At 71.2% G+C, this 114400-nt stretch carries 104 protein-coding genes, 1 tRNA gene, 3 pseudogenes and 1 riboswitch (1 of these 109 cut by a window edge); of the genes and pseudogenes, 61 read left to right on the forward strand and 47 right to left on the reverse strand.

Annotated elements, in window-relative coordinates; all coding sequences use genetic code 11:
• A protein-coding gene (locus tag P3T35_RS20135; protein WP_101382761.1) for an SDR family oxidoreductase crosses the window boundary here: on the forward strand, positions 1–323 show its end. It extends 385 nt beyond the left edge of the window; only the last 323 of its 708 coding nucleotides appear in the window; its start codon lies beyond the left edge, outside the window; it ends in the stop codon at positions 321–323.
• A gap of 188 nt (positions 324–511) precedes the next feature.
• Here P3T35_RS20135 and P3T35_RS20140 read toward each other — a convergent pair whose 3' ends face one another.
• Positions 512–1486: an AraC family transcriptional regulator gene (locus P3T35_RS20140; protein ID WP_101382762.1), complete on the reverse strand. Its 975-nt coding sequence runs from the start codon at positions 1484–1486 to the stop codon at positions 512–514.
• Between the two features lie 210 nt (positions 1487–1696).
• Between P3T35_RS20140 and P3T35_RS20145 the strand changes: the two genes are divergently transcribed.
• Positions 1697–2314: a hypothetical protein gene (locus P3T35_RS20145; protein WP_101382763.1), complete on the forward strand. Its 618-nt coding sequence runs from the start codon at positions 1697–1699 to the stop codon at positions 2312–2314.
• Between the two features lie 15 nt (positions 2315–2329).
• Here P3T35_RS20145 and P3T35_RS20150 read toward each other — a convergent pair whose 3' ends face one another.
• From P3T35_RS20150 to P3T35_RS20190, 9 genes are all read right to left on the reverse strand, one after another.
• Positions 2330–2806 (reverse strand): YcxB family protein, encoded by a 477-nt coding sequence (locus P3T35_RS20150; RefSeq protein ID WP_101382764.1) that lies wholly within the window; start codon positions 2804–2806, stop codon positions 2330–2332.
• A gap of 214 nt (positions 2807–3020) precedes the next feature.
• Positions 3021–5240, reverse strand: coding sequence for an NADP-dependent isocitrate dehydrogenase (locus tag P3T35_RS20155; RefSeq protein WP_101382765.1), 2220 nt, complete (start codon positions 5238–5240; stop codon positions 3021–3023).
• Between the two features lie 152 nt (positions 5241–5392).
• On the reverse strand, positions 5393–6775 hold the full coding sequence (locus P3T35_RS20160; RefSeq protein WP_101382766.1) for a S53 family peptidase: 1383 nt from the start codon (positions 6773–6775) through the stop codon (positions 5393–5395).
• A gap of 148 nt (positions 6776–6923) precedes the next feature.
• Positions 6924–7244, reverse strand: a complete 321-nt coding sequence (locus tag P3T35_RS20165) for a multidrug efflux SMR transporter (RefSeq protein WP_101382767.1) — start codon at positions 7242–7244, stop codon at positions 6924–6926.
• Between the two features lie 4 nt (positions 7245–7248).
• Entirely contained in the window at positions 7249–7941 is a 693-nt protein-coding gene (locus tag P3T35_RS20170) for an HAD family phosphatase (RefSeq protein WP_348533423.1), read from the reverse strand.
• Positions 7938–9032, reverse strand: a complete 1095-nt coding sequence (locus P3T35_RS20175) for an ABC transporter ATP-binding protein (protein WP_101382769.1) — start codon at positions 9030–9032, stop codon at positions 7938–7940. Before P3T35_RS20175 ends, P3T35_RS20170 begins: the two co-directional genes overlap by 4 nt.
• A 60-nt stretch (positions 9033–9092) precedes the next feature.
• Positions 9093–9905, reverse strand: a complete 813-nt coding sequence (locus P3T35_RS20180) for an ABC transporter permease subunit (RefSeq protein WP_101385343.1) — start codon at positions 9903–9905, stop codon at positions 9093–9095.
• Positions 9902–10846 (reverse strand): ABC transporter permease subunit, encoded by a 945-nt coding sequence (locus tag P3T35_RS20185; RefSeq protein WP_280707098.1) that lies wholly within the window; start codon positions 10844–10846, stop codon positions 9902–9904. Before P3T35_RS20185 ends, P3T35_RS20180 begins: the two co-directional genes overlap by 4 nt.
• A 29-nt stretch (positions 10847–10875) precedes the next feature.
• Positions 10876–12033, reverse strand: coding sequence for an ABC transporter substrate-binding protein (locus P3T35_RS20190; protein ID WP_101382771.1), 1158 nt, complete (start codon positions 12031–12033; stop codon positions 10876–10878).
• A gap of 326 nt (positions 12034–12359) precedes the next feature.
• Between P3T35_RS20190 and P3T35_RS20195 the strand changes: the two genes are divergently transcribed.
• On the forward strand, positions 12360–13157 hold the full coding sequence (locus P3T35_RS20195) for a GntR family transcriptional regulator (RefSeq protein WP_101385344.1): 798 nt from the start codon (positions 12360–12362) through the stop codon (positions 13155–13157).
• Positions 13158–13200: 43 nt separating this feature from the next.
• Here the strand turns inward: P3T35_RS20195 and P3T35_RS20200 are convergent, their stop codons facing one another.
• Positions 13201–14865, reverse strand: coding sequence for a phosphonate degradation HD-domain oxygenase (locus tag P3T35_RS20200; protein WP_101382772.1), 1665 nt, complete (start codon positions 14863–14865; stop codon positions 13201–13203).
• 401 nt (positions 14866–15266) lie between these two features.
• On the opposite strand from P3T35_RS20200, the gene P3T35_RS20205 reads away from it, so the two are divergent.
• From P3T35_RS20205 to P3T35_RS20250, 10 genes and pseudogenes are all read left to right on the forward strand, one after another.
• Positions 15267–16358, forward strand: a complete 1092-nt coding sequence (locus P3T35_RS20205; RefSeq protein WP_101382773.1) for an amidohydrolase family protein — start codon at positions 15267–15269, stop codon at positions 16356–16358.
• 32 nt (positions 16359–16390) lie between these two features.
• Positions 16391–16618 (forward strand): annotated as a pseudogene (locus tag P3T35_RS20210) (uracil-DNA glycosylase); the annotation flags it as partial.
• Positions 16619–16815: 197 nt separating this feature from the next.
• On the forward strand, positions 16816–17493 hold the full coding sequence (locus tag P3T35_RS20215; protein WP_101382774.1) for a uracil-DNA glycosylase: 678 nt from the start codon (positions 16816–16818) through the stop codon (positions 17491–17493).
• A 23-nt stretch (positions 17494–17516) separates the two neighbouring features.
• Positions 17517–17620 (forward strand) — tRNA-Ser (locus P3T35_RS20220).
• Between the two features lie 129 nt (positions 17621–17749).
• Entirely contained in the window at positions 17750–18211 is a 462-nt protein-coding gene (locus P3T35_RS20225) for a prevent-host-death family protein (RefSeq protein WP_101382775.1), read from the forward strand.
• The gene (locus tag P3T35_RS20230) at positions 18208–18564 is read left to right on the forward strand and encodes a hypothetical protein (RefSeq protein WP_101382776.1); all 357 of its coding nucleotides are present in this window, start codon (positions 18208–18210) and stop codon (positions 18562–18564) included. The genes P3T35_RS20225 and P3T35_RS20230 overlap by 4 nt, the downstream gene beginning before the upstream one ends.
• Before the next feature lie 557 nt (positions 18565–19121).
• Positions 19122–20006 (forward strand): DUF4231 domain-containing protein, encoded by an 885-nt coding sequence (locus P3T35_RS20235; RefSeq protein ID WP_143676927.1) that lies wholly within the window; start codon positions 19122–19124, stop codon positions 20004–20006.
• Positions 20007–20982: 976 nt separating this feature from the next.
• Complete coding sequence (locus P3T35_RS20240; RefSeq protein WP_180356636.1) at positions 20983–21261, forward strand: type II toxin-antitoxin system prevent-host-death family antitoxin; 279 nt, start codon at positions 20983–20985, stop codon at positions 21259–21261.
• Positions 21258–21524 carry a Txe/YoeB family addiction module toxin gene (locus P3T35_RS20245; RefSeq protein WP_101382778.1) on the forward strand — a complete coding sequence of 89 codons (267 nt, stop codon included), beginning with the start codon at positions 21258–21260 and terminating at the stop codon, positions 21522–21524. The genes P3T35_RS20240 and P3T35_RS20245 overlap by 4 nt, the downstream gene beginning before the upstream one ends.
• A gap of 414 nt (positions 21525–21938) precedes the next feature.
• The gene (locus P3T35_RS20250; protein WP_101382779.1) at positions 21939–22616 is read left to right on the forward strand and encodes a uracil-DNA glycosylase; all 678 of its coding nucleotides are present in this window, start codon (positions 21939–21941) and stop codon (positions 22614–22616) included.
• A 363-nt stretch (positions 22617–22979) separates the two neighbouring features.
• Here P3T35_RS20250 and P3T35_RS20255 read toward each other — a convergent pair.
• Positions 22980–23204: pseudogene (locus P3T35_RS20255) on the reverse strand (IS4 family transposase); the annotation flags it as partial.
• Positions 23205–23403: 199 nt separating this feature from the next.
• Between P3T35_RS20255 and P3T35_RS20260 the strand changes: the two are divergent.
• Entirely contained in the window at positions 23404–23901 is a 498-nt protein-coding gene (locus tag P3T35_RS20260; protein ID WP_143676929.1) for a hypothetical protein, read from the forward strand.
• 38 nt (positions 23902–23939) lie between these two features.
• On the forward strand, positions 23940–26525 hold the full coding sequence (locus tag P3T35_RS20265; protein ID WP_180356637.1) for a M48 family metalloprotease: 2586 nt from the start codon (positions 23940–23942) through the stop codon (positions 26523–26525).
• A 293-nt stretch (positions 26526–26818) separates the two neighbouring features.
• Here the strand turns inward: P3T35_RS20265 and P3T35_RS20270 are convergent, their stop codons facing one another.
• Positions 26819–27316, reverse strand: a complete 498-nt coding sequence (locus P3T35_RS20270) for a GIY-YIG nuclease family protein (RefSeq protein WP_143676930.1) — start codon at positions 27314–27316, stop codon at positions 26819–26821.
• 107 nt (positions 27317–27423) lie between these two features.
• Between P3T35_RS20270 and P3T35_RS20275 the strand changes: the two genes are divergently transcribed.
• A complete protein-coding gene (locus P3T35_RS20275) occupies positions 27424–28203 on the forward strand; it encodes a hypothetical protein (protein ID WP_101382784.1) in 780 nt (259 codons plus the stop codon).
• Positions 28204–28340: 137 nt separating this feature from the next.
• On the opposite strand, the gene P3T35_RS20280 is transcribed toward P3T35_RS20275, so the two are convergent.
• Positions 28341–29375: an SMI1/KNR4 family protein gene (locus P3T35_RS20280; RefSeq protein WP_218976711.1), complete on the reverse strand. Its 1035-nt coding sequence runs from the start codon at positions 29373–29375 to the stop codon at positions 28341–28343.
• An 89-nt stretch (positions 29376–29464) separates the two neighbouring features.
• Between P3T35_RS20280 and P3T35_RS20285 the strand changes: the two are divergent.
• The 5 genes and pseudogenes from P3T35_RS20285 to glnII form a co-directional block, all read left to right on the forward strand.
• A pseudogene (locus P3T35_RS20285) lies at positions 29465–29928 on the forward strand (uracil-DNA glycosylase); the annotation flags it as partial.
• A gap of 191 nt (positions 29929–30119) precedes the next feature.
• Positions 30120–30983, forward strand: a complete 864-nt coding sequence (locus P3T35_RS20290; RefSeq protein ID WP_101382785.1) for an MIP/aquaporin family protein — start codon at positions 30120–30122, stop codon at positions 30981–30983.
• 85 nt (positions 30984–31068) lie between these two features.
• Positions 31069–32586 carry a glycerol kinase GlpK gene (glpK, locus tag P3T35_RS20295; RefSeq protein WP_101382786.1) on the forward strand — a complete coding sequence of 506 codons (1518 nt, stop codon included), beginning with the start codon at positions 31069–31071 and terminating at the stop codon, positions 32584–32586.
• Positions 32587–32628: 42 nt separating this feature from the next.
• Positions 32629–34341, forward strand: coding sequence for a glycerol-3-phosphate dehydrogenase/oxidase (locus tag P3T35_RS20300; RefSeq protein ID WP_101382787.1), 1713 nt, complete (start codon positions 32629–32631; stop codon positions 34339–34341).
• Positions 34342–34527: 186 nt separating this feature from the next.
• Positions 34528–35550: a glutamine synthetase gene (gene glnII, locus P3T35_RS20305; RefSeq protein WP_101382788.1), complete on the forward strand. Its 1023-nt coding sequence runs from the start codon at positions 34528–34530 to the stop codon at positions 35548–35550.
• Positions 35551–35618: 68 nt separating this feature from the next.
• On the opposite strand, the gene P3T35_RS20310 is transcribed toward glnII, so the two are convergent.
• The gene (locus tag P3T35_RS20310; protein WP_218976712.1) at positions 35619–36953 is read right to left on the reverse strand and encodes an MFS transporter; all 1335 of its coding nucleotides are present in this window, start codon (positions 36951–36953) and stop codon (positions 35619–35621) included.
• 69 nt (positions 36954–37022) lie between these two features.
• On the opposite strand from P3T35_RS20310, the gene P3T35_RS20315 reads away from it, so the two are divergent.
• Together P3T35_RS20315 and P3T35_RS20320 are read left to right on the forward strand one after the other, a co-directional pair.
• Complete coding sequence (locus tag P3T35_RS20315; RefSeq protein ID WP_280707116.1) at positions 37023–38015, forward strand: helix-turn-helix domain-containing protein; 993 nt, start codon at positions 37023–37025, stop codon at positions 38013–38015.
• A gap of 63 nt (positions 38016–38078) precedes the next feature.
• Entirely contained in the window at positions 38079–38843 is a 765-nt protein-coding gene (locus P3T35_RS20320) for an MOSC N-terminal beta barrel domain-containing protein (protein WP_101382789.1), read from the forward strand.
• Here the strand turns inward: P3T35_RS20320 and cobC are convergent.
• Complete coding sequence (gene cobC, locus P3T35_RS20325; protein ID WP_280707119.1) at positions 38836–40263, reverse strand: Rv2231c family pyridoxal phosphate-dependent protein CobC; 1428 nt, start codon at positions 40261–40263, stop codon at positions 38836–38838. The two genes, P3T35_RS20320 and cobC, sit on opposite strands and share 8 nt — an antisense overlap.
• Positions 40264–40449: 186 nt before the next feature.
• On the opposite strand from cobC, the gene P3T35_RS20330 reads away from it, so the two are divergent.
• Positions 40450–41334, forward strand: coding sequence for an alkaline phosphatase family protein (locus P3T35_RS20330; protein WP_101382791.1), 885 nt, complete (start codon positions 40450–40452; stop codon positions 41332–41334).
• A 7-nt stretch (positions 41335–41341) separates the two neighbouring features.
• Here P3T35_RS20330 and P3T35_RS20335 read toward each other — a convergent pair whose 3' ends face one another.
• Positions 41342–41845 carry a MarR family transcriptional regulator gene (locus P3T35_RS20335; RefSeq protein ID WP_101382792.1) on the reverse strand — a complete coding sequence of 168 codons (504 nt, stop codon included), beginning with the start codon at positions 41843–41845 and terminating at the stop codon, positions 41342–41344.
• A gap of 51 nt (positions 41846–41896) precedes the next feature.
• Here P3T35_RS20335 and P3T35_RS20340 point away from each other — a divergent pair, with 51 nt between their 5' ends.
• Complete coding sequence (locus P3T35_RS20340; protein ID WP_101382793.1) at positions 41897–42634, forward strand: SDR family oxidoreductase; 738 nt, start codon at positions 41897–41899, stop codon at positions 42632–42634.
• A 48-nt stretch (positions 42635–42682) separates the two neighbouring features.
• On the opposite strand, the gene P3T35_RS20345 is transcribed toward P3T35_RS20340, so the two are convergent.
• The 6 genes from P3T35_RS20345 to P3T35_RS20370 all read right to left on the reverse strand — a co-directional run bounded on the left by P3T35_RS20345 (position 42683) and on the right by P3T35_RS20370 (position 50170).
• A complete protein-coding gene (locus P3T35_RS20345; RefSeq protein ID WP_143676931.1) occupies positions 42683–43534 on the reverse strand; it encodes a hypothetical protein in 852 nt (283 codons plus the stop codon).
• Positions 43535–43630: 96 nt separating this feature from the next.
• Positions 43631–45031: a cobyrinate a,c-diamide synthase gene (locus P3T35_RS20350; protein WP_101382795.1), complete on the reverse strand. Its 1401-nt coding sequence runs from the start codon at positions 45029–45031 to the stop codon at positions 43631–43633.
• A 27-nt stretch (positions 45032–45058) separates the two neighbouring features.
• Positions 45059–45655, reverse strand: a complete 597-nt coding sequence (cobO, locus tag P3T35_RS20355) for a cob(I)yrinic acid a,c-diamide adenosyltransferase (protein WP_101385349.1) — start codon at positions 45653–45655, stop codon at positions 45059–45061.
• A 5-nt stretch (positions 45656–45660) separates the two neighbouring features.
• Positions 45661–47676, reverse strand: coding sequence for a putative cobaltochelatase (locus P3T35_RS20360; protein WP_280707203.1), 2016 nt, complete (start codon positions 47674–47676; stop codon positions 45661–45663).
• Between the two features lie 35 nt (positions 47677–47711).
• Complete coding sequence (locus P3T35_RS20365) at positions 47712–49238, reverse strand: cobyric acid synthase (RefSeq protein ID WP_101382797.1); 1527 nt, start codon at positions 49236–49238, stop codon at positions 47712–47714.
• Positions 49235–50170 (reverse strand): cobalamin biosynthesis protein, encoded by a 936-nt coding sequence (locus P3T35_RS20370; protein ID WP_101382798.1) that lies wholly within the window; start codon positions 50168–50170, stop codon positions 49235–49237. The genes P3T35_RS20365 and P3T35_RS20370 overlap by 4 nt, the downstream gene beginning before the upstream one ends.
• 30 nt (positions 50171–50200) lie before the next feature.
• Positions 50201–50333: riboswitch (cobalamin riboswitch) on the reverse strand.
• Positions 50334–50787: 454 nt separating this feature from the next.
• Between P3T35_RS20370 and P3T35_RS20375 the strand changes: the two genes are divergently transcribed.
• Together P3T35_RS20375 and P3T35_RS20380 are read left to right on the forward strand one after the other, a co-directional pair.
• Positions 50788–51912, forward strand: coding sequence for an alpha/beta hydrolase (locus P3T35_RS20375; RefSeq protein ID WP_101382799.1), 1125 nt, complete (start codon positions 50788–50790; stop codon positions 51910–51912).
• Positions 51913–52238: 326 nt separating this feature from the next.
• Complete coding sequence (locus P3T35_RS20380) at positions 52239–53738, forward strand: hypothetical protein (protein ID WP_280707125.1); 1500 nt, start codon at positions 52239–52241, stop codon at positions 53736–53738.
• A gap of 222 nt (positions 53739–53960) precedes the next feature.
• On the opposite strand, the gene P3T35_RS20385 is transcribed toward P3T35_RS20380, so the two are convergent.
• The 9 genes from P3T35_RS20385 to P3T35_RS20425 all read right to left on the reverse strand — a co-directional run bounded on the left by P3T35_RS20385 (position 53961) and on the right by P3T35_RS20425 (position 65171).
• Complete coding sequence (locus tag P3T35_RS20385) at positions 53961–54791, reverse strand: CDP-alcohol phosphatidyltransferase family protein (RefSeq protein WP_280707205.1); 831 nt, start codon at positions 54789–54791, stop codon at positions 53961–53963.
• A gap of 43 nt (positions 54792–54834) precedes the next feature.
• Complete coding sequence (locus tag P3T35_RS20390; protein WP_180356639.1) at positions 54835–55527, reverse strand: phosphatidylserine decarboxylase; 693 nt, start codon at positions 55525–55527, stop codon at positions 54835–54837.
• 320 nt (positions 55528–55847) lie between these two features.
• A complete protein-coding gene (locus P3T35_RS20395) occupies positions 55848–57050 on the reverse strand; it encodes an acyl-CoA dehydrogenase family protein (RefSeq protein WP_101382802.1) in 1203 nt (400 codons plus the stop codon).
• 130 nt (positions 57051–57180) lie between these two features.
• Positions 57181–57684: a MaoC family dehydratase gene (locus tag P3T35_RS20400; RefSeq protein ID WP_101382803.1), complete on the reverse strand. Its 504-nt coding sequence runs from the start codon at positions 57682–57684 to the stop codon at positions 57181–57183.
• Between the two features lie 2 nt (positions 57685–57686).
• A complete protein-coding gene (locus tag P3T35_RS20405; protein WP_101382804.1) occupies positions 57687–58649 on the reverse strand; it encodes a CoA ester lyase in 963 nt (320 codons plus the stop codon).
• Positions 58646–60670 (reverse strand): protein meaA, encoded by a 2025-nt coding sequence (locus P3T35_RS20410; RefSeq protein WP_101382805.1) that lies wholly within the window; start codon positions 60668–60670, stop codon positions 58646–58648. The genes P3T35_RS20405 and P3T35_RS20410 overlap by 4 nt, the downstream gene beginning before the upstream one ends.
• Positions 60670–62007: a crotonyl-CoA carboxylase/reductase gene (ccrA, locus tag P3T35_RS20415; protein WP_101382806.1), complete on the reverse strand. Its 1338-nt coding sequence runs from the start codon at positions 62005–62007 to the stop codon at positions 60670–60672. The genes P3T35_RS20410 and ccrA overlap by 1 nt, the downstream gene beginning before the upstream one ends.
• 324 nt (positions 62008–62331) lie before the next feature.
• Complete coding sequence (locus P3T35_RS20420) at positions 62332–63204, reverse strand: TetR family transcriptional regulator (RefSeq protein WP_101382807.1); 873 nt, start codon at positions 63202–63204, stop codon at positions 62332–62334.
• 134 nt (positions 63205–63338) lie between these two features.
• Positions 63339–65171 (reverse strand): 3-hydroxybutyryl-CoA dehydrogenase, encoded by a 1833-nt coding sequence (locus P3T35_RS20425; RefSeq protein ID WP_101382808.1) that lies wholly within the window; start codon positions 65169–65171, stop codon positions 63339–63341.
• Positions 65172–65842: 671 nt separating this feature from the next.
• Between P3T35_RS20425 and P3T35_RS20430 the strand changes: the two genes are divergently transcribed.
• The 5 genes from P3T35_RS20430 (at position 65843) to P3T35_RS20450 (ending at position 71693) form a co-directional block, all read left to right on the forward strand.
• Complete coding sequence (locus P3T35_RS20430) at positions 65843–67321, forward strand: glutamine synthetase family protein (protein ID WP_101382809.1); 1479 nt, start codon at positions 65843–65845, stop codon at positions 67319–67321.
• A 42-nt stretch (positions 67322–67363) separates the two neighbouring features.
• Positions 67364–68482 (forward strand): amidohydrolase, encoded by a 1119-nt coding sequence (locus tag P3T35_RS20435; protein WP_280707132.1) that lies wholly within the window; start codon positions 67364–67366, stop codon positions 68480–68482.
• Positions 68483–68735: 253 nt separating this feature from the next.
• Positions 68736–69344, forward strand: coding sequence for an amidase domain-containing protein (locus tag P3T35_RS20440; protein WP_180356640.1), 609 nt, complete (start codon positions 68736–68738; stop codon positions 69342–69344).
• A gap of 164 nt (positions 69345–69508) precedes the next feature.
• Entirely contained in the window at positions 69509–70993 is a 1485-nt protein-coding gene (locus tag P3T35_RS20445) for a S8 family serine peptidase (RefSeq protein ID WP_101382811.1), read from the forward strand.
• A gap of 193 nt (positions 70994–71186) precedes the next feature.
• The gene (locus tag P3T35_RS20450; protein ID WP_348533424.1) at positions 71187–71693 is read left to right on the forward strand and encodes a DUF6624 domain-containing protein; all 507 of its coding nucleotides are present in this window, start codon (positions 71187–71189) and stop codon (positions 71691–71693) included.
• 113 nt (positions 71694–71806) lie between these two features.
• Here the strand turns inward: P3T35_RS20450 and P3T35_RS20455 are convergent, their stop codons facing one another.
• A complete protein-coding gene (locus P3T35_RS20455) occupies positions 71807–72706 on the reverse strand; it encodes an alpha/beta fold hydrolase (protein ID WP_280707134.1) in 900 nt (299 codons plus the stop codon).
• Positions 72707–72779: 73 nt separating this feature from the next.
• Here P3T35_RS20455 and P3T35_RS20460 point away from each other — a divergent pair, with 73 nt between their 5' ends.
• A complete protein-coding gene (locus tag P3T35_RS20460; protein WP_101382812.1) occupies positions 72780–73403 on the forward strand; it encodes a TetR/AcrR family transcriptional regulator in 624 nt (207 codons plus the stop codon).
• 312 nt (positions 73404–73715) lie between these two features.
• On the opposite strand, the gene P3T35_RS20465 is transcribed toward P3T35_RS20460, so the two are convergent.
• A complete protein-coding gene (locus P3T35_RS20465; RefSeq protein ID WP_280707137.1) occupies positions 73716–73844 on the reverse strand; it encodes a hypothetical protein in 129 nt (42 codons plus the stop codon).
• 126 nt (positions 73845–73970) lie between these two features.
• On the opposite strand from P3T35_RS20465, the gene P3T35_RS20470 reads away from it, so the two are divergent.
• Positions 73971–74726: an HAD family hydrolase gene (locus tag P3T35_RS20470; RefSeq protein WP_180356641.1), complete on the forward strand. Its 756-nt coding sequence runs from the start codon at positions 73971–73973 to the stop codon at positions 74724–74726.
• Between the two features lie 92 nt (positions 74727–74818).
• Here the strand turns inward: P3T35_RS20470 and P3T35_RS20475 are convergent, their stop codons facing one another.
• Positions 74819–75682: a DUF4097 family beta strand repeat-containing protein gene (locus tag P3T35_RS20475; protein ID WP_280707139.1), complete on the reverse strand. Its 864-nt coding sequence runs from the start codon at positions 75680–75682 to the stop codon at positions 74819–74821.
• A gap of 104 nt (positions 75683–75786) precedes the next feature.
• Between P3T35_RS20475 and P3T35_RS20480 the strand changes: the two genes are divergently transcribed.
• Positions 75787–76554, forward strand: coding sequence for a methyltransferase domain-containing protein (locus P3T35_RS20480; protein ID WP_180356642.1), 768 nt, complete (start codon positions 75787–75789; stop codon positions 76552–76554).
• Here the strand turns inward: P3T35_RS20480 and lanL are convergent.
• Both lanL and P3T35_RS20490 read right to left on the reverse strand, forming a co-directional pair.
• The gene (lanL, locus tag P3T35_RS20485) at positions 76537–79050 is read right to left on the reverse strand and encodes a class IV lanthionine synthetase LanL (protein WP_280707143.1); all 2514 of its coding nucleotides are present in this window, start codon (positions 79048–79050) and stop codon (positions 76537–76539) included. The two genes, P3T35_RS20480 and lanL, sit on opposite strands and share 18 nt — an antisense overlap.
• Positions 79051–79218: 168 nt before the next feature.
• Complete coding sequence (locus tag P3T35_RS20490; protein WP_180356643.1) at positions 79219–79386, reverse strand: SflA family class IV lanthipeptide; 168 nt, start codon at positions 79384–79386, stop codon at positions 79219–79221.
• Between the two features lie 370 nt (positions 79387–79756).
• Between P3T35_RS20490 and P3T35_RS20495 the strand changes: the two genes are divergently transcribed.
• Positions 79757–80263, forward strand: a complete 507-nt coding sequence (locus P3T35_RS20495; protein ID WP_101382817.1) for an SRPBCC family protein — start codon at positions 79757–79759, stop codon at positions 80261–80263.
• A gap of 52 nt (positions 80264–80315) precedes the next feature.
• On the opposite strand, the gene P3T35_RS20500 is transcribed toward P3T35_RS20495, so the two are convergent.
• Positions 80316–81221, reverse strand: a complete 906-nt coding sequence (locus tag P3T35_RS20500; protein WP_143676932.1) for a hypothetical protein — start codon at positions 81219–81221, stop codon at positions 80316–80318.
• Positions 81222–81736: 515 nt separating this feature from the next.
• On the opposite strand from P3T35_RS20500, the gene P3T35_RS20505 reads away from it, so the two are divergent.
• The 5 genes from P3T35_RS20505 (at position 81737) to P3T35_RS20525 (ending at position 84922) form a co-directional block, all read left to right on the forward strand.
• Entirely contained in the window at positions 81737–82120 is a 384-nt protein-coding gene (locus tag P3T35_RS20505; protein WP_101382819.1) for a GntR family transcriptional regulator, read from the forward strand.
• 15 nt (positions 82121–82135) lie between these two features.
• Positions 82136–83035 (forward strand): ABC transporter ATP-binding protein, encoded by a 900-nt coding sequence (locus tag P3T35_RS20510; protein ID WP_101382820.1) that lies wholly within the window; start codon positions 82136–82138, stop codon positions 83033–83035.
• Positions 83032–84030 carry an ABC transporter permease subunit gene (locus tag P3T35_RS20515; RefSeq protein WP_101382821.1) on the forward strand — a complete coding sequence of 333 codons (999 nt, stop codon included), beginning with the start codon at positions 83032–83034 and terminating at the stop codon, positions 84028–84030. Before P3T35_RS20510 ends, P3T35_RS20515 begins: the two co-directional genes overlap by 4 nt.
• 142 nt (positions 84031–84172) lie before the next feature.
• Complete coding sequence (locus P3T35_RS20520) at positions 84173–84592, forward strand: hypothetical protein (protein WP_101382822.1); 420 nt, start codon at positions 84173–84175, stop codon at positions 84590–84592.
• A 42-nt stretch (positions 84593–84634) separates the two neighbouring features.
• Positions 84635–84922: a hypothetical protein gene (locus P3T35_RS20525; protein ID WP_180356644.1), complete on the forward strand. Its 288-nt coding sequence runs from the start codon at positions 84635–84637 to the stop codon at positions 84920–84922.
• Here P3T35_RS20525 and P3T35_RS20530 read toward each other — a convergent pair.
• Positions 84919–85776: a HipA family kinase gene (locus P3T35_RS20530; protein ID WP_101382823.1), complete on the reverse strand. Its 858-nt coding sequence runs from the start codon at positions 85774–85776 to the stop codon at positions 84919–84921. The genes P3T35_RS20525 and P3T35_RS20530 overlap by 4 nt on opposite strands.
• Before the next feature lie 73 nt (positions 85777–85849).
• On the opposite strand from P3T35_RS20530, the gene P3T35_RS20535 reads away from it, so the two are divergent.
• The 9 genes from P3T35_RS20535 to P3T35_RS20575 all read left to right on the forward strand — a co-directional run bounded on the left by P3T35_RS20535 (position 85850) and on the right by P3T35_RS20575 (position 96920).
• A complete protein-coding gene (locus P3T35_RS20535; RefSeq protein ID WP_101382824.1) occupies positions 85850–86290 on the forward strand; it encodes an SRPBCC family protein in 441 nt (146 codons plus the stop codon).
• 290 nt (positions 86291–86580) lie between these two features.
• Positions 86581–87741: a glycosyltransferase gene (locus P3T35_RS20540; protein ID WP_101385353.1), complete on the forward strand. Its 1161-nt coding sequence runs from the start codon at positions 86581–86583 to the stop codon at positions 87739–87741.
• 402 nt (positions 87742–88143) lie between these two features.
• A complete protein-coding gene (locus P3T35_RS20545) occupies positions 88144–89691 on the forward strand; it encodes a sugar transferase (protein WP_101382825.1) in 1548 nt (515 codons plus the stop codon).
• Between the two features lie 6 nt (positions 89692–89697).
• Positions 89698–91092 (forward strand): O-antigen ligase family protein, encoded by a 1395-nt coding sequence (locus P3T35_RS20550; protein WP_101382826.1) that lies wholly within the window; start codon positions 89698–89700, stop codon positions 91090–91092.
• Positions 91089–92792 (forward strand): lipid II flippase MurJ, encoded by a 1704-nt coding sequence (locus P3T35_RS20555; RefSeq protein WP_180356645.1) that lies wholly within the window; start codon positions 91089–91091, stop codon positions 92790–92792. Before P3T35_RS20550 ends, P3T35_RS20555 begins: the two co-directional genes overlap by 4 nt.
• The gene (locus tag P3T35_RS20560; protein WP_218976713.1) at positions 92782–93579 is read left to right on the forward strand and encodes a polysaccharide deacetylase family protein; all 798 of its coding nucleotides are present in this window, start codon (positions 92782–92784) and stop codon (positions 93577–93579) included. Before P3T35_RS20555 ends, P3T35_RS20560 begins: the two co-directional genes overlap by 11 nt.
• The gene (locus tag P3T35_RS20565) at positions 93576–94700 is read left to right on the forward strand and encodes a glycosyltransferase (RefSeq protein WP_101382829.1); all 1125 of its coding nucleotides are present in this window, start codon (positions 93576–93578) and stop codon (positions 94698–94700) included. The genes P3T35_RS20560 and P3T35_RS20565 overlap by 4 nt, the downstream gene beginning before the upstream one ends.
• A gap of 1 nt (position 94701) precedes the next feature.
• Positions 94702–95757: a hypothetical protein gene (locus P3T35_RS20570; protein WP_107503365.1), complete on the forward strand. Its 1056-nt coding sequence runs from the start codon at positions 94702–94704 to the stop codon at positions 95755–95757.
• The gene (locus P3T35_RS20575; protein ID WP_280707177.1) at positions 95754–96920 is read left to right on the forward strand and encodes a GNAT family N-acetyltransferase; all 1167 of its coding nucleotides are present in this window, start codon (positions 95754–95756) and stop codon (positions 96918–96920) included. The genes P3T35_RS20570 and P3T35_RS20575 overlap by 4 nt, the downstream gene beginning before the upstream one ends.
• 35 nt (positions 96921–96955) lie before the next feature.
• On the opposite strand, the gene P3T35_RS20580 is transcribed toward P3T35_RS20575, so the two are convergent.
• Positions 96956–98329 carry a glycosyl hydrolase gene (locus P3T35_RS20580; protein WP_107503366.1) on the reverse strand — a complete coding sequence of 458 codons (1374 nt, stop codon included), beginning with the start codon at positions 98327–98329 and terminating at the stop codon, positions 96956–96958.
• A gap of 317 nt (positions 98330–98646) precedes the next feature.
• On the opposite strand from P3T35_RS20580, the gene P3T35_RS20585 reads away from it, so the two are divergent.
• The 4 genes from P3T35_RS20585 (at position 98647) to P3T35_RS20600 (ending at position 103216) form a co-directional block, all read left to right on the forward strand.
• Positions 98647–99600: a hypothetical protein gene (locus P3T35_RS20585; protein WP_101382830.1), complete on the forward strand. Its 954-nt coding sequence runs from the start codon at positions 98647–98649 to the stop codon at positions 99598–99600.
• A 215-nt stretch (positions 99601–99815) separates the two neighbouring features.
• Positions 99816–101414, forward strand: coding sequence for an ABC-F family ATP-binding cassette domain-containing protein (locus P3T35_RS20590; RefSeq protein ID WP_101382831.1), 1599 nt, complete (start codon positions 99816–99818; stop codon positions 101412–101414).
• A 448-nt stretch (positions 101415–101862) separates the two neighbouring features.
• Positions 101863–102096, forward strand: a complete 234-nt coding sequence (locus tag P3T35_RS20595; RefSeq protein ID WP_180356646.1) for a helix-turn-helix domain-containing protein — start codon at positions 101863–101865, stop codon at positions 102094–102096.
• A gap of 310 nt (positions 102097–102406) precedes the next feature.
• Positions 102407–103216 carry an enoyl-CoA hydratase/isomerase family protein gene (locus P3T35_RS20600; protein ID WP_101382833.1) on the forward strand — a complete coding sequence of 270 codons (810 nt, stop codon included), beginning with the start codon at positions 102407–102409 and terminating at the stop codon, positions 103214–103216.
• A 60-nt stretch (positions 103217–103276) separates the two neighbouring features.
• Here P3T35_RS20600 and P3T35_RS20605 read toward each other — a convergent pair whose 3' ends face one another.
• Entirely contained in the window at positions 103277–104488 is a 1212-nt protein-coding gene (locus P3T35_RS20605; RefSeq protein ID WP_101382834.1) for a DUF6596 domain-containing protein, read from the reverse strand.
• Positions 104485–104856 (reverse strand): YciI family protein, encoded by a 372-nt coding sequence (locus tag P3T35_RS20610; RefSeq protein ID WP_101382835.1) that lies wholly within the window; start codon positions 104854–104856, stop codon positions 104485–104487. Before P3T35_RS20610 ends, P3T35_RS20605 begins: the two co-directional genes overlap by 4 nt.
• A gap of 232 nt (positions 104857–105088) precedes the next feature.
• On the opposite strand from P3T35_RS20610, the gene P3T35_RS20615 reads away from it, so the two are divergent.
• From P3T35_RS20615 to P3T35_RS20645, 7 genes are all read left to right on the forward strand, one after another.
• Positions 105089–106579 (forward strand): MFS transporter, encoded by a 1491-nt coding sequence (locus P3T35_RS20615; RefSeq protein ID WP_101382836.1) that lies wholly within the window; start codon positions 105089–105091, stop codon positions 106577–106579.
• A gap of 143 nt (positions 106580–106722) precedes the next feature.
• Positions 106723–107169 carry an Asp23/Gls24 family envelope stress response protein gene (locus P3T35_RS20620; protein ID WP_280707209.1) on the forward strand — a complete coding sequence of 149 codons (447 nt, stop codon included), beginning with the start codon at positions 106723–106725 and terminating at the stop codon, positions 107167–107169.
• A 33-nt stretch (positions 107170–107202) separates the two neighbouring features.
• Complete coding sequence (locus tag P3T35_RS20625; protein WP_101382838.1) at positions 107203–107394, forward strand: hypothetical protein; 192 nt, start codon at positions 107203–107205, stop codon at positions 107392–107394.
• Positions 107394–107765: a hypothetical protein gene (locus P3T35_RS20630; protein ID WP_280707182.1), complete on the forward strand. Its 372-nt coding sequence runs from the start codon at positions 107394–107396 to the stop codon at positions 107763–107765. Before P3T35_RS20625 ends, P3T35_RS20630 begins: the two co-directional genes overlap by 1 nt.
• Positions 107755–108291 (forward strand): DUF6286 domain-containing protein, encoded by a 537-nt coding sequence (locus tag P3T35_RS20635; protein ID WP_280707184.1) that lies wholly within the window; start codon positions 107755–107757, stop codon positions 108289–108291. The genes P3T35_RS20630 and P3T35_RS20635 overlap by 11 nt, the downstream gene beginning before the upstream one ends.
• Positions 108292–108312: 21 nt before the next feature.
• Positions 108313–108990 (forward strand): alkaline shock response membrane anchor protein AmaP, encoded by a 678-nt coding sequence (locus P3T35_RS20640; protein ID WP_101382839.1) that lies wholly within the window; start codon positions 108313–108315, stop codon positions 108988–108990.
• A gap of 139 nt (positions 108991–109129) precedes the next feature.
• On the forward strand, positions 109130–109603 hold the full coding sequence (locus P3T35_RS20645) for a glyoxalase (protein ID WP_101382840.1): 474 nt from the start codon (positions 109130–109132) through the stop codon (positions 109601–109603).
• Between the two features lie 101 nt (positions 109604–109704).
• On the opposite strand, the gene P3T35_RS20650 is transcribed toward P3T35_RS20645, so the two are convergent.
• The 5 genes from P3T35_RS20650 to P3T35_RS20670 form a co-directional block, all read right to left on the reverse strand.
• Positions 109705–109965, reverse strand: coding sequence for a hypothetical protein (locus tag P3T35_RS20650; protein ID WP_101382841.1), 261 nt, complete (start codon positions 109963–109965; stop codon positions 109705–109707).
• Between the two features lie 95 nt (positions 109966–110060).
• Positions 110061–111812, reverse strand: a complete 1752-nt coding sequence (locus P3T35_RS20655; protein WP_101382842.1) for a multicopper oxidase domain-containing protein — start codon at positions 111810–111812, stop codon at positions 110061–110063.
• A gap of 140 nt (positions 111813–111952) precedes the next feature.
• The gene (locus tag P3T35_RS20660; RefSeq protein ID WP_101382843.1) at positions 111953–112279 is read right to left on the reverse strand and encodes a hypothetical protein; all 327 of its coding nucleotides are present in this window, start codon (positions 112277–112279) and stop codon (positions 111953–111955) included.
• A 73-nt stretch (positions 112280–112352) separates the two neighbouring features.
• Positions 112353–113120 carry an alpha/beta hydrolase gene (locus P3T35_RS20665; RefSeq protein ID WP_101382844.1) on the reverse strand — a complete coding sequence of 256 codons (768 nt, stop codon included), beginning with the start codon at positions 113118–113120 and terminating at the stop codon, positions 112353–112355.
• 269 nt (positions 113121–113389) lie between these two features.
• Entirely contained in the window at positions 113390–114385 is a 996-nt protein-coding gene (locus P3T35_RS20670) for an asparaginase (protein WP_280707192.1), read from the reverse strand.
• Between the last annotated feature and the right edge of the window lie 15 nt (positions 114386–114400).

Genomic DNA, 114400 nt, shown 5'->3' on the forward strand with positions numbered 1-114400 from the left:
CCCCCGTGGTGGTCAACGTCAGCAGCGGCCTGGCCTCGCTGGCCCGGATGTCCGACCCGGCCGACCTCGCCAGCGGGTACCCGGGCGTCGCGTACCCTGCGTCGAAGACCACGGTGAACATGCTCACCGTGCAGTACGCGAAGGCGTTCCCGGGCATGCGGATCAACGCCGTCGAGCCGGGCTACACCGCGACGGACCTCAATGACCACTCGGGCCACCAGACGGTGGAGGAGGGGGCGGAGATCATCGTGCGGATGGCGCTGGTGGGCCCGGACGGGCCGACGGGCGGGTACTTCGACGCCTCGGGGACGCTGCCTTGGTAGGCGCTCAACTCAGTGGTGCGGGGCCGTCGGCCATGGGGGTGCCGACGGCCCCGCGCACCCTGCAGGCGCTGCCGGCGGGCCGGGAGTGCGGGGAGTTCCCGGCCCGTCGTGGCGGTGTGCGCCTGGAGGCACAGGCAGCTCATCGGGGAGTGGCTACGCCATGACAGCCAAGGTATGCGGGTGTCCCGTCAGCGACGATGGACCGGACTCGGGGAACGTGGTGATTCTTTGCGGTCACCTTCGTCCGGGCAGGGCGGGTATCCCGGGATGGGCTGCTGGTCACGAGCCTCCCGCATGGTCCGGCGGAACGCGCCCGGGCTCACCCCGCTCTCCCGTCGGAAGAATCGGCAGAAGTACGACGGATCACCGAACCCGACTCGCTCCGCCACCTGGCTGACCGTCAAGTCGCTTGCCAGGAGCAGCCGTTTGGCCTCCAATGTCTGCTTCTCGCGGACCAGTCGGCCGGGCGTGCGCCCGGTGGCCTGCTTCACCGCCTCATGCAGATGCCCGGTCGAGACGCCCAACTCCCGTGCCAGCGTGCCCACCGAGCGGTCCCGGGCACCGGGCGAGGCGATCAGCCGGGCGAACCGGGCCGCCAACTCCCCGGCCCGGTCCGCGGTTCCGGCCGAAGCCCTGGTCGGCTCGGCCCCGGGCAGCCGCAGCGCCCGGAGCACCAGGATGTGCAGGTAGGAGGCCAGGACGCTGACGAAACCGGGCTCGACACCGTGGTACTCCTCCAGCATCGCGGTCAACAGCGCCTCGAACCGCTCGCAGTCCTCCCGGTGCAGGGGCAGCCGGCTGCGGGTGGCCAAAGTGCGCAGTGCCTCGGCGTCCTCGGGATGCGGGAGTAGGAAGTCCTCGTTGAAGAGCATCAGCCAGCCGGCGAGTCCGGCGGCCTCCCAGTGGTGCACTTGGCCCGGCGCGATCACGAACAGCTGCGGTGGCGACAGTGGCAACCGCTCCAGGTCCACGACATGCGCGCCGCTGCCGCCGGTGACCAGGACGATCTCGTAGAAGCCGTGCCGATGCGGGAAGGACGCCCGGGCCAGCGGCCCGAAGCTGTCGAACGACCCGATGGCGAACGGCAGTACCCCGTGGTCGGCCACCTTCAGCTCGTGCAGCTCCAGGGGGTGGTGGGGGTGGTGTGGGGGACGGATGGTCATGGCACGCTGCTGCCCAGGCGCCGGGCCGATTACTCCAGGGTGGACACGCTCCGAGCTCCGATCAGGCTGTGCCGATCGGCACACCCCCGGTGCGCGTGCACGGGCAGGACCTGCCGATCGGCACATGGTCCGGGAGGCGTGGTGGCGGCGAAGCTGGTGGGGCATCAGGACGGCGGCCATCGGGGCGGCCGTCGAGGAAGGGAGCCCGTCATGGTCCGCACTGGTACGTCCCGTCTCGCCGTCACCCTCGCCGCCGCCGCCGTCGCGCTCACGACGCTGACCGCCGCCGCTCCGGCGGCGGATGCCGGGGCGACGGGCGCCGACCACCCAGCGCGTCTCGCGAGTGTCAGCGGGTCGGCGCGGATCTTCTACGCGTTCCGTCCCAATGACGAGATCCGGTTCACCGTCGATGCCCAGGCGGCGCCGTACACTCGGGGCTTCCCGGGCACCAAGATCAAGGATGGCCTGCCCACCGATGCGCGCGGCACCGTCCGCTTCTCGCACAAGGTCGTCGAGACCGGTGAGGTCGGCACCGCCGAGGCCGCCGTGGACTGCCTGGTCACCGGGGACCGGGTCGCCACCGTGACCGCGGTCATCACCAAGTCGGACGTCATGCCGGTCGGCCAGCGGGTCGGCCTGAGCATCTACCACGGCCCGGGCCACGGCAACGACCGCCTTGGCTTCTCCTGGGGTGTCGCCAACCTCGATGTGGACGCCGCTGGGAAGCCCGTGCAGCCGGTGGTCGGCACCTGCATGGCGCCGGCGCCGTTCGCGCCGGTCGTCGACGGAGGTTTCAACGTGCACCCGGCCGACCTGGAGGTCCGCTGACGGGTGCCAATCGCCTCAGGACGCGCTGTAGTTGGGCAACTGCTGCAGGAACGCGGTCAGTTCGGCACCCTGCTGCGGAGTGAAGGCGGCCTTCGGGACCGGTATCACCAGGACCTTGCTCGGCTGGAGCAGCAGGAACTCCTGGCTCTGGGTGATCTTCTGGAACCGCGCCCAGCTGAACTCCGAGCGGCTCTGCGCCTTGGTGAAGGAGCAGCCGTCGACGGTGAAGGCGGCCTGGACCGGGCTCGGGTCGCGTTCCAGGGCGCGGGTCAGGCTGCGCTTGGCGGCGATGGGCTGCCAGATCGCCAGGAACACCGCTCCGACCAGCAGCCCGACCCCGAACGGCGTCCCGCTTGCGACGATCGACAGCACCCCGCAGAGGGCAAGCAGCCCCAGGATGATCCGCACTCTCATGAAACGCCCCGGCAGCCCGTCCTTCAGGCCCCGGTACATCTGCTCAGACGTCAGCTGGTAGGTCCCTGTGATGTTCACGCCTCACGCCCTTGTCGCTCGTTGCTCGTCGCCTGTCGACCATGTGTCAGACGCCGCATCCTAGGGCCCGGGTCGGTCAGAGCCGATGGTGCCCCGGGCCCACCCGGGCGGACGGGCGGGCCGGGGTTGGCGTAGCCGGAAACACCGAAGGGCCCCGCCCCCGCGAACCGGAATCCGGTCAGCGGGGGCGGGGCCCCGACGGGCACCCGTGGCGTCAGCTCAGCGAAGCCAGCGCCTCGTTGAGGGTCTTCGACGGACGCATCACGGCGGACGCCTTCTCCACGACGGGCTGGTAGTAGCCGCCGAGGTCCACCGGGGAGCCCTGGACGGCGATCAGCTCGTCGACGATGGTCTGCTCCTGCTCGGAGAGGGTCTTCGCGAGCGGGGCGAAGGCCTCGGCGAGCTTGGCGTCGGCGGTCTGCTTGGCCAGCTCCTGGGCCCAGTACAGGGCCAGGTAGAAGTGGCTGCCGCGGTTGTCGATCTGGCCGACGCGGCGGGCCGGCGACTTGTCGTTCTCCAGGAAGGTGCCGGTGGCCCGGTCCAGGGTGTCGGCCAGGACCTGGGCGCGGGCGTTGTCCGTGGTCTGCGCCAGGTGCTCGAAGCTGGCGGCCAGGGCGAAGAACTCGCCCAGGCTGTCCCAGCGCAGGTAGTTCTCCTTGACCAGCTGCTGGACGTGCTTCGGGGCGGAGCCGCCGGCGCCGGTCTCGAACAGGCCGCCGCCGTTGATCAGCGGGACGACCGACAGCATCTTGGCGCTGGTGCCCAGCTCCAGGATCGGGAACAGGTCGGTCAGGTAGTCGCGCAGCACGTTGCCGGTGACCGAGATGGTGTTCTCGCCGCGGCGGATCCGCTCCAGCGAGAAGGCGGTGGCCTTCTCGGGGGCCATGATCTCGATCTGCAGGCCGTTGGTGTCATGCTCCGGCAGGTACTGCTTGACCTTGGCGATCAGGTTGGCGTCGTGCGCGCGGTCCTCGTCCAGCCAGAAGACGGCCGGGTCGCCGGTGGCGCGGGCGCGGTTGACGGCCAGCTTCACCCAGTCGCGGATCGGGATGTCCTTGGTCTGGCACATCCGGAAGACGTCACCGGCGGCGACCGGCTGCTCCAGCACCACGGCGCCGGCGGCGTCGACCACGCGGACGGTGCCGTCGGCCGGGATCTCGAAGGTCTTGTCGTGGCTGCCGTACTCCTCGGCGGCCTGGGCCATCAGGCCGACGTTCGGCACCGAGCCCATGGTGGCCGGGTCGAAGGCGCCGTGGGCGCGGCAGTCGTCGAGGACGGTCTGGTAGACGCCCGCGTAGCTGCTGTCCGGGATGACGGCGAGGGTGTCGGCCTCCTGGCCGTCCGGGCCCCACATGTGGCCGGAGGTGCGGATCATGGCCGGCATCGAGGCGTCGACGATGACGTCGGACGGCACGTGCAGGTTGGTGATGCCGCGGTCGGAGTCGACCATGGCCAGAGCCGGGCCCTCGGCCAGCTCGGCGTCGAACGAGGCCTTGATCTCCGCGCCCTGCGGGAGCGCGTCCAGGCCGGCCAGGATGCCGCCGAGGCCGTTGTTCGGGTTGAGGCCGGCCGCCGCCAGCACCGCGCCGTACTGGGCGAAGGTCTTCGGGAAGAAGGCGCGGACCACGTGGCCGAAGAAGATCGGGTCGGACACCTTCATCATGGTGGCCTTGAGGTGCACCGAGAACAGCACGTCCTCGGCCTTGGCCCGGGCCACCTGGGCGGCCAGGAAGGTGCGCAGCGCGGCGACCCGCATCACGGCGGCGTCGACGACCTCGCCGGCCAGCACCGGGACCGACTCGCGCAGCACGGTGGTGCTGCCGTCGGCGGCGACCAGCTCGATCTTCAGCGAGCCGGCCTCGGTGATCACCGCGGACTTCTCGGTCGAGCGGTAGTCGTCGGCACCCATGGTGGCGACGTTGGTCTTGGAGTCGGCCGTCCAGGCGCCCATCCGGTGCGGGTGGGTCTGGGCGTACTTCTTGACCGACAGCGGGGCGCGGCGGTCCGAGTTGCCCTCGCGCAGCACCGGGTTGACGGCGCTGCCCTTGACCTTGTCGTAGCGGGCGCGGACGTCGCGCTCCTCGTCGGTCTTCGGGTCGTCCGGGTAGTCCGGCAGCGCGTAGCCCTGGGCCTGCAGCTCGGCGATCGCGGCCTTCAGCTGCGGCACCGAGGCCGAGATGTTCGGCAGCTTGATGATGTTGGCGCCGGGGGTCTTGGCCAGCTCACCCAGCTCGGCGAGGGCGTCGGAGATCCGCTGGCCCTCCTCCAGACGCTCGGGGAAGTGCGCGATGATGCGCCCCGCCAGCGAGATGTCGCGGGTCTCCACCTTGACGCCCGCCGTCGAGGCGTAGGCCTGGATCACCGGCAGGAACGAGTACGTCGCCAGGGCCGGGGCCTCGTCAGTGTGCGTGTAAATGATGGTTGAGTCAGTCACCGGTACTCCGCCTTCACGTCTACCGTGTCTACAACGTCTTGACATCAAGATATCGCACGGCGAAGGGGCGCCCGCTGTGACGGGCGCCCCTTTGAAGCGGTGTTGCAGGTGTGGCACGTGTTGCAGGTGCCGACAGGTGCCGGCAGGTGTCGCTAGCCGAGCATGGCCAGCTTCGGGACGAACTTGGCCACGTCGACCGTGCCGACGCCGGTGGCCAGGTCGTAGCCGGGGGTGACCGGCCAGCCGGGGACGCCGGCGTAGGTGTTGCTGCCGCCGACGATGTCGGTCAGGCCGGTGTCGGGCGCGCCGGCCCGCTGCAGGGCGCTCAGGCCGTAGAGGCCGTAGTTGATGTTGCCGAGGCGGTGGCCGGCCGCCTGGTCGGCGAGGGCCACCACGCCGGAGAAGATCGGGGCCGCGACGCTGGTGCCGCCCCACAGCTCCCAGCCGTTGTCCTGCGGGCCGAAGCTGTTGTAGGTCCACACGCCGGTCAGCGGGTCGCCCAGCATGCTGACGTCCGGCACGCCGCGGCTGCTGCCCACGGTGTTCTGCACGCCGAACTGGAACAGCGGCCGCGGGAAGACCTTGGACTTGCCGCCGCCGCTGGCGCCGTGGTCGTTGGGCGCCGGGTCGTCCCAGACGGTGTCGGGCGAGAGCCGGTTGCCCTGGGTGTCCAGGTGCACCGAGGTGCCGCCGACGCCGGTGATCAGCGGGTCGGAGGCCGGCCACTCGGTGGTCGGGTAGGTGTAGGTGGAGCCGTCGGGCGCCGAGTCGGTGACGCCGCTGTCGCCGGAGGACGCCAGCACGGTGACGCCGCGCGACTGGGCGTCCTTGTAGGCGCCGCGCAGGTTCAGCAGGCTGGAGTAGTCGCCCTGGTCGAAGCCGGGGAAGGTGTTCTCGGCGGTGCCGAAGCTCTGCGAGATCACATCGCCGACACCCTGCTTGATCAGCGAGTCCTCGCCGCCCATCATCTCCGGGAACCCGGTGGTGCCGGTGGTCTCCGAGACGCCGGTCTCCATCAGCACGATCTTGGCGCCGGGGGCCATCGCGTGCGCCATGTCGACGTCGATGGTGGTTTCCTCGGCCCAGCCGGTCATGTCCGAGTTGTTCGGGTCGAAGGCGGGCACGTTGCCCCACTGGACGACCTTCACACTGGTGCTGGGAATGCCGTAGTGAGCGCTGTACACGTCCAGGTCGTGCTGGATGGTGGGGGAGCCGAACGAGTCCACGATCACGATGGTGCGGCCGGCCCCGGTGATGCCGCGGTCGAAGAGCGGCTTCTCGTCATACGCCTGCTGGAGCTGGTTGGCGCCGTAGCAGGAGCGCTGGAACTGGGCCTGGCAGTCGGCGATCGTGTACGGCGTCGGGAACGGGCCGAGCAGCCGGTGGTGCGCGGTGGCCGGCACCGGAGCGGGGAGCCGGTGCGCGGGCGCGGCCAGCGCCCCTGCCGCCGGCGCCGCCCCGGTGAGGGCGGTGCCGACGACCAGTGCGGTGGCCGCGAGGGTCGACACGGTGAGGTGACGGGTGGAACGTCGCATGGGTGTCCCTGAAGGGGTGGTAGGTCCCGTCGACGACGGCTGCCGCCCATGACACCGCGTTAGGTTCCCATGAATCGCTAGTTTGTTGGATCCATGGGGAAACCTTTACCCGCGACTGTGGCGCCCCGGTGCCTGTGTGTGACGCACCTCAGTGGCCGGCCCGCAGATTGAGCAGGATCACACCCACGATGATCAGCGCGATCCCCGCCAACTGCGCCTTGCCCAGCTGCTCGCCGAAGGCGGCGACGCCGATGGCGGCCACCGCGGCCGTGCCGGCGCCGGACCAGACGGCGTAGGCGACCGAGACGGGGATCTTCTTCAGGGCCTGGCCGAGCAGGGCGAAGGAGAGCACGTAGCCGATACCGACACCGACGCTGGGCCACAACTTGCTGAAGCCGTCGGTGAGTTTGAGGCAGCTGGTGGCGCAGACCTCGCTGGCTATGGCGAGGACGAGGAGGACGTAGGGCATCTGGCTATTCTGCGTTGCGGCTGGTCAGCGCGGCCAGCAGGGGCAGATCGGCCTCGGTGAGGCTGCTGAGCAGGGTGATCCCGGGAGCGCTCGGCATCGCCACGTCGGAGGACGGCACGGCGAGCACCGCGCAGCCCGCCGCGTGCGCCGAGGTGACGCCGGTCGGGGTGTCCTCGACCGCCACACAGGCGGCCGGGTCCAGGCCCAGCCGGGCGGCCGCGGCGAGGTAGGGCGCGGGGTCGGGCTTGGTCACCTCGGTGTCCTCGGCGGCCAGCGTCACGGCGAACCAGTCCCGGCCCAGGTGGGTCAGCACCAGGTCGACCACCTTCCGCGGCGAGGCGGAGACCAGCGCGGTCGGCACCGCGGCGGCCCGCAACTGCTCCAACAGGGCCAGTGCGCCGGGGCGGGGCACCACCCGGGCGGCGACCCGGACGGTGAACGCGGCGTTCAGCCGCTCCCCGATGACCGCGGCCCCCGGCGAGGAGTCGCCGAGCACGGCCGCCAGATGGGCCGCGGTGTGCTCCACGGCCCGGCCGAGCACCTCCGGTACGTCCGACTCGCCCAGCTGGTATCCGAGTTCGGCGGCGATCTCGCTGGTCGCCTCCCACCACAGGTGCTCGGTGTCGACCAGGGTGCCGTCCATGTCGAAGAGGACGGCGGCGGGCTTCTGCAGCGGTGAGGTCATCGGCGTGTTCACTGCCCGACCGTAACGCGGCGGTCCACCAGGACCGGACGGTCGGGCAGCGAGACCGTGGCACCGCCGCCGACCGGCAGCTTGGCCGCCTGGTCGGTGGGCAGGTCGGCCTTGAGGTCGGTGCCGTCGGCCAGCTTGACGGTCAGCCGGGTGACCGCCCCCAGGAAGCTGGCGCCGGTGACGATCGCGTCGCCGCCGGCGGTGACCGCCACGTTCTCCGGGCGGACCAGCACCTCCACCTCGCCGTCGGCGGGCACCGTGCCGTCCACCTCGTGCCGGCGGCCCAGCACCTCGACGCCGTCGCCGGAGCGCTGCGCCGGGATCCGGCTCATGGTGCCGACGAACTCCGCGACGAAGGCGGTGGTCGGGCGGGCGTAGAGCTCGCTCGGGGTGGCGCACTGCTCCAGCCGGCCGGCCCGCAGCACCGCGACCCGGTCGGCCATCGACAGCGCCTCCTCCTGGTCGTGGGTGACGAACAAGGTGGTGATGCCGAGCTCCTGCTGGAGGCGGCGGATCTCCTCGCGCAGGTTGAGCCGGACCTTGGCGTCCAGCGCGGAGAGCGGCTCGTCCAGCAGCAGCACCCGCGGCTGCAGGGCGAGCGCCCGGGCCAGCGCGATCCGCTGCTGCTGGCCGCCGGACATCTGGTGCGGGTAGTGCCCGGCGCGCTGCGGCAGGCCGACCAGCTCCAGCAACTCCTGTGCCCGGGAGCGGCGTTCGACCTTGCCGACACCGCGCATCTTCAGTCCGAAGGAGACGTTGTCGAGCGCGGTCAGGTGGGGGAAGAGGCTGTAGGACTGGAACACCATGCCGGCGTCCCGCTTGTGCGCGGGGATCCTGGTGACGTCCTGCCCGTCGACCAGCACCTCGCCCGAGTCATGGGTCTCGAAGCCGGCCAGGATCCGCAGCGCGGTGGTCTTGCCGCAGCCCGACGGGCCGAGCAGCGCCAGCAGTTCGCCCGGGTGGACCGTCAGGTCGAGGCCGTCGAGCGCCACGGTGGCGCCGAACGCCCGGCGCAGCGAGCGGAATTCGACGGTGGCGCTGCCGGGGTGCAGTGGCACGCCGGTGGGTGGTGCGGGGGTGGCGGAGGTGGTCATGGCGGTGAACTCCTGGGAATCACTTGGTGGATCGGCAACGCGCGGTCATCTGACGGATCGTCAGGATCGCGCGGCCTTGCGGGTGCGGCCGCCGAGCACGGAGAGCAGCAGCAGGACGACCCAGACGATCAGCAGGCTGAGGATCGAGACCGCGACGGACATCTGCCCGTCGGTCTTGCCGTAGGCGTTGATCCACACCGAGAAGGGCTGGAAGCCGAGGATCGAGGCGGTGGTGAACTCGCCGAGCACCAGCGCCACGGTGAGCACCGAGGCGCTGAGCAGCGCGCTGCGCAGATTGGGCAGCACGACCGAGAACACGGCCCGCGGCCAGCTCGCCCCGCAGCTGCGGGCGGCCTCGACCAGCGTGACCACGTCCACGCCGCGCAGCCCGCCGTCCAGCGCGCGGTAGGCGAACGGCAGCGCCATCAGCACGTACGCGATCAGCAGCACCACCGGGAAGTTCGGGTTCTGGATCGCCACCAGGGTCTGGAAGATCGGCGTGTTGGCCAGGTAGTCCGGCCCCCAGCGCAGCACCCCGACGATGCCGGTGGTGAGCGCGACCACCGGAACCACCAGCGGCATCGAGCAGACCACCTCGATCACCGGACGCAGCTTGGGCGCGCCCAACCGGGCCGCCAGCAGCGCCGGTACCAGCAGCACCAGCAGCAGCACCACGGTCGCGGCCGCCAGCTCCAGGCTCAGGTAGAGCGCGTCGAGGAACCCGGGCGCCGAGAGCAGGCTGGTGTAGGCGTCGAAGGTGACGCTGCCGTGGTGGTCGTCGATGCTGAAGTAGAGCGACGCACCGAGCGGCACGAAGAAGTAGACGCCGCAGAGCAGCAGGACGAGGCCGCGGCCGAGCCGCAGCCGGTTCAGGAACTGAGCCACTTGGCACTCCGGCGCTGGAGGGGCAGGTAGATCGCCATCACCAGGCAGGCGACCACGATCATGTCGAGACCGAGCGCGAGGGCCAGGTTGCCCTGGCCGACCAGCACGTTGCCGGAGAGCGCGTCGCCGATCTGCATCGAGATCAGCGGGATCGAACTGCCGACCATGGCCTCGGCGGTGGCGTACGCGGCGAACGAGGCGCCGAACAGCAGCACGTAGCCGCCGAGCAGGGAGGGCAGCAGCACCGGCAGCGCGACATGCCGCCAGTACTGGAAGACCGTCGCCCCGTTGTTGTACGCGGCCTCACGCCACTGCACCCGCAGTCCCTCCAGGGCCGGGGTGATGGTGAGGATCATCAGCGGGATGAGGAAGTAGAGGTAGACGACCGCCAGCCCGTTGAAGGTGTACAGGCTCCAGCCGTAGTCCTTCAGGCCCAGCGAGGTGGTGACCTCACCGGCGTTGCCGAGGGTGGCGACGAACATGAACGCCAGCGGCACACCGCCGAAGTTGGCGAGCACGCCGGAGCCGGCCAGCACGGTCTCGCGGACGAACTTGAACCGGGAGGTGGCCACCGCCTGCGCCAGCGGCAGCCCGATCGCGGTGCCGATCAGCGCGGTCAGCGCGGAGAGCTTCACACTGCCGAGCAGCGCGGTCAGGTAGGCGCCCTGCAGCGAGTCGCTGAGGTTGGCCATGGTGAAGTGGCCGCCGCCGCCCGGGGCGTCGGATGAGGTGGTGAAGGCGCCGATGGCGATCGCGACGGCGGGCAGCCCGAAGCCGATGGCGAAGAACACCAGCAGGGGCAGCGCGCCGAGCCAGGCGCGGCCGCCGCGACGGCGGCGGGTGGCCGTGGGGGCGGCCGGAGTTGCGGGAGTTGCGGTGCCGGGGGTACCCCCGCCGCCGTTGGTGTCAACGGCGGCGGGAGTCGGCACCGGGGTGGGAACCGTAGTCATTGCTTGGTTCAGCCCCCGATGGCCTTGGCCCAGTTGGCGGTCACCGCGGCCTTGGCGGTGTCCTGCTGCGCCTGGGTCGGGAAGGTGGTGAACGGCTTGGCCGGGGCCGGCACCTTGGCGGCCAGGCCGGCGTCCAGCGTGTTGGCCGACTTCATGGCGTCGAACTCCGCCGGGGTGGCGAAGCCGCTCAGGAAGCCGTTCTGGCCCTCGGCGCTGTAGAGGTACTCCTCCCACAGGCGGGCGGCGGCCGGGTGCGGCGCGTACTTGCTGATGGCCTGGTTGTAGAAGTTCGCCCAGATGCCGTCCGACGGGATGGCGACCTTCCAGTCGATGCCCTTCGGGGCCAGCTTGTCGGTGTAGCCGGTGTTCAGGTACGACCAGTCGATGGTGATCGGCGTCTCGCCGCTCTCCACGGTGGCGGAGGTGGCCTCGACCGGGTTGAAGTTGCCGGCCGCCTTCAGCTTGCCGAAGAAGTCGATGCCGGGCTGGATGTTGTCCAGCCCGCCACCGTTCGCCACGGAGGCGGCCCAGACGGCGTTGAGCGCGGCGTTGGCCTTGGTCGGGTTGCCGTTCAGCGCGACCATGCCCTTGTAGTCGGGCTTCATCAGGTCGGCGAAGGTCTGCGGGCAGACGGCGACCTTCTTGGCGTTGCAGCCGATCGAGACGTAGCCGCCGTAGTCGTTGTACGAGGTGGCGTCGGCGGCCTTCATGGTCGCCGGGATGCTGTCGTAGCCGGCCACCTTGTACGGGGCGAACAGGCCCTGCTGGGCGCCGGAGATGGCGAACGCGGTGCCCACGTCGACCACGTCGGGGCCGCGGTCCTGGCCCTTGCGGGAGGTGATCGCGTTGATCTCGTCCTGGCTGGAGCCGTCCGGGTTCTCGTCCTCGATCTTGATGCCGTACTTCTTGGTGAAGTTGTCCATCAGCGTGCCGTAGTTGGCCCAGTCGCGCGGCAGCGTGATGACGTGGAGGTTGCCCTCCTTCTTCGCGGCCGCGACCAGCGCGTCCATCCCGCCGAGGTCGGCGGCCGAGGTGGCGGTCGTGATGTTCTTGCCGCCGGCCGTGGTGGCCGACGACGAGCCCGCGGAGCCGCAGGCGGTGAGGGAGAGCGCGGCGGCGGTCAGTACGGCCGCAGCTGCGGCGGCACGGGCGCGGTGCACGGTCACGGGAGGATCTCCTGGATCGAGGTGCGGCAGGGTCGCACGTCAGGTGCGCTGGCTGCGTCAGGGAGGAGTGCCGGGGAGCCAAGTTGGTCAGCCAACTTCGCCCGACGCCGCCAAGTACGCCGGATGTCGGTGACCAGAAGGTGAACGGGCGCCCCAGAACAGGGGTCGGCTGCGGGAACGGTCGCGCTCGGTCGGGCGATAACCGCCCAAGCGGAGCACGAACGGTCCGCCGGGAGCCGATAAGGTCGGATCGTCCTCGGCCGCACCCAGCACGCAGGACAATGAGTTGGGGGGACCCGGTGACAGACAGCTTCACGGAGAACGCGATGCAACAGGACGAGCCCGGCAACCCGGAGGAGCACGCCGCGGTGTCCGAGGCCAGTGGCGCGCTCTACCGCCGGGTCGCCGCCGACCTGCGGGAGGCGATCAGCACCGGCGCGTACGGCGAGGCCGGCCGGCTGCCCGCCGAGGGGGCCCTGGCCGAGCGGTACGGCGTCTCCCGGGGGACCGTCCGTCAGGCACTCGCGGTGCTGCGGGCCGACGGGCTGGTCACCTCGCGGCGCGGCACCCGGCGGGTGGTGCTCGGCAACGCCCGGGTGCAGAGCTTCTCCGAACTGCTCAGCTTCACCCACTGGGCGCGCTCGATGGGCGAGGAGCCGGGCGGCCGCCTGGAGTCGCTGCTGCGCCGGCCGGCCGACGCCGCCGAGCGCGAGCAACTGCGCCTGGAGCCGGGCGCCGAGGTCTATGTGACGCTGCGGCTGCGCACCCTCTCCGGTACCCCGGTGATGGTGGAGCGCACCATCTACCCGCCGCATGTCGGCGTGCTGGTGGCCCAGTTGCCGGCCGACGTGGTCTCGCACACCGAACACCTGCGGGAGCACGGCATCCTGTTCACCGACGCCGACCACACCATCGACGTGGTCACCGCCAACGGCGACGACGCCCGGCTGCTCGGCTGCCGGCGCGGCGCCCCGCTGCTGCGCGAGCGCCGCCGCACCACCGACCCCACCGGGCGCCCGGTCGAGTGGTCCCAAGACCGCTACCTGCCCGGCATGGTGGCCTTCAGCGTGCACAACTCCCTTGCCACCTCCGCCCTTTCGCGGCACGCCCGAGCGGACGACTGAGTGCTCGGGCGGGCCGGCGACCGGGCGGGTGCGCCGGCAGGGCTCACCGCTCGGCCATCCGCCGGGCCAGCAGCGGCCGGTAGTCGTCGAAGCACGGCGTGCCGGCGCCCGAGGTCTTGGCCGCGTCGTCCCAGCGGCGCACCGCGACGGCGTCGGCCGCGCCGGGCAGCGCGGCGAAGGCGGCCGCCTGCTCCTCGGTCAGCGGGCCGCCCTGCACCTGGAGGGTGTACTCGGACGCCTCGGAAAGCCGCGCCCGGTAGGCCGGTTCGACCGTGCAGAGGTAGCGCTTGGCCGCCACGTGCAGTCGGATCGGCTCGGTGACGGACGACGGGAACCACTGCGCCAGCCAGTCGGCGCCGGTCTCGCTGTGGCGGTTGTCCTGGCCCGCCATCAGCTGACGGCCCGTCACCACACCTGTGCTGTGCTTGTCAAAGAAGTGCCCGACATCATGCAGCAGCGCCGCCGCCACCAAGGCCTCCGGCGCTCCCTCCCGCTGCGCCAGCGCGGCTGCCTGCAGCATGTGCTCGGCCTGGGTGACCGCCTCGCCGAGGTACTCCCCGGCGCCCTCGCCCTCGAACAGCTCCGCGAGTTCGTCGAGCGCGGCGGTGCGCCGGTCCAGCACGGCCAGGGTGGACGCCAGTGCGTCCAAGTCGGCGTAGCAGCCCTGGAGATGGCGCCGGCCCCCGGCCCCCTCGGGGGGCTGGGAGGTGCCCCCAGGCTCGAAGGCGGTGCGGGCGTGCAGCAGTCGGGTGTTGTCGAAGACCAGGCAGTCGCCGGGCGCCAGCCGGAAGGACAGCTGCAGCTCGGGTCGCAGAGTGATCTCGGCGAACCGCCGGTAGGCGGCGTAGAACTGCTCCAACTCATGGTCAGGCAAGTCGAGTCGGCCGATCGAGCGGTTGTTGAGCCGGACCTCGCGGATCCGCCCCGTCCCATCGGTGGTGATCAGCGGCCGGTCGGCCCGCAGTTCGGTGTGCCGGTCGCGGTAGACGAACGGCACCGGGGTGCGGGTGAGCACCGCGAAGTCCTCCGGCGCCTCGGCGCGCAGCAGCGCGGCCGCCTGGAAGCCGTCCACCAGCGCGGAGTCACCGCCTTCGGCCTCGTTGGCCAGGCAGTGCAGCAGCTGCACGGTGGGCACCGGGTCGCGGTACGGGTTGTCGGTGTGCGGGGCGATCGCGGCGGCGGTGAAGGCCAGGTTGGTGGGGTCCGGCTCGACCCGGACGTCGAACAGCTCGCCGTAGTTGGTGCGGCGCACGAAGCCGAAGCTCTCCGCGACCGCCAGTACCTGCCGCTCCTCGGTCGGCACCCCGCGCAGCACCGCGAAGCCCAGCCGCTGCACGGCGCGCAGCACCGCCGCCTGCTCGGCGGGGTCGGCGAGGTAGGCCGACCAGTCGGCCTCCGGGCTGCGATACCGGGCATTTGGGGCCCCAGCGAAGTCGGCGGCCCGCCAGAGCCGTTTGCCGGCCTCGGTGCGGCGGTCGCCGCCGTCATCCGCCGTGCCTCGGCCCGCCGGGTAGGTTGAGCGGTGGCCGTCCGACCAGAGCACCTCCAGCCCGCCGTCGGCCGCCTCGGTGGCGGCCGCGACCGCCAGATCGGCGGGCAGGTCGGTGATCTGGAACAGCTTCTGGCCGCTGCGCGGATCGCGGCAGTCGGCGCACGGGCAGTTGTCGCGCAGCCAGTAGGCGGGGCCGGCGGTGGTGGGGTCAGGCATGGCGAGCCCTTCGACGGAGGATCCGTGGGGCCAAAGTTGTATAGCCAACTTCGGTCGATTGCCAGGACCCTGCCGAAGGCGGGTGAGCGGAATCGGGCCGGTGGCTGACCGGACCGTGAACTCCGCACCACGGCATGGGTGCGCCCGGGCTCGGCGGGAACGGGGGGTGCCGCGCCGAGCCCGGGCGCCGGGCTCACCGGTTGGCGACGGCAACAGGCTCGTCGGCGGGCGGTGAGCCGGGGAGCGGCCGGGAGGCGGACCGGGCGGACGGTCGACCTCGGGCGGCTCCAACGGGGTGGGCCTGCCATGTAGTCAATCAGCCTTGTCATGTCGAGTCAATGGTCCAGTCAAGATCGAATCGCGGGACCTATCAAGGCCGTTCGCGTCGTAGAGTGCCGGACATGACGGAAGGCGCGGTGCTGCACATCAAGGGACGGATCCTGGTCGGTCCGGACGAGGTCCGGGACGAACTCTGGGTGCTGGACGGGCGGGTGAGCTTCTCGCCGCCGGCCGGCACGCGCGATGTGCGCACCGTCACCGGCTGGGTGCTGCCCGGCCTGGTCGACGCGCACTGCCACGTCGGCCTGGACGCGCACGGCGCGGTCGACGAGGCCACCAGCGAGAAGCAGGCGCTCACCGACCGGGATGCCGGCACCCTGCTGATCCGCGACGCCGGCTCGGCGGCCGACACCCGCTGGGTCGACGACCGCGAGGACCTGCCGAAGATCATCCGGGCCGGCCGGCACATCGCCCGGACCAAGCGCTACATCCGCAACTACGCCCATGAGATCGAGCCCGGCGACCTCACCGCCTACGTGGTGCAGGAGGCCCGGCGCGGTGACGGCTGGGTCAAGCTGGTCGGCGACTGGATCGACCGGGAGCGCGGCGACCTGACCGCCTGCTGGCCGGGCGACGCGCTGCGGGAGGCGATCGCGGCGGCGCACGCCGAGGGCGCGCGGGTCACCGCGCACTGCTTCGCCGCCGAGTCGCTGCCCGACCTGCTGGCCGCCGGGATCGACTGCGTGGAGCACGCCACCGGCCTGACCGAGGAGTTGATCCCGGTCTTCGCCGAACGCGGCGTGGCGATCGTGCCGACCCTGGTCAACATCGCCACCTTCCCCAAGCTGGCCGATGGCGGCGAGGCCAAGTTCCCGGCCTGGTCGGCCCACATGCGCCGATTGCACGAGCGCCGCTACCAGACCGTCGGTGCCGCGCACGAGGCCGGCATCCCGATCTACGTCGGCACCGACGCGGGCGGCTCGCTCGCCCACGGCCTGGTCGCCGCCGAGGCCGCCGAACTGGTCAAGGCCGGCCTCACCGCCACCGAGGCGCTCAGCGCCGCGAGTTGGGGAGCCCGGGCCTGGCTCGGCCGGGACGGGCTGACCGAGGGTGCTCCTGCCGACCTGGTGGTCTACGCCGCCGACCCGCGCGCCGACATCGGGGTCCTGGCCGATCCGCAGCTGGTGGTGCTGCGCGGGCGGCCGGTGGGGTGAGGACTGTCGGTTTGGGCCGATAGGGTGAGTTCATGGCACCGCGTCCGTTGCATGAGATCGTCGAACCCGGCTGGGCCGAGGCCCTGGCACCGGTGGCCGGGCGGATCGCCGCCATGGGTGACTTCCTGCGCGCGGAGATCGCCGCAGGGCGGACGTACCTGCCGGCCGGGCCGAACGTGCTGCGGGCGTTCCAGCAGCCGTTCGCCGACGTCCGGGTGCTGATCGTCGGTCAGGACCCGTACCCGACACCCGGGCACGCGCGAGTTCCGAGAACACTGGTTTCGGAACGACGGGATGGCTCGCATGATGACGGTTGCGGAGTGGGTGGAGCACTGGGTCGAGAGCGCGCCCGTCGTGCCCACGACTGTACTGCGGGAGCTCCTCGATCGCCTAGGCGAGGAGGAGGACGAGGAGTAGCGGGCACGGCTGCTGCCCTGACGCACGTGGGGGGTTCGCGATGAGCGCGCGGCCGTTGAGCGAGCTCGTCGAGCCGGGTTGGGCGAAGGCCCTGGAGCCGGTGGCGGGGCGGGTTGCCGCGATGGGTGACTTCCTGCGTGCGGAGGTCGCCGCGGGGCGGACGTACCTTCCCGCCGGCCCGAACATTCTCCGGGCGTTCCAGCAGCCCTTCGACGAGGTGCGGGTCCTGCTCGTTGGCCAGGATCCGTACCCCACCCCGGGCATGGCCATCGGTTTGAGCTTCGCGGTCGACCCGCAGGTGCGGAACCTTCCCGGCAGCTTGGTCAACATTTACCGCGAGATGGGCCAGGACCTCGGCTGCCCGCCACCGAGCAACGGTGACCTCACCCCGTGGACCCGGCAGGGCGTGCTGCTCCTCAACCGAGCACTCACCACCGCGCCCGGCAAGCCGGCGGCGCACCGCGGCAAGGGCTGGGAGGAGGTCACCGAGCAGGCCATCCGCGCCCTGGTGGCCCGCGGCGGCCCGCTGGTGGCGATCCTCTGGGGCCGCGACGCCCGCAACCTGCGGCCGCTGCTCGGCCAGGTCCCGGCGATCGAGTCGGCGCACCCGAGCCCGATGTCCGCCGACCGCGGCTTCTTCGGGTCCCGACCCTTCAGCCGCGCCAACGAACTGCTGGTCAAGCAGGGCGCGCAGCCGGTGGACTGGCGTCTCCCGTAGTGCTGCAGGGGCTCTCCGCATTCGGAAGATTCGACTGAGACCCTGACGTGGTGTCGGTACTCTCCGCCACACGCTTGGAAAGCGTGTTGGGGGCAACCCCTCACGAGTTCGAATCTCGTATCCTCCGCCGGCAGATGGCCCGGACCGCTCAGCGGTCCGGGCCATCGTCGTTTCTGCCTCCAGGGCATCGCCGATCCGGACTACTCGACACCCATCATCCTTGACTTCGGAACGTGTTCCGAAGTAGCGTGGCGGCATGTCCACTCTCACCGTCTCGTTCTCTGACTTGTCGAAGAACTCCAAACGGGTCGCCGACACCGTGGAGCAGGCCCAGCGCATCCACGTCTCGCGCCGCGACGGCGAGGATCTCTACCTCACTACCGAGCGGCATGATCGGCAACGCGAGGAGACCGCCGACGTCACCGCGCGTCTGTTTGCGGCCCTGATCAGCAGCGATGAGGGCGCACGGGCCGTGCTCCTCGCTCTCCCCACAGTCTTTCCCTGGACCCGGCACCTGTCAGCCGAGGAGGTGCGGGAGTTCGTCGTTGACCTCGTGGACAGCACTCGCGATGTCGTGGAGCTGGACGTACACGCCAACCTGCACCGCGTGATCGTCGAGTGGCGTGCCACCGCCAGGATCCTGGCCGATCCCGAACTGACCGCACAGCTCTCCGCCCCTCTCGCCGGCGAGGATCACGGCGAGGTCTCCGCGCCATGAGTCCAAAACGCGGCGACGACGTCGCACCACCGCCGGTCGGCGACGAGTGGCGGCTCCGCTTCGCTACGAGCGAGGCAGCCAAGGGCTGGAGCGATCTCTGCACTGAGGCAGCTGGGAACAGTCGCCGCTGCTTCGAGGCCCTGCGCACCAACCCGCTGTCGATGAGCGATCCGGATCGTCAGCATCGGCTGCGCGGTCGCCTCGCCACCCGCGACCTCGGGGGCGACGAACTTCCCCAGTGGGAGTACGAGGTGACTGCCGGCGGACGGGTGCGCTACCTCGTCGACGAGGCCAAGCGAACCGTCCACCTCGTGTACGCCTCCACTCGGCATCCGAAGGACACTGACAGTTAGACCTCGGGAGACAGAGGGCGAAACGGTCCAGCCAGACTCAGCGATCCTCGCCGTGACCGAGGTCGGCCTGGTTGCAGTTTTGGTTGCAGTCACCCACGTCCAGCGCCGTTCAGCGCCTGGCTACTGAGCCGCTCCGCCACAGGTCAGGACCTCTCCGGCCGCCATCGAACGGCCGGACGGACAGTTGGAAAGCGTGTTGGGGGCAACCCCTCACGAGTTCGAATCTCGTATCCTCCGCCTCTGCCTAGCCGGGCAGACGTCAGCCCGGACCGCTCAGCGGTCCGGGCCTTCGTCTGTTCCCCGCCCCACCGACCGGATCCGTCCAGGTCTCCCGCTCACCAGCCGACTCCCTCCCATACTCTCGACAATATGCCTAAATCCAAAGTAAGCCTTGGTCCATCTGGACCTCAATGACCTCATGGCGGATCGAATGTTTCAGCGGCTCTAGCAATATTTTTCGAAGATTCTTCACGTGGGCTTACCTCGCGCCTGACCCCCTTGCTCGCCAATGATCGGCGCCTTATTCTCCGATATGTTCAGCGAGGCAAGGGGAGTCCGTGACGGCGGATGCAGGTTTTTCTAGTGGCGAGCCTAGTCGGTCTGATTATCGGCCGAGTTTGACGTCAGAGCAGGAACGGCGTCTTCAGGAGGATTACCGGGGGAAGGTCAAGGAGTTTGACCAGCTAGAGGTCGATCTCCGCGGAGCCCGCACCCTCCAACGCATCTTCTTGCTAAGCATGCTCGGCGCGACTGCTCTGGCCTTCCTGCTGGGCTATACCGTGATCATCGGCCTCTGGATCACGCAGCCGTCGTTCACAAGGTATGCGGGGCTGGTGATCGTCACCGCCCTGTGGGCTGCGATGGGCCGACTCTTCTGGATCAAACGCCAGGAAATCACCACCAAGTCCGGCGAGCTTCGCAATGCCCTGCAGGACCGCCAGACCGCCGCAGCCCGGCTCCCGCTCGACTCCCCCTCGGGTCTGCGGATCTACCGCGAAGCTTCACTGGAGATCATCGACCAGTACCGGAGGGGCGCCAACAGGAACCGCCGAGTCCACAACTTCTTTCAGGTGATCATCATCACCGGATCGATCGTGACGTCGTCGCTCACCGCCATGAACAATGGAAACAGCATCGCACTGAGGCTCGGGGCCGCCTCCCTCAGTGGATTTGTGGGAATTTCTGCAGGCGTAACCGGATACTTCAAGTTTCGGGAACGCGGCTACAACCTTCAATCGACCGCCGATGAAATCGAGAAGCATTACAACGCTTCTCAGTTCATGCTCGACGAATACGCCGGAAGCGATTCGAATAGTCACCTCTCCGAGGACGACCGGCTGCGGATGTTCGCTCGCTACGTCGAACGTCTGAAGGAGGAGCAGCGGAAGCGGGAACTGCAGCTCGAGCAATCCAGTTCGGCGAGCGAGGAGCATGCCAGCTGATGGCTGCAGGGTTCATGTAATGAAGTGGCAGCAGCTACGATTCTTACTCGCGCCGATCCAGCATTGGCGAACTCGCCGCCTGATGGCAGCCCACGGCTCGATTCCGTACGCAACTGCCTGGTGCCTAGTAGCCCTGGCGCGGTCCCCGTCCGAGCTCCCATACGTCCACAACGTCGCGGCCCGAATGAAGGCCTTAGGCATGCCAGCGCCGGGAGTCACGCTAGATTCCTGGGCCGCCCTGGGCGTTGTCGAGCAGCGTCGGCGCCTCACATGGATCGAGCGCCATGGTGCAACCCCACTGGCCAGCATGGGCGTGACACGCGAAGCCGTTGAACGGGCGGAGCTTCATGTCGTGGAGTGGGAGTTGCCGGCCGAGCACCGGGCCATCGCGGTCGCAGCCAGCCGAGGTACCCACCCTGGGTGACCCAAGCTGGGGAGCACTCAGCAAGCCAGACCCTGCCCTGGTTTCAGTTTTGGTTGCGTTCACCCCCGTCCAACCTCGTTCAAGGCCTGTCCGGCGCCCGCTCCAGCGCAGGTCAGTACCACGGCCGGCCGTCCCCGGACAGCCGGACGGACAGTTGGAAAGCATGTTGGGGGCAACCCCTCACGAGTTCGAATCTCGCATCCTCCGCCTCTGCCCAGCCGGGCAAACGAAGGCCCCGACCGCACTGGGCGGTTTCTAGCGGTCGGGGCCTTCGACATGAGGGCGGCCCGGTCGGGTTCTGGGCCACTTGTTCCTCGGCCTGCCGCCTTCACGTCGCTGCACATCGCGAGGTCGACGATGCTCCATATCGACTGGCACCGCTCACAGCGTGATCACCGCAACTACTGCCATCCCGGCAACCGCCGAGGCCCAACGGAAGACCACCTTGGCAACCCGCGCCTCGGTTGAGTCGGTGGATGTGCCCCGGCTGTGGCCGGGGTCCTCGTCATTACCCCTTGGCCCGCTCGATGAACGTACGTTATTCTGTACGGCATGAAGACGATGAGTGCCACCGAGCTCCGCGGCAATCTCGCCGCCGCGCTCGATGCCGTTGAGAGCGACGCCGAAGAGCTCGTCATCACCCGCGCCGGCCACGAGCCGCTGGTTGTCGTCTCCCTGGCCGAGTACGCCTCGCTCCGCGAGACCGACTACCTGCTGCGCTCCCCGGCCAACGCCGACCACCTTCGCCGCTCCCTGCGGGAGTACCGGGAGGGCCGTGCGGTGGCCCGCGAACTGATCGACCCCGAGGACCTCACCGAGCAGAGCGCGTGAAGGTCCAGTTCACCGAGCGCGGCTGGAGCGACTACCTGTCTTGGCAGGCGGACGATCGCCGCCTCCTCAAGCGCATCAATCTGCTGATCGACGACATCCGCCGGAACGGCAACGAGGGCATCGGCAAACCTGAACCCTTGCGGCACGAGCTCGCCGGGGCCTGGTCCCGCCGGATCGATCACGAACACCGCCTGGTCTACATCCTTGACGAGCAGGTCGACACCATATGCGTCATCGCGTGTCGTTACCACTACGGCAAGTAGAGCCTGAGACCAGCAGAGAGACGCGGGTGGTCTCAATTCTGGTCTCCGCTCGACAACGCCAGCTACCCCAACACCGACAAGGTCGGTGCCAAGCCCGGAGCCCCCGCCGGCACCAGCGCCCCCTTCGCCGTCAACGGCGCGGTGAACGGCGGAGTCGGCGCTGCGCCTGGACGCGAACGTGTTGGTGCGGTGATCGGATCTGGGCTCCGCCCATGCGGGAGTTCCGAGAACACTGGTTTCGGAACGACGGGATGGCTCGCATGATGACGGTTGCGGAGTGGGTGGAGCACTGGGTCGAGAGCGCGCCCGTCGTGCCCACGACTGTACTGCGGGAGCTCCTCGATCGCCTAGGCGAGGAGGAGGACGAGGAGTAGCGGGCACGGCTGCTGCCCTGACGCACGTGGGGGGTTCGCGATGAGCGCGCGGCCGTTGAGCGAGCTCGTCGAGCCGGGTTGGGCGAAGGCCCTGGAGCCGGTGGCGGGGCGGGTTGCCGCGATGGGTGACTTCCTGCGTGCGGAGGTCGCCGCGGGGCGGACGTACCTTCCCGCCGGCCCGAACATTCTCCGGGCGTTCCAGCAGCCCTTCGACGAGGTGCGGGTCCTGCTCGTTGGCCAGGATCCGTACCCCACCCCGGGCATGGCCATCGGTTTGAGCTTCGCGGTCGACCCGCAGGTGCGGAACCTTCCCGGCAGCTTGGTCAACATTTACCGCGAGATGGGCCAGGACCTCGGCTGCCCGCCGCCGAGCAACGGTGACCTCACCCCGTGGACCCAGCAGGGCGTTCTGCTGCTCAACCGAGCACTCACCACGGCCCCCGGTAAGCCGGCGGCGCACCGGGGCAAGGGCTGGGAGGAGGTCACCGAACAGGCCATCCGCGCCCTGGTGGCCCGCGGCGGCCCGCTGGTGGCGATCCTCTGGGGGCGCGACGCCCGCAACCTGCGCCCGCTCCTCAGCCAGGTGCCGGCGATCGAGTCGGCGCACCCGAGCCCGATGTCGGCGAGCTACGGCTTCTTCGGCTCCAGCCCGTTCAGCCGCGCCAACGACCTGCTGGTCAAGCAGGGCAGCCAACCCGTGGACTGGCGAATTCCGTAGGGTCCCAAACTCCCACAAAGGCATGTTTCTGGCCCCATAGCGGGTGCAACCTGACTAGCGGTGGCCGGAGGGGATCCAGCAGGTGCGCGCTGCGATCAAGGTCGGCTTGCACGTGATCGAGTGTGGCTCCAGCTGGCTTAGGTCCAATGCCGGTGATTTAAGTCGTGCCTGGTCCGGTGATCGTGACGATTGCCGGAGCGGGTGGCGGCCAGTCGCGATGTTTCGGGCCGTTTCAGGGGCCAGTTGGACGTTTTGCGTTTGATGACTCGCGGGCAGGATCGCTGACGCCGTTCGGGTAGGAGTCGCTCTCCGATCAGCCAGGGTGCGGATCAGTGCGCGGGCGAGTCTGCCGGGGGAAAGCGCCGCCTGGGCAGGGACCTGGCGGCGTACGACCCGCAGACTGCGGGTGAAGGACAGCCGGTCGAGGTCCAGGCCCTCCAGCGTGGTCTCGATCTCCCATCGCTGGGTGTAGAGCGCGGCCAGTCCGGGAGCCAGCGCCTGCCCGGGATCGAGGATGGTGGTGACCAGCCGGTAGACGGTCGCGTCGCCAGTGCGGGGCAGGGTGTATTCGACGACCCGCACGACCACGGAGTCGCGGCGGCTCCTGCGATCCGCTTCGAGCAAGCTCAGCTCCGACGTTAATTCCTCGTTTGCTGCCGGGCCGCGCGGCAGTGCTCATATAGTGATGGCGCCTCATATGTGCTGTGATCAGGTGGAGTTGGTGGTCATGGAGTCAGTCCCGCAGTCAGGTTCGCCGGATGGGCTGGGATCAGTTCAGCATCGTGTCGTGAGCCCCTCCGGCGAGCAGACGGCAACTGCCGTTGAGCTGCTGACTCGAGAAGTAGTTACCGTCATGGCACCGGAGGAACTCGCTTTCCTCCCTGCGACGTGTGACGCGTACTTCGACCGGGTGCGGCTGAGGCGTCGGCGTCGAACCACGGACGACATGCTGGGATACGGCTTGGCCGAAGCCGCGAGTTTGGTCAGCCCGGTTGTGGTAGCGGTGGTCGCTAGCGTAGTGCAGCATCTCTCCGACCAAGCCGGGCAGGCGGTGGCACGCCGGAGCGTCACCGTGTGGGGTTCCCTGCGCCAGCGGTGGAGGCGGTCACCGGAGGCCGAGGCCGTGAACGCAGACCGATTGGCGCGACTGACCCCGGAGGACCTGGTCGAAGTGGCGAGGCTGGCCCAGCTTCGCAGTAGCGAACTAGGTCTCGACGACGATCGGACGAACGAACTGGTCGAGGCGCTGCTGGCCGCGTTGCGAAACGAGTCACAGCCCGAATGACACCTTCGGGAACGAGGCGATCCGATCACGCTCGCCTGGTGCTGCGCCTGCCGTCGGGCACCACCATGCGCTTTGCCGTCCTGGTCGTGCTGAGCCTGTCTTCCGCGGTCCTGACAATCCCGTTCACGCTGGGGCCCCAGATTGGATGGTTGAAGCAGGACAGGGGCTGTTCTGTCCTCAAGGGCGCGCCCGCGCGTTTGGCCCCGGGGCAGGAACCGACGCTGGCCGATGCACTCCATGGTCAAGAGCTGTACAACAAGTGCATGTCCGCCACAGTGTCGGTCGTTGGGTGGTATGTACTGTCCGGCACAGTGGCCCTGCTGTTGACGAGTGCGGCGATCTACTGGTTGCGACCGTACTGGACGATCCGGAGACGCGGCCTTAGGAGGCTGACGGTCACCGCGGCGAGCGATTCCCTGCATCAGGATTTGCTCCGGTTGTGCCACACAGCCGGCCTCGCCGTGCCCCCGCTGTTCCTGGTGGAGCCCCTGGATGGCGCTCGCAGTGGGTTCTCCTTCGGGCACGCCCGTCGCCCGCGGGTCTGTCTGCGCGGCGGCTTGATCGCCCTGAGGGGCTCCGATCGCGCCGCGTTTGAGACAGTCGTTCTGCATGAGCTGGCCCACGTGCGAAATCGGGACATCGGTATCACGGGACTGACGGTGGCTGTGTGGCGAGCGTTCCTCGCGGTGGCAGCCGCCCCGTTCATCCGCATCCTGGTGTACGGCACCGCCTCCCCTGAGTTCCGCTCGCAGGCAGTGAGTTCGTTGCTGGGTCTCGCGCTGCTGGCAGCACTGGTCTACCTCAGCCGCAACGCCGTGCTGCGCTCCCGTGAAGTCGAGGCCGACCTGCGCGCGAACACGTGGCTCCCGAGCGAGCGGGCGCTTCGGATCCTCAGAGTGCAGCAAGTGCCCTGGTGGCGGCGCTGGTCAGGACTGCACCCACCGGCGAGTATTCGTCAGCGCGTCCTCACCGACCCCACCTGGGCGGCCCGACCGGAGGCGGCAACGCTCTTCGCCACCGGTGCCGGAATCGGTCTGACGGCCCACCACTTGATGGTTCCGTCTTATTTTCTGTCCATGGTCGCCGGGTCTACTTCCACAGTACCGTCATGGGCCGGACCAGTGCTGATCGGTGCCGTGCTTGGTGTGACCGCCTGGCGTGCGGCGGGTTTTGCGGCACTTGCGGGCGCGCCGGTCCGCGCCTTTCTGCTTCCGGGGGTCGCATTGGGCGCCGGTGTGGTCACAGGAACGAATACGATGTCCCTGCTGGGCTTCTCAGGTGGCTTCGGCAGCCCGATAGTCCTGTTGGGCAGCGTCGTGTTCGCCTTCGTGGTGACCGCGATCGGCGGCTGGACCGTCGCATGCGCCTCCAGTTGGCTTGACGACGGTTTTCGGGTCCGGGCCTGGATGCTGCCGTTCACAGTGATTCCGGCGATCCTGGTCCTGCGCGCCTTCGCGTCGTGGTGGTTCCTGCCGGACTGGCCTCAGGGGCTGGCATTCGTTTACCACTACCATGCCGGGACTGCCGACGTGTCAGGCAAGTTGGGCGTTCTCATCACAGTGGGAAACGAGCTGGTGTCGAATCCGTTGGTGACCATGCTGGTCCATGACTGGCCGACACTGGTGGGAGTCAATCTGGTGTGCGCGATGCCCGTTCTGGGTATCGCAGTACGCAGCCATCGCGATCTGTCCACGGTACGTTGGGCCGTCCGCAATGGTCTGTGCTGCGGACTCGGCGGCGCGCTCGTGACCAGCGCCTGCGCCGTCACTCTCCGCTCGACCACAGTTTCGTCCGGGGAAGCGGCACTTCTTGCGTTGCTTCTTGCTCTGGTGGTACCGGGGTTCATCGCAATGCTCTTTGCCGCTATCCTCACCGCTCGTTCTCGCCCCGTCCTCGCGCTCGCGGCCGCCTGGGTGACCATGGTCCCGGTCGTGCCGGTAGCCCTTCTCGACTATGCGGTGGCTGGCTGCCTGCCGGGGCCGGGGCTGAGCGCGCTCACGTGCCCGAAGGCACCGACGCCCCTGCTGTTCGCCTATGCGTATGCAACGCTGACGGTCTATGCGGCCGTGCTTGGCACGCTGGGCATGATCCTCGGACTGTCGTTCCGCAGAGCCCCGAGCCTTGCCACCTCATCCGCGCACGGCCGAGCACGCAGAGCCACCTATGTGGCCCTCTCAACGGTGCTTGCCACGGCCCTGTGCCTCTTCAGCGTGTCAACCGTCACCGCGGGCTCGCATGGTGACACCAGTATCCCGTTTCCGACGCACGCCGACGCACCCGACTCCGCTCAGGAGGCGGCCTTCTTCGTGAGCAGGTGGCTGGATCTGGGCGGTAAAGGCCACATGATTGACTTGTATTTCACCTTGCTCACGTACAGCCCGGATCCCACCGTTGCGAAGTGCGCCCTCCTGAACGACGAGGTCAGCACGGCCGCCGAATACCCTCGTATCCCGGACGATGCGGCGCAACAGGCATGGCGCACGGTCCTGGCGCTCTCGGCTAAGGCCGTCATCGACTGCCGCGAGGGGGACGACAAGAACGCGGCAACCGCTGCCCAGCAGGCCAGTTCGTCGTTTTCCATTTTCGAGAGTGAGCTCATCCATTCCATGACGGCGCACCCATGACTGGCGCCCCTCGACTGGCCGCGGCGGCTCACTCTTCATCGCCGAACGTAGCCCGCATTTGCCGAAACCGGATTTCCGCTACGTCGGAGCGGCTGTCGGCAACATGGTGCTTACGGGCGGCCACCGAGGCCGCTGGAACACCTGCGCGCCATAGCTGACCTGCAATAGCGGCCCATGTAGCGGCAGCGGGGGGTGGCTGCCGTGAAGGTACCTAGTAAACGAGGCTATCGAGGACGGCTCCGACGCCGTGGCCACACCAGCCACGGCGAGATCATCTCACTTGCGGCCAGTATCTACGGGGCGTCAGGTTCCGCTTTCGGCGTGACGAAGCCCGGGGCAGGAGGCAACTGGAACGGTGTGCAGCTCACCAGACCCTGCAATGGTTGGTCAGGCCAGCGGAATCGCTCATGGAGCACGTTGAGCACCGGGTGGCCAGCACGGATCGCATCCACGATGCACGCCATCTCCGCTATCTCCAAGTGCAGCCAGTACACCCCTTCGCGGAGCACGACCATGTCGATGGTCTCGCCCGCCCAGTGATTCTGCACCAGGGTCTCGGTGACGACGGCACCCCGCCCGCGGGCGTGCTCCTGCAGTCTGATTACCGGGCGCACGGTCTGCCCGATGTACCGATAGGTGGTTCGCTCAGTGGGGTGCACCAGCGCATACACATACCCGACATCGTCCCGCTGACGGTACCTGTCGTGCGTGACTGCCAGCGGCGAGTCCATCACCGTACCGTCCGCCAGGTTGATGATTGCCCCCGCCCGTGCCCGGTAACGCACATTCACCCCTCAACTCTGAACCTGTAGGCGGTCGATGCTCTCACTCGACACTGACAACGCGGCCTTCTCTCGCTTGTGATCAGCAGTTACGGGACAGCCCTTAGGCTGCGGCCATGACGGAATTCCCCGGGTTCGGCTCGATGCTGGCGCGGTTGCTGGACCATGGAGAGCTCGGCGTGCAGGAGCTGGCTGACCGTGCTGGGTTGACCCCGGACGAGGTCCGAGCGGTACTCGCGGGGGAGACCCCCGGCGAGGGCTTGCTCCGACGGCTCGCGCCGGGGCTGGGTTTCCACGCCGTCGATCTGTTCATCCTCGCGGGGCTGGTCGTCCCGGAAGACCTGGCGCCCCTGGACGCGGCGGCCGAGCGGTGGGTGCCGTACGTGGTGATGGATGCGGTGCACCTCCCGGCGCCAGGACGGCATGAACTCCTGCAGCTCATGTGCTCACTGCCGCAGGAGGAACGTCTCTCCGGCTTCGCCCCGAAGAGGCTCGCACCCCTCGCTGACAGTCCCGGCGGTCAGGTCATCCGGATGCTCCAGTACCGCAACCTGAACTGGATGGGTATGGCGAAGACCCTGGCGGTCGTGACGCCCACGTACCTGTCGGCTGCCATGTACGGTGTGATCGCTTCCGGCCGCAAGGAGTTGACGCCCCGATTGGTGACCGACTTCGCCACCCTGCTGGGGATCGACATCCGCGAAGTGGCCGCGCTGGCGGGTGTTGTTCTGCGTGAGCTACCACCGCCCCCAGCCCCAGAGGCGGTGGACGCCGCGACGCTGCTGTGGGAGGCGCGCCGCCTGTCCGCTGCCCAGGCGCGACATGTCGCTGACCTGGCACGCTCCATGCGCGGGGACTCCCGCGACGGGTACCTCGTTAACCTGCCGGGAACCTGAGACCTGCCGTACTCGCCTGCGCCACCGGGCGCCGCCATCACGCCCGGTCGGACTCAACGAGCCTGAAGAACATCACCAGGGTGGCGGCTCGGGAGCCGGCATCCCCGCAGGGTATGCCGTCGTGCAGCGGAGTACGGCTACCCATTCTCTCCAGCCACGACGGCGAGTTCGTCGAGCAGCGTGGAGATGGCGGCGTCGGTCAACCGGTGGCCATCGGCGGTCTCGACGATGTGGCCCGAGGCGATACGGGAGTTCCACCAGTCGCCGAGGTAGCCGGGAGCGTATCCGCCGGTGCGGAAGCCGTACGGCTCGGAAGCGAGGTCGAAAGCGATCATGAGCTCGTAGTCCGGTCGCGCATAGGAACGCTCGTGCTGCGAAGGCGTCCTGACGTACCGTTCGAAGGAGTCGACCTGGTTGAAGCTGGTGAACAGCCAGAACAGGTAGTCGTACATCAGCTTGGAGCGCGCGTCGGCGTGCAGGGCGAAGAACCCCTTGTCACGCACGATGGCCTCGGCGAGCGCTCGCATTCGCCGGTCCGCGTCGGGCAGGACGTCCGCGACCTCGCGGAAGGCACGCAGTAGGACCGGGGAGAAGCTGCCGTCGCGCACCGCGGCCAGGGCGGCGAGCCGGTCCTGCTCCGAGGAGTCGTAGACGGACTCGTCGATCAGGCCCGTGATGAACGCCTCGAAGTTCTCCGCGACCAAGGTGATCGCGAAGTCGTTCTCCTGGTCGACGTGCACGACGGCCGGCTCGCCGTGCCTGCCGCACGCGCGGTAGTCGAGAGCGAGCATGTCGTGGCCGGCCGAGGGTGTGTCGGCGAAGTAGACACCGATGTCGGGATACTCCCACACGTCGATCCAGAACAGGCTGCCGAACTCGCCGCCGAGCGAGTACGACCGGGTCCGCCCGATGCCCCGGATACCGGTGATCTCGATGTAGTCGTCGGCCCAGGAGGTCGGCTCAGCCATGGTGAAGCAGACCCGGGTCGGAATGCCGCCATTGTGCGCGCTCATCAGCGCGATGTAGGAGTCGGGCAGCCGGTACCCGCCGAGTTCCTCCTCCAACGACTTGATCAACTCCCGTGAGGGCGGAGCCTCCTCCACGTACTCCTTCAGCGCGTACGCCGAGTCGTCCCAGAACCCGGCGACGTCGAAGCCCTCGAAATGTCCCACTGTGCCCTCCTGCACCAACTCCTGCGGCGATTGTATGTTCGCGCCCAGACGCGATCGTGGCGGTGCGGCTATCGGATCTGGGCTCCGCACACGCGGTGGGCCTGAGTTTCTCGGTGCGCCCGAGGTGCGGCCGCTGCCCGGCAGCCTGATCAACATCTACCGGGAGATGGGCGAGGACCTCGGCTGCCCGCCGCCCGGCAACGGCGATCTGACGCCGTGGACGCAGCAGGGGGTGTTGCTGCTGAACCGGGCGCTGACCACGGCGCCCGGCAAGCCGGCCGCGCACCGGGGCAAGGGCTGGGAGGAGGTCACCGAGCAGGCGATCCGCGCCCTGGTGGCCCGGGGCGGCCCGCTGGTGGCGATCCTGTGGGGGCGCGACGCCCGCAACCTGCGCCCGCTGCTCGGGCAGGTGCCGGCGGTCGAGTCGGCGCACCCGAGCCCGATGTCGGCGAGCTATGGCTTCTTCGGCTCCCGGCCGTTCAGCCGGGCCAACGAGCTGCTGGTCAAGCAGGGCGCGCAGCCGGTGGACTGGCGACTGCCTCAGGCCGGTTGAGGATTCACGAGCCCGCCGAGCACGCCGAGCCGGATGCGGCCGCCACCGTCTGACCGACGCCGAGCGACCCCCGCAAGCCCGAGCGTCTGTGGCTCGAACGGCCGTCTCCGCAGGCCACCGTACCGTTTCTCGCAGAGGCTGGGTCGCGTACAGCCTTCACGGGTGACCCCGGTCGACGGGAATCGGATTCCATGACGGAGAACACGGGAAAGACGCCGAGCGCGAGCAGGGCCACGCACAGTTCCACCCGAAGACTGCTCGGTGAACTCAGCGCGGAGTTCGCCGGCACGATGATCCTGATCCTCTTCGGCGCCGGCGTGGTGGCCCAGGTGGTCGCCGGCGGCATCGGCAACCACGACAGCATCTCCTGGGCCTGGGGCCTCGGTGTCACGTTCGGTATCTACACGGCCGCTCGGATCAGCGGAGCCCACCTCAATCCGGCGGTCACCGTCGCGCTCGCCGTCTTCAAGGGATTCGAGTGGCGCAAGGTGCTGCCGTACGTGCTGGCACAGACCGCCGGGGCGTTCGTCGCGGCGCTGCTGGTGCGCTGGAACTACACCGAGGTGCTGAACAAGGTCGATCCCGGCCACACCCTCAAGACCCAGGTCGTCTTCTCCACCCTCCCGGGCAACGGCACGGCTCCGGTCAGCGACTGGGGTGCGCTGCGCGACCAGGTCATCGGCACCGCCATCCTGGTCTTCCTGGTGCTCGCGGTGACCGACGTGCTCAACACGCCGCCCGAAGCCAACCTGGGCCCGTTCATCGTCGGCCTCATCGTGGTGGGAATCGGCATGGCCTGGGGCACCAACGCGGGCTACGCGATCAACCCGGCCCGCGACTTCGGACCGCGCCTGGCCAGTTACCTCACCGGATACTCGCATGCCTGGCGGGACCAGTACGGCCACCTGTACTTCTGGGTGCCGATCGTCGGCCCGCTGATCGGCTGTCTGGTCGGCGGTGTCGCGTACCGCTACCTGGTCACTCCCCATCTCGGGGCCGAGGGGCCCGCGGAGCCCGGCCGGGCCCCGATCGAGCCGATCAAGCCGATCGACTGAGTCGTATTCGTACCGGCCGGCAGTACCAGCCCCACCCGGCGGACGCGAGAGCGGAAGCGGAAGCACAGAAGCAGAGGCGGCAGCCATGCCAGAGTTCGTCGGAGCGGTGGACCAGGGGACCACGAGCTCGCGATTCATGATCTTCGACCACGCCGGCAACCAGGTGGCGATGCACCAGTTGGAGCACACCCAGATCCTGCCCCGCCCCGGTTGGGTGGAGCACGACCCGGTGGAGATCTGGGAGCGGACCAACTCGGTGATGCAGAACGCCTTCCGGCAGGGCAGCCTGTCGCAGGCCGACCTGGTGGCGATCGGGATCACCAACCAGCGTGAGACGACGGTCGTCTGGGACCGGCGCACCGGCCGACCGTACTGCAACGCGATCGTCTGGCAGGACACCCGCACCGACTCGATCGCGGCCGCGCTGGAGCGCGACGGGCACGGCGAGGTGATCCGCCGCAAGGCCGGGCTGCCGCCGGCCACGTACTTCTCCGGCGGCAAGATCAAGTGGATCCTGGACAACGTCGAGGGCGTCCGGGCGGACGCGGAGCAGGGCCACGCGATCTTCGGGACCACCGACTGCTGGGTGCTGTGGAACCTCACCGGCGGCCCGGAAGGCGGGATCCACGCGACCGACGTGACCAACGCCAGCCGCACCATGCTGATGAACCTGGAGACGCTGGACTGGGACGACGAACTGCTGGCGCTGTTCGGCGTTCCGCGCGCGATGCTGCCGGTGATCCGCCCGTCCTCGCACGCCGGGGCGTACGGCACCGCCCGCACCTCGGGGCCGCTGCGCACAGCCGTACCGATCACGGGGGTGCTCGGTGACCAGCACGCGGCGACCGTCGGGCAGGTCTGCTTCGCGCCCGGCGAGGCGAAGAACACCTACGGCACCGGCAACTTCTTGGTGCTCAACACCGGTACCACGTTGGTCCGTTCACGGCACGGCCTGCTCAGCACGGTGGCCTACCAGTTCGGCGACAGCCCGGCGGTGTACGCGCTGGAGGGCTCGATCGCGGTCACCGGCTCGGCCGTCCAGTGGCTGCGGGACCAGCTGAAGATCATCGACAGCGCCCCGGAGGTCGAGCGGCTCGCCCGCACGGTGGACGACAGCGAGGGCGTCTACTTCGTGCCCGCCTTCTCCGGGCTCTTCGCGCCCTACTGGCGCTCCGACGCCCGCGGCGCGATCGTCGGCCTGGCCCGGTATCACACGAACGGGCACCTGGCCCGGGCCACGCTGGAGGCGATCTGCTACCAGAGCAGGGACGTGGTCGAGGCGATGGAGCAGGACTCCGGCGTCCACCTCGACGTGCTCAAGGTGGACGGCGGGGTGACCGCCAACGACCTGTGCATGCAGACCCAGGCCGACGTGCTCGGCGTCCCGGTCAGCCGTCCGGTGGTCGCCGAGACCACCGCGCTCGGCGCCGCGTACGCGGCCGGCCTGGCTACCGGCTTCTGGCGGGACGAGGACGAACTGCGCTTGCACTGGCAGGAGTCGAAACGCTGGGAGCCCTCGTGGACCGAGGAGCGGCGGGCCGAGGGGTACGCGGGGTGGCAGAAGGCCGTGCAGCGCACCCTCGACTGGGTCGACGTCAAGTAGTACGCCAAGTAGCACCTCAACGAGAGAAAGAAGGGCTAGCCCATGGCGAGGTCAGTGCCGCTTTCCCCGCGGGCCCGGGCCGAGGCGCTCACCCGGATGGCGGAGCGCGAGCTCGACGTGCTGGTGGTCGGGGGTGGCGTGGTCGGCGCGGGCTCGGCCCTCGACGCGGTCACCCGGGGCCTGAGCGTCGGACTCGTGGAGGCCCGCGACTGGGCGTCCGGCACCTCCAGCCGCTCCAGCAAGCTGATCCACGGCGGCCTGCGCTACCTGGAGATGCTCGACTTCCGCCTGGTCGCCGAGGCTCTCAAGGAGCGCGGCCTGCTGATCCAGCGGCTCGCCCCGCACCTGGTCCGCCCAGTGCCGTTCCTCTACCCGCTGACCCACCGGATCTGGGAGCGACCGTACGTCGGGGCCGGCGTGCTGCTCTACGACACGATGGGGATCACCTCCGGCACCGCGCGCGGCCTGCCGCACCACCGGCACCTGCTCAAGCGGCAGGCGCTGCGCGAGGCGCCGGCGCTGCGCTCGGACGCCCTGGTCGGTGCCGTCCAGTACTGGGACGCGCAGGTGGACGACGCCCGGCACACCGTCAACATCGTGCGTACGGCGGCCTGTTACGGCGCGCTGGTGGCAAACCGCAGCCGGGTCGCCAGGTTCCTGCGGCAGGGCGAGCGGGTCGTCGGCGCGGTGGTCCGGGACCTGGAGAGCGGGCAGGAGTTCGAGGTCAGGGCGAAGCAGGTGATCAACTCCACCGGCGTGTGGACCGACGACACGCAGAGCATGGCCGGCACCCGCGGCCAGTTCCACGTCCGGGCCTCCAAGGGCGTCCACCTGCTGGTGCCGCGCGACCGGATCAACTCCCGCACCGGGCTGATCCTGCGCACCGAGAAGAGCGTGCTCTTCGTCATCCCGTGGGGCCGGCACTGGATCGTCGGCACCACCGACACCGCGTGGGATCTGGACAAGGCCCACCCGGCAGTCAGCTCCAGCGACATCGGCTACCTGCTGGAACACGTCAACAAGGTGTTGGTGACCCCGCTCACGCCGGAGGACGTCGAGGGCGTCTACGCGGGGCTGCGGCCGCTGCTGGCCGGCGAGGCCGCCGAGACCAGCAAGCTCTCCCGCGAGCACCTGGTCGCGCACCCCGTCCCAGGTCTGGTCGTGGTCGCGGGCGGCAAGTACACGACGTACCGGGTGATGGCCAAGGACGCGGTGGACGAGGCGGTGCGCAACCTGGACGAGAAGGTCCCGCCGAGCACCACGCAGGACGTCCCGCTGATCGGCGCCGATGGCTACCACGCGATCTGGAACGCCCGGCACACCCTCGCCGAGCAGTCCGCCCTGCACGTCGCCCGGATCGAGCACCTGCTGCGCCGGTACGGCTCGCTCGTGTACGAGCTGCTCGCGATGGTCGCCGAGGACCGCTCGCTCGGCGAGCCGCTGCCGAGCGCCGACGACTACCTGCGGGTCGAGGCCGTCTACGCGGCCACGCACGAGGGTGCCCGGCACCTGGACGACGTGCTGGCCCGGCGCACCCGGATCTCGATCGAGACCTGGGACCGCGGCGTGGACTCCGCGCGCATGGTCGCCGAGCTGATGGCCGGCCCGCTCGGCTGGGGCCCGGAGCAGATCGAGCGCGAGGTCGACCACTACCTCAAGCGGGTCGAGGCCGAGCGCGAGGCGCAGCACCAGCCGGACGACCTGACGGCGGACGCGGTACGGCTCGGCGCCCCGGAGATCGTGCCGCTGAGCTGAACGCCGGGCAGCTGTTGCCCTGCGGGGGCGCGACGCCCGCACTCTGCGCCCGCGGTTCCACTTGCGTAACGTGAGGAGGTGAACTCGGACGGTTGGTTCACATGCCGGTTACATAAGAGGAACACCCGGGAAACGGCGGTTTGCGAGATTACGGGGGCACCCACCACCGAGTACGTGAGGTAACCCGTGGCTATCAAGGCCGAGTACATCTGGATCGACGGCACCAAGCCCACCGCCAAGCTCCGCTCCAAGACCCGGGTCCTGAAGTCCGCTGACAACGTGCCGACCTGGGGCTTCGACGGCTCGTCGACCAACCAGGCCGAGGGCCACGCCTCGGACCGGGTGCTGCAGCCGGTCAAGGTCTACCCGGACCCGATCCGCGGTGGTGAGCACATCCTGGTGCTGTGCGAGGTCATGGAGATCGACGGCACCCCCCACCCGTCGAACAACCGCGCCCTGCTGCGTCCGATCGCCGAGCAGTTCGCCGCCCAGGAGCCGATCTTCGGCATCGAGCAGGAGTACACCTTCTTCAAGGGCTCCCGCCCGCTCGGCTTCCCGGAGGGCGGCTTCCCGGCCCCGCAGGGCGGCTACTACTGCGGCGTCGGTGCCGAGGAGGTCTTCGGCCGCGAGATCGTCGAGCTGCACCTGGACCGCTGCCTCGACGCCGGCCTGGCCATCTGCGGCATCAACGCCGAGGTCATGCCCGGCCAGTGGGAGTTCCAGATCGGCCCGGTCAGCCCGCTGCAGGTGTCCGACGACATGTGGGTCGCCCGCTACCTGCTCTACCGCACCGCCGAGGAGTTCGGCATCGACGCCACCCTGGACGCCAAGCCGGCCCGTGGCGACTGGAACGGCGCGGGTGCCCACACCAACTTCTCCACCAAGGCGATGCGCGAGGGCTACGACGCGATCATCACCGCCTGCGAGTCGCTCGGCGAGTCGCAGGAGAAGGTCATGGAGCACGTCAACCAGTACGGTGACGACATCCAGTCCCGCCTGACCGGCAAGCACGAGACCGCCCCGTGGAACGTCTACTCCTACGGCGTCTCGGACCGCGGTGCCTCGGTCCGCATCCCGTGGCAGGTCGAGGTGGAGAAGAAGGGCTACATCGAGGACCGTCGCCCGAACGCCAACATCGACCCGTACGTGGTGACCCGCCTGCTGGTCAACACCTGCTGCTCGGCGCTGGAGAAGGCCGGCCAGGTCTGATCCCGCCGCGCTGAACGAGCTCCGGCCGCCCGTCCCTTGGGGACGGGCGGCCGTTGCGTTGCCGCCGGTCAGCTGGTGCGGGCCCGGACCTTGGCGCCCACCAGCAGCGCCAGCCCCGCGCCCGCCAGCCCCACCGCCAGCGCCGTCCACCACAGCACGGCCGCACCCAGCACCGCGTAGGCGGCCGAGCCGAGCAGCAGCGACCCGAAGCGGGCCAGGCCGCGCCCCCAGCCCGCCGCGCCCTGGTAGCGGCCCACCGCGTCCTCGGGAGCCAGGTCGGCCACCATCGAGGCGTAGAGGCCGCTGCCGGCGACCTCGCCCAGGCTCCACACCACCACGGTCAGTGCGAACTCCCAGGCGTTGCTCGCCACTCCGGTCAGCGCCACCCCGAGCGCGATCAAGGTGCAGGCCACCGCCCACAGCCGGCCGCGATCGAACCGGGTCAGCCAGACCGAGGCGATCGGCTGCAGGGCCACCACCAGAGCCGCGTTCACCACCGCGGCCAGGCCGAAGACGGTGGGCGGCAGGCCGTGGTCGCGGATCGCCAGCGGCAGGCTGAACTCGGTGAGCCCGTAGATCGCCTCGCCCATCACCACCGGCGCGAGCAGGGCCAGCAGCAGCCGGTCCCGCAGCACCACGCCGTAACCGCCGCGGGCCTGCTGCCCCGACCGCTTGGTGCCGCGCGGCAGCCGGGTGGCGACCAGCAGCGCGTACGCCAGGCAGGTCGCGGCGTCCAGCGCGAACAGCAGGCCGTAGCCGTGTTCGGCCAGGAAGCCGCCGATCGCCCCGGCCACCGCGGTGCCGACGTTGATCGACCAGTGGAACAGCCCGAACGCCACCCGGCGCCGCTCACCCTGCGCCGCGCTAGCCACCACCGCGCCGGCCCCCGGCATGTGCAGGGTGCCGCCCGCGCCCAGCGCCAGGGTCGCCAGCACCAGGGTGGCCAGGTTGGGCGCCACGAACAGCAAGCCCTGGCTGGCGGCGGTGGCCAGCATGCCGGACACCATCGCGACCCGGCTGCCGAACCGGTCGGTCAGCAGACCGCCGAGCACCGGACCGCAGAGTCCGCCGGCGCCCAACGCGCCCAGGACGAACGGGATCCGGTCGGTGGCGATATGTCGGGACCCCAGATAGAAGACCAGGAACGGCAGCACCATGTTGCCGATCCGGTTGACCGCGGTGCCGCTGATCACCACCCAGAACGGGGCGCCGAAGCCGGCGAACCGGGCGCGGAGCGCGTGGACGGCGGGGGCGCTGGGTGTTGAGACGGCGCTGGTCGTCGAGGCTGTGCTGGGTGTTGAGACGGCGCTGGTCGTCGAAACGGTGCTGGTCGTTGAGACGGTGCTGGTCGTCGAAACGGTGCTGGTGGGGCGGGCGGGGCAGGGAGTGAGAGTTGAGGTCATGCGGGAATCGTCGGCCTGGCGCTACCGTTGCACCATTCATTCAGCCACAGCCGAATCCACGGGGGACACGTGCTGGAACTCGCCTTCTCGGCCCGTGATCTGGCCCACACCCGGCTGGCCTTCTCGCCGCTCTGGGAGGTGGTGACCAGCCATCGGCTGCTGACCCGGCGCACCGTCAGCCCGCTGCACCGCCGCTGGGCCGCGCAGGCCAGGACCGAGCTGGCCGCCGCCGGGCTGGGCACCGGCCTGCTGGCCGACCTGATCCCGGTGCACGGCTACCTGCCCGACTTCCTCAACCCGCCGCCCGGCACCGCCACCCCGAGCGCCCAGCCCGAGCAGGCGCTGGAGGCCGAGCTGGCGGTGGTGGCGTGGACGAGCCCCGAGCGGGTCCGCGCCGACCTGGCGCGGCTCGCCGTCTGGACGCCCCGGGTGCGCGCCTTCCACCAGGCCCCGGCGGCCGTACTGCCGCAGCTGCTCGACGAGGTGCGCGGCTACTGGCAGGCCGCGCTGGCCCCGCACTGGACGCGGCTGCGCACCGTGCTGGAGGGCGATGTGCTGCACCAGTCGCGCCGGTTCGCGGCCGAGGGGTCGGCGGGGGTGCTGCGCGGGCTGCACTCCAGCGTGGAGTGGTGCGGGGAGAAGCTGACGCTGCCGGTGTCCTGCTGCGGCACCTCCGGCAGCCTGGCCGGGCGCGGGCTGCTGCTGGTGCCGTCGGCGTTCGTCGGGCCCACCACCACGATGATGGTCAACCGGCCGAGCGAGGTGGTGCAGCTCTGCTACCCGAGCCGCGGCGTCGCCCTGCTCTGGGAGCAGGGGCCCGCGCAGGTGCCGGAGGCGGTCGCCGCCGTGCTGGGCCGCTCCCGCGCGCTGCTGCTGGCCGAACTCGCCGCCCCCGCCTCGACCACCGAACTCTCGCACCGCACCGGCATGTCCGCCGGCGGCGTCTCCCAGCACCTCACCGCCTTGCGTGCCGCCGGCATCGTCGCCTCCCAGCGCCTGGGCCGCTCCGTCCTCTACCAGCGCACCCAGCTGGCCGACTCCCTGCTGGCAGCGGCGGGCTGACGGGCGCTCGCCCCCCGCGGGTACCCGGGTGCCCGGGGACCCTGGTCGGCGTAGGCTGCCCGGATGATCGTCGGGGTGGTACGGGAACTGTGGCGGTATCCGGTGAAGTCGATGCCGGGGGAGCGGTTGCGGACGGCGGAGGTGACCGAGCGCGGGGTGGCGGGGGACCGGCGGTTCGCGCTGGTCGATGTGGCCACCGGCAAGGTGGTCAGCGCCAAGCAGCCCAGGCTCTGGCGCGAGTTGCTCACCGGGCAGGCGGCGCGGGCGCTGCGTTCGGCGGTGGTCGGCAGCGTCGCCACCGAGCTCTCCGCGCTGCTCGGCCGCGAGGTGCTGCTCACCGGCACACCGCCGCAGGACGCCACCATCGACCGGGCCCGCCCCGAGGAGGTGCTGTCCGCCGGACCGCTGGCCGAGGTCGCCCATGACGTCAGCCGACTGCGGGCCGGCACCTTCTTCGACTTCGCCCCGCTCCATCTGGTCAGCACCGCCACTCTGGAGCGGGTCGGCACCGCCGCCCCCCGCTACCGCCCCAACCTGGTGATCGAGACACCCGGTGACCCCGGGTTCGTCGAAAACGACTGGCTCGGAAAGAAGTTGACGATAGGTCAGCTTGAGCTGGAGATCATCGCCGCCACCCCGCGCTGCGCCGTCCCGACGCTGCGGCACGGCCATCTCGACCCCTACCCGGACGCACTGCGCATCCCGGCCCGCCACAACCGGCTGGTCCCGCTGCCGGGCATGGCCGAGTTCCCGTGTGCGGGCGTCTACGCCCAGGTGCCGGCCGCCGGTCGGATCCGGGTCGGCGACCAGGTGCGCCTGGTCAGTTGACCGCCGCGCCCAGCACCCGGCCGAGCGCCGCGACGAACCCGTCGGTGGTGGCCCGGTCGCGCACCGCCAGGCGCAGCCAGCCGGGGCCGAGGCCGGGGAAGGTGTCGCCGCGCCGCACCGCGTAGCCGGCCGTGCGCAGCCGTTCCCGGACGTCGGCGGCGCCCGGCAGTTCGATCAGCAGGAAGGACGCGGCCGGGGTGCCGTGCGCCCGGATCTGCGGGAACCGGCCCAACTGCGCCAGCAGATAGGCCCGATGCTCGGCCAGCTCGGCGGCGGCCGCCTCGGCCTCGGCCAACGCCCGCTCGCCGCTGCACAGTTCGGCGGCTCGCAGGGCGGGGGAGGAGACCGGCCAGAGCGGCTGGGCGGCCGCCAGCTCGGCGATCAGCCCGGCCGGGCCGAGGACGTAGCCGATCCGCAGGCCGGCCAGCCCCCAGGTCTTGGTGAGGCTGCGCAGCACCACGACCCGGCCCGGGAGTCGGCGCAGCTCGGCGAGCGACTCGGTCTCCCCGGGTACGGTGTCCATGAACGCCTCGTCCACCACCAACGTCCGTCCGGCACGGGCGAGTTCGACCAAGGCGGCGGCCGGGTGGAGCACCGAGGTGGGGTTGGTCGGGTTGCCGATCACCACCAGGTCGGCGCCCTCCGGCACCGCGCCGGCGGCGAGCCGGAAGCCGTCCTCGGGCCGCAGCAGCACCCGGTGCACGTCGACCCCGGCGTCCCGCAGCGCCGCCTCCGGCTCGGTGAACTGCGGGTGCACCACCACGGCGTGCCGGGGTCGGACGGTGCGGGCCAGCAGCACGAAGGCCTCCGCCGCACCGGAGGTGAGCAGCACCTCCGACTCGGGGCGGCGGTGCCGGGCCGCCACCGCCGCCAGGGCCGTGCTCTGCTCCGGGTAGGCGGCGAGCTCGCCCATGGTGTCGGCCAGCGCGGAGCGCAGCCACTGCGGCGGGGTGCCGGCGCGCACATTGACGGCCAGATCCACCAGCCCGGGTCGGCGGACCTCGGCGTCCCCGTGGTGGCGCAGATCGTGCTCGGATGCGTGCAGCGTGGCCACCGCCACCGTCGACCGGGCCGACTTCCGCTTGGCGACCAGCAGTTCGCCGCCGCCGAGCAGCGCCGCGGCCTCTGCCACGCTCGGGGTGCCGCTGGCCGCCAGCACTGCCGGGGACGGGTTGGGCACCGCCACCGCGGCCAGCTCGGCGGCCGGATGCCCGACCAGCGGCACCCCCAACTGCCGTGCGGTGCCGAGCAGTCCGGGTTCGGTGGCGCGGGCCTCCACGGTGGCGAGCAGCCGTACCGCGTCCGCCGGCAGCGCCGCCTCGGCCAGTACCTCGGTGATCAGGGTGAGCACCTCCGAAGCCGCCACCCCGGCGCTCGCGCCGACCCCTACCACCACGCCAACCGCGTTTTCGCTGCTCACCCGCGTTATTCCTTCCTCCAGGCCGGGAAATCCCATCACGGTGCGTGAATACGAGTCAATCGATGGTGGTGTGCCGTTCCTCGCTTCTTCATGTGGCCTGTGCTGTCCATGCCACCATGGACCTCATAGGCTCCGCACAGTTCGGCACGTTCTCCCTGACACGTCCCCTCGTTCGGAGGATCAGCCATGACCACGCTGCCCCGCCGCGCCCTGACCGCGCTGGCCGCCGCCGCCCTGACCGCTCTGACCGCGGGCGCCGGCTGCGCCCAGGCCACCCCCGCCGGCCACCCGACCACCGCCGGGCTGCCCACCCCCGACCACGTGATCGTGGTGGTCCTGGAGAACCACGGCTACTCGCAGATCATCGGCAGCTCCAGCGCCCCGTACCTGAACGGCACCCTCAAGGCCGGCGGCGCCAATCTCACCAACTCGTACGCCATCACGCACCCGAGTGAGCCCAACTACTACGCGCTGTTCTCCGGCAGCACCCAGGGCCGCACCGACGACAGCTGCATCGGCGTCCAGTCGCTGACCGCGCCCAGCCTGGGCTCCGAGCTGCTGGCCGCCGGAAAGAGCTGGCTCAGCTACAACGAGTCGCTGCCCAGCCAGGGTTCGACGGCCTGCAGCAGTGGCGAGTACGCCCAGAAGCACAATCCGTGGTTCGGCTTCGCCAACGTCCCGCTGAACACCGCCGACACCTTCGCGCAGTTCCCGACCGACTACACGAAGCTGCCCAAGGAGTCGTTCGTCATCCCGAACCTCTGCGATGACATGCACGACTGCTCGATCAAGACGAGCGACTCCTGGGTCAAGAACCACCTCGGCGCATACGCCAGTTGGGCGCAGACCCACAACAGCCTGCTGGTGGTCACGTTCGACGAGGACGACAGCACCACCTCCGCCAACCACATCCCGACCCTGGTCTACGGCCAGCACGTGATCCCGGGCAGCAGTGCCACCGCCACCTACAACCACTACGGCGTATTGCGCACCCTGGAGGATCTGGCCGGCCTGACCAGCCACGCGGGCAACGCGGCCACCGCCTCCGACATCACCGGCATCTGGAACTGATGATCCATCAGTTCTGAATGCCGACAAGGAACTTGGCGAGCAGGCGAGCGAGGTCCGCCTGCTCGTCGGCGTTCAGCGCCTGGTCCACCAGCTGCTGCTCATGGTGCAGCAGGTCGCCGACCGCGGCGTCCACGGCGAGGCGCCCGGCCTCGGTGAGCCGCACCGGCACCGCCCGGCCGGCCGGCTCGGGCGGCAGGCGCTCGACCAGCCCGGCGGCCTCGGCGCGGTCCACCCGCTGGGTCACCGCCCCCGCGGAGATCAGCGAGCGGGCCGCCAGCTCGCGGGTGGGCAGGCAGTACGGCGCACCCGCCCGGCGCAGTGTGCTCAGCAGGTCCAGGGTGGCGGCGTCCATGGCGACCAGGGCCAGGGTGCGGCGCCGGTCGTCGGTCAGCAGCTTGGCGGCCTGACGGATCCGGGTCAGGATCCGGATCGACCCCACCGGCAGCCCGGGCCGCTCCCGCTGCCAGGCGCCGGCAATCCGCTCGGCAAGATCTTCTTCGTGTGCGCTCACAGTGCTAGTGTGCCAGTGACGTTTAGGTCTAAACGAGGGGAGTGGCGCAGCATGCGTCAGATCATCGTCACGGGTGGCGGCACGGGGCTCGGCAAGGCCATCGCGGCGGCCTTCGCCGCGCAGGGCGACCAGGTGGTGATCACCGGTCGGCGCAAGGACGTGCTCGACCAGGCCGCCGCCGAGCTGGGTGCGAACGCGCGGGCCGTCGCCTTCGACGCCGCCGACCCGGCGCAGGTCGAGGCGGCGCTGGCGGACCTGCCCGAGCGGGTCGACGTCCTGGTCAACAATGCCGGCGGCAACCGCGACCGTACCGGCCCGCCGCTCACCCCGCAGGCCGGCCTGGCCGGGCTCGCCGCGCGCTGGCAGGCCAACCTGGACGCCAACCTCTTCACCGCGGTGCTGGTCACCGAGGCCCTGCGCGACCGGCTGAACCCCGGCGCCCGGGTGATCAACTTCAGCTCGATCGCCGCCCACCGCGGCGGCAGCGGCTCCTACGGCGCCGCCAAGGCCGCCATCGAGAACTGGAACCTCTCGCTGGCCCAGGAGGTCGGCCCCGAGGGCATCACGGCCAACGTCATCGCTCCCGGCTACATCAGCGACACCGACTTCTTCGGCCCCGACGGCATCCCCGCCCAGCGCCTGGCCTACAACGTGGCCCAGTCCCTCAACAAGCGCGCCGGCCACCCCGAGGACGTGGTCGCCACCACGCTCTTCCTCGCCTCCCCGGCCGCCGGTCACCTGACCGCCCAGGTCTTCCACCTGGACGGCGGCTCCATCACCGGCCGCTGAGCAGGCGTCAGGGCCCCGCCGTGCGGCGGACAGGGCCCTGAGCGTCGGTCACTGGTTAGCGGTCAGCCAGGTGTTGGTGGACCACAGTGCGGTGCCGTTCTTGTCGTAGACGACGAAGTTGCCGTCGCTCTGGAAGACGGCGCGGTCACCGGCGTGGTAGTAGGTGCCGGCGGCCCAGTAGGGGTTCCCGCCCGGACCGGCGAGGACGAGGTTGCCGTCGGCCTGCACCTGCAGGTGGGGGTAGTAACTGCCGCTGGTGCCGCTGCTCCAGAGCTGGGCGTTGTCCCGCTTGCGGTAGATCACCAGGTTGCCGTCGGACTGCAGCACCAACCAGGCGTTGGCCGACTGCAGGAAGTCGCCCTCGCCCAGCCAGCTGAGGTCGGTCCCCTCGGTCCCCGACAGCGGGTTGACCGACGGGCACCACTGGGAAACCTGCTCGACGTTGTCGGAGAACCACACATTGGGGGTGGTGGGATCGCCGGCCTGCAGGGTGCCGGTGCTCTGCAGGCCGGCGGTGCCGTGGCTGCCCCAGGTACCCGAGCTCCAGAGCGCGTGCCCGCTGCTGTCGTAGACGACGAAGTTGCCGTCGGACTGGGAGACGGCGTGCGCGCCGGGGTGGCCCCAGGTGCCGCTGCTCCACACGGCCGGGCCCTGACCGCCGGTCTGGGTGAGCAGGTAGAGGACCAGGTTGCCGTCGGTCTGCATGACCAGCTTGGTGACCGGGTTCTTCGCCACCGGCCCCTGGTAGGTGGCGATGGTGTTCGGGCTGGTGGCGCTCTGGCCCGGGCCGAGCGCGTTGATCGGCGAGATCGTCGGCCTGCCGGTGGTGTCGGTCACGCAGCTGGTCGCGTTCGCGTGGGCCGCGCCGGCCGAGACCGTCAGACCGGTGAATGCGAGCACGGCGGCCACCGCCGTGCCGACGAGTCGTCTGGGTGTGTCGATGATGTCCCCCTAGGACAGTTTCAGCTCCGGACTGAGGCCGGAGCGGGGTACTTCTTACCGTCCTTGATCGTCCAGGTAAAGCGGGATCCGGCCGGCCGCGCGCACGAACCGCTCCGCCAGCTGCGGGGCGCCGGCCCAGTGCAGGTGCAGGTAGGAGGCGTGCACGTTCGCGGTGGTGAAGCCCTCGGTGACGGTGGTGTTGACGGGGGAGCGCCAGGCCCACGCGGGGGTGGCGGGGGAGGCGCCCGGGGTGCAGGCGGTGCGGTGGAACTCGTGGCCGCGCACCCGGGTGCCGGCGGGGGCCAGCGGGCTGTCGTGCAGGGCGACCGCCTCGCGGTAGCCCAGGGTGAGCCGCTCGGTCATCCGGGCCGTGGCGTCCAGGATGCCGCACATCGGATGGCCGTCCAACTCCCGCCCCAGGTAGAGGAGTCCGGCGCACTCGGCGGCGATCGGCGCACCAGTGGCAGCGAGTTCGGCGATCGCCGTCCGCAACTCGCTGTTGGTGCTGAGCTGTTCGCCGTAGACCTCGGGAAAACCGCCACCGATCACCAGGCCTGACGCACCGTCGGGAAGCCGCTTGTCGTGCAGCGGGTCGAACGGGACGACCTCGGCGCCGGCGGCGGCCAGCAGTTCGGCGTTCTCGGCGTAGCTGAACGAGAAGGCGGCACCGGCGGCCAGCGCGATCCGGGGCGCGGCGGTGGTGACCCGGGCCACCTCGGCGGTCGGGTCCCAGGGGGCGGCGGTGAGCGGCGGGGCGGACCGGGCCAGCGCCAGCACCGCTTCCAAGTCCACCGAGGCGGCGATGAGTTCGGCCATGTCGGCGACCGCCTGCAGGGCCGCCGCCGAGCGCTCCACCACCGGGACCAGGCCCAGGTGCCGACTCGGGGTGGCCACGGCGGCGGTGCGCCGCACCGCGCCCAGCACCGGCACCCCGGCGCCCTCCTCCAGTGCCTCGCGCAGCAGTTGCTCATGCCGGTCGGAGGCGACCCGGTTGAGGATCACCCCCGCCAGGCGCACCTGCGGGTCCCAGGTGGCGAAGCCGTGCACCAGGGCCGCCACCGAGCGGGACTGCGAGGAGCCGTCCACCACCAGCACCACCGGTGCCCGCAGCAGCTTGGCGACCTGCGCGGTGGAGGCCAACTCGCCGCGCCCGGAGGCGCCGTCGAACATCCCCATCACGCCCTCGATCACCGCGATGTCCGCCCCGGCCGCACCGTGGCGCAGCAGCGGCTCGATCCGCTCCGGGCCGCACAGGAAGGCGTCCAGATTGCGCCCGCGGCGGCCGGTGGCCAGCGCGTGGTAGCCCGGATCGATGTAGTCCGGGCCCACCTTGTGCGGGGAGACGGCCAGGCCGCGCGCGGTGAGCGCGGCCATCAGGCCGGTGGCGACGGTGGTCTTGCCGGCCCCCGAGGAGGGGGCGGCGATGACGAGCCGGGGGAGGTGCACGTGCGTCAGAGCCTTACCGGTAGGGCGGTCGGGGAGTTACCACTCGATCCCGCGCTGGCCCTTGCGGCCGGCGTCCATCGGGTGCTTCACCTTGGTCATCTCGGTGACCAGATCGGCCAGTTCGAGCAGCGCCTCGGGCGCGTACCGGCCGGTGATCACGACATGCTGGTTGCCGGGGCGGTTGCGCAGCACCTCGACCACCTCGGCCACGTCCACCCAGCCCCACTTCATCGGGTAGGTGAACTCGTCCAGCACGTACAGCCGGTAGCTCTCGGCGGCCAGGTCGCGCTTGACCTGCTCCCAGCCCTCCTTGGCGGCCTCCTCGCTGGACTCCAGGTCGCGCTGCACCCACGACCAGCCCTCGCCCATCTTGTGCCAGGCGACGCTGCCGCCCTCACCGGAGGCGCCCAGCACCTTCAGCGCGTTCTCCTCGCCCACCTTCCACTTGGCGGACTTGACGAACTGGAACACCCCGATCGGCCAGCCCTGGTTCCAGGCCCGCAGCGCCATGCCGAAGGCGGCGGTCGACTTGCCCTTGCCCGGCCCGGTGTGCACGGCGGTGATCGGCTGGTTGCGGCGCTGACGGGTGGTCAGACCGTCGTTGGGGACGACCTCGGGCTGGCCCTGCGGCACGGGGATCACGCTGCCTTTCGAGAGGTGGAGGGGCGGTGGGCGTGCACCAGGGCGGCCACGCCCTCGGCACGCAGCTCGTCCAGGGAGACGGCGTTGGCGTTCAGCTGGGTGGCCAGGGTGCGGGCCAGGCCGAGCCGGACCGGGCCGGACTCGCAGTCCAGCACCACGGCGGCGGTGCCCTGGGCGGCCAGCAGAGCGGCGGCCCGGCCGGCCTCGGCGAGCGCGGTGCGGCCGCCGGTGGCCCGGCCGTCGGTGACCACCACCAGCAGCGGGCGGCGCAGCGGGTCGCGAAGGCGCTCCAGCCGCAGCACCTCGTGGGCGCGCAGCAGACCGGCGGCCAGCGGGGTGCGGCCACCGGTGGGCAGCCGCTCCAGGCGGGCGGCACCGACCTCCACCGAGGAGGTGGGCGGCAGCGCCAACTCGGCGCCGCTGCCCCGGAAGGTGATCATGCCGATCTTGTCGCGGCGCTGGTAGGCGTCCATCAGCAGCGACAGCACGGCGCCCTTGACGGCGGTCATCCGCTGCCGGGCGGCCATCGAGCCGGAGGCGTCCACCACGAAGAGCACCAGGTTGGACTCACGGCCGCGGCGCACCTGCTCGCGGAAGTCGTCCGAGCGCAGCACCAGCGCCCGGCCGGAGCGGCCGCGGGCCCGCTGGTGCGGGGCGGCGGCGCGCAGGGTGGCCGAGAGGTGCAGCCGGGTGAGGGCGCCCTGCGGGCGGCGGTCCCGGATGGTGTGGCCGCCGTCGGTCTCGGCGGGGGAGCGGCGGCCCTGGGTGCCGTGGCCGGTGCCGGGGACCTTGAACAGGCGGGTGCGGTACGGCTCACCGGCCGCCACGGGCGTGGACTCGCGGGCCGGGGCGCCGCCGGGCGCGGGCAGCTTGGGGGCGGCCTCCTGGAGCTCCTCGGTCGACGCGGCGTCGGGCGCCCCGCCGTCGGACGGCTCCGGAGCCCCGCCGGGGCCGCCGCCCGGGCCGCCGTCGCCAGGCCCTTCGCCGTCCGGGTCGTCGTCGGGCTCGTTGTCCGGGTCGGTGTCGGGCTCGGTGTCGGGCTCGCTGTGCTCGCTCAGCGTCCGGTCCAGCTGCTCCTCGTCCAGCCCGGGCGCGTCGAACGGGTTGCGGCGGCGCCGGTGCGGCAGGGCCAGCTGCGCGGCCTTGCGGACGTCCTCCTCCGCCACCGCCGTGCGGCCCGCCCAGGCGGCCAGGGCGACGGCGGCGCGGGCCATCACGATGTCCGCGCGCAGCCCGTCCACCTCGAAGGCGGCGCAGACCGCGGTGATCTGACGCAGCGCCGCATCGCCCAGCACCACGGACGGCAGCAACTCCCGTGCCGTGCCGATTCGTTGAGCGAACTCCTGCTCGGCGTCCCGGTAGTCGGCCGCGAAGCCCTCCGGGTCCGCGTCGTACGCCAGCCGCCGCCGCACCACCTCGGCCCGCTCCTGCGGATCCCGGGTGGCCGCGATCTCCACCGTGAGCCCGAACCGGTCGAGCAGCTGCGGCCGCAGCTCGCCCTCCTCCGGGTTCATCGTCCCCACCAGCAGGAACCGCGCCGCGTGCCGCACCGAGACGCCCTCGCGCTCCACGTAGGAGCGCCCCATCGCCGCCGCGTCCAGCAGCAGGTCGACCACGTGGTCCTGCAGCAGGTTGACCTCGTCGATGTAGAGCACACCGCGGTGCGCCTGGGCCAGCAGCCCCGGCTCATACGCCTTCACGCCCTGGGCGAGCGCCTGTTCGAGGTCCAGCGAGCCGACGATCCGGTCCTCGGTGACGCCGACCGGCAGCTCCACCAGCCGGGCCGGCCGGTCATGGGAGCCGGCGGAGTGCGGCGCGTCCGGACACTGCGGGTCGGGTGCCGCCGGGTCGCAGGCGAACCGGCACCCGTCGGCCACCGCGATCGACGGCAGCAGTCCGGCCAGCGCCCGCACCATCGTCGACTTCGCGGTGCCCTTCTCACCCCGCACCAGCACCCCGCCGACCGCCGGCGAGACCGCGTTCAGCAGCAGCGCCAGCCGCAGATCGGCCATGCCGACGATCGCGGTGAACGGATATCGGACGTCACTCACAGCAAGTCACCTTCCACAGCACGCGCCGTCGGAGCCCCCGGCGGGACGAACGGCAGGGCGCCGTCCACCCCGCCCTCGATCAGCCGCCACAGCGCGTCGGTGTCGGCATGCTCCTCGATCAGATCCCCCAGCCGGTCCAGCCGGGCCTCCCGGGCCGCCGCGAACGAGATGCCCGGCGCCGGCGTGAAGTCCCGCCCGGCCAGCGCCGCGACCTCGCGCAGGAAGGCCCGGCGGAACCCGTCGTTCTCCAGCGCCCCGTGCCAGGTGGTGCCCCACACGGCACCCACCCGGCAGCCGTCCAGGAAGGGTTCTCCGCCCTCGACCCGAGCCACCCCGTGGTGGATCTCATAGCCCTCGACCCGCTCGCCGTACGCCTCGCCGACCGGCCGCCCGAGCGTCTTCTCGGCCTGGAACTCCACCCGCACCGGCAGCAGTCCGAGCCCGTCGACCACCCCGGCGCCCGACTCCACCGAGTCGGTGATCCGCTGCGACAGCATCTGGTACCCGCCGCACACCCCGAGCACCGGCCGGCCCGCCAACGCCCGCTCCCGCAGCGGCTGTTCGAGGCCCCGCTCGCGCAGCCAGGCGAGGTCCGCCACCGTTGCCCGGGTGCCCGGCAGCACCACCAGATCGGCGTCCGCCAACTCCTCGGGCCGCGTCGCCCAGCGCACCAGCACCCCGGGCTCCTGGGCCAGCGCGTCCACGTCGGTGAAGTTGGACAACCGGGGCAGCCGCAGCACCGCCACCCGCAGCACGTCCCGGCCGTGCGGACCGGCCGTCGCGCCGCGCTCCACGGCCGTGGTCAGGTCCAGCGAGTCCTCCGCGTCCAGCCACAGGTCGGCCAGCATCGGCAGGGTGCCGAGCACCGGACGGCCGGTCAGCTCGTGCAGCATGTCCAGGCCGGGCTTCAGCAGCCGGGCGTCGCCGCGGAACTTGTTCACCAGCCAGCCCGCCACCAGCCGCTGGTCCTCGGGGCTGAGCAGCGCCAGCGTCCCGTACATCGCGGCGAAGACCCCGCCGCGGTCGATGTCGCCGACCACCAGCACCGGCAGCTCGGCGGCCCGGGCCAGGCCCATGTTGGCGATGTCCCGGTCCCGCAGGTTGATCTCGGCCGGCGAGCCCGCGCCCTCGCACACCACCACGTCGAACCGGCGGCGCAGATCGGCCAGGCACTCCAGCGAACGCTCCAGCAGATACGGCTTGCGCTCCCGGTAGTCGAGTGCGCCGACCTCCGCGACCGGGCGCCCCAGCAGTACCACCTGGCTGCGCCCGTCGCCGCCCGGCTTGAGCAGCACCGGGTTCATCGCCGCCTCCGGCTCGACCCGGGCGGCCTGCGCCTGCATCACCTGAGCCCGGCCGATCTCGGCGCCGTCCGCCGTGACCATCGAGTTGAGCGACATGTTCTGCGCCTTGAACGGCGCCACCTTGACGCCCTGCCGGACCAGCCAGCGGCAGATCCCGGCGGTCACCACGCTCTTGCCGGCATCCGAGGTGGTGCCGGCGATCAGGATCGCGTTGCTCATCGACGTCCCTTCCACAGCGCGCGGGCCACCACCGTGGCCCCTAGCGCCAACAACCCGATGCGGCGCGACAATTGACAGGCCCGCTCGATGTCGCCGACCGCCACCGGGCGCTGCTCGGCGCCCAGCACCGGGCGGTGCTCGACGCGGGTTCCGTACTGCAGGGTGCCGCCGAGCCGCACACCGAGCGCCCCCGCGAACGCCGACTCGGCCTGACCCGCGTTGGGGCTCGGGTGCGCCGAACCGTCCCGCCGCCAGATCCGCCAGGCCCGCCCGCGGTCCTCGGCGGCGGCCACCGCGAGCAGCGCGGTCAGGCGGGCGCCCGGCCAGCCCGCGACATCGTCCAGCCGGGCCGCCGCCCAGCCGAACCGGCGGTAGCGCGGCGACTTGTGGCCCACCATCGCGTCCAGGGTGTTCACCGCCCGGAACGCCAGCAGCCCGGGGGAGCCCGCCAGCGCGCCCCAGACCAGGGCGTTGACCACGGCGTCCGCGGTGTTCTCGGCCACCGACTCCACCACCGCGCGGGCGATCTGCTGCTCGTCCAGTCCGCTAGGGTCCCGCCCGCACAGATGCGGCAGCCGCTCCCTGGCCGCCGTCAGGTCACCGGCCGTCAGATGGCCGCCGATGGTGCGAGCCTCCCGGGTCAGCGAGGTGCCGCCGAGCACCGTCCAGGTCGCCAGCGCGGCATTGGCGGCCCGGCGGGCGGGCCCGGCACCGCGCTCCAGGAGCGCCGCCCCGGCGGCCACCGCGCCCACCGCGAGCGCGGTGTGCAGGGCGCCGGCGCCGCGGTGGTCGCGCCAGAGCGCGCGTTCCAGGGCGGTCGCGGCCCGGCCGAAGGCGGCCACCGGGTGGCCGCGCCGGGGGTCGGCGAACACGGCGTCGGCGGCATAGCCGGCCACCGCGCCGCAGGCATAGCCAGCGACGGCGCGCTGCATCGAAGCGTGTCCTCACTCAGGGTCCGCGCCCCGGATCGACGTAACGGAGGCGAGAGTTCCTGGCTCCCGGGGCGGCCGACCTGCCGCACCCCGGTGACAGTGGCGGGACCGCGCCGGACTCGCACCGGGCTTCCTCTCCTATGCCTCCGTATGGCCCAGCGATCCCATCACGCCCGCTCTCCGGGCGTCAACCAGCCCTCCGGGACACCCGCCCGGTGCAGCCCGCGCCCGAGCCACCCGGTCACGCTTGATCGGCGGCTCTGGCCGGCCCGACGGCGAAGCCGGCGCCGACCGCCGCGATCAACGGGCCGACGGCCGGCACCCGTTACGGCTGGCGCCGGGCGGAGGGTGCCGGGGTGGCCGTTCGGGCCGGGGTGGGGAGATCGCGGTCGGCGGTGCGGGACTGCGTCCTGCCGGGGTCCGTGTAGGCGGCACTGCTACCGCCGGGCGGAGGGTGCCGGGGCGGCTGTTCGGGCCGGGGTGGGGAGATTGCGGTCGGCGGTGCGGGACTGCGTCCTGCCGGGGTCCGTGCGGGCGGCCGTGCTGCGGTGGCGGGTTCGGATGCTCCGGGGTGAACTGGTGACGTCCGCAGCCGTCGTCACCACCCGGGGAGAGCCATGCGTTGGGGAACCGTCGCCGCCGCGGCCGCCGCCGTTGTCGCCGGAGCGGGCGCGGCCGTGCTGCTGGTCGGCCGCCGGGTCTCCGACCTGGCACTGCGCCCGGAGACGGCAGAGCACGGGCCGGTCGCGGCCGAGCCGGTGCTGCGGGTGCACCGGATGACGGCCCGCGAGGTGACCCTGACCCGGACGGTGGGCAGCGGCCGGCGCGGCATCTACGCCCTGGACTGGCCCGGCGGCCACGCCGTGGTCGGCGACGTCCTGGCCACCGACCCGCAGACGGTCACCCGCCGCATCGAGCGGTCCGCCGGCAGCCCGCCGGCCGACGGCGCCGAGGTGGAGCTGAGCAACCGGGTGCTGCGCGGCGACCCGGGTTCGGCCTGCGGCCTGGACTACATGGACGTGGTGATCGACGGCGAACTGGGCGGGCTGCCCGCCTGGTACGTGCCGGCGGTGCGCGGCACCTGGGTGATCCTGGTGCACGGCGCGCTGGCCGACCGCCGCCAGGCCCTCCCGGTGCTGCCGGTGCTGCGGCGGCTGCGGCTGCCGGCGCTGGTGGCCAGTTACCGGGGTGACCAGGGCGCACCCGCCTCGCCGGACGGCATCGGGCACTTCGGCGAGACCGAGTGGCGGGACGTGGACGCGGCGATCCGGTTCGCCAAGGAGGCCGGGGCCGGCCGGATCGTGCTGTACGGCTGGTCGGTCGGCGCGACCACGGTGCTGCAGACCGCCGCCCGCTCCGACCTCCGGGACCACCTGGCCGCCCTGGTGCTGGACTCGCCGGTGCTGGAGCCGGCCGCCTCGGTGCGCGGGGTGGCGGCCAGGGCGGGCGCCGGGGCGGTGGCCGGGCAGCTGGGCGCCTGGGCCGCACAGGGGCGCACCGGCGTCGACCTGGCGGGCCTGGCGCGGATCGCCGACGGCACGGACCTGGCAGCCCCGGCCCTGCTGCTGGCCAGCCCGCAGGACGGCGTGGCGCCGTTCCGGGACGCCGAGCGGCTGGCCGAGCGCCGCAGCGATCTGGTCTCCCTGCACGCCTTCCCGGGGGCCGGCCACGCCGGGCTCTGGAACGCCGATCCGGCCCGCTACGAGGAGCTGCTGCGGCGCTTCCTCACCCCGATCCTCTGAGCCCCGATCCTCTGAGCCCCGATCCGCGGGGCCCGATCCGCTGGGCCCGATCCGCTGGGCCCGATCCACTGACTCACCCCGGTCCTCTGCGCCCCGTCCCCGGGTCCGCGCCGCTGAGCCCCGGACCCCCTGCGGCTCGCGCGCGTTGGGTGACCCCTTGACCACGTTCGGTGCCACCCACTACTGTCGTGCACAGATCACCGGCCGCCGGGAGGCCCGGTTTGGCCGCTCTTGCCCCGAGTCACGGCCCCGCGCAACCTGCTTCTGTACAAGACGCGCCGAACTCGATGTGACAACCGCCCCGTACACGGGGAAGACTGCACGGCGTGACGTCTCGGAATCCGCGCGACCGTGATGCCCCGCTCCCGCCGACCACGGGCACCGGCGCGACGGTGACCCGTCTACCCGGCACGGCCCGCCGTGCCGATGGCGCCCAGCCGGGCCGCTCCGCCAACCGCCGACGCACCCCCAAGCCCGCCCCCGGGCGCGGCCGGGTCCCGGTGCCCGACGGTTTCCCCGGCCCCGGCGAGCTGGCGCCGCTGGCCCGCCGGATGCTGGCCGACGCAGTACGGATCGCCCGCTGGGCCGGCGAGCTCGAAGCCGTCGACAAGCGCGGCGAGCTGCTGCCCGACGACGCCCGGGCCGCCGGGCGGGCTCTCGCCATGACCGTCGGCGCCGCCGCCAAGGCCTGGGGGCAGGCCCTGATGGTCGGCCTGGTCGAGCCCCGGGACGGCGGCGCCGCCCCCGGCTGGCGGCTGCACGCCTGGGAGCACGACGACGAGGCGGTGCTGCGCGGCTGGTCCGCGCTGTTCGACGCCTGGACGCTGCTCGCCCCGGTGCCGCCGGCCGCGCTGCGCGGGGTCTTCGCGCTGCTGGCCGGTCAGGCCGTCGACCAGGCCCCGCAGCTGCTCTCCTTCCTGCACCTGGTGGACGGCCCGGTCGCCGACGGCGAGCTGATGGAGCTGCTCCGCCGCGGCCTGGACGAGCGGCGGCGCGGCGGCGGCGAGTTCGCGGCGCTCTCCCCGGTCCCGCACGCCGCCTCGGCCGTCTCCGCGGTGCGCGGCACCTGCCGGGAGCCGCAGATCGACACCCCGCCGTCCGTGTCCGACGTGGCCGCCGTGCTGGACTGGATGCTGGACGGGCTGACCGCCGTCGGCGCCGTGGTCCGCCGGGACGCCGCCGCCGAGCTCTCCCCGCTGGGGCACTGGGCGGTGCGGGCCAAGCTGGAGGAGATCTGCACCGTCGCCCAGACCGCGGCCGGGCACATCGAGCAGAGCGCCCTGGAGCTGCTGGACGCCTGCGCCAACTACACCCCGGGCCCGGCCCGGGCCGAGTACCGCGCCTGGGTGGCGGCCCGGCCGGTGGACCGCGCGGTGGCCGAGCTGCTGGAGGTCGCCCGCGGTGAGGACGCCCTGCTGCGCGGCCTGGCCTTCGAGGCGCTGCGGGTGGCCGGCGGTACCGCTGAACAGGTGGTGCGGTCCGCTGTGGACGAGCCGGTGCTGCGCCCCTACGCGCTGCTCTGGCTGGCCGAGCAACTGGACGAGGGCGGGGTGGTCCCCTCGGACGTGCTGAGCGCCGAGGACGCCGCCTGGCTCTGGGTGGACACCGCCGCGGCGGTGCTCGACCACGGCGAGACCGAGCTGCTGGTCGGCCATGTCGAGGGCGCCAGCGCGGGCGACCCGGTGCGACTGTTCGCCCGGGCCCGGCAGTCGGGGCACCCGCGGGCCGCCTCGGTGCTCACCGCCGTCTCCTCGGTGCACCCCGACCCGGCCGTCGCCCGGGCGGCCCGCCGCTCGGCGTTCAGCGTGCACCGCGGCGGAGCCTGAGGCGAGCCCCGCAGCGCGGCCTGAAGCGTGCACCGCAGCGCGGCCTGAAGCGTGCACTGCGGCGGAGCCTGAAGCGTCCACCGCAGCGCGGGACCGCGACATGCGTCGCGGCCGGACCTGAGGCGAGCCCCGTGGCGGGGCCTGACGGCCCATCAGAGCGGTGAAACACCGAGGGCCCCGGAACGGGATCGTTCCGGGGCCCTCGGGCTTGCTACGGGCGGCTCAGCAGCCGCGGGACTCCGCGCGGCGGGCCCGCACATCGCCGACCTTCTGGCCGACCTTGCGGCGGATCACCAGCAGCGGTGCCATCGCGGCCAGCGCGATCTGGGCGAAGGCGCCGATGTGCATCAGCACGTCGCCGCCGGGCAGACCGGCGGCCCAGGCGGCCAGGCAGCCGATCGAGACCACGATCCAGCCGAGCGTGGCGGTGGCCAGCAGACCCTGCGGCTTGGGGTACTCGACCTGGCTGACCATCAGGTAGGCCACGCCGAAGATCGCCAGCAGACCGGGCAGGAACGGCGGGTCGAGCAGCACGATGGCGATCACCGTCAGCGCGCCCATCGGGCAGGGCATGCCCTGGAAGACCCCGGGGCGCATCTTGACGGCCGAGAACCGGGCCAGCCGCAGCACCACCGCCAGTAGCACGGTGAGCGCGATGAACGCGGACAGGCCCTGGTTGGTGCCGGGCGAGACGATGCCCCAGACCGCGACGAAGTAGGCCGGCGCGATGCCGAAGCTGATCAGGTCGGCCAGGTTGTCCAGCTCCGCGCCGAGTGCCGAGGCGCGCAGCTTGCGGGCCACCAGGCCGTCGAACAGGTCGCACATCGCGCCGAGCAGCAGCAGGGTCACCGCGGTGGCCGCGCCGTGCCGCATGGTGCCACCACCGCTGCTGCTCCCGGTGATGTGCGGGATCAGCATGTTGGTGGTGACGGAGTAGATCGCCAGGAAGCCGCAGACCGCATTGCCCAGGGTCAGGAAGTCGGCCGTGGACAGGGCCTGCGGCGGACGGGGCGCGCGCAGCTCGCGGTCGCGCGCCCAGCGGCGCCGACGCAGCTCGGTCTCCTCCGAGTCGTCGATGCCCACCAGGGTTTCGGGATCAGTCACGGTCAAGGCGTGTCACCCCCGCCGTCGTCTTCTGGCCGACCGTGACGCCCACCTCGACGCCGGCCGGCAGGTAGGTGTCGACGCGGGAGCCGAAGCGGATCAGACCGATCCGCTCGCCCTGCTCGACCTTGGTACCGGCCGGGACGTACGGCACGATGCGGCGCGCCACGGCGCCCGCGATCTGCACCATCTCGATGTCGCCGATCTCGGTGTCGAAGTGCCAGACGACCCGCTCGTTGCGGTCGCTGTCCTTGTTGAAGGCGGGCACGAAGCCGCCGGCGATGTGCTCGACGGAGGTCACCGTGCCGGGCAGCGGGGCCCGGTTGACGTGCACGTTCAGCGGGCTCATGAAGATCGCGACCCGAGTCCGGCCGTCCGGCCAGGCGTCGATGCTCTGCACCACGCCGTCGGCCGGCGAGATCACTCTGCCGGTGCCGATCTCACGCTCCGGGTCGCGGAAGAACCACAGCATGCCCGCGCTGAGCGCGCAGGCCGGTACCGCGGCCAGCGCCCACTTGCCGTTCCGCTTGGTGAGAGCGGTGGTCAGCGCGGCGGTGGCCAGGGTCGGGACGAACCAGGGGGTGGCTCCGCGCGCGATGGTCACGCGGGGTCGCCGACCGGCCGTCTCGGGAGCGAAGGGATCGCGCTCCGTGACGGAGGAGTGAGGGGACGGGCTGATGGGCATCGAAGACCTTTGTCGCGGGGGATCATGGCCGACCGAGAGGGTGGCCACCGCGGGGATCGGGTGAGAAGGGGACAGCTGCTGTCCCGGTGGATGCTATCGGGAGCAGGTGGTGGGTGGGCAACCCGCCTGCTCGTTCAACTGACTCCTGCCGTGCCGGAGTGCACGCGCTATGTATACGACCGTAGCGGGCCCCGGAGCGGTTCCCAAGGGGTCGGTCAAGATCAGTGAGTCTTCTCTCAGCCCTGTCCAACCCTGCGGTCGGGCCCCGGCGCGGTCGTCGCCGGGGCCCGGAGTTGCCCTGCTCAGGGGCCGGATGTGGCCTACTCGGCCAGCTTGTACTCCTCCAGCAGACGGCGACCCACGATCATCTTCTGGATCTCCGCCGTACCCTCACCGATCAGCAGCATCGGGGCCTCCCGGTAGAGCCGCTCGATCTCGTACTCCTTGGAGAAGCCGTAGCCGCCGTGGATCCGGAAGGCGTCCTCGACGACCTCCTTGCAGTACTCGGAGGCGAGGTACTTGGCCATGCCCGCCTCGAGGTCGTTGCGCTGGCCGCTGTCCTTCTTGCGGGCGGCCATCACCATCATCTGGTGGGCGGCCTCGACCTTGGTGGCCATCTCGGCCAGCTTGAACTGGATCGCCTGGTGCTCGGCGATCTTCTTGCCGAAGGTGGTGCGCTGCTGGGCGTAGGCGATGCCCAGCTCGAAGGCGCGGCGGGCGACACCGCAGCCGCGGGCGGCCACGTTGACCCGGCCGACCTCGACGCCGTCCATCATCTGGTAGAAGCCGCGGCCGGGGACCCCGCCGAGGATCCGGTCCGCCGGGATCCGGACGTCCTGGAGCACCAGCTCGGTGGTGTCGACGCCCTTGTAGCCCATCTTCTCGATCTTGCCGGGCACCGTCAGGCCGGGGACCGTCGGGTTCGGGCCGAAACCGGCCGTCTTCTCGATCAGGAAGGTGGTCATGTTCTTGTACGGGGTGCTGCCGCCCTCGTCGGTCTTGCAGAGCACCGCGACCAGGGTGGAGCTGCCGCCGTTGGTCAGCCACATCTTCTGGCCGTTGAGGACGTAGAACTCCCCGTCCTTGACGCCCTTGGTGGAGATCGCGGCGACATCGGAGCCGAGGGCCGGCTCGGACATCGAGAAGGCGCCGCGGATCTCGCCGGCCGCCATCTTGGGCAGGAAGTAGTCCTTCTGCTCCTGGGTGCCGTGCGCGTTGATCATGTGCGCCACGATGAAGTGGGTGTTGACGATGCCGGAGACGGACATCCAGCCGCGGGCGATCTCCTCGACCACCAGGGCGTAGGTGAGCAGCGACTCGCCGAGGCCGCCGTACTCCTCGGGGATGGTCAGCCCGAACAGGCCGAGCTGCTTCATGCCCTCGACGATGGCGGTCGGGTACTCGTCCTTGTGCTCCAGCTCGGTGGCTACCGGGATGATCTCCTTGTCGACGAACTCCCGCACGGTGGCGAGGATGTCCCGCTGGATCTCGGTGAGGCCGTCGGTCTGTGCGAGGCGTCCCATCGTGCGGCTCCGTAAGTCTCTGAGGGTTCAACTGAGGGGCCGGGGGCGCCGCGAAGCGTGACATTCGCGGCGCCCCCGCGTCCGGAGGCTCGGGCGATGACGGCGCCCGCCCCCGGGGGTATCGGAGGGGTCAGGACAGCGGCGTCGGGCGGCCCGGCTGCTCGCCGCCCCGCGCCTTGATGTAGGTCTCGGTCGGCACCATCACCTTGCGGCGGAAGATGCAGACGACCGTGCCGTCCTGCTTGTAGCCCTTGGTCTCGACGTAGACGATGCCCCGGTCGTCCTTGGACTTGGAGGGCCACTTGTCGAGCACCGTGGTCTCGCCGTAGACGGTGTCGCCGTGGAAGGTCGGCGCCACGTGCCGCAGCGACTCGATCTCCAGGTTGGCGATCGCCTTGCCGGAGACGTCCGGGACGGACATGCCGAGCAGCAGCGAGTAGATGTAGTTGCCCACCACCACGTTCTTGCCGAAGTCGGTGGTCCGCTCCGCGTAGTTGGTGTCCATGTGGAGCGGGTGGTGGTTCATGGTGAGCAGGCAGAAGAGGTGGTCGTCGTACTCGGTGACCGTCTTGCCGGGCCAGTGCTTGTAGACCGCGCCGACCTCGAACTCCTCGTAGGTGCGTCCGAACTGCATGATCAGGCCTCCGGGGCTTCGAACTTGGAGGTGCGCTGCATGCCCGCGGCGCGGCCCTTGCCGGAGATCACCAGCGCCATCTTGCGGCTGGCCTCGTCGATCATCTCGTCGCCGAGCATCGCCGAGCCCTTGAAGCCGCCGGCCTCCGAAGTGCACCAGTCGTAGGCGTCCAGGATCAACTCGGCGTGGTCGTAGTCCTCCTGCGAGGGCGAGAAGATCTCGTTCGCGGCGGCGACCTGGTCCGGGTGCAGCACCCACTTGCCGTCGAAGCCCAGCGCGGCGGCCCGGCGGGCCACCTCGCGGTAGCCCTCCTGGTTGCGGATCTGCAGGTACGGACCGTCGATCGCCTGCAGGTCGTTGGCGCGGGCCGCCATCAGGATCCGCATCAGGATGTAGTGGTAGGCGTCGGCCGAGTAGCCCGGCGGCTGCTCGCCGACCACCAGCGACTTCATGTTGATCGAGGCCATGAAGTCGGCCGGGCCGAAGATGATGGTCTCCAGCCGCGGCGAGGCGGTGGCGATCGCGTCGACGTTGATCAGGCCCTTGGCGTTCTCGATCTGCGCCTCGATGCCGATCCGGCCGACCTCGAAGCCCATGGTCTTCTCGATCTGGGTGAGCAGCAGGTCCAGCGCCTTGACCTGCTCGGCGTCCTGCACCTTGGGCAGCATGATGCAGTCCAGGTTCGGCCCCGCGCCCTCGACCACGGTGATCACGTCACGGTAGGTCCAGTGGGTGGTCCAGTCGTTGACCCGGACCACCTTGGTCTTGTTGCCCCAGTCGCCGTTGTTCAGCGCGTCGACGATGTTGAGCCGGGCGCTCTCCTTGACGGCGGGGGCGCAGGCGTCCTCCAGGTCCAGGAAGACCTGGTCGGCGGGCAGGCCCTGGGCCTTCTCGAGGAAGCGCGGGTTGCTGCCCGGCACCGCCAGGCAGGAGCGGCGGGGGCGAAGACGGTTGACGTTCGTCATTGGGCGAGGGTCTCTTCCTGGTAAGGGCCGAGATGGTTGGCCGTGCGGATCTCGTCGACGATCCGGCCGATGATGGTGGTGATGCCGAAGTCCTTCGGGGTGAAGACCGCGGCGACACCGGCGGCCCGCAGGGCCTCGGCGTCCGCAGCGGGGATGATGCCACCGACGATCACTGGCACATCCTCCACCCCGGCCCGCTTCATCCGCTGCAGTACGTCCGGAACCAGCTCGGGATGGGCGCCGGAGAGGATCGACAGCCCCACGCAGTGCACGTCCTCGGCGACGGCCGCCGAGACGATCTGCTCCGGCGTCAGCCGGATCCCCTGGTAGACCACCTCGAAGCCGGCGTCGCGGGCTCGCACCGCGGTCTGCTCGGCGCCGTTGGAGTGCCCGTCCAGGCCCGGCTTGCCGACCAGCAGCCGAAGCTTGGCGGTGCCCAACTCGGCAGCGGTGGCGGTGACCTTGGCCCGCACCCGAGCCAGCTCGCCGCCCGGCTCGGCGGCCACCGCGATCGGCGCGCCGCCGACCCCGGTGGGCGCCCGGTACTCGCCGAACACCTCGCGCAGCGCGAAGGCCCACTCGCCGGTGGTCACTCCGGCCCGGGCGCAGGCCAGGGTGGCGTCCATCAGGTTCCGCTCGGTGGCCGCGGTCCGCTTCAGCTCGGTCAGTGCCTGCTGCGCCGCCGCCTCGTCACGGTCGGCTCGCCACTGCTTGAGGTTGTCGAGCACGGCCTGCTCGCTGGCCGGGTCCACCACCATGATGGCGGTGTCCAGGTCGGCGGTGAGCGGGCTCTCCTCGGTGGTGTCGAAGCAGTTCACGCCGACGATCTTGTCCTCGCCGGCCTCGATCCGGGCCCGCCGCTCGGCGTGCGAGGCGACCAGCGCGGACTTCAGGTAGCCGGACTCGACGGCCGCGACCACCCCGCCCTGCTCCAGCACCTTGGCGATCTCCGCCTCCGCGCCGGCCAGCAGCTCGGCGGTCTTGGCCTCGATCACCTCCGAGCCGTTGAAGATGTCGCCGTACTCCAGCAGGTCCGACTCGTAGGCCAGCACCTGCTGGATGCGCAGCGACCACTGCTGGTCCCAGGGCCGGGGCAGGCCCAGCGCCTCGTTCCAGGCCGGGAGTTGGACGGCGCGGGCGCGGGCGTCCTTGGAGAGGGTGACGGCCAGCATCTCCAGGACGATCCGCTGGACGTTGTTCTCCGGCTGGGCCTCGGTCAGGCCGAGGGAGTTGACCTGCACGCCGTAGCGGAACCGGCGCTGCTTGGGGTCCTCGATGCCGTAGCGCTCCCGGGTGACCTTCTCCCAGAGCTGGGCGAAGGCCCGCATCTTGCACATCTCCTCGACGAACCGGACGCCCGCGTTCACGAAGAAGGAGATCCGGCCGACCACCTCGCCCATCCGCTCGGCCGGCACCTGGCCGGAGTCGCGCACCGCGTCCAGCACGGTGATCGCCGTGCACATCGCGAAGGCGATCTCCTGCACCGGGGTGGCCCCGGCCTCCTGCAGGTGGTAGCTGCAGATGTTGATCGGGTTCCACTTGGGGATGCCGGCCACGGTGTAGGCGATCATGTCGGTGATCAGCCGCACCGAGGGGCCGGGCGGGAAGACGTGCGTCCCGCGCGACAGGTACTCCTTGATGATGTCGTTCTGGGTGGTGCCGGTCAGCTTGGCGATGTCCGCGCCCTGCTCCTCGGCGACCACCTGGTAGAGCGCCAGCAGCCACATGGCGGTGGCGTTGATGGTCATCGAGGTGTTGGTCTGCTCCAGCGGGATCCCGTCGAACAGGGTCCGCATGTCGCCGATGTGGCCGACCGGCACGCCGACCCGGCCGACCTCGCCGCGGGCCAGCACGTGGTCCGAGTCGTAGCCGGTCTGGGTGGGCAGGTCGAAGGCGACCGAGAGGCCGGTCTGGCCCTTCGCCAGGTTGCGCCGGTAGAGCGCGTTGGAGTCCGCCGCCGTGGAGTGGCCGGCGTAGGTGCGCATCAGCCAGGGGCGGTCGCGCTTCTGACGGTCCGTCATCAGATGTTCCTGAAGCGGTTGATCGCCGGCAGGTGCTGCTCGCGCAGCTCCTGGTCGCGCACGCCCAGGCCCTCCTGCGGGGCCAGGCAGAGCACGCCGACCTTGCCCTGGTGCTTGTTGTGGTGGACGTCCAGGGCCGCCTGGCCGGTCTGCTCCAGCGAGTAGACCTTGGAGACGGTCGGGTGGATCTTGCCCTTGGCGATCAGGCGGTTGGCCTCGAAGGCCTCGCGGTAGTTGGCGAAGTGCGAGCCGACGATCCGCTTGAGCGACATCCACAGGTAGCGGTTGTCGTACTGGTGCATGTAGCCGGAGGTGGAGGCGCAGGTGACGATGGTGCCGCCCTTGCGGGTCACGTAGACCGAGGCGCCGAAGGTCTCGCGGCCCGGGTGCTCGAAGACGATGTCCACGTCCTCGCCGCCGGTGAACTCGCGGATCCTGGCGCCCAGGCGCTTCCACTCGCGCGGGTCCTGGGTGTGCTCGTCCTTCCAGAACTTGTAGCCTTCGGCGCTGCGGTCGATGATCGCCTCGGCGCCCATGGCGCGGCAGATCTCGGCCTTCTGGTCGTTGGAGACCACGCAGATCGGGGTGGCGCCGCCGGCCAGCGCGTACTGGGTGGCGTAGGAGCCGAGGCCGCCGCTGGCGCCCCAGATCAGCACGTTGTCGCCCTGCTTCATGCCGGCGCCGTTGCGCGACACCAGCTGGCGGTAGGCGGTGGAGTTGACCAGACCGGGGGAGGCGGCCTCCTCCCAGGTGAGGTGCTTGGGCTTGGGCAGCAGCTGGTTGGTCTTCACCAGCGCCAGCTGGGCGAGGCCGCCGAAGTTGGTCTCGAAGCCCCAGATGCGCTGCTCCGGGTCCATCATGGTGTCGTTGTGGCCGTCGGGGCTCTCCAACTCCACGGACAGGCAGTGCGCGACCACCTCGTCGCCAGGCTTCCAGGCGTTGACCCCGGCGCCGGTGCGCAGCACCACGCCCGCCAGGTCGGAGCCGACGACGTGGTACGGCAGGTCGTGGCGCTTCGTCAGCGGCGAGAGCCGCCCGTAGCGCTCCAGGAAGCCGAAGGTCGAGACCGGCTCGAAGATCGAGGACCACACGGTGTTGTAGTTGACGGCACTGGCCATCACGGCCACCAGGGCCTCGCCGGGGCCGAGTTCGGGCAGCGGCACGTCCTCCAGGTGGAGCGACTTGCGCGGGTCCTTGTCGCGGCTCTCCAGGCCGGCGAACATCTGCTCCTCGTCCTTGTGGAGCGTGACCGCCCGGTAGGACTCGGGGAGCTTGAGCGCGGCGAAGTCCGCGGACGTGCTGTCGGCGCTGAGGATCGCGTCGAGGATTTCCTTCATGGCTGCCTCCGAAGGCGTACCTGTGTGAGGGCGCACAGGGCGTCTGGGGGAGCCGGGAGCGGACACCGGCTACGCAGTGGGCTTGGGTGGGCTGGTGGGTTCGTCCCCGGGGTGTGGGGACGCCGGACGACGGCGCGCCGAGGTGGGGAGCCGCGGCGCCGCGACTGGTGGGTAACAAGCTACTGGCACCCTGTGCCACTCGTAAAGACACTGGGTGCCATGATTTTTGGCGTATTCCCGCGCCTGTTCCGGGCGTTGGCAGGGACGCGGAAAGGCCCGCCACGATTGCCGTGACGGGCCTTCTGACCTGCTGTTTTGCTGCTCTTATCGGTTGAAGGCGGCCTTGATGCTGTCCAGCACGACGTCCAGCGGGGCATCGGTCCGGGCCACTGTGATGAGCACCTCACCACCAGGTGTGGCACTCAGTGCGCTGGCGACCCCGAGATCACCGGGCAGCGTGCCATTCCCACTGGCACTGGGTGTCACAGCAGTGCCACGGCGCCGCACCCCGCTCGGCGGGGTCGCCCAGAAGGTCCCGCGGATCACCTCGAAGGAGTGGTCGAGCTGGGCCTCCACGTCCCCGTGCCCGCCGGCCCGCAGCCAGCGCCGCAGCACGTGGTTGTGGGCCGCGACCACGGCCGCCGCCGAGACCTCCGCCAGCATCGAGTCGTCGTCCCCGCCGTGCTGCCAGCCCGGCGGAATGCTGTCCGAGGCGTCGAACCGGCCCAGCAGGTAGCGGGTGAAGAGCCGCTCGTAGCGGGACACCACCGCGATCTCCCGCTCCCGCAGCGCCGGCACCTGACGGATCAACTGGTAACGGGCCACCGAGACCCCGGGCGTGGAGGCGTACATCCGCAGCACCTCCTTGATGCCGCGGCACACCACGTCCAGCGGGTGCTCCTCCGGCTCGGCGCTGGCCAGCAGGTCGGCCACCCGCACCAGGGTGTCGTCGTGGTCCGGGAAGATCGCCTCCTCCTTGGACCGGAAGTACCGGAAGAAGGTCCGCCGGGCCACCCCGGCGGCGGCGGCGATCTGATCGACCGTCGTCTCCTCGTACCCCTGGGTGGCGAACAGTTCCATCGCCGCGGTGGCCAGGTCCTGGCGCATCTGCTGCCGCTGCGCCGCCGCCCGGCGGCTGCCGGGCCCGTTGTCGACGGTACGGAGGTCCTGCTCAGCGGATGACTGTTCCCGGTCCATGCCTGGAACGCTACACGCCCCCCGGGCCCGCTCAGCCCCGGTCCGGGACAGCGGTCGGGCCCCGGTGCCGTTCACCCAGAACGGGTGGGGACGCTCGGAGTCGGGTGCCGGCACCCCCGCCGGCCCGCCCCCGCTCACCGGCGGGCGTGGTCGCGGAACCCGCGACCGGTCTTGCGGCCCAGGCAGCCCGCCGCCACCAGGTGCTCCAGTAGCGGCGCGGCGGCCAGCCCCGGCTCCCGGAACTCCTGGTGCAGCACCCGCTCGATGGTCAGCGAGACGTCCAGGCCGACCACGTCCAGCAGCTCGAAGGGGCCCATCGGGTAGCCGCAGCCGAGCTTCATCGCGGTGTCGATGTCGTCCACCGTCGCGTAGTGCTCCTCCAGCATCCGCACCGCGTCGTTCAGGTACGGGAAGAGCAGCGCGTTCACGATGAACCCGGCCCGGTCGCCGCACTCCACCGGGTGTTTGCGGATCCCGCCGCACAGCTCCAGCACGGTCGACGTGACCTCCGGGGCGGTCAGCACCGTGGAGACCACCTCGACCAGCTTCATCGCCGGGGCCGGGTTGAAGAAGTGCATCCCGATCACGTCCTGCGGCCGCGAGGTCGCGGTGGCGCAGCTGATCACCGGCAGGCTGGAGGTGGTGGTGGCCAGCACCGCGCCCGGCTTGGCGATCTTGTCCAGGGTGGCGAACAGCTCCCGCTTGACCGCCAGATCCTCGGCCACGGCCTCCAGCACCAGGTCCGCCTGGTTCAGGTCGGCCAGCGAACCGCTGGCGGTGACCAGGCCCAGGGTGGTGTCGCGCTGCTCCGCGGTCAGCCGGCCCTTGGCCACCGAGCGGTCCAGCGACTTGGCGAGCTGGGCCTTGGCCCGGTCGGCCTTCTCCTGACTGCGGGCGACCAGGGTGACCGGGTGGCCGGCCTTGGCGAAGACCTCGGCGATACCGGTGGCCATGGTGCCCGAACCGCAGACGCCGACCGCGTGCACCGGGCGCCCGGCGACCCGGGCCGCCGCGCCGGTGCTCGGCTCGGCCACCACCCGGGACGAGCCTGGCGCCTCGTAGCTGTAGAAACCGCGGCCGGTCTTGCGGCCCAGCAGGCCCGCCGAGACCAGCTGGCCGAGGATCGGCGCCGGGGCGTGCAGCCGGTCCCTGGACTGCTCGTACATCGCCTCCAGCACGGTGCGGGCGGTGTCCAGACCGATCAGGTCGAGCAGCGCCAGCGGGCCCATCGGCAGGCCGCAGCCCAGCCGCATCGCGGCGTCGATGTCCTCCCGGGTGGCGTAGCGGGACTCGAACATCGCGGCGGCCTGGTTGAGGTAGGCGAAGAGCAGCCCGTTGACCACGAAGCCGGCCCGGTCACCCGCCGCCACCGGCTCCTTGCCCAGCTCGCGGGCGAACTCGGCGGCCTGCTCGGCAACTTGAGGGGACGTGAGGACGCTGCGCACCACCTCGACCAGCTTCATCGCGTGCACCGGGTTGAAGAAGTGCAGGCCCAGCACCTTCTCCGGGCGGCCGGTGGCGGCGGCGATCCGGGTCACCGAGAGCGAGGTGGTGCCGGTGGCTAGCACGGTCTCCGGCGGGCAGATCCGGTCCAGCTCGGCGAACAGCTCGCGCTTGAGCTCCAGTTGCTCGGGGATCTCCTCGATCACCAGGTCGGCCTCGGCGGCGGCGGACAGCTGCTCGCCGACGGTGATCCGGGCGAGCACGGCGGTGCGCTCCTCGGCGGTCAGCCGCTCGCGGGCCACGGCGTGCGCGGTGGCCTCCTCGATCCGGGCCAGGGCCTTGGCGGCGGACGCGCCGTCGGCCTCGATGCCGATCACCCGGCGGCCGGAGCGGGCCACGGCGACGGCGATTCCGGCACCCATGGTGCCCACGCCGACCACGGCGACGGTGGGGAAGGGGGCGGTGCCTTCGGGAGTTTCGGGAGTTGCGGTGCTTTCGGTGGTTGCGGTCTCGGGAGCCTGCATCGTTGCTGGTCCTTTCGGAGAGGCCGAAGGCCCTGAGCACGCCGTGATCAGGGCACGGTGTGATCAGGGGGTCGGCGAACGCGGCCGGGGCGACGGCCGGGCGGGTGGTGGCGCGGTGGCGCGCGAGGGACGCGTGGGGCACCGGCGCGCGCTCGGGGCGGCCGGCGGTGCGCTTGCTGGTGCGCTTTCTGGGTGCGCTTGGCGGTGCACGTGGTTGGCGATGTGCTTGCCTGCCGGTGCACTTGGCGGCGCGCTCGGCGTGCGTGACGGGCGCTTGGCGGTGCGTGGGACGACGGAGCTCGGCGCTTGGTGCTGGTACGCGCTCGACGGCGGCCAGTCCGCTCTGGCCGGACCGCGAGGTGGCGTGACTCGGGGCACATGGCCCCGGCTGAAGGCAGGCCCGACGCGGTGGATCACCGGCGGACCGTGCAATGACACCCGGCCGCACGCGGGACGTGCGGCGCCCGCCGGTGCGGCTCCCGAAGCCCGGCGGTGGTGCGTGCCGGTCACTGTAGCGAAGTTACCGCCAGGTAGGAAGAGGGTGGCGGCGGGAAGTGGCGGCGGGAAAACGTAACGCGGTGCTATCAGCTGATCGACCGTCAGTTTTCGGTTCGCCAATGCACTCGTATGGGTAATTCCTCCGCCAATGGGTGAGCGGGAGGATGGATCGCATGAGTACCACCACCGCTGAGCAGGTCTCCTTCGATGCATCGGCGCACGGCTCGGGCTCGACCGGCCTGCCGGACGGCCGGCCCGCCGGGGAGCCGATCGCCGAGCGGTTGCCCGCTGCCGACGGCCGGGCCGACCGCGCGGCTCGGGCGCGGGTCGCGGCCGCCCGGCTCAGCGCGGAGGGCGTCGAGGGGGTGATCCTCAGCTGGGTGGACAACGCGGGGCTGGCCCGGGTGAAGACCGTCCCGGTCCGCCGCCTGGAGCACGCGGCCGTCTGGGGGGTCGGCGCCGCCCCCTGCTTCGACGTGGTCCTGGTCGACGACAGCTTCACCACCAGTCACCACATCGGCGGTCCGGTCGGCGATCTGCGGCTGATCCCCGATCTCGGCCGGCTCACCAAGCTGGCCGGCCAGCCCGGCTGGGCCTGGGCGCCCGCCGACCGGTTCGACCAGGACGGCTCCGAACACCCCGGCTGCCAGCGCCGGTTCGCCCAGCGCATGATCGCCGCGGCCGCCGCCCGCGGGCTGGAGCTGCGGGCCGGCATCGAGATCGAATGGGTGGTCGCGCTGGCCGGCCCGCCCAGCGAACCGCCGGTCTACCCGTCCCACGGCCCGGCCTACGGCTTCAACCGCCTGGTCGACCTCTCCGACTACCTCCGCGATCTGCTGCACGCCCTGGACGAACAGGGCCTGCCCGTGCTGCAGCTCCATCCCGAGTACACCACCGGCCAGTTCGAGGTCTCCACCGCCCCGGAGGACCCGCTCGGCGCCGCCGACACCAGCGTGCTGGTCCGCCAGACCGTCCGCGCGGTCGGCGCCCGGCACGGCCTGCGCACCTCCTTCGCCCCCGCCGTCGAGGCCGGCGGCGTCGGCAACGGCGGCCATCTGCACCTCTCCCTCTGGCGCGACGGGCAGAACCTCGGCAAGGGCGGCCCCGGGCCCTACGGGCTCACCGGCGAGAACGAATCCTTCCTGGCCGGTGTGCTGGCCGAGCTGCCGGCGCTGCTCGCGCTCGGCGCTCCCAGCCCCGCCAGCTACCTGCGGCTGGTCCCGCAGCACTGGGCCGGGTCGTTCCAGTGCTGGGGCCGGGAGAACCGGGAGGCGGCGCTGCGCCTGATCCCCGGACCGGCGGGGGAGGGAGCGGGCAGCGCCAACGCCGAGCTCAAGTGCTTCGACCTCACCGCCAACCCCTATCTGCTGATCGGCGGCGTGCTGGCCGCCGGGCTGGCCGGGATCGACGCGTGCCGCTCGCTCCCCACCGAGGTGCCCGAAGACCCGGCCACCCGACCCGAGGGCGAGATCCCCCGGCTTCCCGGCAGCCTCGCCGCCTCGCTCGCCGAGTTCCGCACCTCGGGCCTGCTGCGCGAGGCCCTGGGGGAGCCACTCTTCGAGGCCGTCGGCGCGGTTCGCCAAGCCGAGCTGGAGCTCTTCGCCCGCCACACGCCCGACGAACTGGCGGCGGCCACCCGCTGGCGGTACTGACGCGCAGCAGCCCGGAGGGGACTGACATCCGGAGGTACCGACGTGCTCCCACCACTCATCGACCACCACACGCACAGCGTGGTGATCGCCGACCTCACCCCCGACGCCTTCCGCTCCCTGCTCACCGAGTCCGACCGGGCACCCGTTGCAAACCCCTTTGACAGCGCCCTCGGCTTGGCCGTGCGCCGCTGGTGCCCGCCCGCCCTGGGGCTGTCGGAGCACGCCACAGCCGACGCCTATCTGGCACGCCGAAGGGCCCTCGGCCCCGCCGAGGCCACCAAACGGCTGCTCGGCGCCGCCGGCCTGAGCACCCTGCTGGTGGACACCGGGCTGGTTGCCGCCGCCGGCCACCCGCTGCTGCCGCTGCCCGAGCTGAGCGCGCTGGCCGGCGCCCCGGTGCACCAGGTGGTCCGGCTGGAGGGCGTCGCCGAGCGCCTCGCCGCCCGGGCGCCCGCAGCCGCCGACTGGTCAGCCGCGCTCACCGAGGCGCTCACCGCCGAACTGGCCGGAGCCGTGGCGGTGAAGTCGGTGCTCGCCTACCGCCACGGCCTGGACATACCCGCAGAGCGGCCGAGTCCCGCCGAGGTGACCGAGGCCGCCGGTCGGTTCCTGGCGGACCGGCCGGCCCGGCTCACCGACCAGGTGCTGCTGCGCCAGCTCCTCTGGACGGCCGTCGACCTCTGCGCCGAGCGCCGCCCCCCGCTGCCGATCCAGTTCCACACCGGCTTCGGCGACCCGGACTTGACGCTCCACCGCGCCGACCCGGCGCTGCTCACCCCGTTCATCCGAGCCGTCGAGCCCACCGGCGTCCCTCTGGTGCTGCTGCACTGTTACCCCTACCACCGACAGGCCGGCTACCTGGCGCAGGTCTTCCCGCACGTCTACGCCGACACCGGCCTCACCCTGAACCACGTCGGTCCGCGCGCCACCACCGTGCTCGGCGAACTGCTGGAGCTCGCCCCGTTCGGCAAGGTGCTCGCCTCCACCGACGGCTACGGCCTGCCCGAGCTCCACCTGGCCGGCGCCGCCCAGTTCCACCACGCCGTCGCCGACCTCACCTGGCAGTGGCGGCGCGCCGGCGCCTGCACCGCGGTCGACGGCGAGCGCCTCGCCCTGCTGCTCGCCGAGGAGAACGCGCGGGAGCTCTATCACCTTCCATAGTCGCTTGGGAGGACAGAATATGGCTGTGCGTCAGCTACATGATTCTCGCGTATTGGGCGCTGCTCTGGTGCTCATTCTCGCCGGTGCCGCCACCCCGGCATTCGCTGCCGCGCCGGCTGGCGTTGCCGTGGCGGGTGCCGTTGCCGCGCCGGTTTCGGCTGCCGCGCCGGGTGCCGTTGCCGCGCCGGTTTCGGCTGCCGCGCCGGGTGCCGTTGCCGCGCCGGTTTCCGCTGCCGCGCCGGTTTCCGCTGCGGTGCAGGCTGGCCTGCTGCGGGCGGTCGAGGTCGAATGGGCCGAGCAGCACTGGGCCGACACCGCTTGGAACGACCCCACCCCGGTGGCCTTCGGTGCCGATCAGCCGAAGTACCAGTGCGCCGAGTACGTCGCCAGGGCCCTCGCCGCGGCCGGCCTGGTTCCCGGGCTGCGAGCGGACGACCCGCAGGACTCCTACTTCCACTACACCGCGCCCAGCGGCACCACCTATGACCTGCTGCTGATCAGCGATCTCCCGCCGTACCACACCCTCTACGACTACCTGATGGACAGCCGCCTCGGCAGCGACGTCGGCGACCAACCCGCGGGGGCCCGCCCGGGCGACGTGGTCGTCACCTACGCCGGCCCCGGCGGCACCAGGAGCCACACCGGCCTGGTGGTGACCGCGCAGGACGGCAGTGCCGAGCCCACCGTCGACGCCCACAACCGGGCCCGTCAGCATTACGGGTACCACTACTACGCGCCGTCGCACCTGGTCCGGATCGACCCGCTGGCACTGTCGGGCGGCTTCGACTCGGCGCCCGCCGCGTCGGGCGTTCCGGCGCCCGGCGGGCCGGTCCCGCAGGATCCGATCGGCCCGCAGGTCTGACCGATCGTTCAACTCCAGCCAAGCTGGCCGAATTTCTCATGGGTTTACCGAACTCCCATCAGTCCCAACCCTTGTGCTGCTCATTGCTGGGTCATTACCTTTCGGCTACCTGAGCGCGGCGGCCACAGCCGTCGCGCCGACGCAACCGGGAGGGGCAAGTCCCTATGGGAGTTCGTCGAATACGCACGGTGCGCGGTGCCGCCGCCGGCCTCGCCCTGGCCACCGCGGTCACCCTCGCCCTGCCCGCCGGAGTCGCCTCGGCGGCCACCCCGGCGCCGGCGGGCAGCACCGGGCCGCTGCTCAGCTACCTGGTCAACACCAAGGCCAACCACGGCCAGGTGCAGAAGGCCGAGCGGGAGATCACCGCGGCCGGCGGCACCGTGGTCTATGCCTACGAGCAGATCGGCGTGATCATCGCCCGCTCGACCAACACCGCTTTCGCCACAACGCTCCGTGGCCTCAACGGCATTGACTCGGTCGGCGCCACCCGTACCGCCGGCATCCCGCAGGGTGATGTGGAGACCGCCGAGGTCGCCACTCCGCCCGCCGCTGCGCCCGCCGACGGCAGCGAGCCGCTGCAGGCCGAGCAGTGGGACCTGCGCGAGATCGGTGCCGACAAGGCGCACCAGGTCACCCTCGGCAGCCGTGACGTGGTGGTCGGGGTGCTGGACTCCGGGATCGACGCCACTCATGAGGACCTGGCCGCCAACGTGGACTCGTCGCTCTCCGCCTCCTGCATCAACGGCGGTGCTCCGGACACCAGTTGGCAGTCCTGGCAGCCCACCAGCAGCCCGCACGGCACGCACGTCGCCGGCACCATCGCCGCGGCCAAGAACGGCAAGGGCATCGTCGGCATCGCGCCCGACGTGCGGCTGGCGGCGGTGAAGGTGGTGGACAACGGCGGCTTCATCTACCCGGAGTACGCGGTCTGCGGCTTCGTCTGGGCGGCCGAGCACCACTTCCAGGTGACCAACAGCAGCTACTTCATCGACCCTTGGCTCTACAACTGCCAGGGCGACCCGGACCAGGCCGCCATCGTCACGGCGGTGCGGCGCGCGGTCGAGTACTCCCAGGGCAACGGTGTGCTGAACGTCGCGGCGGCCGGCAACTACAACACCGACCTGGCCCACAAGAGCATGGACGCCCTGAGTCCCGACGACACCACCCCGGTGAGCCGGCCCGTCGACGACAGCTGCCTCGAGCTGCCGGCCGAACTGCCGGGCGTGATCGCGGTGTCGGCCGTGGGCAGCCAGGGCGTGAAGTCCTACTACTCCAGCTATGGCGCGGGCGTGGTCACGGTGGCGGCGCCCGGAGGCGACGCGCAGTTCCAGATCCCCGACACCCCGGACCGCAACGGGCGGGTGCTCTCCACCCTGCCCGGCAACAAGTACGGCTACATGCAGGGGACTTCGATGGCCACCCCGCATGTCACCGGCGTGGTCGCGCTGCTCGCCAGCGCCCACCCCGGCGCGAGCCCGGCGGAGCTGGCCGCGCTGCTCACCGCCGAGGCCCATCCGATCGCCTGCCCCGCCGGCCCCTTCAACCCCGGCGGCACCGGGGCCTGGGCGGCCACCTGCGAGGGCTCGCCGCTCGACAACGGCTTCTACGGGCATGGGCTCGTGGACGCCAACGCGGCGGTGCGGCTGTAGGTAGGCGCCAGGGACTTGCTGGTGCACGTAGCGGGGGAAGTCGGCGGGGCCGACTTCCCCCGCTCTGCGTTTGCTGTAGATCCATTATCCCCGTGAAACGGAGCCTCTGTCGCCATCCTTCAGAATGATCTTGAGTATCGCTGCCGGCCTTAGGTTGACAGGGTCTTATCCCGCCTCTCCCTTGGAGCCATCAGTGGACGTTGCTCTGGTCGGCCTTGCCGCCGAACTCACCGCGATGGCCGCCGCCGATCACCAGGGCGCGGCCCAGGCGCACAGCGAGGACCCGGTCGCCCAACTCGCCTGGCGTCGCCTCACCGCCCAGCACGCCGACCGCCTCACCGAGATCATGGATGAGCACGGCTGGCCCACCGCGGCCCTGGTCGGTGCGGACGGCGCCCGCGCCGCCTGGCTGATCGCCCAGCACGCGGACCGCCAACTCGACGTCCAGCGGCGGGCCTTGGCCCTGATGACCGCCGCCGTCTCGGAGGGCGCCGCCAGCCCTCGGGACCTCGCCTTCCTGCGCGACCGCACCCTGGTCAACGAGGGTCGCCCGCAGATCTACGGCACCCAGATCGCCGGCATCCGTGACGGCGCCCCCGTCCCGTTCCCGTGCGAGGACCCGGATCGCCTGGACGCCCGCCGCGCCGAGGTCGGCATTCCGCCCTTCGCGGAGTATGTGGCGCAGTTCCCGGTGGCCTGACCGCGAGGTGACGGACGAGCACCAGCCGGGCGGCTTCGCTTGCGGCTTGGCACGCGGCCTCTCGTGCGGCTTGGCATGCGGCTTCTCGTGCGGCTTCTCGTGCGGACTTCCGCTCAGCTCCGCGCCTCCTGCCGGCGCGAGGCGACGAACCGCAACAGGCGTTCATTGACCAGGTCGGGGCGCTCCAAGTTGAGTCCGTGACCGGCCCGTTGCACGATCTCGGCCTGGACCTCCGGGATCAGCGCGGTGACCCTCTTCAGCGCCTGGCGCGGGCGGACCAGGGCGCTTCGGCTTCCCAGCAGGACGAGGGTGGGCAGTTCGATGGAGCCCAGTTCCTCGTCGGTGAACGGCCTGGCCGCGGGGCGGGTGTTCGGCTTGTAGGTGCGCATGCCCAGCATCAGGGGAGCGATCATCTCGGGGGGTGAGCTGAGCGCGGGGTTCGCGAGCAGCCGTCCCAACGCCGGACGGAGCGGCCGCGGTGCGAGCATTCCGAAGAGGCCGCCGATCATGTGCGCGTAGAACCGGGCGGGGACCTTCTCGATGCCGCCCGGGTCCAGCGGCGCGATCGATGCGAGGCGCTCGGGCGCGTGGATGGCCTGGTTGAGGGCCAGCCAGCCACCGTAGGACAGGCCGACCAGATGGATCCGTTCCAGTCCGAGACCGGCGAAGACCTCGCTGAGCCAGGCGGCGTTCTCCTCGGAGCCGGTGGCGACGGCGCGTTGAACACTGCGGCCGGGGTCGTCCAAGGTGTCGATCGCGTAGACCGGGTGATTCGCGCCCAGAGCGGCGATCTGGGGGTACCAGTTGGACGCGTGCCCCGCGTGGCCGTGCAGCAGCACGATCGGCTCGCCGGTCTGCGGCCCGTAGTGGTGGACGTGGACGGTGCCGTAGGCGGTTTCGACATCGAGTTCCCGGCGAGGGCTCGGCCACAGCTCCATCGCGCGGTCGTATGCCTCAAGGAACTTCGCTCGGGCTTCCTCGCTGACGAAGTGTCCGACGCTGGTCCTGGTCATGGTCCCTCCCGGTGCATGAAGCCGCAGCACTTGATGGTATGTTTGTACCATAAAAACGTTCGAAGGGAACCCGATGCCGAAGCTGGTGGACCACGAGGAGCGGCGAGCCCACATCATCGACGCGCTGCTCCGCACGGCGGCGGACAGCGGACTGCACGCCGTCACCATGCGGTCCGTGGCGATCGAGGCGGGCGTCTCGGTGCGGCTCGTGCAGTACTACTTCGACACCAAGGAGCAGCTGCTCCTCGCCGCACTCACCCGCCTGGCCGTGCGCATGGGCGAGCGGGTCCGCGACCGGGTCAGGGCGGCCGGATCCTCGACGGCTCCGCGCGCCATCATCGAGGCGGTCCTGCTCGAAGCCATACCGACCGACGAGGAGAGCCGGACGTTCCACCTCGTCTACACCGAGTACGCGGTGCTCTCCGTCACCGACCCCGCACTCGCCGGCCAGCCGTTCCTCGCGGCGCCCAACGAGATGGAGGGCTTCCTGGCCGGCCAACTGACCGCCGCCCAGCAGGCCGGTGATACCGACCCGCGCCTGGACGCCCGCCAAGAGGCCGTCGTCCTCCTGGCGGTCTCCGCCGGCCTCGGCCTCAGCGTCCTGCTCGGGCAGCGGACGGCGGATGACGCTGCTGCCGTCCTGCACTACCACCTCGGTCGACTCCTCTCTGAGGCGCGAGCGTCCGAGGGGCTATAGCAATGGGGCTTATAGCAAAGGGGCTATGGCAAAGCGGCCAGGTGAATGCCCCGGCCGGCTGCTTCCCCCTGGGCCCAGTGGTGCTCGCGCAGTCCAGCCACGACGGCGGCGACCAAGCCCGAGCCGACGCTGACCACCGCCCCGCCGCTATGCGGACCGCCGAACGCGGTGGCCGATCGGGTCGGCAGCGGCCGACGATGCGTCAGGCCCCGGCTCGCGCAGCGCAGCGCACCGCGCTGGCCGGGCCGGGCCGAGGTGCGGTGGGGCCGAGCCGGGAGCGGGCCCGGGCAGGGAGCCGGCCCTGAGGCGGCCTCAGTCCTCCAGTACCGCCAGCTCCACTCCCGGCAGGCGATCGGGCTGGGCGATGACGTCGATCTCGGTGATCTTCCCGTCCGCCATGGTGAACGCGAGCACCGGTGCCAAGCGGCCGTGCGGGGCCATGACGACACTGGTCCAGGCCGTAGGCCGCACCCACTGGATGGGGTGCGACAGCTTGGACGTGCGGGCCCTAGAGTCGCTCGCATGCCTCCCGTGCCTCCCGTGCCTCCCGTGCCGCCAACGCCCCCCATGGTTCCCGCGCTTGCGATACCCGTCACGTCTGCCAGAACCGCGCCGCCGCAGCTCTCTCCGCTGCCGCCGATCGCCGCGATCTCCTTTGACGCCGACGACACCCTGTGGGACTTCGGCGCGTCCTTCGCCGTGGCGATCTCCGCGACGGCGGAGCGGCTCCGGGCGGAGGGCCTGCGCCGCCCCAGTGGGTCGGTGACAGGGGAGTGGCTGGCCGAGTTGTGGAGGGTGGCCGAGGCCGCCGCCGAGCCCGGCGCCGGACTGGAGGTGATCCGCAAGGCCTCGTTCACGCTGGCCCTGGAGGAGTGCGGACAGAGGGCGGACCCGGAGCGGATCGCCGAGATGTTCACTACCTACAACGAGACCCGCTGGGCTGCCATGAAGCCGTTCCCGGAAGTGGTTGAGGTACTCGGTGCGTTGGCCGAGCGCTACCGGCTGGCGGTCACCACCAACGGCAACACCGACCCGGCAAGGGTGGGGCTGGACTACTTCAGCTGCGTCACCTCCGCGAACGAGAGCGGTTACCAGAAGCCCGACCCGCGGATGTTCCACCGCACCGCCGAGCGCCTCGGTGTCGACCCAGCCCAGGTGCTGCACGTCGGCGACCACCTGGCCCATGACGCGCTCGCCGCCCGGGCGGCCGGCCTCCAGGCCTGCTGGCTCAACCGCCTTGGCCCCGGCCCCGAATCCCGCACCGCCGCGGAAGCCGGTATCCAGGAGATCGCCGACCTGACGGCGCTGCTCGCACTCCCATAGCCTTCGCAGCCCCCTGCGGCTCCCCAGCTCCCGCAGCCCCTGCAACTCCCGCCACTCCCGCCACTCCCGTGGCCTTCGTGGGCGACGGCGCCTCAGGCGGGCTTGACGGCGATCTGCCCGTTGCCGGTTCGCAGGTCTATCAGGAACTGCCCGGACGGATCGTTGGGAACGCTGATGCTCGTTCCCCCGCTGTCGCTTTGGCTGGAGACCTTGTAGCTGGCGGCGGGTGCGACCACGGTGATCGCGCCGTTGTCGGTGCTCGCGTGCACGTCCTGCGCCTTGCTCGGCGCGAGGTCGATCTCGCCGTTCGAGGTCTGCGCCTGCACCCGGGTGCCGTTCAGCCCGCGGCCGGTGATCGCGCCATTGGAGCTGTGCGCATCCACCGTGCCGTTCACACCGTTCAGCGTGATGCTCCCGTTGGACGTGGAGACCTGGACATTGCCCACCTGGGAGAGGGAGATCTCGCCGTTCGAGGTCTGCCCGCTGACCGGAAGCCCCGCCGGCAGCGCGACCGTGTACGACACAGAGCAGTGCTGCCCGCAGCCGTGGAGCACCAGCACGCCGTTGTCCACCTGGGTCGTCGGCGCGGTCGGTCGGCCGCCCTGGTAGTCGACGTCGCGGTGCACGGAGGCGGTGGTGGCCCCCGCCTGCCCGTTGAGCGTGACACTGCCCGAGCCGCTGTCCAGCCGCACGGCGGTGATCTGTTCCGAGACCGCGGCGTCGTCGTGGAGCTCGTGATGGGGCCCCAGGCCGATGTCGCAGGCCGTGAGCACGCCCAGCGCAGCCCCGGCGATGGCGAGGGCCCCGAGGTAACGGAGTCTGTGCGGCATGGCGCTTCCCACCCTGAAGAGAATTTCGACGATTTCGATGACTTGACGCTCGCCACCCACAGCGGCTGGCGACACCAACGACGCTATCCCGCAGGCAATGGCCGCCACGATGGCGCTGACCCCCATCTCTCAGGTGTACCTAGCTACACCACGGAATGTGGTGCAAGCCCCAGGCGAGGCCTGGAAGTCGGTGGCCCAGCGCCGGGCTGACCGCTAACGTCCCGACTTTGATGAATGAAAACAGCGAGAGCGCCGAGAACGCCGACACCTGGGACAGCATCGCCGACTGGTACGTCGACCTCGTGCGCTCGGGGTCGGCGTTGAACGACTTCAATCGTGACATCCTGCTCGACCAGCTCCCCGCCGATCTGACGGGCCGACAGGTCCTTGACCTCGGGTGCGGGGAGGGCATCATCACCCGCGCGGTCGCCGCTCGTGGCGCTGCCGTGCTGGGCATCGACCCCTCGCCCCGCATGATCGGGCACGCCCGGTCCGGCGGGGGAGTGGAACCCGGAAGCGCGGCCTACGCCGTGGACGACGCCTGCGTGCTCGCGACCGTGGCCGACGACTCGATGGACTGGGTCACCGCCGGCCTCGCCCTCAACAACGTGTCCGACCTCGACGCCACCCTCCTCGCGGTACGGCGGGTGCTGCGGCCGGCCGGCAGCCTGGTCCTCACCGTCCCGCATCCCTGTTTCGAGGCGCCGCACGCCAGTTGGTCGCAGGCCGCCGACGGCACCGCCCGCCGGGTGGTGGGCGACTACCTCGCCGAGGGCTTCTGGCGTTCCACCAACCCCGAGGCCGTCCGCCGCGCGGGCAACCACCACCGCTCGCTCACCGGCTACTTGAGGGCGCTGCTGCGGCACGGTTTCGCACTGGAGTACGCCGCCGAACCGTCTCCGACCGCCGCGGTGGCAGCCCAACAGCCCCAACGCGCCGGCCTGCCACCGTTCTTGGTGCTGCGGGCGGCTGCTGCGGGTTCAGTCGAGTCCAAGTAGGCCGAGCCGTGGCCCGCCCCGGCGGTGGAGTCGGCGGAAGAAGGAGAGTACACCCGGAGTCCCGAGTGCCCAAGCGCGTGACTCGGCATCAACTGCCTTACTGGGAAAGCGCGGTTGCTCGACCGTCCCGGCGCTGCGTGTAAGGATCAGTGCGGCGATCTCCTCGGCTGCGCGCCAATGCCGCTCCTCCCCGGTGATCACGGCCAGGTCGACGAACAACTCGCCGACTCCGGCCAGGCCGCAGCATTGAACGGTGAGGCCCATGTGCGGTGCGAGGGTGCGGCAGGCGTCGGCCGCATCGACGGCCAGCTTGACGCACTGCTCGTCCTGCCAGCGGTGACCCGCTTGGACGAGGACGGCGCCGATGCCGGCCAGCCCGCGGCACCAGGAGCCGTAGCGCCGGGTGGCGCCGGGGCGGGTGGCGTCGGCGACGATGCGGGGGAGTTCGGCGGCGAGGCCGTCAACCAGCCGCCGGGCCATGGACTGTGAGGCGGTCATCTCGATGAGGAAGTGCGCGAGCCCGGCGTGGCCGTGCGCGAAGCCCTCAGCCAGAGCTGCCATGCCCGGGTTGGGCTCCTCGGGGAGGGGGCCGGGCGGTTCGGCGACCAGGTCGCGCGCGCACGAGGCCGCGAGTGCGACGTGGTGCCGAGCGTCCGCATGGCGGCCGGCCGTCTGAGCTTGGCGGGCCAGGAGCAACTGGCCGGTGCCGATACCGGCGAGGCCGGAGATCTGATCCGTGCGGCGACTGTCGACCGGCCCGCCGGCGATGGCCGGGGCGTTTGAGGTCGACGCCGTCAACGTCAGGTACTCAAACGGCAGTTCGGTGCCCAGGAGATCGGCGGCCTGGGTCACGAAGAGGTCCACGCCCGTGCGGCCGTCGTACAGGCCGAGGGTGAGGCGGTCGAGGGCGGGATGGGCGGCCGTCCAGCGGGCCAGGGCGGCCGCGGCCTCCCGGGCGTCCGGGCGGTCGGCATGCTGCAGCAGTTCGAGGCCCAGGCCGGCGCTGCCGTTGTAGAGGGAGAGGAGCGTGTGGGGTAGGCCGCCGCGGTGGGGTGCGGTGGCCAGTTCGTGGGCCATCCGCACGCAGGTGGTCACGGTGTGGTCGACGATGGCGGCGACCAGTCGTGCGTCGACGGTGGGTGGCCGTGGGCCGCTGCGTGAAGGCACCGCGGCCTGCCCGCTCCGCAGTTCGGCTGCGGCCGCAGTCCGCTCCTCGGCCTCGAAGCTCAGTAACCCTGCCACCAATTCGACCGCCGGGTGCCCCGGTGCAGGGAACGCGCCTGCCAGGCAAGCCAGGGTGCGATCACGGTTCACGGCCGGTTCCGAGTCGAGTACCACGGGATCCAGACCGGTGAGTGCATAGTGCAGGGTAGTCCCCAAGGCGTAGTAGTCGTCGGCGAGTTGGACGGGATGATGACCCGGTACCGCATAGCCCGGGGTGGCCCCTTCAGGCCGTTCGCCGGCCAATGCGCTGACGCCGAAGTCCACCAGCGAACACCGGCCCGCGTCGTCGAGTACGACATTGGCCGGCTTGAGGTCGCAGACCACCACCCCGCGCGCATGCACTGCGTCCAGCACCCGTAGCAGGTCGCGCGCCAGCGCCCACCCGTCGCGCTCGGCGTCCGCAACCGCCCGGTACGGTCCACGAGTCAGCACGTCCCGTCGCAGGTCCCGTGGCCCGCGGTCGCCGGTCACCAGGTACTCGTCCTCGCCGTGCCTGAAGTGGTCCACCAGCTCCGGTACTTCGGGCAGGCCCGCCAGCGCGGACAGTACCTGCCGTTCATGCCGGAGGCGGCCCCGCGCGTCAACTCCGTCGCTGTCCTCGGCCACGAAAGCCCGAGCCTGCTTGATCACCACCGTGCGTCCCGTGGCGGTCTCGACCGCACGGTACACATGGCCGTTCGGCGACCGGGTGATTCCGGCGGTGATCCGGTACCGGCCGTCGCCCAGCTGGACGCTCCCGCCCGCAGGTGCGGCCTGATGGCCGAACGGGTCGGTCACCCAGGCGGGTTGGCGGTACCGCTCCGTTGCCGCACCGGAGAACGTCGCACCGTCCGGGCCGGTGATGACGGGTTCGGTGTCCCCGTCGGCAACGTGGAACGGGCCGTACCGGTAGTAGACCGGGGCATCCGGCCGCAGTCGGCGATCGCTCACCACCCGCGGCCCGGGTCGACCGGCCAGCGCGGCGGCCAGCTCCAGCCCGACGGTCACCAGGGCCTCGGGCGCCGGGTAGACGGTGACGGCCTTGCCGACGGCGGCGGCGCTCCGCACACCGCTGTTCATCGAGCGCAACATTGGTGCGCCGGCGGCGAATTTGGCGTCGCAGGTGTGGCGCAGAAGCACCGGGAGCACCAGGTCGACAAGCTCGGGGAGTTGCTCGGGCCGGGCCGAGATGTGCAACTTCCAGCCGTGCTCCAGTATCGGCATGTCAGGGTTCCGCAGATACAACCAGTTGTCGTCAACGAGGAGTCCCCGCCTGGAGGTTGATGACTTCACCCGCTCGGTGATCCGGGCTAGGAGATCCTCGGCACTACCGGGGCTCGGTGCCGCTGGGGCCATGAGTCGACGACCTCTCGTGCTTGGAACTCTCGGGTGTGCCCGGGCGGCGGCTCTGCGGTCGGGAAGCCGCGAGTCCGCCGCCCTTGCTCACGGCCGGTGAGCGGATCAGATGTCGCCGTTGCAGGGGAAGTGCGTTGGCACCCAGGTGACGTAGGGGTCGCGGAGGCATGCCGCCGGGGTCAGGGCGGCGTCGAGCTCGTCCTCGAAAGCGATCAGGTCGTCGTTGATGTCCAGCGGGCCGGCGTCGCGGATGTCCAGGACTTGGGTGGTCATGAGGAGGTCTCCCATTCACCTTGGCTAATGATGCCTTCTGGTTCATCCATGCTAGACGCCGCCCTATCCTCGTCATAGGGGTGTGACGGTCCGATTTTCACCGGAACTTCACAACATCAGGACGGGCCTGCGCCCCATGCGCTCGCTCGGCGCGCGGGCTGACGAGTTGCCGGCCGTCCAGGGCAAGGACGCCGCAGTACTGGGCTGACCACTGACCTCGTCGCCTGCCGCCGTCGACCGGACGTAGAGGACTATTCGTCGCGGTGCCGGGAACATGACGTGATCCACGTGAGGAGCCGTCACATATCTTGCGCTGCTGCATACGAAGTTAGCCTGAGCAGCAAAACGGACGCTTCTCAGGAGACCTCACATGTCGATCGCCCACCCCGACGACAGCATCGACCAGATCGACCCGAAGTCCTACCGGTTCAGCCGAGTTACCTGGGTCAACGCGACGCCCGCAGCCGCCTATGAGCTGATCAGCAACGTCGGGAACGTGAGCAAGTGGAGCCCGAACGTTGCCGATGCGGTCTACGACGAGGGCGCCGGCCCCCGCGAGGGCGACTGGTTCACGGGCCACAACGAGGCCGGTGACGCCCGCTGGACCAGCCGCTCCCAGGTGAGCCGGGCCGAGCCGGGCGTTGGCTTCGGCTACGTGGTGGCCGGTGTCGACAACGGCATCGTGCAGTGGGAGTGGACCTTCCAGGAGTCCGGCACCGGCTGCGAGGTCCGCCAGACCTGGCAACTCCTGCGCACCGACCCGGTGCTGGGCAGCACCCGCGCCGACGTGGACACCATGCGCGACCTCATGACCGGCAGCGTCGAGGCCACCTTGGTGTCGCTGGCCCGCTGGATCGCCGAGAACCCGGCCAGCTGACCCACTGCGGGGCCGTACTCTCCGAGAATGCGGCCCCGCGCCACCTGAGCAGTCAGGCGTCCCGCTCGATCGAGGCGAGCGCCGGGCGTAGGACGTTCGCGGCGGGCGTCCGCTCGACATAGGTGCGCAGACCGTCGTGCACTTGGGCCGGTAGCCGCCCTTCGGACAGCCCGTGGCACAGCACCATCAGGACCGCGGCCTGCTCGAGCACGGCTGGGTGGGCCTGGCCCTTCACCGCGGCGCGCATCGCTCGCACCCCGTCCATCGACCCATCTGCCGTGCCGCGCGCGGCGGCCTGGATGGCCTTCCGGGCCTCCAAAGCGGCCGCGAGCCGCCGGTCCGCCTCGGGGCCGAGGGCGCCGGCGGTGAGGAAGTGAATGAGTGCCGGTAGGAACGGGGCGACCTTGGGGTGCGCCGCCCAGGAGGGCAGGTTGACGCCCTCCGGCAACGGCGGCTGCGGCAGTGGCTGCGGCTCTGCGGAGCCCAACCGGCACCAGTCGAGCTGCCACTCCCGGGGGACGAACCGGGGAGGCTTCAAGTGCCATTGCCAGGTGAGGACGGGGGCCAGGCCCTGTACCGGTAGGCCGGTGGTGCGGAACCGGTCCGGCGGCTGAACCAGGAACTCCTGGCCGCCGTCAGGATGGAAGATCAGCCCCAACTGCCAGGTGCAACAAGAGCGGTGGATCTCCGCCGTGATGATGAACTTCTCCGACTCGTCCGGCGCCAACCGCACGTGGGTACGGTCGAAGTACGGGCGGGCGCCGATCCGTTGGCGGGTGAACTCGTCGACCTGCACCAGATCCGGCTCGTCCTGATCGAGGTCGAAGAGCAGCTCGGGAACGGACGTGCTGCCGGCCGTCTGCTTGTTGACCAACGTTCCCGAGAGCGGCTCGCTGCGATCGAGTATGAGCGCGCGGATGGCCCGCAGGGTGAGGTGGGTGTCCGAGCGATTGGTCACTGTCACAAAGAGCAATGAGATGCCGAAGTCGACACCCCCATGAGCTCGCGCCCAGCCAGCGATGTCCTCGCTGCCCATGAGGGCCCCGGGCGCACGAACGGGCGGATCACTCAGCGCGTCGTCCGGGGCCGGGAGAAGTACGAAGCGTCCTACGGGATCCCGCTGCTCGACCAGGATTTCCACTGCCTCCGGCCCCGGTGCGCGGGACGCCGGCTGACTGTGGACGTGGACATTGCCGTTCAGGCTTCCCAGCTGCAGGAGTGGACCGTTGACCGTGGTCTCCGACACCGAGTTGCTGGTGCTGCTTGCCGCTACGCGGGGTGGTTGGGGCCCTTCTTCGGACATGGCCGCCATTCTGCCACCAACGAGGACCGTGTCTTCGGGGCGCCGGTCAGCCCTCGGGATGCCAACCGAGGCCTGAACCGACGGGCGCAGCCGGTCGTTGATCAGGTCGCTTGACATCCCGTCAGCGCCATAGTCCTATAGTGCTAGGAAGCTAGATAAATGAGGTTGCGGTGATCGAGTTTCACATCGAGGCCCGGTCCGGTGTCGCGCCCTACATGCAGCTGGTCCATCAGGTCCGCCAGGCCCTGCGGTTGGGTCTGCTGTCCGAGGGTGATCGCCTGCCGAAGGTCAAGGAGGTCGCGGCCAAGGTCGCGATCAACCCCAACACCGTGTTGAAGGCTTATCGGCAACTGGAGAACGAGGGCCTGGTCTCTCCCAAGCCCGGGGTCGGCACGTTTGTCACCGGTACCCTCGGCGACCCAGAAACGTCCCAACACGGGCCATTGCGCCAGGAGTTGCGGCAATGGCTCGTCAAGGCACGGACTGCTGGCATGGACGAGGAGAGCATCGAGGCCCTTTTCCTCGACACCCTTCGCAACAACCACCGAAACTGACACTGAAGAGGAGACATGACCGCGACCACCGAAGCCGTCATCGAGACCAGAGGGTTAGGCAAGCGCTACGGCCGCCGCCAGGCGCTGTCCGACTGCACGCTGAGTGCGCCCGCCGGGCGCGTCGTCGGGCTGGTCGGCCCGAACGGCGCGGGCAAGTCGACCTTGCTGCAACTGGCTTGCGGCATGCTGACCCCGACCTCGGGCAGCATCGAGGTCCTTGGCGAACGCCCCGGGTCCAACCCTGCGCAGATCGCCAGAATCGGCTTCGTCGCCCAGGACACCCCCACCTATGCTGCTCTGTCGATCGCCGACCACCTGCGCCTGGGCGCCAGGCTCAACCCGCGCTGGGACGCCGAGTTGGCCGAGCGTCGGATCCGGCAGCTGGGCCTCGACCCCGCGCAGCGGGCGGGCCGACTCTCCGGGGGCCAGCGCGCCCAAGTGGCGTTGACCGTCGCCGTGGCCAAGCGACCCGACCTGCTGCTGCTTGACGAACCCGTCGCAGCACTCGACCCGCTGGCCCGACGGGCGTTCCTGCAGAGCCTGATGGAGTTCGTGGCCGAGACCGAGGCGACGGTTGTCCTCTCCTCCCACCTGGTCTCCGACCTGGAGCGGGTCTGCGACCACCTGATCGTCCTGGCCGCGTCCCGGGTCCAAGCCGTCGGTGACATTGACGACCTGCTGGCCAACCACTTCCGGATCACCACTACGCGCCGCGACGCCGCAACGCTGCCCGCGGGCATGCAGGTTGTCCAGGCCGATCACACCGACCGGCAGAGCACCTTCGTGGTGCGGGCGGAGGCGGCGGTCGACGACCCCTCCTGGGCGATGGAGCCGCTCGCTCTGGAGGACCTGGTCCTCTCCTACATGACGCAGGGCGGCGATGCCCACCGACCTGTGCTGGAGGTACAGCGATGATCTGGGTGACTTGGCGTCAATTCCGGACGCAGCTATGGGCAGCCGGAGGTGTGCTGCTCGTCGCCTCGGTGTTCATGCTGATCTCAGGCAACCAGCTGCATACCGCCTATGCAAGCGCGTTGGCGACCTGCCCTAACGGTGACTGCTCGGCGGTGTCCCAACTGCCGGGCGAGTACGACCTTCCCTTCTACCTCGGCACTGGGCTGGTGTTGCTGGCACCGGCCTTGATCGGCGCCTTCTGGGGCGCGCCGCTGATCGCTCGTGAACTGGAGGCCGGTACTCACCGGTTGATCTGGAACCAGAGCATCACGCGGACCCGCTGGTTGGTGTTCAAGCTGCTGTTCGTCGGCCTGGCCGCCGTGGCCACCGCCGGACTGCTCAGCCTGCTGGTCTCCTGGTTCGCCGGTCCGATCGACCGGATCAACAACGACCGCTTCATCCCGATGCTCTTCGCCGCCCGAGGCATCGTGCCGCTCGGCTACGCCGCGTTCGCGGTGGCTCTCGGGACCTGCGCCGGTCTGCTGATCCGACGTAGCGTGCCGGCGATGGCAGCAACGCTGGCGGTTTTCGCTGCCGTTCAGTTCCTCATGCCGATGGTGATCCGGCCGCACCTTGAGTCGCCCGTCCGTAATGACGTGGCACTCACCGTCGCGACCCTGAATTCCGCGTCGATGATCGGGTTCACGGGCCAGTCGGCGAACGCGCCGTTCGTGGTGGCCCTGAGCGCGCCCGGTGCCTGGACCCTCTCGGGGGCCGAGCCGGTCAAGTCCGCGTCAGGTCAGACGTTCACCATGGCGGACATGCCCTGCGCACAGGCCACGGACGATGCTTCTCACTTCGACTGCCTCGCCAAGTCCGACCTCCACGTAGCGGTCGCCTACCAACCCGCCAACCGCTACTGGGACTTCCAGTGGTACGAGACGGCACTCTTCCTCGCCCTCACCGCCGGCCTGGCCGGCTTCACCACCTGGTGGCTGCGCCGCAGGCTCACCTGACCCGAACGCCAAAGCGCACACTGCGAGGGGCGGCCGAAGCCAACGCAACTGGCTTCGGCCGCTCCTGTGACAATACGAGACTGCGGGATCGGACGTGGCACTGGCCTGGACTTAGGCAGCCCACTCCATAGGGGAACATCTGATGAACGCCACAGCAATCTCCTCCCGTGATCAAAGCCAGTTCCTTGAGAGGTTCTCCTACTTCGAAGACGGCGTGATCACCGGAATTCGACTGCACATCCCCCGGGGACCCAGCGCCGGGTGGGCCGCGACGTTCGACATCCAGGCGATGGACGGAGCAGCCGGCAACGATTGGCGCCTCGTACAGATCACGGTCGGGGGCGTCTACGAATACGAGTTCCCGTGCAGCAGGCAGTACTCGTACTTCGTCCTCTCGGATGGGCTGAAGCTGGACTGCACGGACGAGCGGTGCGTGCTCGATCTCGATCCGGGGCCGGATGAGTGGCTCGCCACTCAGGTGGGGCAGGAGAGCGAGTACTCGAAGCAGTACGCCATCGGCACCTCTTGCGAGTACGAGGTACTCAGCGGACCATTCATCTGAACCGGGCCGACCGGCGGGGCTTGAGTGGGAAGACTTTCTGCTATGTCCACTGATGACAACAAGGCACTGGTTCGGCGCCGCTATGCGGAGATTGGCGCGGGCAACCTCGATGCCATGGACGAGCTTGTCGCCGGGAATTACGTTGACCACCATCCGCCGCCGTTCCCGGTGTCGCCGGGGGCGGGAGACCGGATCGCCGCCGACGGCACCACGGTCGTGCTCGGCACCCAGGTCGTCCGCAACGGCGAGCCGTACACGCGCCCGCTCGGCATGGAGTACCCGGCCTGTCGATGCGCGCGGTGTCAGAACGCAGAGCGAGAGGCGCCCTAACGCCCGTGCAGATCCGGCACTTGCTGCAGCCAGGCCGGCCGCCCCGCCTGGCTGCGCGCCCTTGCCGCCGCCTCCGCCGCTCGCAGCTGCTCGTCACTCGCGAACTCCCGTGGCAGCCACCGGTCCGACACCGCCACCCGCGCGACCAGGTGGCGAACGTACGCCTCGCGCACGATGTCGAGTGAAGCGAAGTCCTCCAACTCCAGCCACTCGCCCGGCACCATCGCAACCACCTCGCGCACCAGCTGCTCTGTCACCCGGCCCGCCAACTCCCGGTCCGCGCCCGCGACATCGGGCGAGTAGCCGCCCAGCGCATGGTTGCTCATGTCGTACGCCCGGTCCACGGCCGTCAGTGCCGTCGACCAGCGGTGGTGGAAGACCAGCCCCGCCCCGTTGTCGATCAGCCACAACTTGCCATGCCAGACCACCATGTTGGGGTTGGCCCGGGTGCGGTCCACATTGGCGGTCAGCGCGTCCAACCACACCACCGCACCCGCCTCCAGCGGCGACATCGGAACCGCCTGCCCAGGGCGGAAATCCGTCGACCCCGGCAGGTAGTCCATCCCCAAGTTCAGCCCGGCGCTCGCCTGTAGCAGGTCCTGGATCTCCGTGTCCGGCTCGTGCGCGGCCACCGCCGGGTCGAAGTCGACGACCACCAGCTCCGGCACTCGAAGCCCCAACCGCCGTGCCAGCTCGCCCACGATGACCTCGGCCACCAGCGCCTTGCGCCCTTGGGCGGCGCCGGCGAACTTCACCACGTACGTGCCGAGGTCGTCGGTCTCGATGACGGCGGGAACCGAACCGCCGGCGCGCAGCGGGGTCAGGTAGTGGAGGGCCTTCACCTGGTTCAGCACAGGGACCAGCCTAAGCTTGGCACCGCCACGCGGGCCCAGGGGGCCCGCCGTCAACCACGAGGAGCAGAGCGCCATGGCCCAGGTCCACGCCCGTACCGAGCGGACGTACTCCGCCACGCCCGAGCAGGTGTACGAGGCGATCGCCGACTACAACACCGTCCGCCCGCAGCTGCTGCCCACGCAGTACAGCGAGTACGAGGTACGGGCCGGCGGGATCGGCGCGGGCACCCAGGTGCACTGGAAGCTGCAGGCGACGGAGAAGCGGGTCCGCGACTGCCTGTTCACGGTCAGCGCGCCCAAGCCGGGCACTCTGGTGGAGTCTGACGGCAACTCCTCGATGGTGATCACCTGGACGGTGACGGCGGCGGGCGCCGGGCAGACCACCGTGGCGATCGACACCACCTGGCAGGGCGCCACAGGTATCGGCGGCTTCTTCGAGCGCACCTTCGCACCCAAGGGCCTCAACCGGATCCACGACGAGGTGCTGGCCCGCCTCGCCGACCACCTGAAGTAATGGCCGGCATTAAGTAATGGGCAGCATTAGCTGATGCCGGCCACCTGAAGTAATGGGCGGCATTACTAATGAGCAGCATTAACTAATGGTCGGCATTAACTAATCGGCAGTATTAACCGCACCCAGGACACCCGGACGCCCGGGACACCCGGACGCCCGGGACACCCGGACACTCAGGGCGCCCGGGACACCCGTGCGAGCGACCACCCCGTACGAGTGGACCCCGGCCACCCCGGGGTGACGGTGCACGATGCGTAGCGCTCCGTCACCTTAGGCTCGCCGCCGTGCATCTGACGATCCTTCATGTATCCCAGCCGGTGGACGGCGGCGTCGCGCGGGTGGTGACCGACCTGGTACGCGGGCAGCGCGCCGCGGGTCACCGGGTGGTGCTCGCCTGCCCGTCGACCGGTCGGCTCTCGCGCGAGGCGATGGCCGCCGGGGCGGAGCTGCTCGACTGGCCGGCCCGTCGCTCGCCGGGGCCGTCGGTGCTCACCGAGGCGGCGGCGCTGCGCCGGCTGGTGCGCCAAGCCGGCCCGGACGTCGTCCACCTGCACAGCGCCAAGGCTGGCCTGGCGGGGCGGTTGGCGGTGCGCGGGCGGGTCCCCACCGTCTTCCAGCCGCATGCCTGGTCCTTCGCCGCCGCAACCGGCGTGTTGGCGGATGCCAGCACCCGCTGGGAGCGGTACGCGACGCGCTGGGCGACCAGCGTGCTCTGCGTCAGCGAGCAGGAGCGCGCCGACGGCCTAATGGCCAGTATTAATGCCGACTACACCGTCATCCCCAACGGCGTCGACCTGACCCACTACACCCTCGCCGAACACGCCGAGCGCCGCGCCGCCCGCCTCTCGCTCGGCCTGGACCTGAATGAACCGCTGGCCGTCTGCGTCGGGCGGCTCTGCCGCCAGAAGGGCCAGGACCTGCTGCTGGCAGCCTGGCCGGCGGTGGCGCGACGGGTGCCCGGGGCCCGACTGGCACTGGTCGGCGGCGGGCCGGACGCGCCGGTGCTGGCGGCCCAGGCGCGGGCGCTGCCGGAGCCGTACCGGGTGCGGCTGACCGGCGATGTGCCGGATCCGCGCCCGTGGCTGGCGGCGGCGGACCTGGTGGTGCTCCCGTCGCGCTGGGAGGGCATGGCCCTGGCGCCACTGGAGGCGATGGCGACGGGCCGGCCGGTGCTGCTCACCGACGTCCCCGGGGCCCGCGAGCAGCTGCCGCCGGACGACCACCAGGTGGGGCTGATCCCGGCGAACGACCCGGCGGCCCTCACCAACGCGCTGGCGGCGGCGCTGGCCGATCCACTGGAGTGCGCCAGGCGCGGGGCGGCGGCCCGGGCCTGGGTGCGCGAGCGGCACGACATTTCGACAGTGATCGCGCGAGTGTCGAAGCTCTACCAGGAGTCGATCGAGTCGATCGAGTCCGACCACGTGACTTCCCGTGTCCCCGCGCGCAGCTGATCGTTTCTCAGGCAGTGAAGCCGACGAGATCCCCACCGGGCCTTCACAGATTCCGGACCCACCACCGCGATTGGCGGTTGGCGAACCCGGGTCGGAGGGTCGGGGTGACGGCCCGCGCCGAGTCTGGCTCGGAATCAGATCGGTTATTCATATTAATGGGCAAGCAGAATGATGATGGCAAGTCAGCTTCCGGAAATCCGGCTCACGTTCGGTAGCGTCTGACTTTGCCTGCTTCGTTCCCAAAGTGCGAGAAAAGTGCGGGAGAACGTGCGAGACAGCGTGCAACACGTCGTGCGGAACGGCGTGCGACCTGGCACGCGACATGGCGTACGCGATTTCGCCTCGGACCCTTGTGCGAATGGAACGAGCGCCGCCCATCACACCAGGGGAGTTCGTGAGCAGATGACCATTGACCACGAGAGTGTGCCGAGGCCGGGGCAACCCGGGGCCGGCGGTCGGTGGCTCGGGACCGAGCTCCTCGACCGGACCAACCGGCCCACGCTGTCCCGCACCCGCCCCGGTGCGCAGCTCGGGCGGCGGCACCGCCGGCGGCTGGGCTCCCGGGCTGCGCTGCCCGCCGGCCTGCTCGTGGTCGACCTGCTGGCGGTCGCCGCGGGGTCGGTCTGCTGCGCCGTCGACCCGGGCCGCCCGTTCGCCGACGCGGCCATCGTGCTGCCGGTGCTACTCCCGCTCAACCTCGCCGCCGGCCTCTACCGCACCCGGATGACGCCCTCGGCGCTGGACGAACTCCCCACCCTGCTCGGGCGGGCCGCCGTCGCGCTGGCCTTCGCGGTCACCCTGGGCGCGTGCCTGCCCGCCTTCTGCCTGCCGGCCCTCTGCCTGCCCGCGCCCTGGCCGATCGGCGGCCCGTCCGGCGGGATCCGACTGCTGCTGCTGCTCGGCGTGCTGGTGCTGTCGGCCCTGCTCGGCCGCAGCGTGCTCTACGGGCTGTTCCGCCGGATCCACCGCCGTCGGCCGGTGCCCGTGCTGCTGCTCGGCGCCGGGGCGCTCGGCCAGCGGGTCGCCGCCGCGCTGCGCGACCGGGCGGAGTACGGGATGCGGCCGGTCGGCTTCCTCGACCCGGATCCGGTCCGGCTGCCGGCCGACTCCCCGGTGCCGGTGCTCGGCGGGCGCGCGATGCTCGCCCGCGCGGTGCGGCGGTACGGGGTACGACGGGTGCTGGTCACCGCCGAGTCCACCGACGACCAGGAGACGGTCGCCACCCTGCGCGCCGCGGTCCGGCTCGGCTGCCAGGTCTGGCTGGTTCCCGGGCTGCGCGAGCACGGCGGGCTGGCCGTCGGCCTGCGCGGCGGCGTCGACCACCTCTGGGGGTACCCCTGTCTGCGGCTGCCCCGGCCGGCGATGCGCCGGCCCGGCTGGATGGCCAAGCGGGCGCTGGACGTGCTCGCCGCCGGCACCGGCCTGCTGCTGATCTCGCCGGTGCTGGCCGTCTGCGCACTCGCCGTGCGGCTGGACACCGGCCCGGGCGTGCTCTTCCGCCAGCAGCGCACCGGCCTCGACGGCCAGGGCTTCACGCTGCTGAAGTTCCGCACCCTTCGCCCCGCCAACGAGCACGAGTCGGCCACCCACTGGAACATCGCGCAGGACGAGCGGATGAGCCGGATCGGCCGTCTGCTGCGCCGCAGCTCGCTGGACGAGCTGCCGCAGCTGTGGAACGTGCTGCGCGGCGACATGACGCTGGTCGGGCCGCGCCCCGAACGGCCCTACTTCGTCATGCGGTTCAGCAAGACCGACCCGGAGTACGCCGACCGGCACCGGGTGCCGGTCGGGCTGACCGGCCTGGCCCAGGTGCACGGGCTGCGCGGGGACACCTCGATCGAGGACCGGGCCCGCTTCGACAACCGCTACATCGAGAGCTGGAGCCTGTGGCAGGACGTCAAGATCCTGCTGCGCACCGCGGCCCTGATGCTCCGACCCGACGGGAGCTGACACGCCGTGGTCCTGTCCCTGCCCTACCGCGCCCCGGTCGCGCAACGCCCCGCGTGGGTCCGCGGGTCGGCGCATCCGGCGGTGGGGCTGCTGCGGCGGCCCAGCCTGGTCGCCGCCGCGACCATCCTGCTGGTCTGCGTGCCGACCGGCGAGAAGGACGTGTCGGCCGCCGTCCACATCACGGCGGCCGACGTCGCGTCGGGTCTGCTGGTCCTGCTGCTCGCCGTCGACCTGGTGCGGGGGCGGCGGATCGAGCTGAGCCGCCCGGTCGCCGTGCTGTTCGGCGCCGTCACGGTGGCCGGTGCGGTGGCCACGATCACCTCGGTCGATCCGCAGCTCAGCGTCAGCGGCTTCGTCCGGCAGGAGCAGATCTTCGTGCTGGTGCCGCTCGCGGTGCTGGCCGCGCTGCGCGACCGCACCGATCTGCGGCTGGTGCTCGGCTCGTTCGTGCTGGCCGCGCTGATCGAGGGCGCGGTGGGTGCCGAGCAGTACCTCACCAGGACCGGCGCCTCCTACACCGGCCAACCGATCCGCGCCGTCGGCACGTTCGGGGTGCTGGACGTGATGGCGATGTCCGGTGTGGTCAGCTTCGGACTGCTCGCGGCGTTGGGGCTCGGACTGATTGAACATCAGAGAGTGTGGCTCAGAAGGACGTTGCTGGCGTCGGCCGCGTTCCTGGCGTTCCCGCTGGCGGTCTCGTTCAGCCGGGGCAGCTGGATCGCCACCGCCGTCGGTGTCACCGTACTGCTGCTCAAGGCGGATGCCAGGCTGGCGCTGCGCTGGGCCGGGGTCGGACTGGCCGCGGCCGTCGTGCTGTTCGGCGCGTTGGGCACGGGTGCCTCCGGCGCGGGCGCCCTGGGCGCGGGCGACGGCGGGATCGCCCAGCGCCTCAGCAGCATCGGCACGGTCTCCGGCGGTAACGAGGACCACTCGGTCAGCGACCGCTACGACCTGTGGGCCACCGCCCGCGCCATCTGGGCCGACCACCCGGCCACCGGTGCCGGACCGAAGAGCTTTTACCAACTGCGTGACTCGCACGCCCCGTTGCGGCTCTCGTCCGGCAGTGACACGGCCGGCGCCGGCTCCGGCTTCCAGCGCGAACCGCTGCTCTCCCCGCACAACATGTACTTCCTGGTGCTCAGCGACCAGGGGCTGCTCGGCTTCACCGCCTACGGCGCGCTGTTCCTGGCGCTGCTGCTCGGCTGCCTGCGCTGCCGCGGTCCGGCCGGACCGGTCGTGGCCGGCCTGCTCTGCTGGGTGCTGGTGGACTTCCTCTACGCCGACATCGGCGGCACCACCACCGTGCTCACCTCGGTGATCCTGGGCCTGGCCGCGTGGTCGGCACTGCCCGCCGACCAGGCGGGGCAGGACCGTGCGCCGGCCCTGGAGGCGACTGCGTGACCACCACCGAACGGCTGGCCGCGGCACCTCAGGCCGACCGTCAACCATCCTTCCTGGCAAAGGCGTTCGGCATCACCGCGGTGCTCAGCGCGGCCGGCTCCGGGCTCGGGCTGCTACGCGACCTGCTGCTCGCCCGGTACTTCGGCGCCGACGAGGGCACCGACGCCTTCCTGGTGTCCTGGACGGTGCCGGAGACCGCCGCGCCGCTGCTGATCGAGGACGCCATGTCCTTCCTCATGGTGCCCGCGTTCAGCCTGGCCCTGGTGCTGCGCGAGGAACGGCCCGACGGGCCCGACCCGGTGCGGCAGCTGACCGGTACCACCCTGCCCTGGCTGATCGCCGCGCTCTGCGGCCTCTCCGGCGCCACCATGCTGTGGGCGCCGCAGCTGGTGCACGTGCTGGCCCCGGGGCTCGCCAGTCCGCGGCTGGCGGTGACCTGCACCCGGTTCACCGCCGTCACCATCGTGCCGTTCGGGCTGGCCGGCTACTTCGCCGCGGCGCTGCGGGCCCACCACCGGTTCAGCGCGCCGGCCGCCATCTACGTCGCCTACAACGTGGGCATCCTGGCGGTCCTGGCGGTCTGCCACAGCCTGCTCGGCGTGCGGTCGGCCGCGCTCGGAGTGGCGTTCGGCAGCCTGCTGATGGCCGGTGTGCTGGTCGGGCCGTTCGCCAGGATGCTGCACCGCGGCCGGGCCGGCCACCGCGGCAAGGACGGCGGCGGCCGCCCGCTGCTGCTGAGTCCCCTGGCGCTGCTGCCGGTTGCGGCGTTCACCCTGACCCGGCAGTCCCAGGTCTTCATCGAGCGCTACCTCGGCTCGGCGCTGCCGCCCGGCACCATCTCGCACCTCAACTACGCGGCCAAGGTCTCCCAACTCGCCATGACCACCGCCATCCTGATCTGCACCGTGACCTTTCCGCTGGTGGCCAGGGCGCTGGCCGCCGGCGACCTGACCGCGGCCCGGGACCGGGTGGAGAAGGACCTCGGCCACGCGGCGGCCGTGGTGCTGGCGGGCATGGCCTTCCTGTTCGCCTGCGCGCCCGCCGTGGTCGATCTGCTCTTCCAGCGCGGCGCGTTCGGCTCCGCCGACACCGCCGCCACCGCCCAGGTGATCCGGGTCTACAGCTTCGGCCTGCTCGCCCAGGCCCTGATCGGGGTGATGGTCCGGCCGTTCTTCTCGATGCGCCCGGCGGTGCGGCGGGCCGACGACCCGCGCGACGACGACGGCGGCGGGCGGCTGTTCGACTGGTTCCCGGTGGCCGCGATGGTGCTCGGCCTGGCCGTCACCACGCTGGTCGGCCTGGCCTGCGCGGCCCGGTTCGGGGCGCTCGGCGTGGCGGCCGGCAATGCGGCGGGCATCACCACCACCGCCGTGCTGCTGCTGCGCGGCCTGGCGCTGCGCGGGATCGCGCTGCGCACCCGCCGGGTGCTGATCGGCCAGGCCCGCCTGATCCTGGCCGCCGCCGGTGCCACCGCGGCCGGCCTCGCCGCCTGCGACGCGGTCGGCACCGGCCTGCCGGCGGTGCTGGCCGGCGGCGCCGCCGTGCTGGCGGCCTACCTCGTGCTCGGCGCGCTGCTCGGCGCGCGCGAGCTGACCGGCCCGGCCAATCGGGTGCGGGCTCTGCTGCGCCTGAACAGGGGCCCCGAGGGCCCCGGGCCGGCGCCACGTCTGCAGGAAGGAACGCTGCGCGATGGTCGCTGAACTCACGGGCCGCACGTATCTGCCCCAACAGGGCGGTCCCTCCGGGAACGGTCGCCGACCAGCGATGCCGTGGATCCTGATGTACCACTCGGTGGCTGACGAGGAGGAGGATCCGTACCTGCTCACCGTCAGCCCCGGGCGGTTCGCCCAGCAGATGCGCTGGCTGGCCGTGCGCGGCTGGCGCGGCGTGAGCGTGCGCGAGCTGCTCGCCGCCCGGGCGGCCGGCCGGCGCGAGCGGCTGGTCGGCCTGACCTTCGACGACGGCTACGCCGACTTCGCCGGGCACGTGGTTCCGGTGCTCTCCGAACACGGCTTCACGGCCACCGCCTTCGTGGTCACCGAACGACTCGGCGACGTCAACTGCTGGGACGCCGACGGGCCGCGCAAGCCCCTTCTGACGGAACGTCAGGTATGTGAACTGGCTGCCGCAGGATGGGAGATCGGCTCGCACGGGATGAGCCACCTGGCGCTGCCCGAAGTGCCGCCCGGAGTGCTGCGGGCCGAGGTGGAGGGCAGCCGGACGCTGCTGACCGAGCTGCTCGGCGAGCCGGTGCGCGGCTTCTGCTACCCGTACGGCGCAGTGGACGCCGCCGCCATCCGGGCGGTCCAACGGGCCGGCTACGACTACGCGGTGGCGATCCGGCACAGTGCGCTGGCCGGCCGCTACGCCCTGCCCCGCTGCTACGTCGGCGACCGGGACGGGGCCTGGCGGCTGCGCGCCAAGCGCGGGCGACACGGGCTGCGCGAGGTCATTGCCGACCTGCGCAGACGGGGGGCGGCCGAATGAGAGTGCTGCACATCATCACGGGCCTGGCGGCCGGCGGGGCCGAACAGCAACTGCTGCTGACGATCCGCCACTTGCCGCCCGGCATCGACTGCGAGGTGGCCACTCTCAGCAACCCCGGCAGCGTAGCGGCGGCGCTGCGTGCGGACGGTGTCCGGGTGCACCACCTGGCGATGCGCGGCAACCGCGACCTCGGGGTGCTGCCCCGGCTCATCCGGCTGATCCGGCACGGTCGTTACGACGCGGTGCACACCCACCTCTACCGGGCCGGGCTCTACGGCCGTCTCGCCGCCCGGTTGGCCGGAGTCCGGGTGGTGCTGGCCACCGAGCACTCGCTGCATGCCGGGACCATCGAGGGCCGACCGGTCAGCGCCGGCGTCAAGTCCCTCTACCTGGCGGCGGAACGGCTCGGTAGCACCACGGTGGCCGTGTCCCGGCAGGTCGCCGGCACCCTCGCCGACTGGGGCGTGCCCGGGCAGCGGGTGGCGGTGCTGCCGAACGGCATCGAGGCCGGCCGGCTGCGGCACGACGAGCCCGAGCGGTCCGCGCTGCGGGCCCGGCTGCGCAGCGAACTCGGGCTGCCCGAACAGGCGTTCGTGGTCGGCGCGGTCGGCAGGCTGGTCCCCGGCAAGCGCTTCGAGGTGCTGGCCGAGGCGCTGACCCGACTGCCGGACCAGGTGCGGCTGCTGGTGGTGGGGGAGGGCCCGGAACGCAACCGGCTGGCCCGAACGGCCGGCCCGCGAGCCGTCCTCAGCGGTGAACGGGCCGATGTGCCCGAGCTGTTGACCGCCATGGACGTGCTGGCCGCGCCTTCGGAGGAGGAGACCTTCGGGCTGGCCGTCCTGGAGGGGCTGGCGGCGGGGCTGCCGGTGCTGCACAGCGGCTGCCCGGCCCTGGAGGAACTACCCGCCGACGCGGCCCCCGGCGCCCGGAAGCTGCCCTCGACGGCCGACGCCTACCGCGAGGCGCTGCTCGACCTCGCCACCGCCCGACCGGTCGGCCCGCTGCCGCGCCCGCCAGCCGTGGCCCACTACGACATCGTCCACACAGCGGCCCGCCTGGGTGAGCTGTACCAGCGGCTCGGTCGGCGCGGGGCGCCGGCCCTGGCCGAGAGGGAGATCTGAGATGTTCGACCGGACACACCTCATCCACGGCTCGGTTCGCCGCCTGTGGCCACTGGTCGCGGCCGTGCCGCTGGGCGCGCTGGCCGGCGGCGGCTACGCCGTCATGGCAACGCCCCAGTACACGGCCAACTCCTATGTGGTGGTGGTCCCGGAGACCGCCACCGAGGCCACCCAGGCGGTCAACTTCGCTCAGGCGTACGGGCGTCTGGCCGGTCAGCCGCAGGTGCTGGCGCTGGCCGCCGGCGACGCCGGGCAGACCCCGGCCGAACTGACCAGCCTGGTGAGCGCCACCACCTCGCCCGATGCCCCGGTGATCGAGATCGACGGCACCGGCACGCGCCCCAAGGACGCGGTGCGGACGGCCGACGCGGTGGCGCGGGCGCTGATCGCCTTCGCCAACGGCACCAGCAGGGACACCGGGGTGCGTCTGGTCCCGCTGGCGCCCGCCGCCGCTCCCGACAAGCCGACCAGCCCCACCGGCGCGCTGGACGTCGCGGTCGGCGCCGCCGCCGGGGTGCTGCTCGGTTCGCTGGCGCTGATGGTCCGTCGGCGGTCCGCGGACGGCACACCGGTGACCCCCGAGCCCGCCACCGCGGTGCCGGCCCCGGCGCCGGTGGCGGCCGTGCTCCCGGCACCGGCACTCGAGACTCCCGTGGTCCCGGCGCCGGCCAAGGAACAACGGGCCAAGGACCAGCCGGCGAAGGAACAGCTGGTCAAGGAGCACCCGGCGAAGGAACAACCGGTCAAAGAACAACTGATCAAGGAACAACCGGTCAGGGAGCAAGCGGCGAAGGAGCAGGCGGCGAAGGAGCAACCGGCCAAGGACGAGCAGCCGGCCCAGCAGCCGCAGCCCGCCGCCGCGAAGCCGGCCGGGCAGCAGGCCGGCAGCGCGAAGCCGGCGGTCCGGCCGTCGGGCAGGCACGCCGGCAGGCCGAGCGCGAAGGAGACCAAGCCGAGCGCCAAGGAGGCCAAACCGGCCGCGAAGCAGGACGAGCCGGCGGCCCGGGAGGACGAGCCCGCCACGCGGACCGAGGAGCCGGCTGGGAGAACGCCGTGACCTCGCTGCACCCGCCGCACCCGCTGCGCCGCCGCCCGCTGCCGCTGTCCGAACCGACCCGCTCGGCGACCGACTGGCAGACCGAACTGCGCTGCGACGACACCGCGCTGGACGAACTGGCCGAGGAGTGGGACGCGTTGGCCGCCCGCTGCCGCAGCGCCACGCCGTTCCAGGCGGCCGGCTGGCAGGCGTCCTGGTGGCGCGCGTACGGCCGGCCCGGCGCCCTGCGGGTGGTGCTGGTGCGCCGGGAGGGCGTGCTGGTCGGGGCCGTCGCCCTGCACCGCGGCCGCACCGGCACGCTCACCGGGCTCGGCGGCGGCCTGATCGACTACACCGATGTGCTGCTGGACGACGAGCACGCCGCCGAGGCGGCCAGCCGGCTGGCCGCCGCGCTGCCGGTGCGCCGGCCGTGGCAGGCGCTGGAGCTGCGCGAGGTGCGGGCCGGCTCGGCCGCGCACCTGCTGTACGCCGCCTGGACCGGGCGGCGGCACCAACTGGCGGACTCGGTGTGCCAGTACCTTCCCGCCGTGCCGATGGAGCAGCTCATGGCCCGGCTGCCCGGGCGGACCGCCCAGCGCAGCCGGGCGAAGCAGCGCAAGCTGGCGGACACCGGCGTCGAGGCGCACCGGGTGCCGGACGCCGAGGCCGGCGCGGCGATGGCGGACCTGCTGCGCCTGCACACCTTGCAGTGGCAGAGCCGCCGCGTCACCCCCGAGCACCTGAGCGAGCGCTTCCGGGCGCACCTGGTGGAGTCGACGGGGCGGCTGGCGCGGTCCGGCCAGGCGGTGGTCTACCGCTACTACCTCGGCGGTGAGCTGATGGCGGTGGACCTGCTGATGCTCTGCCCCAGGCTCGCCGGGCTCTACCTGTACGGCGCCCATCCGGGGTTGCGCGAGCGGCTGGACATCGCAGGACTGCTGTTCGGGACGTCACTGCAGGAGGCGGTCCAGGCGGGAGTTCCGGAGCTCAGCCTGATGCGCGGTGAGGAACCGTACAAGGAGCGGTGGCGGCCGGACCGTGAACGCAATCTGCGGCTGCTGCTCGGCCCGCGCCGGTGCGCGGTCAGGCTGACCCTGCGGCTGGCCGTGGTCCGCAGCCGGGTGGCACTGGCGCCGCACCTGCGCGGACCGGTCCGGCGGCTGCGGAGCCTGCTGCGCCGCTGAGCCCGGGCGGTCCGCCCGGGCTCAGCGGCGCGATGTCAGCCGTTCCCCGGATGCACGCTCACCCGCGGGAGCTTGGACAGGTCGGGAACCAGGCCGGACAGGTCGGTGAGGCCGGACGGGATGCTGGGCAGCAGGCTGGGCAGCATCGACAGGTCCGGCATCAGCGGGGCCGTCGGAGTCGCGGACGGCCTCGCCGGCTTCGGGGCCGAGGAGGGGACGCGGGTCGCCGCCGGGGCGTCGTCCGAGTCGGGGTGCGGGTGGGGGTGCGGGTGTGGGCGGGTCGGCGTCTCGGCGTCGATGGAGGGGTGCGGCCGGGGCGGGCGCGCCGCGGTGTCGTCGTCGGGTTCGGCCGCGGCCTCCTGGTCACCGCTCATCAGAGCCCGGTAGACGGCGCTGGCCTGCGGGTTGTCGTGGCACTCCCAGAAGCCGTGCGGGCAGTAGTCGGTGACCGTCTGGTAGGCGGTGTCGTGGGTGCGCATCCAGTCCACCATCCGCCGGACGTAATCGGGGTCGTCCCCGTTGCGGAACAGTCCCCACTCCGGGTACGAGACCGGCTTGCCGCGCTTGGCGGCGAACTCCACCTGCTCCTCGAGGCCGTAGGGCTCGTTGACCATGTCGTCGAAGGTGGCGCCGGACGGCTGGTCGTAGCTGTCGGTGCCGATGATGTCCACCACGTCGTCGCCCGGGTAGCACTTGGTCCAGGCGATGTCGTCCAGGCCCCGGCTGGGGGTGAAGTCGAACCGGAAGCGCTGCCCAGGCACCGAGCGCATCACGTCGACGATCCGCCGCCAGTAGGTCTTCCAGGCGGCCGGGTCGGGGCGGCAGCGGCCGGTGTAGGTGATGCCGTTCATCTCCCAGCCGAGCACGACCACGGTGTCGCCGCCGCCGAGTGCCACCAGCTTGCGGGCCAGCCGCAGGTAGTGCTGGTCGAACGCGCCGCGGGCGCCCTCGCCGAGCAGGTAGGCCACCTGGTCGTCCGGCACGTTGCCCTCGTTGGGTGTGAGCATCGGCACATTCAGCACCAGGGTGCGGCTGCGGTCGGCCAGTCGCCACTGCGCCCAGAGCGCGAGGACCCGGTTGTCGCCCTCGACGTCGTTCCAGTTGTTTCCGGCCAGATATGTGTGGCCGACCTGCATGTCGGCGCCGTGCAGCCAGGCCGACATCCGCGCGATCTGCGGAATGTAGTTGTCCCAGGAGCCGACGAAGGCACCGAACGGCACCTTGTGGTCGAGCCGCCGGGTGTTGGGCTTGGACACTCCGGGGCGCGAGGTCGGCTCCGCACCGCTGTCGCGGGCGCCGCTCGCGAGCCCGCGCTCGGCGGTGCTGAGCGGGTCGGTGCTGCTGGAGATGCCCGCGGTGGTGAGTAGCAGCAGTGCGGACCCGGCCAGGGCCACGCGGCCGATGCGCATCGTCTCTCCTCTGGTCCGGCCGCAGCGTGCGGGCGCGCACCGTGTGTGCGGTGACACAGACAGTAAGGGGACGAGGTGCTAGAAAAGCCGAATGTCACTCCAAAGTGGACACGTTCAGCGTGTCTGGACCAATTCGGTTGGAAATAGACAGGGCTGTGGTCCATTGTCAGCGCTTCATTCGACCGATATTGATCGGGTCGGGCCTGCTTGACGTGGGTCCCCAGAGCCGACCTGGGATTGTCCGGTTCGCCTCCCGCCACTGCGCGGGGCAGACCCGCCGTGCTGACGCTGACGGACGGGCCAGGTACCCTCCGGAGGTGTCCTGGAAGCCGTTTCGAACCCTGACCCCCCGGTCCGCCCTGCCCGCGCTGGCGGTGCTGCTGATCCTCGGAGCCGGTGCCGCAGCCCACGCCAACCGGCCGGTGCCGTTCGGAGATCAGGTCTCCGCACCCGGCAAGGCGGAGGCCAGCCCGGTGAGCGCCCAGTCGGCCGACCCGGTCACTCCGGACTTCCGGATCGGTCCCGGCCTGGAGGCCTACGACCCGTCGACCGGTTCACTCCTTTGGTCGTACCGGCGGGACGGTGCCACCGCGCTGCACGTGTCGATGCTGGGGCAGAGCGGCTCGCCGGAGCAGAGCGCGATCGTGGTCTGGGACGACGGCATGGTCACCTCGCTGCGGGTCGCCGACCACCAGGTCCGCTGGCACCGCTCGGTGCCCGGCCTGTCCGATTGGCTGCACGGCGACGACCAGCCGGGCGGCGCCCAGCGCACCGATGTCCAGCGCAAGGAGCTGGAGCTGGAGCGGGCGGCTTCCGCGGTGCAGACCGTGCTCGGCCCGGAGCCGTGGGTGCAGGTGCTCACCCCGGGGCTGACCATGGGCTTCCGCGACCGCGACGGTGACCTCAGGTTCAACTCCCGCCCGCAGGCCGGCTGCCTCTACGACCCGCAGCGCGCCGTGAGCACCGACGACGCGGTGCTGCTGCCGCGCGCCTGCACCGGCACCACCGGCTCGGGCCGGCAGCTGCCCGGCTCGGTGACCGGCTTCAAGCTGGTCGACCACGGCTTCGTGATCAACACCGGCCCCGCCGTGGAGCTGATCCGGCTGGACGGCCACCGGGTCCGGCTGAATGACGGCCCGCTGCTCGGCAGCCGGGTGGTGGACGCCGACACCGGCATCACCGAGATCCCGTGCGGCAGCGCCTCGGCGCCGTTCGCGGCCGAGCCGGCGGCCGGCGGCTGCCCGAGCCCGGCCCAGCAGTCCGCGCACTGACGGCGGGCCGCCGGCGCACCGACCCCGCGCCGGCGGCCCGGCCTCGACCGGTACCGCGCCCGGCAGCCGGTCGGGAGCTCTGAATAATTCATCCGGGCACCCTCGGCGTGCCCGGTAGACTGGCCCGCATGGCTGTTATCGCTCTGTATTAGCGGCGGCACCCGCCCGTCCGAACTGCCGTCCGCCGCTTCCCGTCACAGGAGTCTCCACCAGCCATGATTTCCGCCAACACCCTCGAACTGCGTGCCGGTGCCCGCATCCTCATCGAGTCCGCCAGCTTCCGGGTGGCCCCCGGCGACCGGATCGGCCTGGTCGGGCGCAACGGCGCCGGCAAGACCACGCTGACCAAGGTGCTGGCCGGCGAGGGCCTGCCGGCCGGCGGTACGGTCACCCGCTCCGGCGAGGTCGGCTACCTCCCGCAGGACCCGCGCACCGGCGACCTCGACGTGCTGGCCCGCGACCGGATCCTCTCCGCGCGCGGCCTGGACACCGTGCTGAAGAAGATGCGCGAGAACGAGGAGCGGATGGCGAACGGCAAGGGCGCCACCCGCGACAACGCGATGAAGAAGTACTCCAGGCTGGAGACCGAGTTCCTCACCAAGGGCGGGTACGCCGCCGAGGCCGAGGCCGCCACCATCGCCGCCGCGCTCGGCCTGCCGGACCGGATCCTCTCCCAGCCGCTGCACACCCTCTCCGGTGGTCAGCGCCGCCGCGTCGAGCTGGCCCGGATCCTCTTCTCCGACGCCGACATCCTGCTGCTCGACGAGCCGACCAACCACCTGGACGCCGACTCGATCGCCTGGCTGCGGGACTTCCTGAAGACGTACAAGGGCGGCTTCATCGTGATCTCGCACGATGTCGAGCTCGTCGAGACGGTCGTCAACAAGGTCTTCTACCTGGACGCCAACCGCTCCGCGATCGACATCTACAACATGGGCTGGAAGCAGTACCAGCAGCAGCGCGAGGACGACGAGAAGCGCCGCAAGCGGGAGCGGGCCAACGCCGAGAAGAAGGCCGCCACCCTCAACGCCCAGGCCGACAAGATGCGCGCCAAGGCCACCAAGACGGTCGCCGCGCAGAACATGGCCCGTCGCGCGGAGAAGCTGCTGTCCGGTCTGGAGCAGGTGCGTGCCTCCGACAAGGTCGCCAAGCTGCGCTTCCCCGACCCGGCCCCGTGCGGCAAGACCCCGCTGACGGCCAGTGGACTGTCCAAGTCCTACGGCTCGTTGGAGATCTTCACCGATGTCGACCTGGCGATCGACCGCGGCTCCCGGGTGGTCGTGCTCGGTCTGAACGGCGCCGGCAAGACCACGCTGCTGCGGATGCTGGCGGGCGTCGAGCAGCCCGACACCGGCGAGGTGATCCCCGGCCACGGGCTGAAGATCGGCTACTACGCCCAGGAGCACGAGACCCTGGACCCCGAGCGCACCGTGCTGGAGAACATGCGCTCGTCCGCGCCGGACACCGACCTGGTGCAGATCCGCAAGATCCTCGGCTCGTTCCTGTTCTCCGGCGACGACGTCGACAAGCCGGCGGGCGTGCTCTCCGGCGGTGAGAAGACCCGGCTGGCGCTGGCCTCGCTGGTGGTCTCCTCGGCCAATGTGCTGCTGCTCGACGAGCCCACCAACAACCTGGACCCGGCCAGCCGCGAGGAGATCCTGGGCGCGCTGCGCACCTTCACCGGGGCCGTGGTGCTGGTCACCCACGATGAGGGCGCGGTCGACGCGCTGGAGCCGGAGCGGATCATCCTGCTGCCGGACGGCGTCGAGGACTTGTGGACTCCGGCCTACCACGACCTGGTCGCGCTGGCCTGACGTTTCGTCGACGGCCGCCGCGCGCTGCGGCGGTCCATTGCTTCCGCGAGGGCGGTCCTGGCTCAGGCCGGGGCCGCCCGTTGCTCATCCGGCGGTCCCCGGGCAGTCACACGATCAACCCGGCCGCTCACCTTCGGTAGACGCACGCTCCTGCATCCGGCCGATGCGATCTCATCAGCCGAGGCGATCTGGGAATGCGGGGGTCTCAGATTCCGTTTTAATCGGATCCATTGCGCGTTCGGCCCGGGCGACCCGGCTGATCAGCACTTTCTCTCTGGGCTCCCGTTTCCCGCTGGGGCGCAAACACCCAGGGTGAGCGCCCCGATGCGCTGGCGGTACGCCCCATGCGCGCTCCTTTCCCCGGACAGACCTTGTCGAATGGGTGGCCAGGAGCCAGGGGATGGGTGATCATGGGAATCTGACCGAGCACAGCTACGAGGAGGCACGGGTGGCCGAGACTCTGAAAAAGGGCAGCCGGGTGACTGGTGCCGCGCGTGAGAAGCTCGCGGCCGAGTTGAAGAAGAAGTACGACTCCGGGGCGAGCATTCGCGCTCTGGCGGAGGAGACCGGCCGTTCGTACGGCTTCGTGCACCGCATGCTGAGCGAGACCGGGGTGAACCTCCGGGGTCGCGGTGGTGCCACGCGCGGCAAGGCCAAGGCGGCCGCTGCCGCAGGATCCTGACGACGCGTCAGATTCCACGGGCCGGCTTCCGCAGCGGCGGACGACCCTCCAGGCGGCACCACTGGATCCGACGGACCGTCAGTTCCGCGCGACGCATCGGCGACCGCGACAGGCACCTCCGCCATGGGTGGGAGGCGTCCTCATCCGGCCGCCGATCGTCATGTTCGCTCAACTGCTCCGCGTTGGCTGACCGAACGTTCGTTTCGTTGGGCCGGCCGGGTGGGCTACAGAAGCCCGGGCCAATAAGTTACTCTCCGGTAGAACCGTGGGCAGCCCGTCCTGGCCTGCCCTGAACTCGCCGGAGGTGCCCATGACCGCGCCCGTTCCCACCCCTGCCAGCCCCGCCGACTGGGAGGCGGCCGGCGTCCGGCTGGAGGTCGAGGGCGAACTCGCCGTGGTCACCCTCTGCCAGCCCAAGCGGCGCAACGCCCAGAGCCCCGCGATGTGGCGCGCCCTGACCGCGATCGGGCGGGAGCTGCCCGGCACCGTCCGGGTGGTGCTGCTGCGTGCCGAGGGCGTCTCCTTCTCGGCCGGCCTCGACCGCGCCATGTTCACCCCGGAGGGCATCCCCGGCGAGCCCAACTTCCTTGCGCTGGCCGGCTCCAGCGACCAGGAGCTGGACGCCGCGATCGCCGGCTACCAGGACGCCTTCAGCTGGTGGCGCCGCCCCGACGTGATCACCATCGCGGCGGTGCAGGGCCACGCGGTGGGCGCCGGCTTCCAGTTGGCGCTCGCCTGCGACCTGCGGGTCTGCGCCGAGGACGTGCAGTTCGCGATGCGCGAGACCTCGCTCGGCCTGGTCCCCGACCTGACCGGCACCAAGCCGCTCACCGAACTGGTCGGCTACTCCCGCGCGCTGGAGATCTGCGCCACCGGCCGCTGGGTGTACGGCAAGGAGGCAGCCGAACTGGGCCTGGCCAACCTGGTGGTGCCCGCCGCCGAGCTGGAGGCCGCCGCCCGCGACCTGGCCGCCGCCCTGCTGGCCGCGCCGCGCAACGCGGTGATCGAGACCAAGGCGCTGCTCCAGGGCGCCGCCGACCGCAGCTACCAGGAGCAGATCGCCGCCGAGCGGGCGGCCCAGGCGCGCCGGCTGCGCGACCTGGCCGGGATCGGCGACTGACGCCGACGCGACGGTCCGGGCCGCACCTACGGTCTCACCCGGGCGGCCCGGGCCTCCAGATCAGGGTCTCACCCGGGCGGCCCGGGCCTGAAGATAGCGCTGCTCAGCGATGCTGGCGGTGGCCTTCGCGGCCCGCAGGTAGTGCTGGTACGCGCGGGCCGTGTCGCCGCTCTTCTCCAGCAGGTGCGCCCGCACCGACAGCAGCCGGTGGTGCCCGGCCATCCGCTCGTCGCCGTCCAACGTGGACAGCAGGGCCAGCCCGGCCGCCGGGCCCGCGGTCTCGGCGAGCGCGACCGCCCGGTTGAGGGTGACCATCGGGTTCGGTGCGATCCGCTCCAGGACCAGGTAAAGGGCGTGCACCTGCGGCCAGTTGGTCTCCTCGGCGGTGGCCGCGTCGGCGTGCGTGGCGGCGATCGCAGCCTGCAGCTGGTACGGCCCCAGCGCCGGCCGGGCCAGCGATGCCCTGGTCAGCCGTATGCCCTCGTCGATCAGCGCGCGGTCCCACGTGGCGCGGTCCTGCTCGTCCAGCGGCACCAGGTCACCGGCTGCCGTGGTCCGGGCCGCCCGGCGGGCGTGGGTCAGCAGCATCAGGGCCAGCAGCCCGGCCACCTCACCGTCCTCGGGCAGCTGCGCGTGCACCATCCGGGTCAGCCGGATCGCCTCCCGCGCGAGGTCGGCGCGGTCCAACTCCCGGCCGGAGGAGGCGGTGTAGCCCTCGTTGAAGATCAGATAGAGCACCTGCAGCACGACCCGCAGCCGCTCCTCGCGCTCCGTGCCGTCCGGCAGGCGGAACGAGCTGCCGGCCGCCTTGATGCGCTGCTTGGCCCGGCTGATCCTGGCCGCCATGGTGCCCTCCGGCACCAGGAACGCACGGGCGATCTCGGCCGTGGTCAGCCCGCCGACCGCCCGCAGCGTCAGCGCGGTCTGGGAGGCCGCCGTCAGCGTCGGATGGCAGCACAGGAACAGCAGTACGAGGGTGTCGTCGGTGCCCGGCACCTCCTCGGGCGCCACCTCGGCGGCCGTCGCCGACTCCCGCTCCCGACGGGCGTGATCGCTGCGCAACTGGTCGATGAGCCGCCGGGACGCGACGGTCACCAGCCAGCCGCGCGGGTTGTCCGGCACGCCCTCGCCCGGCCACTGCACGCTGGCGGCCAGCAGCGCCTCCTGGACGGCGTCCTCGCACCCCTCGAACTGGCCGTACCGCCGCACCAAGGTGCCGAGGACCTGCGGCGCGAGCTCGCGCAGCAGGCCCTCGAAGTCCGCTCCTGTCATGCCTCCAATTGTCCGTCAGCGAACATCACTTGCCGCACCTCGACGCCCAGGCCCGTGATCGCGGCGTCCGGAATCCGCGCCGCCAGCTCGATCGCGCGCTCCTTGTTCTCGCAGTCGACCAGGTAGAAGCCGCCCAGGAACTCCTTGGCCTCCAGGAACGGGCCGTCGGTCACCACCGGCTGGCCGCCCACGACGGACACCACGACGGCCTGCGACGGGTCGACCAGCGCCTGGGTGGTGATCAGCTCGCCGGACTCCTTGAGCTCCACGATGAACGCGCCGTGGCCGCCGCCGATCGCCGCCTTCTCCTCGTCGGTCAACGCGTCCAGCACGGCCGGGTTGATGTGCAGGCTGATCAGGAACTGCATCTCGTCCTCCTCATGGTCAGCGGGCCCGCCGGGCCCCTTCGACCGGTGGTCGGAGCCGCCGCCCTCGTCTTGACATCCCTCGGCGGAAACCTCGCACGAGTTTCTCCGGGTTTCCGGCGGATTCCCAGCAGGGGATGTCAAGACGCGCCCGCCCGCTCCGACCGGTCGGCGAAACGTCGAGAGTGCGAACTCATCCGAGAAGCCGACGTCGAGAGAAACAGGAGCCTTCGAGATGCGAGCCAACCGGGCGTGGCTGGGACTGGCCGTCCTCTGCCTGCCGACACTGCTGGTCGCGATCGACACGACGGCGCTGCTGCTCGCGCTGCCGCGGTTGAGCGCCGAGCTGGGGGCCGGCAGCGTCCAGCAGCTGTGGATCAGTGACAGCTACGGCCTCATGGTGGCCGGCCTGGTCATCACGATGGGGACGCTCGGTGACCGGATCGGCCGCCGACGCCTGCTCCTGATCGGTGCCGCGGCGTTCGCCGTGCTGTCGGTGCTGGCCGCGTTCGCGGTCAGCCCGCTGATGCTGATCGTCGTGCGGGTGATGCTGGGCGTCGCCGGCGCGACCCTGGCCCCGTCCACCCTCGCCCTGATCACCACCATGTTCCGCGACGAACGGCAGCGCGGGCAGGCCATCGCGATCTGGGCGACCTGCCAGTTCACCGGCGGTGCGCTCGGGCCCGTGCTCGCCGGGCTGCTGCTCCAGCACTTCTGGTGGGGGTCGGTGTTCCTGGCCGCCGTGCCGGCGATGGCGGTGCTGCTGCTCGCCGGGCCGGTGCTGCTGCCGGAGTTCCGCAGCGACCGGGCCGGGCGGCTGGACCCGGTCGGCGTGGGGCAGTCGCTGCTGTCGGTGCTGCTGGTGTTCTACGGCGTCAAGCAACTGGCCGTAGTGAGCGCGCCGACCGTCCCGGCACTGGCCCTGGTCCTCGGCGCGGCCCTCGGAGCCTTCTTCGTGCGTCGTCAACTGCGGCTGGAGGCACCGCTGTTGGATCTTCACCTGTTCCGCAGCCGGCCGTTCACGGCCGTCATCATCGCGCTGGTGTTCGCCGGCATCGCGATGGCCGGCACCGGCCTGCTGGTCACCCAGTACCTGCAGGGCGTGCTGGGCCACTCGCCGCTCGCCTCGGCGGTGCTGTTCGCGCCGATGGGTCTGGGCGTGGCGATCGGCACCATGACCGCGCCGCAGCTGGTGCGCTGGATGAAGCAGACCACCGCGATCGCCGGCGGGCTGGCGGTGTCGGCGCTGGGCGGCCTGCTGCTGGTCGGTGCCGACGGTGCCGGGGCACTGCCGCTGGTGATGACCGGCATCGCCGTGCTGGCGCTGGGCACCGGCCCGCTGTTCGCGCTCGGCACCGGGCTGGTGGTCGGGTCCGTGCCGCCGGAGCGCGCCGGCTCGGCGGCGTCGATGTCGGAGACGGGCAACTACTTCGGTGGCTCGCTGGGCTTCGCGCTGCTCGGCGTGCTGGCCGCGGTGGTCTACCGCCACCGGGCGCACGGCACCTCCGACTCGCTGGCCGGCGCGATCGCCGCAGCCCACCGCCTGCCGGCCGGTCAGGGTGTGGCCCTGCTGCACACCGCGCGGGCCGCCTTCACCGCCGGCCTGCACGTGACCGCCCTGGTCGCCGCGGTGATCTTCGCCGGGCTGGCCGTGCTCGTCCTGACCATGCGCCCGGCGACCCGGAGTACGCCCGTCGCTCTCCCGGAGTACCAGGAGGTCCGGTGACCGGGAGGCTGTTCGCGTGCGAGTGGACCCTTCCAGGGGCACGTTCCGTGGCGAAATGTCAGAGTTGGTACTGATTACGGTATAGCTGGAGCCACACCGCTGGAGGCACCCCCATGCCCGAGACCCCCAAACCGTCCGATCTGATGAGCAAGCCGCACGCGCCGCACGGCAACCCGACCGGAGCCGAGCAGCGCGGCCGCACTGTGATGGCCGACGGCGTCGTCGAGAAGATCGCGGGCATGGCCGCTCGCGAGGTGCCCGGGATCCACGCGCTCGGCTCGGGCCTGGCCCGCACCCTCGGCGCGATGCGGGACCGGGCCTCCGGCGGCCGGACCAGCGTCTCGCGCGGGATCAAGGCCGAGGTGGGGGAGCGGCAGACCGCGATCGACATCGCCCTGATCGTCGAGTACGGGGCGGTGATCCCCGAGCTGGCGGCCGCGGTGCGGCGCAACATCATCAGCTCGGTGGAGCGGCTCACCGGCCTCGAAGTGGTCGAGGTCAACATCGCGGTCAACGACGTCCACCTGCCGGACGAGTCCGAGGAGGAAGAGGAGCTGATCTCCTCCGAACGGCGGGGCCGGGTCCAGTAACTGCCACACATTCAGAGCCCTCGGGAGTACCTGATGAATCTCGCCCATCTCGGCCTGCTGATCGGCATGGCCCTGGGGTTCGCCGGCTACTTCGGCGGGTTCGCCGCCTTCCTGCTGGTCCTCGCCCTCGGAGCCGTCGGCTTCGTGGTCGGGCGGCTGGTGGAGAGCGACATCGACCTGGGTGACCTCGGCGACCTGCTGCGCAGCCACGACCGGCGCCGCTGATGGCGACGGGGGACTCGCTCCTGCGGGCCGCCTGGGGGCGGGACACCGGCCCGGACACCGCGCCCGCCCGGCGCGGCCGGCTGCGGATCGCCGACCGGGTGCTGCAGCGGATCGCCGAGCTCGCCGCACGGGAGGCGCTCGGGCCCGACCCGGTCGGCGGCCACCCGCGGGTCTCGGTGGCCGTGCTCGGGGGCGGCGCCCGGGTGTGGGTCGGGCTGGACCTGCCGTTCCCCGGCGACCTGGCGGCCTGGGCCGAGCGGGTGCGGGCGCAGGTGGGCGAGCGGGTGGGCGGGCTGACCGGCATCGAGGTGCGGGAGGTGGACGTGGTGGTGGAGCACCTGGTGCCGGTGGAGCCGTCCAGTGCCGGGTGAGGCGGGCCGTCCGCGTTCCCCCCGCACCCGGGTGTCGGCGCTGGTCGCGCTGGCGGTACTGGCCGGGGCCGGGGCGCTGCTCTATGACGCGGTGTCGGAGTGGACCGGCCACCACACCGGCAGCTGGCGCCGCTGGCTCGCCCACCAGCTGTCCACCCGCCACCTGGACTCGCCCTGGGCGCTGGCCGGCGCCGCGGTGGTGGCCGTGCTCGGCCTGTGGCTGCTGGTGCTGGCCGTGGCACCGGGGGAGCGGCGCTGGCTGCCGCTGCGCCGGGCCCCCGGCTCGGCGGTCGACCGGCTCGGCGTCGCCGCACTGCTGGAGCGGCGGGTCTGCGCGGAGCCCATGGTGGCGTCCGCCCGGGTCCGGGTGGGCCGGCGGCGGGCCCGGGTCACCGTGCACGGCAGCGCCGACCTGGACCGGGCGCGCGTGGTGCTGAACGAGGAGCTGGACCGGATCGGCCTGGTGCGGCGGCCCGATCTGAAGGTGCGCGGGCGGCGGGCCCGGCACCGGCCCCACATGAACTGACCGACTGTCTGGTGGAGGTTGATGGTGAGTCGGACCACGGTGAACCGGGTGCTGCTCGCGGTGGTCGGTCTGGTGCTGCTGGTCGGCGCACTGCTGGTGCTGGCCGGGGGCTTCGACGCCTACCACCGGCTTGGGGTCGTGCCGCCCTCCTGGTGGCCGCTCACCTCGCCGCACCAGCCGCTGCTCAGCAACGCCTCGCGCACCCGGTGGCGCGACCGCGGCTGGTGGTGGCCGGCGGTGGTGGCGGGCCTCGCGCTGCTGGTGGTGCTGTCGGTGTGCTGGTTGGCCGTGCAACTCCGGCAGTCCGAGCCCGCCGAGTTCGAGCTGCCGACGGGCGGCGGGGGTGAGCCCGGTGGGGGGCCCGTCCTGCGGCTGCGCCTGCGGGGCGCGGCGCTGGGCCGCGCGGTGCAGGACGCGGCGCTGCACCTGCCGGAGGTGACGGCAGCCCGGGTCCGCCTGTTCGGGAGCCCCCACCGGGCCCGCTTGCGGGCACAACTGCTCCTGGAGCCGGGCAGCGACCCCTCGGCGGCGGTGACGGCCTTCCGGGGCGGGCCACTGGCGCACGCATGTGACGCGGTGGGCGGTGAGCTGCCACTTGAACTGCGGATCCAGGTGGCCCCGTCGGCCGCGGAGCACCCGACCCGCGAACGCCGCACTCGCCGGGGGCGGGGGCGGAAGCGGGAACCGCGGGTGGTGTGAGGGGAGCGGGGCAGCCGCCTTGGGGCCGGGGAGCGCCGGGGCGTTGCGTGGGGTGGTGGGGTGGTCAGGGAGGCAGGGGGCTGTGGAGAGGGTGGTGGGCTTTGGCCCTGACGTAACGTCAGGTCATACGTTCCGTGGCATGACCGATACCACTGCACCCGTCATCGACCGGACCATCTACCCCATGCCGATGTTCGCCAGCTTCAAGGTTGCCGACATCCTGGCGGCCGAGGCGTTCTACCACGCCGTCGGGTTCGTCTCCATCGCGACCATCCCGGGCCCGGAGGGTGTCCCCGTGGTGGTGCACCTGCGGCGGATGAAGTACCAGGACATCCTGCTCGTCCCCGGCGCGGCGGAGCGCGGCAGCGTGACGGTGAGCTTGAACGCCGGCGGGCAGGACGTGGCAGCGCTGGCGACCGCGCTTCGGGCCGCCGCTCCGGAGGGCGCCCGCATCGAAGGCCCCACGGACGCCCTGTGGTTCACCACTGATGTGACCATCGACGACCCCGACGGGAACCGGGTGATCATCACCGCACAGCGTGAGGCCGAGGCGGAGCAGGCCAAGGCGTGGGCCAAGGAGAACATCCAGGGCGACTTCATCGCCGAGGAGTGAGCTGAGGAGAGCCGAAGGCGGGGTAACTCCTGGCATCAACCCCGGAGTTACCCCGCCTTCGGTGTCCAGCGCAGGGTGAGCGATCTCAGTATCGACGCGGGTCAGGCACCAGGGCCACTGTCGTAGCTGCCGTCGTCGATGCTGGGGCCCACCCAGGTGCCGTGGTGGCAGACCTGGCCCTCGGGGTTGATGGCGCCTTCGGGGAAGGTGAGGCTGGTGACGGCCGTCGGGTCGGCCGCGGTGATCGCCGTGGAGTCGCTGTAGACGCAGCCGGCCGGCACGGCATGGGCCGTTGCGGCCGGCAGCAGCATCAGGGCGGCGGTGCACCCGGCGGTGGCGAATGCGCTGATGAGCCTACGCATGCGGGAAGTCCTTTCGGGGAGGCCCGAGTTCCGAGGCCCGAGGTCCGGGATGCGGGGTCGGGGAGGTGCGGTGGGCGGCTGCCGGTGGGCGTTGGTCAGCGGACTTCCAACGGCCGGATCATCTCGTGGTCCTCGTGTTCGAGGATGTGGCAGTGCCACATGTACATGCCTGGCTTGTCGAAGGTGGCCTTGACCCGGGTGACCATGCCCTTGGGCACCTGCACGGTGTCCTTGGGGCCGCGTTCGGTGGGGAACGGCTCCTGCTTGCGGGTCTCGTCGACCACGATGTCGGTGAGGGAACCGTCGTCTTCCACCTTGGCGGTGAAGGGAATCCGGTCGAGCACCTCGAACTCGACGAGGTGGAGGTGGATGGGGTGCGTGCCCCCCATGGTGGTGTAGATCTCCCAGATCTCCGTGCCGCCCAGGGCGGCCGTCTCGGTGACCGGGTCGTCCCAGGTCAGTCGGCCGTCCTTCACGGTCCCCAGCATGAGCTTGAACCGGTTGAGCTCGTCCTTGGTGAACGACAGCAGGACCTTGCGCGTGACCGTCGCCGGCGCGGTGATCCGGAACGGCTTCGGGCGCAGCCTCTCCGGCAGGCTGGTCACGGGCCGGGCACGGTCCAGGGGTTGGTTGACGCGGAACTTCATGAACGGGAGGGCGTCGACCATGGCATCGGTGCTGGCGTCGTGGGTGAGCGTGTACTCCCCGTCCACCAGGCCGGTGAAGTCGACCACGAGATCGACGCGTTCGGCCGGGGACAGCGGCAGCGGGTCGGTCAGGCGGAGCGGCCGCTCCAGGAAGCCGCCGTCCGTGGCGATCTGGTACACGGGGAGCGGCCACGGATTCCGTGACGGCTCCGGCCCGAGCATGCGGAGGTCGAAGGTCTTGACGTTGGAACCGTTGAGCACCCGCAGCCGGTACATGCGCGGCTCGACGTCCAGGCGCGGCCAGGCGACCCCGTTGACCACCCCGACGTCCCCGGTGAAGCCGGTGATGATCGATGGCGGCGGCTTCTGCTCGGCACCCTGGTCCGGGTAGGCCAGGTGACCGTTCGGATAGAAGTACCGGTCCTGGAGGACGATCTCCCGCTCATGTGGACCGGTCGGCAGCAGGTGCTCTTTGACCAGTTCGTCTTCGTTCTCGTCCCGCAGCAGGTAGAACCCGGCCAGGCCCGCGTAGACGTTCAACCGGGTGAGGCCGATCGCGTGGTCGTGGTACCACAGCGTGGCCGCTTCCTGGCTGTTCTCGTACCGGTACAGGGTCGTCTGGTAGGCCGGTCCGGTGTGGCCGGTCGCGGGGCTGGTGTACCAGGCCTCGGCGTGGCCGTCGGACCTCGCCTCGGTGTGGCCGCCGTGCAGGTGCACCACCGTGGGCACACCCCCGCCCTCCTCGGTGGGATAGCCCGCCCAGTGGATGGTGTCATCGACCGGCAGCATGTGCTTCTCGGGCAGGTCGTTCAGCCAGTTCACTTTCAGCAGGCGGTTCTTGCGGGCCACGATCGTGGGACCGGGGTAGGACACTTGAGCTGGGCCGTGGGGGGTGTGCAGCCCGTAACCCCACACCGGTGTCCGCAGTCCGAGGCCGCCACCGATGACGTCCTGCACGGTCGGCCGCATCACGATGGTGATCCGGTCCGTGTGCTGCCCGTCGATTCGCCTGGGCAGCGGGAGCGCGTTCACGAACCGGGGGATGGCGGCGCTGTCCCCGATCGGATTCAGGAACAGGTTGGGCAGGATCCGCGGCGGCAGGTCCCGCCGCGCGAGGGCTTCGGCCGGCGCGACCCGCAGACCGCCGGCCAGCAGCGCACCGGTCACCGAGCCGGCGCGGAGAAAGGTCCTTCTGAGCATCGCCGATCATCCCCTGGAGCAACGCGGACAGTGTGGTGCTACCTCTATCGGCGTCACGCCAGGTTGACTGTCCGGCCGAACGGGTGATCTACCGCCGACACGGCGGGGCTGCCACTCGTGCGGCCCAAGAGTCATGGAGGTTAGGGAGTCTGACGGTATGTGAGGTCGGGGTGCGTCGGATCCGGCAGGGGATCGGTGCGACGCAGGTCGTAGAGGTACGACTTGCCGGCCTTCCAGCTGCGCCACGGGCCCAGGGGCGGGAACGGCTCCTGGTCGCCCGTTCGCCCAAGCAGCGGCCAGGAGTTGGCGACACCGCTCGCGTCGATGGTGCACCAACCCCGCTCCGGCAGCCAGCGGCACCACAGCTCCAGGTCCAGCCGCAGATACGAAGGCTTGCCGTTGAAGGTGCCGTCCGGGCGGAAGCGGTAGACCAAGCCGTCCAAGCGGCGAACGAACTCGATCGACATGGCAACTCCTCCTGCATGGGGGCGGCGCCGGCGCGGCGCCCGGCCAGTGAGCCGGGCGCCGCGACCGCGCAGGTCAGACCGGCGAGACGGGCGGCCGGCCGAAGTGCCGGGCGAAGAAGCGGACCGCGCTGTCCGCCTCGAACCTGGGCAACTCCTTGTGCCTGCCCGAGTTCACGTGCAGCGACTTCTCCTTCGAGGCGAAGGCGTCGAACAGCGCGAGACCGGCCTCGCGCGAGATGTGCTCGTCATCCCACTGCAGGTCGAACTCGATCGGGATGGTGATCTGCCGCGCCTTCTCGGCCAGGGTGTCGGGCCAGTGCTGGCCGAAGACCGCAGCGGTGATCCTGGGTTCGACCGCCACGAACGGGATGCCGATCGCGGTGCCCATGTTGATGCCCCAGAAGCCGACCGGCCCGTCGGTGCCGATCTCCGGGAGCTCCTGGAGGGCGTCCAGGGTCGCCCGGTACTCGGGTACGGCGAGTTCCGCCAGGTGGTCGTTGTAGCGCACGACGATCGGGCCTTCCGGCTCGCCGGCCGCCCGCGCCCGGAACAACTCGGCGATTTCGGCGTCGTCGTGCGCCGTGCGCGGCCGGTCGCCGTGACCGGGCGCGTCGAGGACGGCGACGTGGAAGCCGCAGCCGGCCACCAGGCGCTGGGCGCGGCCCGACATCGCCGGGTGCTTCTTGTGGTTGCCGCCGCCGTGGGCCATCAGGATCAGGGGCGCGCGGTCGGCCGCGTCGGAGGCCGGAGACCAGAGGACGCCGGGGACGTCGTTTACGGTGAAGTCGCGCTCGACCATGCCGTTCGACGACGACTCGGCGGTGAATTGGAGAGAGTACATAGGTGTTGCCTTTCGGGAGGGCCTTGTTGTCGAGGCGCTCCCGGCGACAGCTACGTCAGCCGCCCGGCCGTGACGGGAACGGGGAGCACCCACATCGATACAGCGTTCATGGGGTCTCACCTCCTCGGGCGTGTCACGGTCGACTGAAAGCTATCAGCTTGATCATCGGCTCACCAGCCTCTTTTCCCCTGCCATGTGATCACGACTCAGAAGCTATTGGACGGTCTCAGGCGGGCTCAGGTGGTAGTTGGCGGCTGCCGGCGAGCGGCTCAGCGGGCAGCGGCGGTGTGGAAGGCGTCGGCGATCTCGGTGCTGGTTCGGCCCTGGGCGAGCAGGACGTGGAGGAGGAGGCGGGCCTTGTAGGGGTCGAGGTGGCCGGCCCGGATCAGGCCGCGCTGCAGGAGGTCCTTCTCCGATCCGGGGAAGCTGTAAGTCGCTTGCAGAACTGGCCCGTTGCCGATGCGGCTGGCGAGGACCACGGGAATGCGGGCGGCGGTTCGCTCCAGGACGGCGACGAAGTCCTGCGGGACGTGGCCGACCCCGAAGGCGGCGATGACGAGCCCGTCGCAGGCGTCGGCCATGGCGGCGAGGAGCGTGCCGTCGTCGCCGAGCGTTGCGGTGTAGAGGCCGATGCGGGGTGCGGGGTTGGTCAACACGCCTGGGGTGACTGGGCGTTGTGCCAGTGGCGAGTGGAGGTGGACGCGGCCCTCGTACAGGCGACCCAGCGGGCCGGTGGCCGGAGAGGTGAAGGCGGCCGGGCTGGTGGAGTGGGACTTGCGGACGGTGCGGGCCGCGTGGATCTCGTCGTTGAGGACCACCACGGCGCCGGCGCCGCGCAGTTGGGGCGAGCCGGCGGCGATGACGGCTGCGTGCAGGTTGGCCGGGCCGTCCGCACCGGGCTGGGTGGGGTTGCGCATGGCGCCGGTGACGACGATGGGTGCGTCGCCGCAGTGGAGGAGGTCGAGGAGGTAGGCGGTCTCCTCGATGGTGTCGGTGCCCTGGGTGACGACTGCGCCAACACAGCCGGTTTGCACGGCGGTTGCGATGGCGGAGGAGAGGGCGGTGATGTCGTCGAAGGTGAGGGAGGCGCCGGGGAGGCGGCGGAAGTCGTGGACGCGGAGGTCGAGGGGGAGCTCCTGGAGGGCGGGGACGGCGTCGAGGAGCTCCTGTGCGGACAGGGCGGGCACCACGCCGCCGGTGACCGGATCGGTGGTCATGGCGATGGTGCCGCCGAGGGAAAAGATCGCAACTGCTGGGTCGGGCACGGGGGTTGGCTCCGT

This window comes from Kitasatospora sp. GP30 (assembly GCF_029892145.1).
Taxonomy (GTDB): domain Bacteria; phylum Actinomycetota; class Actinomycetes; order Streptomycetales; family Streptomycetaceae; genus Kitasatospora; species Kitasatospora acidiphila.

Bases quoted from the DNA above. Each gene is read 5' to 3' on its own strand.
- P3T35_RS20140 (WP_101382762.1), bottom strand. From the start codon at position 1,486: ATGACCATCCGTCCCCCACACCACCCCCACCACCCCCTGGAGCTGCAC.
- P3T35_RS20145 (WP_101382763.1), top strand. From the start codon at position 1,697: ATGGTCCGCACTGGTACGTCCCGTCTCGCCGTCACCCTCGCCGCCGCC.
- P3T35_RS20160 (WP_101382766.1), bottom strand. From the start codon at position 6,775: ATGCGACGTTCCACCCGTCACCTCACCGTGTCGACCCTCGCGGCCACC.
- P3T35_RS20165 (WP_101382767.1), bottom strand. From the start codon at position 7,244: ATGCCCTACGTCCTCCTCGTCCTCGCCATAGCCAGCGAGGTCTGCGCC.
- P3T35_RS20175 (WP_101382769.1), bottom strand. From the start codon at position 9,032: ATGACCACCTCCGCCACCCCCGCACCACCCACCGGCGTGCCACTGCAC.
- P3T35_RS20195 (WP_101385344.1), top strand. From the start codon at position 12,360: ATGCAACAGGACGAGCCCGGCAACCCGGAGGAGCACGCCGCGGTGTCC.
- P3T35_RS20200 (WP_101382772.1), bottom strand. From the start codon at position 14,865: ATGCCTGACCCCACCACCGCCGGCCCCGCCTACTGGCTGCGCGACAAC.
- P3T35_RS20205 (WP_101382773.1), top strand. From the start codon at position 15,267: ATGACGGAAGGCGCGGTGCTGCACATCAAGGGACGGATCCTGGTCGGT.
- P3T35_RS20215 (WP_101382774.1), top strand. From the start codon at position 16,816: ATGAGCGCGCGGCCGTTGAGCGAGCTCGTCGAGCCGGGTTGGGCGAAG.
- P3T35_RS20225 (WP_101382775.1), top strand. From the start codon at position 17,750: ATGTCCACTCTCACCGTCTCGTTCTCTGACTTGTCGAAGAACTCCAAA.
- P3T35_RS20230 (WP_101382776.1), top strand. From the start codon at position 18,208: ATGAGTCCAAAACGCGGCGACGACGTCGCACCACCGCCGGTCGGCGAC.
- P3T35_RS20240 (WP_180356636.1), top strand. From the start codon at position 20,983: ATGAAGACGATGAGTGCCACCGAGCTCCGCGGCAATCTCGCCGCCGCG.
- P3T35_RS20250 (WP_101382779.1), top strand. From the start codon at position 21,939: ATGAGCGCGCGGCCGTTGAGCGAGCTCGTCGAGCCGGGTTGGGCGAAG.
- P3T35_RS20275 (WP_101382784.1), top strand. From the start codon at position 27,424: ATGACGGAATTCCCCGGGTTCGGCTCGATGCTGGCGCGGTTGCTGGAC.
- P3T35_RS20290 (WP_101382785.1), top strand. From the start codon at position 30,120: ATGACGGAGAACACGGGAAAGACGCCGAGCGCGAGCAGGGCCACGCAC.
- glpK (WP_101382786.1), top strand. From the start codon at position 31,069: ATGCCAGAGTTCGTCGGAGCGGTGGACCAGGGGACCACGAGCTCGCGA.
- P3T35_RS20300 (WP_101382787.1), top strand. From the start codon at position 32,629: ATGGCGAGGTCAGTGCCGCTTTCCCCGCGGGCCCGGGCCGAGGCGCTC.
- P3T35_RS20310 (WP_218976712.1), bottom strand. From the start codon at position 36,953: ATGACCTCAACTCTCACTCCCTGCCCCGCCCGCCCCACCAGCACCGTT.
- P3T35_RS20320 (WP_101382789.1), top strand. From the start codon at position 38,079: ATGATCGTCGGGGTGGTACGGGAACTGTGGCGGTATCCGGTGAAGTCG.
- P3T35_RS20330 (WP_101382791.1), top strand. From the start codon at position 40,450: ATGACCACGCTGCCCCGCCGCGCCCTGACCGCGCTGGCCGCCGCCGCC.
- P3T35_RS20340 (WP_101382793.1), top strand. From the start codon at position 41,897: ATGCGTCAGATCATCGTCACGGGTGGCGGCACGGGGCTCGGCAAGGCC.
- P3T35_RS20360 (WP_280707203.1), bottom strand. From the start codon at position 47,676: ATGGCCGATCTGCGGCTGGCGCTGCTGCTGAACGCGGTCTCGCCGGCG.
- P3T35_RS20365 (WP_101382797.1), bottom strand. From the start codon at position 49,238: ATGAGCAACGCGATCCTGATCGCCGGCACCACCTCGGATGCCGGCAAG.
- P3T35_RS20370 (WP_101382798.1), bottom strand. From the start codon at position 50,170: ATGCAGCGCGCCGTCGCTGGCTATGCCTGCGGCGCGGTGGCCGGCTAT.
- P3T35_RS20375 (WP_101382799.1), top strand. From the start codon at position 50,788: ATGCGTTGGGGAACCGTCGCCGCCGCGGCCGCCGCCGTTGTCGCCGGA.
- P3T35_RS20390 (WP_180356639.1), bottom strand. From the start codon at position 55,527: ATGCCCATCAGCCCGTCCCCTCACTCCTCCGTCACGGAGCGCGATCCC.
- P3T35_RS20395 (WP_101382802.1), bottom strand. From the start codon at position 57,050: ATGGGACGCCTCGCACAGACCGACGGCCTCACCGAGATCCAGCGGGAC.
- P3T35_RS20400 (WP_101382803.1), bottom strand. From the start codon at position 57,684: ATGCAGTTCGGACGCACCTACGAGGAGTTCGAGGTCGGCGCGGTCTAC.
- P3T35_RS20405 (WP_101382804.1), bottom strand. From the start codon at position 58,649: ATGACGAACGTCAACCGTCTTCGCCCCCGCCGCTCCTGCCTGGCGGTG.
- P3T35_RS20410 (WP_101382805.1), bottom strand. From the start codon at position 60,670: ATGACGGACCGTCAGAAGCGCGACCGCCCCTGGCTGATGCGCACCTAC.
- ccrA (WP_101382806.1), bottom strand. From the start codon at position 62,007: ATGAAGGAAATCCTCGACGCGATCCTCAGCGCCGACAGCACGTCCGCG.
- P3T35_RS20420 (WP_101382807.1), bottom strand. From the start codon at position 63,204: ATGGACCGGGAACAGTCATCCGCTGAGCAGGACCTCCGTACCGTCGAC.
- P3T35_RS20425 (WP_101382808.1), bottom strand. From the start codon at position 65,171: ATGCAGGCTCCCGAGACCGCAACCACCGAAAGCACCGCAACTCCCGAA.
- P3T35_RS20430 (WP_101382809.1), top strand. From the start codon at position 65,843: ATGAGTACCACCACCGCTGAGCAGGTCTCCTTCGATGCATCGGCGCAC.
- P3T35_RS20445 (WP_101382811.1), top strand. From the start codon at position 69,509: ATGGGAGTTCGTCGAATACGCACGGTGCGCGGTGCCGCCGCCGGCCTC.
- P3T35_RS20455 (WP_280707134.1), bottom strand. From the start codon at position 72,706: ATGACCAGGACCAGCGTCGGACACTTCGTCAGCGAGGAAGCCCGAGCG.
- P3T35_RS20460 (WP_101382812.1), top strand. From the start codon at position 72,780: ATGCCGAAGCTGGTGGACCACGAGGAGCGGCGAGCCCACATCATCGAC.
- P3T35_RS20465 (WP_280707137.1), bottom strand. From the start codon at position 73,844: ATGGCCCCGCACGGCCGCTTGGCACCGGTGCTCGCGTTCACCATGGCG.
- P3T35_RS20470 (WP_180356641.1), top strand. From the start codon at position 73,971: ATGGTTCCCGCGCTTGCGATACCCGTCACGTCTGCCAGAACCGCGCCG.
- P3T35_RS20475 (WP_280707139.1), bottom strand. From the start codon at position 75,682: ATGGGGGTCAGCGCCATCGTGGCGGCCATTGCCTGCGGGATAGCGTCG.
- P3T35_RS20480 (WP_180356642.1), top strand. From the start codon at position 75,787: ATGAATGAAAACAGCGAGAGCGCCGAGAACGCCGACACCTGGGACAGC.
- P3T35_RS20490 (WP_180356643.1), bottom strand. From the start codon at position 79,386: ATGACCACCCAAGTCCTGGACATCCGCGACGCCGGCCCGCTGGACATC.
- P3T35_RS20495 (WP_101382817.1), top strand. From the start codon at position 79,757: ATGTCGATCGCCCACCCCGACGACAGCATCGACCAGATCGACCCGAAG.
- P3T35_RS20510 (WP_101382820.1), top strand. From the start codon at position 82,136: ATGACCGCGACCACCGAAGCCGTCATCGAGACCAGAGGGTTAGGCAAG.
- P3T35_RS20515 (WP_101382821.1), top strand. From the start codon at position 83,032: ATGATCTGGGTGACTTGGCGTCAATTCCGGACGCAGCTATGGGCAGCC.
- P3T35_RS20520 (WP_101382822.1), top strand. From the start codon at position 84,173: ATGAACGCCACAGCAATCTCCTCCCGTGATCAAAGCCAGTTCCTTGAG.
- P3T35_RS20525 (WP_180356644.1), top strand. From the start codon at position 84,635: ATGTCCACTGATGACAACAAGGCACTGGTTCGGCGCCGCTATGCGGAG.
- P3T35_RS20535 (WP_101382824.1), top strand. From the start codon at position 85,850: ATGGCCCAGGTCCACGCCCGTACCGAGCGGACGTACTCCGCCACGCCC.
- P3T35_RS20545 (WP_101382825.1), top strand. From the start codon at position 88,144: ATGACCATTGACCACGAGAGTGTGCCGAGGCCGGGGCAACCCGGGGCC.
- P3T35_RS20560 (WP_218976713.1), top strand. From the start codon at position 92,782: ATGGTCGCTGAACTCACGGGCCGCACGTATCTGCCCCAACAGGGCGGT.
- P3T35_RS20565 (WP_101382829.1), top strand. From the start codon at position 93,576: ATGAGAGTGCTGCACATCATCACGGGCCTGGCGGCCGGCGGGGCCGAA.
- P3T35_RS20570 (WP_107503365.1), top strand. From the start codon at position 94,702: ATGTTCGACCGGACACACCTCATCCACGGCTCGGTTCGCCGCCTGTGG.
- P3T35_RS20580 (WP_107503366.1), bottom strand. From the start codon at position 98,329: ATGCGCATCGGCCGCGTGGCCCTGGCCGGGTCCGCACTGCTGCTACTC.
- P3T35_RS20590 (WP_101382831.1), top strand. From the start codon at position 99,816: ATGATTTCCGCCAACACCCTCGAACTGCGTGCCGGTGCCCGCATCCTC.
- P3T35_RS20600 (WP_101382833.1), top strand. From the start codon at position 102,407: ATGACCGCGCCCGTTCCCACCCCTGCCAGCCCCGCCGACTGGGAGGCG.
- P3T35_RS20605 (WP_101382834.1), bottom strand. From the start codon at position 104,488: ATGACAGGAGCGGACTTCGAGGGCCTGCTGCGCGAGCTCGCGCCGCAG.
- P3T35_RS20610 (WP_101382835.1), bottom strand. From the start codon at position 104,856: ATGCAGTTCCTGATCAGCCTGCACATCAACCCGGCCGTGCTGGACGCG.
- P3T35_RS20615 (WP_101382836.1), top strand. From the start codon at position 105,089: ATGCGAGCCAACCGGGCGTGGCTGGGACTGGCCGTCCTCTGCCTGCCG.
- P3T35_RS20620 (WP_280707209.1), top strand. From the start codon at position 106,723: ATGAGCAAGCCGCACGCGCCGCACGGCAACCCGACCGGAGCCGAGCAG.
- P3T35_RS20625 (WP_101382838.1), top strand. From the start codon at position 107,203: ATGAATCTCGCCCATCTCGGCCTGCTGATCGGCATGGCCCTGGGGTTC.
- P3T35_RS20630 (WP_280707182.1), top strand. From the start codon at position 107,394: ATGGCGACGGGGGACTCGCTCCTGCGGGCCGCCTGGGGGCGGGACACC.
- P3T35_RS20640 (WP_101382839.1), top strand. From the start codon at position 108,313: ATGGTGAGTCGGACCACGGTGAACCGGGTGCTGCTCGCGGTGGTCGGT.
- P3T35_RS20645 (WP_101382840.1), top strand. From the start codon at position 109,130: ATGACCGATACCACTGCACCCGTCATCGACCGGACCATCTACCCCATG.
- P3T35_RS20650 (WP_101382841.1), bottom strand. From the start codon at position 109,965: ATGCGTAGGCTCATCAGCGCATTCGCCACCGCCGGGTGCACCGCCGCC.
- P3T35_RS20655 (WP_101382842.1), bottom strand. From the start codon at position 111,812: ATGCTCAGAAGGACCTTTCTCCGCGCCGGCTCGGTGACCGGTGCGCTG.
- P3T35_RS20660 (WP_101382843.1), bottom strand. From the start codon at position 112,279: ATGTCGATCGAGTTCGTTCGCCGCTTGGACGGCTTGGTCTACCGCTTC.
- P3T35_RS20665 (WP_101382844.1), bottom strand. From the start codon at position 113,120: ATGTACTCTCTCCAATTCACCGCCGAGTCGTCGTCGAACGGCATGGTC.